Annotated in this window: 107 protein-coding genes, 1 pseudogene and 1 CRISPR repeat array (1 of these 109 cut by a window edge); of the genes and pseudogenes, 65 read left to right on the forward strand and 43 right to left on the reverse strand. The window is 71.0% G+C overall.

All coding sequences use genetic code 11. The features are described from left to right. The 6 genes from RC1_RS13905 to RC1_RS13930 all read left to right on the forward strand — a co-directional run. A protein-coding gene (locus RC1_RS13905) for a hypothetical protein (RefSeq protein WP_012568056.1) crosses the window boundary here: on the forward strand, positions 1-494 show its 3' portion. It extends 64 nt beyond the left edge of the window; only the last 494 of its 558 coding nucleotides appear in the window; the start codon falls outside the window, past its left edge; the stop codon is at positions 492-494. A gap of 369 nt (positions 495-863) precedes the next feature. Further along, entirely contained in the window at positions 864-1,622 is a 759-nt protein-coding gene (gene rimP, locus RC1_RS13910; protein ID WP_012568057.1) for a ribosome maturation factor RimP, read from the forward strand. A gap of 21 nt (positions 1,623-1,643) precedes the next feature. Further along, complete coding sequence (gene nusA, locus RC1_RS13915) at positions 1,644-3,179, forward strand: transcription termination factor NusA (protein ID WP_012568058.1); 1,536 nt, start codon at positions 1,644-1,646, stop codon at positions 3,177-3,179. Positions 3,180-3,222: 43 nt separating this feature from the next. Continuing rightward, positions 3,223-4,146 (forward strand): RNA-binding protein, encoded by a 924-nt coding sequence (locus tag RC1_RS13920; RefSeq protein ID WP_012568059.1) that lies wholly within the window; start codon positions 3,223-3,225, stop codon positions 4,144-4,146. Then, positions 4,143-6,932, forward strand: a complete 2,790-nt coding sequence (gene infB / locus RC1_RS13925; RefSeq protein WP_012568060.1) for a translation initiation factor IF-2 — start codon at positions 4,143-4,145, stop codon at positions 6,930-6,932. Before RC1_RS13920 ends, infB begins: the two co-directional genes overlap by 4 nt. 212 nt (positions 6,933-7,144) lie before the next feature. Then, positions 7,145-7,792 (forward strand): helix-turn-helix transcriptional regulator, encoded by a 648-nt coding sequence (locus tag RC1_RS13930; protein WP_012568061.1) that lies wholly within the window; start codon positions 7,145-7,147, stop codon positions 7,790-7,792. Positions 7,793-7,814: 22 nt separating this feature from the next. Here the strand turns inward: RC1_RS13930 and RC1_RS13935 are convergent, their stop codons facing one another. Continuing rightward, positions 7,815-8,198, reverse strand: coding sequence for a VOC family protein (locus tag RC1_RS13935; RefSeq protein ID WP_012568062.1), 384 nt, complete (start codon positions 8,196-8,198; stop codon positions 7,815-7,817). A gap of 221 nt (positions 8,199-8,419) precedes the next feature. On the opposite strand from RC1_RS13935, the gene rbfA reads away from it, so the two are divergent. The 11 genes from rbfA (at position 8,420) to RC1_RS13990 (ending at position 17,875) form a co-directional block, all read left to right on the forward strand. Beyond that, positions 8,420-8,956: a 30S ribosome-binding factor RbfA gene (gene rbfA / locus RC1_RS13940; protein ID WP_012568063.1), complete on the forward strand. Its 537-nt coding sequence runs from the start codon at positions 8,420-8,422 to the stop codon at positions 8,954-8,956. Then, entirely contained in the window at positions 8,946-9,893 is a 948-nt protein-coding gene (gene truB, locus RC1_RS13945; RefSeq protein ID WP_012568064.1) for a tRNA pseudouridine(55) synthase TruB, read from the forward strand. Before rbfA ends, truB begins: the two co-directional genes overlap by 11 nt. Before the next feature lie 247 nt (positions 9,894-10,140). Then, positions 10,141-10,410 (forward strand): 30S ribosomal protein S15, encoded by a 270-nt coding sequence (gene rpsO, locus RC1_RS13950; protein WP_012568065.1) that lies wholly within the window; start codon positions 10,141-10,143, stop codon positions 10,408-10,410. Positions 10,411-10,491: 81 nt separating this feature from the next. Continuing rightward, positions 10,492-10,695 carry a hypothetical protein gene (locus RC1_RS13955; RefSeq protein ID WP_041785386.1) on the forward strand — a complete coding sequence of 68 codons (204 nt, stop codon included), beginning with the start codon at positions 10,492-10,494 and terminating at the stop codon, positions 10,693-10,695. A gap of 148 nt (positions 10,696-10,843) precedes the next feature. Beyond that, entirely contained in the window at positions 10,844-11,317 is a 474-nt protein-coding gene (locus RC1_RS13960) for a hypothetical protein (protein ID WP_012568066.1), read from the forward strand. Positions 11,318-11,436: 119 nt separating this feature from the next. Further along, positions 11,437-13,560 carry a polyribonucleotide nucleotidyltransferase gene (pnp, locus tag RC1_RS13965; protein WP_012568067.1) on the forward strand — a complete coding sequence of 708 codons (2,124 nt, stop codon included), beginning with the start codon at positions 11,437-11,439 and terminating at the stop codon, positions 13,558-13,560. A 115-nt stretch (positions 13,561-13,675) separates the two neighbouring features. Next, positions 13,676-15,043 (forward strand): IS1182-like element ISRce2 family transposase, encoded by a 1,368-nt coding sequence (locus RC1_RS13970; RefSeq protein ID WP_041785389.1) that lies wholly within the window; start codon positions 13,676-13,678, stop codon positions 15,041-15,043. Positions 15,044-15,243: 200 nt separating this feature from the next. Then, on the forward strand, positions 15,244-15,567 hold the full coding sequence (locus tag RC1_RS13975; RefSeq protein ID WP_012568069.1) for a type II toxin-antitoxin system Phd/YefM family antitoxin: 324 nt from the start codon (positions 15,244-15,246) through the stop codon (positions 15,565-15,567). Positions 15,568-15,586: 19 nt separating this feature from the next. After that, complete coding sequence (locus tag RC1_RS13980; RefSeq protein ID WP_012568070.1) at positions 15,587-15,856, forward strand: Txe/YoeB family addiction module toxin; 270 nt, start codon at positions 15,587-15,589, stop codon at positions 15,854-15,856. Between the two features lie 440 nt (positions 15,857-16,296). Beyond that, positions 16,297-16,956, forward strand: a complete 660-nt coding sequence (locus RC1_RS13985) for an outer membrane protein (RefSeq protein ID WP_041785392.1) — start codon at positions 16,297-16,299, stop codon at positions 16,954-16,956. Positions 16,957-17,224: 268 nt separating this feature from the next. Continuing rightward, complete coding sequence (locus RC1_RS13990; RefSeq protein ID WP_184446351.1) at positions 17,225-17,875, forward strand: outer membrane protein; 651 nt, start codon at positions 17,225-17,227, stop codon at positions 17,873-17,875. Positions 17,876-17,942: 67 nt separating this feature from the next. Here RC1_RS13990 and RC1_RS13995 read toward each other — a convergent pair whose 3' ends face one another. The 7 genes from RC1_RS13995 to RC1_RS14025 form a co-directional block, all read right to left on the reverse strand. Then, positions 17,943-18,521, reverse strand: coding sequence for a YcbK family protein (locus RC1_RS13995; RefSeq protein WP_012568073.1), 579 nt, complete (start codon positions 18,519-18,521; stop codon positions 17,943-17,945). A 111-nt stretch (positions 18,522-18,632) separates the two neighbouring features. Continuing rightward, positions 18,633-19,505: an MBL fold metallo-hydrolase gene (locus tag RC1_RS14000; RefSeq protein ID WP_012568074.1), complete on the reverse strand. Its 873-nt coding sequence runs from the start codon at positions 19,503-19,505 to the stop codon at positions 18,633-18,635. A gap of 68 nt (positions 19,506-19,573) precedes the next feature. Continuing rightward, a complete protein-coding gene (locus tag RC1_RS14005) occupies positions 19,574-20,260 on the reverse strand; it encodes a response regulator transcription factor (protein WP_012568075.1) in 687 nt (228 codons plus the stop codon). 75 nt (positions 20,261-20,335) lie between these two features. Further along, positions 20,336-21,199 (reverse strand): HAD family hydrolase, encoded by an 864-nt coding sequence (locus RC1_RS14010; RefSeq protein WP_012568076.1) that lies wholly within the window; start codon positions 21,197-21,199, stop codon positions 20,336-20,338. Continuing rightward, positions 21,196-22,281 (reverse strand): glycosyltransferase family 4 protein, encoded by a 1,086-nt coding sequence (locus RC1_RS14015; protein ID WP_012568077.1) that lies wholly within the window; start codon positions 22,279-22,281, stop codon positions 21,196-21,198. Before RC1_RS14015 ends, RC1_RS14010 begins: the two co-directional genes overlap by 4 nt. After that, on the reverse strand, positions 22,278-22,679 hold the full coding sequence (locus tag RC1_RS14020; protein ID WP_012568078.1) for a 6-pyruvoyl trahydropterin synthase family protein: 402 nt from the start codon (positions 22,677-22,679) through the stop codon (positions 22,278-22,280). Before RC1_RS14020 ends, RC1_RS14015 begins: the two co-directional genes overlap by 4 nt. Further along, the gene (locus RC1_RS14025) at positions 22,667-23,686 is read right to left on the reverse strand and encodes a zinc-dependent alcohol dehydrogenase (RefSeq protein WP_012568079.1); all 1,020 of its coding nucleotides are present in this window, start codon (positions 23,684-23,686) and stop codon (positions 22,667-22,669) included. The genes RC1_RS14020 and RC1_RS14025 overlap by 13 nt, the downstream gene beginning before the upstream one ends. A gap of 181 nt (positions 23,687-23,867) precedes the next feature. On the opposite strand from RC1_RS14025, the gene RC1_RS14030 reads away from it, so the two are divergent. The 10 genes from RC1_RS14030 (at position 23,868) to irrA (ending at position 35,766) form a co-directional block, all read left to right on the forward strand. Next, positions 23,868-24,683, forward strand: a complete 816-nt coding sequence (locus tag RC1_RS14030) for a CDP-alcohol phosphatidyltransferase family protein (protein ID WP_012568080.1) — start codon at positions 23,868-23,870, stop codon at positions 24,681-24,683. Between the two features lie 22 nt (positions 24,684-24,705). Then, positions 24,706-25,845: a GTP cyclohydrolase II gene (gene ribA, locus RC1_RS14035; protein WP_012568081.1), complete on the forward strand. Its 1,140-nt coding sequence runs from the start codon at positions 24,706-24,708 to the stop codon at positions 25,843-25,845. Between the two features lie 220 nt (positions 25,846-26,065). Then, a CRISPR array of direct repeats spans positions 26,066-29,008; the repeat unit is 36 nt; unit sequence GCTTCAATGAGGCCCCGGCATTTCTGCCGGGGAAAG. 446 nt (positions 29,009-29,454) lie between these two features. Continuing rightward, positions 29,455-30,738: a hypothetical protein gene (locus RC1_RS21810; RefSeq protein WP_012568085.1), complete on the forward strand. Its 1,284-nt coding sequence runs from the start codon at positions 29,455-29,457 to the stop codon at positions 30,736-30,738. A gap of 81 nt (positions 30,739-30,819) precedes the next feature. Then, positions 30,820-31,332, forward strand: a complete 513-nt coding sequence (locus tag RC1_RS14045; protein WP_012568086.1) for a L,D-transpeptidase family protein — start codon at positions 30,820-30,822, stop codon at positions 31,330-31,332. A 19-nt stretch (positions 31,333-31,351) separates the two neighbouring features. After that, on the forward strand, positions 31,352-31,636 hold the full coding sequence (locus tag RC1_RS21815) for a hypothetical protein (protein WP_012568087.1): 285 nt from the start codon (positions 31,352-31,354) through the stop codon (positions 31,634-31,636). A gap of 110 nt (positions 31,637-31,746) precedes the next feature. Continuing rightward, positions 31,747-32,268, forward strand: coding sequence for a hypothetical protein (locus RC1_RS14055; RefSeq protein WP_012568088.1), 522 nt, complete (start codon positions 31,747-31,749; stop codon positions 32,266-32,268). Positions 32,269-32,385: 117 nt separating this feature from the next. After that, entirely contained in the window at positions 32,386-33,150 is a 765-nt protein-coding gene (gene ugpQ, locus RC1_RS14060) for a glycerophosphodiester phosphodiesterase (protein WP_012568089.1), read from the forward strand. A gap of 166 nt (positions 33,151-33,316) precedes the next feature. After that, positions 33,317-34,714 (forward strand): NAD(P)H-dependent flavin oxidoreductase, encoded by a 1,398-nt coding sequence (locus RC1_RS14065; protein WP_012568090.1) that lies wholly within the window; start codon positions 33,317-33,319, stop codon positions 34,712-34,714. Positions 34,715-34,869: 155 nt separating this feature from the next. After that, on the forward strand, positions 34,870-35,058 hold the full coding sequence (locus tag RC1_RS14070) for a hypothetical protein (RefSeq protein ID WP_012568091.1): 189 nt from the start codon (positions 34,870-34,872) through the stop codon (positions 35,056-35,058). Between the two features lie 279 nt (positions 35,059-35,337). Further along, complete coding sequence (irrA, locus tag RC1_RS14075; RefSeq protein WP_012568092.1) at positions 35,338-35,766, forward strand: iron response transcriptional regulator IrrA; 429 nt, start codon at positions 35,338-35,340, stop codon at positions 35,764-35,766. A 131-nt stretch (positions 35,767-35,897) separates the two neighbouring features. Here the strand turns inward: irrA and RC1_RS14080 are convergent, their stop codons facing one another. Then, positions 35,898-36,209, reverse strand: coding sequence for a hypothetical protein (locus RC1_RS14080; protein WP_012568093.1), 312 nt, complete (start codon positions 36,207-36,209; stop codon positions 35,898-35,900). A gap of 480 nt (positions 36,210-36,689) precedes the next feature. Beyond that, positions 36,690-36,818 carry a hypothetical protein gene (locus RC1_RS22535; RefSeq protein ID WP_272912046.1) on the reverse strand — a complete coding sequence of 43 codons (129 nt, stop codon included), beginning with the start codon at positions 36,816-36,818 and terminating at the stop codon, positions 36,690-36,692. 71 nt (positions 36,819-36,889) lie between these two features. On the opposite strand from RC1_RS22535, the gene RC1_RS14085 reads away from it, so the two are divergent. After that, complete coding sequence (locus RC1_RS14085; RefSeq protein WP_012568094.1) at positions 36,890-38,623, forward strand: TonB-dependent receptor; 1,734 nt, start codon at positions 36,890-36,892, stop codon at positions 38,621-38,623. Between the two features lie 45 nt (positions 38,624-38,668). On the opposite strand, the gene RC1_RS14090 is transcribed toward RC1_RS14085, so the two are convergent. Beyond that, complete coding sequence (locus tag RC1_RS14090) at positions 38,669-39,448, reverse strand: SDR family oxidoreductase (RefSeq protein WP_012568095.1); 780 nt, start codon at positions 39,446-39,448, stop codon at positions 38,669-38,671. Beyond that, complete coding sequence (locus RC1_RS14095; RefSeq protein ID WP_012568096.1) at positions 39,445-39,768, reverse strand: nuclear transport factor 2 family protein; 324 nt, start codon at positions 39,766-39,768, stop codon at positions 39,445-39,447. Before RC1_RS14095 ends, RC1_RS14090 begins: the two co-directional genes overlap by 4 nt. 155 nt (positions 39,769-39,923) lie before the next feature. On the opposite strand from RC1_RS14095, the pseudogene RC1_RS14100 reads away from it, so the two are divergent. Further along, positions 39,924-40,637: pseudogene (locus RC1_RS14100) on the forward strand (IS5 family transposase); the annotation flags it as partial. Positions 40,638-40,671: 34 nt separating this feature from the next. On the opposite strand, the gene RC1_RS21820 reads toward RC1_RS14100, so the two are convergent. Together RC1_RS21820 and RC1_RS21825 are read right to left on the reverse strand one after the other, a co-directional pair. Continuing rightward, positions 40,672-40,839, reverse strand: a complete 168-nt coding sequence (locus RC1_RS21820) for a hypothetical protein (RefSeq protein WP_184446345.1) — start codon at positions 40,837-40,839, stop codon at positions 40,672-40,674. 195 nt (positions 40,840-41,034) lie between these two features. Then, positions 41,035-41,205: a hypothetical protein gene (locus tag RC1_RS21825; RefSeq protein WP_184446343.1), complete on the reverse strand. Its 171-nt coding sequence runs from the start codon at positions 41,203-41,205 to the stop codon at positions 41,035-41,037. A gap of 419 nt (positions 41,206-41,624) precedes the next feature. Here RC1_RS21825 and RC1_RS14105 point away from each other — a divergent pair, with 419 nt between their 5' ends. The 3 genes from RC1_RS14105 (at position 41,625) to RC1_RS14115 (ending at position 44,675) form a co-directional block, all read left to right on the forward strand. After that, on the forward strand, positions 41,625-42,533 hold the full coding sequence (locus RC1_RS14105; RefSeq protein WP_012568099.1) for a LysR family transcriptional regulator: 909 nt from the start codon (positions 41,625-41,627) through the stop codon (positions 42,531-42,533). 170 nt (positions 42,534-42,703) lie between these two features. Beyond that, positions 42,704-43,906: a chloramphenicol/florfenicol efflux MFS transporter FloR gene (gene floR / locus RC1_RS14110; RefSeq protein WP_012568100.1), complete on the forward strand. Its 1,203-nt coding sequence runs from the start codon at positions 42,704-42,706 to the stop codon at positions 43,904-43,906. 277 nt (positions 43,907-44,183) lie between these two features. Continuing rightward, positions 44,184-44,675 carry a hypothetical protein gene (locus tag RC1_RS14115; RefSeq protein WP_041785396.1) on the forward strand — a complete coding sequence of 164 codons (492 nt, stop codon included), beginning with the start codon at positions 44,184-44,186 and terminating at the stop codon, positions 44,673-44,675. A 22-nt stretch (positions 44,676-44,697) separates the two neighbouring features. On the opposite strand, the gene sugE is transcribed toward RC1_RS14115, so the two are convergent. Then, on the reverse strand, positions 44,698-45,018 hold the full coding sequence (gene sugE, locus RC1_RS14120) for a quaternary ammonium compound efflux SMR transporter SugE (RefSeq protein WP_012568102.1): 321 nt from the start codon (positions 45,016-45,018) through the stop codon (positions 44,698-44,700). Positions 45,019-45,208: 190 nt separating this feature from the next. Between sugE and RC1_RS14125 the strand changes: the two genes are divergently transcribed. Next, entirely contained in the window at positions 45,209-46,774 is a 1,566-nt protein-coding gene (locus RC1_RS14125; protein ID WP_012568103.1) for a YifB family Mg chelatase-like AAA ATPase, read from the forward strand. A 106-nt stretch (positions 46,775-46,880) separates the two neighbouring features. On the opposite strand, the gene RC1_RS20880 is transcribed toward RC1_RS14125, so the two are convergent. The 4 genes from RC1_RS20880 to hrcA form a co-directional block, all read right to left on the reverse strand. Beyond that, positions 46,881-47,831, reverse strand: a complete 951-nt coding sequence (locus RC1_RS20880) for a reverse transcriptase family protein (protein WP_184446341.1) — start codon at positions 47,829-47,831, stop codon at positions 46,881-46,883. Beyond that, positions 47,794-48,141, reverse strand: coding sequence for a helix-turn-helix domain-containing protein (locus tag RC1_RS22655; protein WP_085979019.1), 348 nt, complete (start codon positions 48,139-48,141; stop codon positions 47,794-47,796). Before RC1_RS22655 ends, RC1_RS20880 begins: the two co-directional genes overlap by 38 nt. A 635-nt stretch (positions 48,142-48,776) precedes the next feature. Continuing rightward, positions 48,777-49,481 (reverse strand): nucleotide exchange factor GrpE, encoded by a 705-nt coding sequence (gene grpE, locus RC1_RS14130; protein ID WP_012568104.1) that lies wholly within the window; start codon positions 49,479-49,481, stop codon positions 48,777-48,779. A 130-nt stretch (positions 49,482-49,611) separates the two neighbouring features. Further along, positions 49,612-50,649 (reverse strand): heat-inducible transcriptional repressor HrcA, encoded by a 1,038-nt coding sequence (hrcA, locus tag RC1_RS14135; RefSeq protein WP_012568105.1) that lies wholly within the window; start codon positions 50,647-50,649, stop codon positions 49,612-49,614. A gap of 330 nt (positions 50,650-50,979) precedes the next feature. Here hrcA and RC1_RS14140 point away from each other — a divergent pair, with 330 nt between their 5' ends. From RC1_RS14140 to hemW, 6 genes are all read left to right on the forward strand, one after another. Next, a complete protein-coding gene (locus RC1_RS14140) occupies positions 50,980-51,339 on the forward strand; it encodes a type II toxin-antitoxin system RelE/ParE family toxin (RefSeq protein ID WP_041786558.1) in 360 nt (119 codons plus the stop codon). 22 nt (positions 51,340-51,361) lie between these two features. Continuing rightward, positions 51,362-51,682: an XRE family transcriptional regulator gene (locus tag RC1_RS14145; RefSeq protein ID WP_148213463.1), complete on the forward strand. Its 321-nt coding sequence runs from the start codon at positions 51,362-51,364 to the stop codon at positions 51,680-51,682. Between the two features lie 57 nt (positions 51,683-51,739). Continuing rightward, the gene (rph, locus tag RC1_RS14150) at positions 51,740-52,459 is read left to right on the forward strand and encodes a ribonuclease PH (protein ID WP_012568108.1); all 720 of its coding nucleotides are present in this window, start codon (positions 51,740-51,742) and stop codon (positions 52,457-52,459) included. Next, entirely contained in the window at positions 52,456-53,067 is a 612-nt protein-coding gene (gene rdgB, locus RC1_RS14155) for an RdgB/HAM1 family non-canonical purine NTP pyrophosphatase (RefSeq protein WP_012568109.1), read from the forward strand. Before rph ends, rdgB begins: the two co-directional genes overlap by 4 nt. A gap of 475 nt (positions 53,068-53,542) precedes the next feature. Continuing rightward, entirely contained in the window at positions 53,543-54,268 is a 726-nt protein-coding gene (locus RC1_RS14160) for an SIMPL domain-containing protein (protein ID WP_012568110.1), read from the forward strand. Between the two features lie 98 nt (positions 54,269-54,366). Then, positions 54,367-55,530, forward strand: a complete 1,164-nt coding sequence (gene hemW, locus RC1_RS14165; RefSeq protein ID WP_012568111.1) for a radical SAM family heme chaperone HemW — start codon at positions 54,367-54,369, stop codon at positions 55,528-55,530. A 60-nt stretch (positions 55,531-55,590) separates the two neighbouring features. Here hemW and RC1_RS22540 read toward each other — a convergent pair whose 3' ends face one another. Beyond that, the gene (locus tag RC1_RS22540) at positions 55,591-58,026 is read right to left on the reverse strand and encodes an AMP-dependent synthetase/ligase (RefSeq protein WP_083759328.1); all 2,436 of its coding nucleotides are present in this window, start codon (positions 58,024-58,026) and stop codon (positions 55,591-55,593) included. Between the two features lie 274 nt (positions 58,027-58,300). Here RC1_RS22540 and RC1_RS21830 point away from each other — a divergent pair, with 274 nt between their 5' ends. Both RC1_RS21830 and RC1_RS21835 read left to right on the forward strand, forming a co-directional pair. Next, entirely contained in the window at positions 58,301-58,720 is a 420-nt protein-coding gene (locus RC1_RS21830; protein WP_184446339.1) for a hypothetical protein, read from the forward strand. 53 nt (positions 58,721-58,773) lie between these two features. Further along, positions 58,774-59,127: a hypothetical protein gene (locus tag RC1_RS21835; protein ID WP_012568115.1), complete on the forward strand. Its 354-nt coding sequence runs from the start codon at positions 58,774-58,776 to the stop codon at positions 59,125-59,127. 15 nt (positions 59,128-59,142) lie between these two features. On the opposite strand, the gene RC1_RS14185 is transcribed toward RC1_RS21835, so the two are convergent. Beyond that, on the reverse strand, positions 59,143-61,545 hold the full coding sequence (locus RC1_RS14185; protein WP_012568116.1) for a patatin-like protein: 2,403 nt from the start codon (positions 61,543-61,545) through the stop codon (positions 59,143-59,145). A gap of 249 nt (positions 61,546-61,794) precedes the next feature. On the opposite strand from RC1_RS14185, the gene RC1_RS14190 reads away from it, so the two are divergent. After that, positions 61,795-62,742, forward strand: coding sequence for a methylated-DNA--[protein]-cysteine S-methyltransferase (locus RC1_RS14190; RefSeq protein ID WP_041786560.1), 948 nt, complete (start codon positions 61,795-61,797; stop codon positions 62,740-62,742). 7 nt (positions 62,743-62,749) lie between these two features. Here RC1_RS14190 and RC1_RS14195 read toward each other — a convergent pair whose 3' ends face one another. The 10 genes from RC1_RS14195 to RC1_RS22545 all read right to left on the reverse strand — a co-directional run bounded on the left by RC1_RS14195 (position 62,750) and on the right by RC1_RS22545 (position 72,766). Beyond that, the gene (locus RC1_RS14195; protein WP_012568118.1) at positions 62,750-63,364 is read right to left on the reverse strand and encodes a demethoxyubiquinone hydroxylase family protein; all 615 of its coding nucleotides are present in this window, start codon (positions 63,362-63,364) and stop codon (positions 62,750-62,752) included. A 159-nt stretch (positions 63,365-63,523) separates the two neighbouring features. Next, on the reverse strand, positions 63,524-64,228 hold the full coding sequence (gene trmB, locus RC1_RS14200; RefSeq protein ID WP_012568119.1) for a tRNA (guanine(46)-N(7))-methyltransferase TrmB: 705 nt from the start codon (positions 64,226-64,228) through the stop codon (positions 63,524-63,526). A gap of 124 nt (positions 64,229-64,352) precedes the next feature. Further along, positions 64,353-65,516: a methionine adenosyltransferase gene (gene metK / locus RC1_RS14205; protein WP_012568120.1), complete on the reverse strand. Its 1,164-nt coding sequence runs from the start codon at positions 65,514-65,516 to the stop codon at positions 64,353-64,355. Between the two features lie 185 nt (positions 65,517-65,701). Continuing rightward, a complete protein-coding gene (locus RC1_RS14210) occupies positions 65,702-66,151 on the reverse strand; it encodes a helix-turn-helix domain-containing protein (RefSeq protein ID WP_012568121.1) in 450 nt (149 codons plus the stop codon). A gap of 112 nt (positions 66,152-66,263) precedes the next feature. Continuing rightward, positions 66,264-67,880, reverse strand: coding sequence for an apolipoprotein N-acyltransferase (lnt, locus tag RC1_RS14215; protein WP_012568122.1), 1,617 nt, complete (start codon positions 67,878-67,880; stop codon positions 66,264-66,266). Then, entirely contained in the window at positions 67,877-68,824 is a 948-nt protein-coding gene (locus RC1_RS14220; RefSeq protein ID WP_012568123.1) for a hemolysin family protein, read from the reverse strand. Before RC1_RS14220 ends, lnt begins: the two co-directional genes overlap by 4 nt. A gap of 2 nt (positions 68,825-68,826) precedes the next feature. After that, positions 68,827-69,507 (reverse strand): rRNA maturation RNase YbeY, encoded by a 681-nt coding sequence (gene ybeY / locus RC1_RS14225; protein ID WP_012568124.1) that lies wholly within the window; start codon positions 69,505-69,507, stop codon positions 68,827-68,829. 53 nt (positions 69,508-69,560) lie between these two features. Then, positions 69,561-70,595: a PhoH family protein gene (locus tag RC1_RS14230; RefSeq protein ID WP_012568125.1), complete on the reverse strand. Its 1,035-nt coding sequence runs from the start codon at positions 70,593-70,595 to the stop codon at positions 69,561-69,563. Further along, a complete protein-coding gene (miaB, locus tag RC1_RS14235; protein ID WP_012568126.1) occupies positions 70,592-71,992 on the reverse strand; it encodes a tRNA (N6-isopentenyl adenosine(37)-C2)-methylthiotransferase MiaB in 1,401 nt (466 codons plus the stop codon). Before miaB ends, RC1_RS14230 begins: the two co-directional genes overlap by 4 nt. Positions 71,993-72,223: 231 nt before the next feature. Then, positions 72,224-72,766 carry an invasion associated locus B family protein gene (locus RC1_RS22545; protein ID WP_012568127.1) on the reverse strand — a complete coding sequence of 181 codons (543 nt, stop codon included), beginning with the start codon at positions 72,764-72,766 and terminating at the stop codon, positions 72,224-72,226. A gap of 320 nt (positions 72,767-73,086) precedes the next feature. Here RC1_RS22545 and RC1_RS14245 point away from each other — a divergent pair, with 320 nt between their 5' ends. The 3 genes from RC1_RS14245 to RC1_RS14255 all read left to right on the forward strand — a co-directional run bounded on the left by RC1_RS14245 (position 73,087) and on the right by RC1_RS14255 (position 75,515). After that, positions 73,087-73,668: a sigma-70 family RNA polymerase sigma factor gene (locus RC1_RS14245; RefSeq protein ID WP_012568128.1), complete on the forward strand. Its 582-nt coding sequence runs from the start codon at positions 73,087-73,089 to the stop codon at positions 73,666-73,668. Continuing rightward, positions 73,665-74,426 (forward strand): ChrR family anti-sigma-E factor, encoded by a 762-nt coding sequence (locus RC1_RS14250; RefSeq protein WP_049766727.1) that lies wholly within the window; start codon positions 73,665-73,667, stop codon positions 74,424-74,426. Before RC1_RS14245 ends, RC1_RS14250 begins: the two co-directional genes overlap by 4 nt. 117 nt (positions 74,427-74,543) lie before the next feature. After that, positions 74,544-75,515 carry an alpha/beta fold hydrolase gene (locus tag RC1_RS14255; RefSeq protein ID WP_012568130.1) on the forward strand — a complete coding sequence of 324 codons (972 nt, stop codon included), beginning with the start codon at positions 74,544-74,546 and terminating at the stop codon, positions 75,513-75,515. Positions 75,516-75,539: 24 nt separating this feature from the next. Here the strand turns inward: RC1_RS14255 and RC1_RS14260 are convergent, their stop codons facing one another. Continuing rightward, the gene (locus RC1_RS14260) at positions 75,540-75,767 is read right to left on the reverse strand and encodes a hypothetical protein (RefSeq protein WP_012568131.1); all 228 of its coding nucleotides are present in this window, start codon (positions 75,765-75,767) and stop codon (positions 75,540-75,542) included. Between the two features lie 373 nt (positions 75,768-76,140). Then, on the reverse strand, positions 76,141-76,878 hold the full coding sequence (locus RC1_RS14265) for a Crp/Fnr family transcriptional regulator (protein ID WP_012568132.1): 738 nt from the start codon (positions 76,876-76,878) through the stop codon (positions 76,141-76,143). A gap of 356 nt (positions 76,879-77,234) precedes the next feature. Between RC1_RS14265 and RC1_RS14270 the strand changes: the two genes are divergently transcribed. Continuing rightward, positions 77,235-77,747, forward strand: coding sequence for a hypothetical protein (locus RC1_RS14270; protein ID WP_012568133.1), 513 nt, complete (start codon positions 77,235-77,237; stop codon positions 77,745-77,747). A gap of 84 nt (positions 77,748-77,831) precedes the next feature. Beyond that, on the forward strand, positions 77,832-79,049 hold the full coding sequence (locus RC1_RS14275; RefSeq protein ID WP_041786568.1) for a class I SAM-dependent rRNA methyltransferase: 1,218 nt from the start codon (positions 77,832-77,834) through the stop codon (positions 79,047-79,049). Positions 79,050-79,061: 12 nt separating this feature from the next. On the opposite strand, the gene RC1_RS20245 is transcribed toward RC1_RS14275, so the two are convergent. Together RC1_RS20245 and RC1_RS20250 are read right to left on the reverse strand one after the other, a co-directional pair. Next, entirely contained in the window at positions 79,062-79,580 is a 519-nt protein-coding gene (locus RC1_RS20245) for a GNAT family N-acetyltransferase (protein WP_012568135.1), read from the reverse strand. Continuing rightward, a complete protein-coding gene (locus tag RC1_RS20250) occupies positions 79,564-79,899 on the reverse strand; it encodes a type II toxin-antitoxin system TacA family antitoxin (RefSeq protein ID WP_012568136.1) in 336 nt (111 codons plus the stop codon). Before RC1_RS20250 ends, RC1_RS20245 begins: the two co-directional genes overlap by 17 nt. A gap of 367 nt (positions 79,900-80,266) precedes the next feature. Here RC1_RS20250 and nadA point away from each other — a divergent pair, with 367 nt between their 5' ends. The 4 genes from nadA (at position 80,267) to RC1_RS21140 (ending at position 84,878) form a co-directional block, all read left to right on the forward strand. After that, positions 80,267-81,280: a quinolinate synthase NadA gene (gene nadA, locus RC1_RS14290; protein ID WP_012568137.1), complete on the forward strand. Its 1,014-nt coding sequence runs from the start codon at positions 80,267-80,269 to the stop codon at positions 81,278-81,280. Between the two features lie 26 nt (positions 81,281-81,306). Further along, on the forward strand, positions 81,307-83,013 hold the full coding sequence (locus RC1_RS14295) for an L-aspartate oxidase (RefSeq protein WP_012568138.1): 1,707 nt from the start codon (positions 81,307-81,309) through the stop codon (positions 83,011-83,013). 69 nt (positions 83,014-83,082) lie between these two features. Continuing rightward, a complete protein-coding gene (gene nadC, locus RC1_RS14300; RefSeq protein WP_012568139.1) occupies positions 83,083-83,937 on the forward strand; it encodes a carboxylating nicotinate-nucleotide diphosphorylase in 855 nt (284 codons plus the stop codon). A 290-nt stretch (positions 83,938-84,227) separates the two neighbouring features. Next, on the forward strand, positions 84,228-84,878 hold the full coding sequence (locus RC1_RS21140; RefSeq protein WP_012568140.1) for a nucleotidyl transferase family protein: 651 nt from the start codon (positions 84,228-84,230) through the stop codon (positions 84,876-84,878). 18 nt (positions 84,879-84,896) lie between these two features. Here the strand turns inward: RC1_RS21140 and RC1_RS14310 are convergent, their stop codons facing one another. Further along, the gene (locus tag RC1_RS14310) at positions 84,897-85,301 is read right to left on the reverse strand and encodes a four-helix bundle copper-binding protein (RefSeq protein WP_012568141.1); all 405 of its coding nucleotides are present in this window, start codon (positions 85,299-85,301) and stop codon (positions 84,897-84,899) included. 138 nt (positions 85,302-85,439) lie between these two features. On the opposite strand from RC1_RS14310, the gene RC1_RS14315 reads away from it, so the two are divergent. The 3 genes from RC1_RS14315 to arsB are packed head-to-tail and all read left to right on the forward strand — an operon-like array spanning position 85,440 to position 87,471. After that, positions 85,440-85,811, forward strand: coding sequence for an ArsR/SmtB family transcription factor (locus tag RC1_RS14315; RefSeq protein ID WP_012568142.1), 372 nt, complete (start codon positions 85,440-85,442; stop codon positions 85,809-85,811). 44 nt (positions 85,812-85,855) lie between these two features. Then, positions 85,856-86,413, forward strand: a complete 558-nt coding sequence (locus RC1_RS14320) for an arsenate reductase ArsC (protein ID WP_012568143.1) — start codon at positions 85,856-85,858, stop codon at positions 86,411-86,413. Continuing rightward, a complete protein-coding gene (gene arsB, locus RC1_RS14325; protein ID WP_012568144.1) occupies positions 86,410-87,471 on the forward strand; it encodes an ACR3 family arsenite efflux transporter in 1,062 nt (353 codons plus the stop codon). The genes RC1_RS14320 and arsB overlap by 4 nt, the downstream gene beginning before the upstream one ends. Positions 87,472-87,499: 28 nt before the next feature. Here the strand turns inward: arsB and RC1_RS14330 are convergent, their stop codons facing one another. Beyond that, entirely contained in the window at positions 87,500-87,817 is a 318-nt protein-coding gene (locus tag RC1_RS14330) for a 4a-hydroxytetrahydrobiopterin dehydratase (protein WP_012568145.1), read from the reverse strand. Between the two features lie 124 nt (positions 87,818-87,941). On the opposite strand from RC1_RS14330, the gene RC1_RS14335 reads away from it, so the two are divergent. Continuing rightward, positions 87,942-88,355 carry a metallopeptidase family protein gene (locus tag RC1_RS14335; RefSeq protein ID WP_012568146.1) on the forward strand — a complete coding sequence of 138 codons (414 nt, stop codon included), beginning with the start codon at positions 87,942-87,944 and terminating at the stop codon, positions 88,353-88,355. A 19-nt stretch (positions 88,356-88,374) separates the two neighbouring features. On the opposite strand, the gene RC1_RS14340 is transcribed toward RC1_RS14335, so the two are convergent. Beyond that, complete coding sequence (locus RC1_RS14340) at positions 88,375-89,172, reverse strand: ABC transporter ATP-binding protein (protein ID WP_012568147.1); 798 nt, start codon at positions 89,170-89,172, stop codon at positions 88,375-88,377. A gap of 170 nt (positions 89,173-89,342) precedes the next feature. On the opposite strand from RC1_RS14340, the gene RC1_RS14345 reads away from it, so the two are divergent. Continuing rightward, entirely contained in the window at positions 89,343-90,332 is a 990-nt protein-coding gene (locus tag RC1_RS14345; protein ID WP_012568148.1) for a hypothetical protein, read from the forward strand. Positions 90,333-90,375: 43 nt separating this feature from the next. Here RC1_RS14345 and RC1_RS14350 read toward each other — a convergent pair whose 3' ends face one another. Beyond that, a complete protein-coding gene (locus RC1_RS14350) occupies positions 90,376-90,915 on the reverse strand; it encodes an FxsA family protein (protein ID WP_012568149.1) in 540 nt (179 codons plus the stop codon). A gap of 386 nt (positions 90,916-91,301) precedes the next feature. Between RC1_RS14350 and RC1_RS14355 the strand changes: the two genes are divergently transcribed. Together RC1_RS14355 and mltA are read left to right on the forward strand one after the other, a co-directional pair. Then, positions 91,302-91,994 (forward strand): Tim44/TimA family putative adaptor protein, encoded by a 693-nt coding sequence (locus tag RC1_RS14355; RefSeq protein ID WP_012568150.1) that lies wholly within the window; start codon positions 91,302-91,304, stop codon positions 91,992-91,994. A gap of 172 nt (positions 91,995-92,166) precedes the next feature. Continuing rightward, positions 92,167-93,375, forward strand: coding sequence for a murein transglycosylase A (gene mltA, locus RC1_RS14360; protein ID WP_012568151.1), 1,209 nt, complete (start codon positions 92,167-92,169; stop codon positions 93,373-93,375). 49 nt (positions 93,376-93,424) lie between these two features. Here the strand turns inward: mltA and RC1_RS14365 are convergent, their stop codons facing one another. Together RC1_RS14365 and RC1_RS14370 are read right to left on the reverse strand one after the other, a co-directional pair. Further along, positions 93,425-95,536, reverse strand: coding sequence for a TonB-dependent siderophore receptor (locus RC1_RS14365; protein ID WP_012568152.1), 2,112 nt, complete (start codon positions 95,534-95,536; stop codon positions 93,425-93,427). A 150-nt stretch (positions 95,537-95,686) separates the two neighbouring features. Then, positions 95,687-96,760, reverse strand: coding sequence for a hypothetical protein (locus RC1_RS14370; protein ID WP_012568153.1), 1,074 nt, complete (start codon positions 96,758-96,760; stop codon positions 95,687-95,689). A 289-nt stretch (positions 96,761-97,049) separates the two neighbouring features. Between RC1_RS14370 and RC1_RS20255 the strand changes: the two genes are divergently transcribed. Continuing rightward, positions 97,050-99,506, forward strand: a complete 2,457-nt coding sequence (locus tag RC1_RS20255; protein ID WP_012568154.1) for an ATP-binding protein — start codon at positions 97,050-97,052, stop codon at positions 99,504-99,506. Positions 99,507-99,747: 241 nt separating this feature from the next. After that, positions 99,748-100,986, forward strand: a complete 1,239-nt coding sequence (locus tag RC1_RS14380; RefSeq protein WP_012568155.1) for a pyridoxal phosphate-dependent aminotransferase — start codon at positions 99,748-99,750, stop codon at positions 100,984-100,986. 54 nt (positions 100,987-101,040) lie between these two features. On the opposite strand, the gene RC1_RS14385 is transcribed toward RC1_RS14380, so the two are convergent. After that, positions 101,041-101,736 carry a TorF family putative porin gene (locus tag RC1_RS14385; protein ID WP_012568156.1) on the reverse strand — a complete coding sequence of 232 codons (696 nt, stop codon included), beginning with the start codon at positions 101,734-101,736 and terminating at the stop codon, positions 101,041-101,043. Positions 101,737-102,143: 407 nt separating this feature from the next. Further along, on the reverse strand, positions 102,144-103,274 hold the full coding sequence (locus RC1_RS14390) for a type III PLP-dependent enzyme (protein ID WP_012568157.1): 1,131 nt from the start codon (positions 103,272-103,274) through the stop codon (positions 102,144-102,146). Between the two features lie 1,096 nt (positions 103,275-104,370). On the opposite strand from RC1_RS14390, the gene ccmA reads away from it, so the two are divergent. From ccmA to RC1_RS14415, 5 genes are all read left to right on the forward strand, one after another. After that, positions 104,371-105,054, forward strand: a complete 684-nt coding sequence (gene ccmA, locus RC1_RS14395) for a heme ABC exporter ATP-binding protein CcmA (RefSeq protein WP_041786580.1) — start codon at positions 104,371-104,373, stop codon at positions 105,052-105,054. Next, complete coding sequence (gene ccmB / locus RC1_RS14400) at positions 105,051-105,716, forward strand: heme exporter protein CcmB (protein ID WP_012568160.1); 666 nt, start codon at positions 105,051-105,053, stop codon at positions 105,714-105,716. The genes ccmA and ccmB overlap by 4 nt, the downstream gene beginning before the upstream one ends. Before the next feature lie 287 nt (positions 105,717-106,003). Then, positions 106,004-107,428, forward strand: coding sequence for a M23 family metallopeptidase (locus RC1_RS22220; protein ID WP_012568161.1), 1,425 nt, complete (start codon positions 106,004-106,006; stop codon positions 107,426-107,428). Continuing rightward, a complete protein-coding gene (locus RC1_RS22550) occupies positions 107,412-108,161 on the forward strand; it encodes a bactofilin family protein (protein WP_012568162.1) in 750 nt (249 codons plus the stop codon). Before RC1_RS22220 ends, RC1_RS22550 begins: the two co-directional genes overlap by 17 nt. A 167-nt stretch (positions 108,162-108,328) precedes the next feature. Further along, positions 108,329-109,057: a heme ABC transporter permease gene (locus RC1_RS14415; RefSeq protein ID WP_012568163.1), complete on the forward strand. Its 729-nt coding sequence runs from the start codon at positions 108,329-108,331 to the stop codon at positions 109,055-109,057. Positions 109,058-109,122 lie beyond the last annotated feature (65 nt).

Consider the following 109,122-nt stretch of genomic DNA (forward strand, 5'->3'; position numbering starts at 1 on the left):
CCGTGCTGCCGGCCGCCGGGCCGGCCGCGGCGCAGATGGTGCCGGAGGAGTACGGCTGCGGGAAGATCTACGAATCCACGGATTGCGGCGTGGACGACTACCAGCGCGCCTATGACGCCGTGCAGGACGACAAGCGCCGCGCCGCTGCCCGTGCCGCCCAGGCTGCGCTGTCCCAGGCGGCACTCGCCCAGGCCGCGCCCGCCGCCGATACGGCGTCGGGGCAGGCGGCATCGGCTCCCGCCCCCGCTGCTCCCGCCCCCGCTGCCCCGGCCCCATCGGGTCCGGTCCCATCGGGCACGACCATGCCCGACGGCGGCGTGATGATGGCGGCCCCCGCCGCTCCCGCCGCCGGCGCTGCCCAGGGCAGCCTGCCGACGGACCCGGCCAGCCTGCGTGCGGCCGCCCTGGCCGCCTGGAAGGCGCTGGCCAACCAGTCCGTCGCCGGGGTGCAGTGCTGCCACCCGGCCCCGGGCGGCGGCATGAACTGCCACTGACGCCGGGGCTCCGGCCCGGCCATCTCGGCCCGGTCGTTTCGGCCCGGCCGTCTCGGGTTGGCAGCCTTCGGGTCGGTTGCCGCGTGCAAGATGCCGGAGCACGCCCCGCCCGGCCTGACGCCAGCCGTGACGGCGCCCGGCACAGGGCAGAGGGCGCCCCGATGCAGGTCTTGCACGAGGAATCCCCTTTCCGTTCCCGCCGGAAATGACTATAACGGCCTCAGCAATCCCATAACGAACCGGCCACCCAGCCTCGGGCGGCGGGCCGGATCTCTTTGCGGGTGGGCCATTGGCCCACCTTTTCGTTTCTTGGGGCCCCCTTTTCCTCGCCCGGCGCGGAAGGGCAGGGCCGGGTCGGATCGGACACGGATGGAAGCGGTCGAGCGGATCGGTCGGATCATCGAGCCTTCGGTTGAGGCCATGGGGTACGAGCTGGTGCGGGTTCAGCTCTCCGGCGGGCAGCGGCCGACTCTTCAGATCATGGCGGAGCGCAGCGATGGTGCCGCCATGACCGTGGAGGACTGTGCCGACATCAGCCGCGCCGTCTCCGCGCTGCTGGACGTGGAAGACCCGCTGCCCGGCGCCTACACGCTGGAGGTCAGCTCCCCCGGCATCGACCGCCCCCTGACCCGGCTGAAGGATTTCGAACGGTTCGCCGGCTTCGAGGCGCGGCTGGAGACGAAGGCGCCGGTGGACGGGCGCAAGCGTTTCCGCGGCTTCCTGGCCGGGATCGAGGACGATGCCGTGCGGCTGGCCCTGCCGGTCGAGAAGAAGGCGCGCAAGGGGGCCAAGGCCGCCCCGACCCGTGACGCTGCCGACGCCGGTGAGGCCGGCGATGCCGAGGCGACGCTGGTGGTGATCCCCTTCGGTCTCGTGCTGAAGGCGAAACTGGAACTGACCGACGAGCTGCTGACGGCGGCCGCGGCGGAGCAGGGCGCCGCCCCCGGAACGGAGGGTGGGGCGATGGAGGTGGAGGAGGACGCCCGTCCGGCGCGCCGCCCCCACCAGCCCAAGCCGAAGAAGGCGAAGAAAAAGGGCCCCGGCCGCTTCTCCAAGGCGGGCGCGGGCGAGGATGTCGATGGCGCCGACGGGGGCCCCGCGGCCGGTCCCGGCGCACAGGACGAGTGAGGAAAGGCAGGGTTCGCTTCGATGGAACTGCTTCAAGTAGCCGACGCGGTTGCCCGCGAGAAGAACATCGACAAAGAGCATGTGCTCGAAGCGATGGAGGAGGCGATCAAGAAGGCCGGTCGCTCCAAGTACGGGCACGAGCACGACATCCGCGCCCGCATCGACCGCAAGACCGGCGAGATCCAGCTCACCCGCTACCTTGAGGTCGTGGAGACCGTCGAGAACGAGGCCTTGCAGATCGATCTCGCCAAGGCGAAGCGGAAGAACCCCGCCGCCAAGGTCGGTGACTTCATCGTCGATCCGCTGCCGCCCATCGACTTCGGCCGCATCGCCGCGCAGACCGCCAAGCAGGTGATCGTGCAGAAGGTCCGCGAGGCCGAGCGCGAGCGCCAGTTCAACGAGTACAAGGACCGCATGGGCGAGATCGTCAACGGTCTGGTCAAGCGCGTCGAGTACGGCAACGTCACCGTCGATCTGGGCCGCGCCGAGGGCGTGCTGCGCCGCGACGAGAGCCTGCCGCGCGAGCACTTCAAGACCGGCGACCGGGTGCGCGCCTACATCTACGACGTCCGGCGCGAACAGCGCGGGCCGCAGATCTTCCTGTCGCGCACGCATCCGATGTTCATGGCCGGCCTGTTCAAGCAGGAAGTGCCGGAGATCTACGACGGCATCATCGAGATCAAGGCCGTGGCCCGCGATCCCGGCAGCCGTGCCAAGATCGCCGTCATCTCCAAGGACAGCTCGATCGACCCCGTGGGCGCCTGCGTCGGCATGCGCGGCAGCCGCGTCCAGGCCGTGGTGGGCGAGCTGCAGGGCGAGAAGATCGACATCATTCCCTGGAACCGCGATCCGGCCACCTTCGTCGTCAACGCGCTGGCCCCCGCCGAGGTGGCCAAGGTCGTGCTGGACGAGGAGAACGGCAAGATCGAGGTCGTGGTCCCCGACGACCAGCTCAGCCTGGCCATCGGCCGGCGCGGCCAGAATGTCCGTCTGGCCTCGATGCTGACCGGCTGGGACATCGACATCATGACCGAGAAGGAGGAGAGCGACCGGCGGCAGGAGGAATTCCGCACCCGCTCGCAGCTCTTCATGGAAGCCCTGGACGTGGACGACGTCATCGCCCATCTGCTGGTGGCCGAGGGCTTCACGTCGGTCGAGGAGATCGCCTTCGTCGACCTGGACGAGCTGACCGCGATCGACGCCTTCGACGAGGACGTCGCCGCCGAGCTGCAGAACCGGGCGCAGGCCTTCCTCGAAGAGCAGAACGCCAGGCTGGAGGAAAAGCGTCGCGCCCTGGGCGTGGACGACGATGTCGCGGCCGTGGAGGCCCTGACCCCTGCCATGCTGGTCAAGCTCGGTGAGAACGGCGTGAAGACGCTGGACGATCTGGCCGACCTCGCCGGCGACGAGCTGTCCGAGATCGTCGGCAAGGACGCCCTGAGCGTGGACGACGCCAACGCCGTCATCATGGCCGCGCGTGCCCACTGGTTCGCCGATGGCGAGGCCGGTGCCGCCGGTCAGGCTGCCGGCGAGACCCCGGCCCAGCCGCAGGGCTGAGCCGGAGAGGACCAGAGACCGGAAACAGGAGGACCCGTCCCCGATGCACCCGACCACCGATCCGACCCGCCGGGGCCATGGCCCCCTGACGGTCGCCGCGGGCCCCGCCCCGGCGCCGCAGGGCGCGTGCGCCGACGTGGCCGGAGCCGGGACGGGCGATGGGGAGATCGCCGACTGGCCCGGGGCGGACGAGCCCGAGGTGCTGGGCGGCAGGAAGGGTCCCCTGCGGCGTTGCGTCGCCAGTTCCGCGGTGGCGTCCCGGGATCAGATGGTGAGGTTCGTCATAGCACCGGACGGCTTTGTGGTGCCGGATGTGGAGGAATCCCTCCCGGGACGCGGGCTGTGGTTGACGGCGGACCCCGCCATGTTCGAAAAGGCGGTCGCCAGGAATGTCTTCGCCAAGGCGGCGCGTCGCGCCGTGCGGGTGGAGAAGGATCTGGCGATCCGCACGGTGGCCCTGCTGCGCCGCCGCTGTCTGGCCCTGATCGGGCTGGCCTGCCGCGGCGGTGGTGCGGTGGCCGGGTTCGAGAAGGTGCAGGCCGCCCTGCGGTCGGGCCGGTTCGGCAGGTCAGCCGTTCCGGGTCTCTGGCTGGAGGCGGCCGACGGGGCCGCGGACGGCCGGGCCAAGCTGGCACCGCTGGCCGCTGCGGCCGGCGTGCCCCTGGTGGCGGTGCTGGACCGGCGCGAGCTGGGGCTGGCGCTGGGGCGCGACGAGGCGGTGCACGCGGTTCTGGCCCGTGGGCCGCTGACCGCGCAGGTGCTGCGGGAATTCGGACGGCTGTCGGCCCTGGCCGGTCTGCCGCCGGTGAGTGTGGCGCCCGCAAGGGCCGCGCCGGCAGGATCGCCGGACGGCCGGACGGGTGCCGCGGGTGAAGCGGGATTGCGTGACACGAGTTTGCCTGATGCGGACACGAGTACACCGGACCGCATCGAGGGATCAACGACGAGACGGTCGGATACCGAATGACTGACACGAACGACCAGAACCGCGACAAGAAAACTCTGAGCCTGTCCGGGAAAGGCGGCACGCTGGGGCTGAAGAAGCCGGCCGCCGCTGCCGGTGCCGGTGCCGGCGCCGGCGCTGCCGCCAGCGCGGCAGACACCGTGCGCCAGAGCTTCTCCCACGGTCGGCAGAAGACCGTCGCGGTCGAGGTCAAGCAGCGCAAGCGCACCTTCGAGAAGGCGGCCGTCCCCGGCATCGCCGACGGCGGCGCTGCCGCCCGTCGCGCGGCCGAGGGTGTCACCGGCCGCCAGCAGGGGGGCCGGTCCGGCGCGCCGCGCGGTCTCAGCGAGGCCGAGCGCGAGCAGCGCCTGCGCGTCCTGCGCGAAGCCAAGGCGGAGGAGCAGCGCCGCGCCCTGACCGAGGCGGAGGAGCGCGCGCTCGCCGAGCAGGTGGCGGCCGAGGCCGCTGCCGCCGCCGCCGCCGCTGCGGTGGCCGAGGCTGCCGCCGTCGTGGCCGCGGAAGCCGCCGCCGCCGCGGAGCCGCTGGACGACGAGACGCTGCGCCGCCGCGAGATGGAGGAGCTGCGCCGCATCCAGGACCAGGAGAAGGCCCTGGCCGCGGAAGCCGAGCGCAAGCGCCTGGAGGAAGAGACCCGGCGCAAGGAGGAGGAGGCGCGCAAGGCGGAAGAGACCCGCAAGCGCACCGACAGCTCCGCCCGCCCCGGCACCACCACCACCACCGCCCGTCCGGGGGCCGAGGCTCCCGCCGTCCGCACCGCGACCGGCCTGCCCGGCCGCAAGGACGAGGACGAGGAGGAGGGACCCCGCCGCCGCGGCAGCAGCAGCCCCGGCCCCGGCAAGGGCGCGCCCAAGGTCCCCGCGCCGGCCGTCAAGGCCAAGGGCGGGGAGAAGCGCCGCACCGGCAAGCTCACCGTCAGCCAGGCGCTCGTCGAGGATGAGGGGGGCCGCGGCCGCAGTCTGGCCGCCGCCCGCCGTGCCCGCGAGCGCGAACGCCAGCGCCAGTTCGGCCGACAGGAAACCCAGAAAGTGACCCGCGACGTCACCATCCCCGAGGTCATCACCGTCCAGGAGCTGGCCAACCGCATGGCCGAGCGCGGGGCGGACGTGATCAAGACGCTCATGAAGATGGGCGTCATGGCGACCATCACCCAGACCATCGACGCCGACACGGCCGAGCTGGTCGTCACCGAGCTGGGTCACCGGCCGCACCGCGTCTCGGAGGCGGACGTCGAGCTGGGCGTGATCGGCGACCAGGACCGGACCGAGGACCTGCGGCCGCGGCCGCCCGTGGTCACCGTCATGGGCCATGTCGACCACGGCAAGACCTCGCTGCTGGACGCGCTGCGCCATACCGACGTGGCCGGCCGCGAGGCCGGTGGCATCACGCAGCACATCGGCGCCTATCAGGTGCAGCTCCCGTCGGGCTCGAAGATCACCTTCATCGACACGCCGGGCCACGCCGCCTTCACGGAGATGCGCGCCCGCGGCGCCACCGTGACCGACGTGGTGGTGCTGGTGGTGGCGGCCGACGACGGTGTCATGCCGCAGACGGTCGAGGCCATCCGGCACGCCAAGGCGGCCAAGGTTCCGATCATCGTCGCCATCAACAAGTGCGACCTGCCGCAGGCCAAGGCCGAGCGTGTCCGCAACGAGCTGTTGCAGCACGATCTCGTGGTCGAGGACATGGGCGGCGAGGTGCTGGACGTCGAGGTTTCGGCCAAGACCGGCAAGGGCCTGGACCGGCTGGAGGAGGCGATCCTGCTCCAGGCCGAGATCCTGGAGCTGAAGGCGAACCCCGAGCGGCCGGCCGAGGGCACCATCGTCGAGGCCAAGCTGGACAAGGGCCGCGGCCCCGTCGGCACCGTGCTGATCCGGCGCGGCACCCTGCGGGTCGGCGACATCGTCGTCGCCGGCAGCGAGTGGGGCCGTGTCCGCGCCCTGGTCAACGACCGCGGCCAGGCCGTGGACGAGGCCGGTCCCGCCACCCCGGTGGAGGTGCTGGGCCTGACCGGCGTGCCGCTGGCGGGCGACGACCTCGCCGTGGTCGGCACCGAGGCCCGGGCCCGCGAGATCACCGAGTACCGCCAGCGCAAGAAGCGGGAGGCCCAGGCCGCCCAGCAGGCGCGCGGCTCGCTGGAGCAGATGTTCAGCAAGATCCAGGCGGGCGAGGCCAAGGAACTGCCGGTCGTCATCAAGGGCGACGTGCAGGGCTCGGTGGAGGCCATCGCGGGTGCCTTGGAGAAGGCCGCCGGCGACAACTCCGAGGTCAAGGTCCGCGTGCTGTTCAGCGGCGTCGGCGCCATCACGGAAAGCGACGTGACGCTGGCCAACGCCTCCGACGGCCTGATCATCGGCTTCAACGTCCGCGCCAACCCGCAGGCCCGCGAGATGGCCAAGCGCGACGGCGTGGAGATCCGCTACTACTCGATCATCTACAACATCATCGACGACGTGAAGCAGATGCTCACGGGGATGCTGGCGCCGACGCTGCGGGAGAAGTTCCTCGGCAACGCCCAGATCCAGGAGGTGTTCAACATCACGAAGGTCGGCAAGGTCGCCGGCTGCCGCGTGGTGGAGGGCACCGTCAAGCGCGGCGCCAAGGTCCGCCTGCTGCGCGACAACGTCGTGATCCACGAAGGCACCCTGAAGACGCTGAAGCGCTTCAAGGACGAGGTGAAGGAGGTCCGCGAGGGCTTCGAGTGCGGCATGGCGTTCGAGAACTACGACGACATCCGCGCCGGGGACCTGATCGAGGCCTTCGAGATGGAGGAAGTCGCCCGCGCGCTCTGAGGCGGCTTCCCCCCCCCAGTCGGCCCCTCGTCGGCCCCTTCGGTTCCCGCCCCGCTGCCTTTCCCGGCGGGGCCGGGGGCGGCACCCGGGCCGGCAGACACCCGGACCGGCGGACACCCGGATTGGCGGAGACCCCGGCCGGCGCTATGCTCGACAGCAGGCGCCGGCCGTTTCTTTGCGGGAGCCTCCCCCGTGCCGAGATCATGTCCGCCATGCTGACCGGATGTCCCGTCATCGCCGTCTGGGACGCGGCGCCCGCCGTGCCGGCCGTGGCGCGGGTGTCGCCGGACGGCTGCCGCGACCTGATCCTGCGCCACGATCCCGGCAACCGGCCCTTCTGGTTCGTCTCGGCGCTGGAGGACCGCACCTGCGCGGTGGCGCTGGCGCCGGGCAGCCGCCTCCACGGGTTCCGGATGCGGCCCGGCCTGGGCCTGGATGCGGGCCGCCTGCTGCGCGCGCTGGACGGGCGGGAGCCGGAGCCCGACCGGGTGCTGGCCCTGGTGGCCAACCATGCGGCCCCGTGCGCGCGGGTGGAGGAGGCGCTGGCCGCGCTGGCGGCGGGGCCGGGCAGCATCGCCGCGGCGGCGGCCGGGCTGGGCGTCACGCCGCGCACCCTGCAACGGCTGCTGCTGCCCGCCACCGGCCGGACGCCCGGCTGGTGGCTGATGCTGGCGCGGCTGCGGCGGGCCGCGCGGGACCTGGCTGCCGGCACCCCGCCGGCCGACGCCGCGGCCGAACACGGCTATGCCGATCAGGCGCACCTGACGCGGGCTGTCCGCCGCTGGCTGGGCACGACCCCGCGCGGCCTGCGTGGCGATGCCGATCTGGCCGGCCAGCTCGCCCAGCCGGGCTACGGCTGAACCGGCCCGGCCCTGCCGCGGATCACCCCGCCACGGCGGTGCAGAGTTCGACCAGGAAGCCGTCGCGGTCGCTGACATAGGCCGTCGTCTGGCCCCAGGGCATCCGCTCGGGCGGCTGCACCGCCGTGGCCCCGGCGGCCAGGGCGCGGGCATAGGCGCCGGCCACGTCGTCCGTCTCGAAGGCGATCTCGAAGGCCGGGGCGTCGGGCCGCGGGCGCGCGGGGTTCTTGCCCAGCGAGGCCATCAGCGCGCGCGAGGAGAAGGACAGCGTCGTGGCGCCGGTGTCCAGCTCGCCATAATCGCCGCTCTCGTGCAGCATCCGGGTTTCGACCCCGAAGGCCTCGCGGTAGAACGCCAGCGTCGCCGCCACGTCATCGACATACAGGATGGTGTAACGCAGCTTCATCGCCGCCTCCTCTGGTGTGTCCGGGCGCCGAGGATAGGCGGTGCTCCCCGCGCGGTCTTGAAGATATGCGACAACAGGCACGGCGGCCGGCGTGCCGGGCATCGCCGATGCGTGGTGACGGCGCTTTCCCTTTGGCGTTGAATGGGGGTACGAAAGCGCCCCACTGGCGGCCCGCGGTCCCATCCCGCGGCCGGTCTAGGCGACCAGAAGGAACCATACCCATGTCCCGAGGCAGAGGCTCCACCAAGCCGGGCAACACCGGCCCCAGCCAGCGCCAGCTCCGCGTCGGCGAGGAAATCCGCCATGCCCTGGCCGACATCCTGCGCCGCGGCGACTTCCGCGATCCCGGATTGCAGGACGTCAACGTCACCGTGACCGAGGTCCGGGTCAGCCCGGACCTGAAGAACGCGACGGCCTTCGTCATGCCGCTGGGCGGCGGCCATCCCGAGGTGATCGCCGCGTTGAACCACGCCGCCCCCTTCTTCCGGGCGCAGATCGCCCATGCCGTGCGGTTGCAGCACGCGCCGCGCATCGGCTTCCAGGAGGATACCTCCTTCGCCTATGCGGACCGCATCGACCGGCTGCTGCACGATCCGGCCGTGGCCCGCGACATCACCCGCGACCTGGACGCCGAAGGCGTGCCGCTGGACCGCGGCGGTGCCGAGGACGGGGAGGACGGGGAGGACGACGACGATCTGGACGCCCCTGACGCCCCCGATCTGGATGGCGGCGAGCGGGAGGGCCGTCGTGGCGCGTAAGCGGAAGGGTCAGCCCGTCCATGGCTGGCTGGTGCTGGACAAGCCCGGCGGCATGACCAGCACCCAGGCCATGTCCAAGGTGCGCTGGCTGTTGCAGGCGGAAAAGGCGGGCCATGGCGGCACGCTGGACCCGATCGCCACCGGCGTCCTGCCCATCGCCCTGGGCGAAGCGACGAAGACCGTGCAGTACGCCATGGACGGGGAGAAGACCTACCGCTTCGTCCTGCGCTTCGGGGCCGCCACCGATACCGACGACCGTGCCGGCAGCGTCATCGCCACGTCCGACCTGCGCCCCACGGACGAGGAGATCGAGGCGGCGCTGCCCCGCTTCACCGGCCTGATCACCCAGGTGCCGCCGCAGTATTCCGCCATCAAGGTGGACGGCGAGCGCGCCTACGACCTGGCCCGCGAGGGCGAGACGGTGGAGCTGCGCCCGCGCGAGGTGCGGGTGGACGGCTTCCACCTGACCGAACGGCCCGACGCCGACACCGCCGTGTTCGAGGTGGAGTGCGGCAAGGGCACCTACATGCGCAGCCTTGCCCGCGACCTTGCCCGCGCGCTCGGCACCGTGGGCCATGTGCTGGAACTGCGCCGGTTGCGCGTCGGCCGCTTCACGCTGGCGGAGGCGGTGACGCTGGAGAGCCTGGAGCGGCTGGTCCAGGACGGTGGTGCCGCGGCGGCGATCCAGCCGGTGGAGATGGCGCTGGACACGCTGCCGGCCATCGCGCTGACCGATGCCGAGGCGCAGCGCCTGCGCCAGGGCCAGCCGGTGCTGCTGCTGCGCCGGCAGGATACCGAGCGGCTGCGCCGGATCGGGGAGAGCCTGGACCCGGAGGAGGGCGGGGCGGCGGCGCTGGCCACCGCCTTCGGCCGGCCGGTCGCCCTGGTCCGGGTGGAAGGCGCCACCATCCACCCGGTGCGCGTGCTGAACCTGTGACGTGACGGTGGGGGCGGGGCCTGTCCTGCCCCGCCTCCGGCCCTTCCGCTCAGCCGTCCTTTCCGCGAATCCGCTTGACTCGTCCCGGCGGGCAGGGCACTTGTCCGCCGGTCATCGCCGTACCGCCGCGACCGTGCTGGACGACATCCCGGCACGGCCGCGCGTTGCGGCTTTATCGCATTCCGTCCCCCGTGGGGGCCCGTGGCCGAAGCCCGGGGCGGATCAATCCTTCTGACTGGAGACGACGATGTCGATCACTCCCGAGCGCAAGCAGGCGCTCATCGAGGAATACAAGACCAAGGACGGCGACACCGGGTCGCCCGAGGTGCAGGTTGCGATCCTGACGGAGCGCATCGTGAACCTGACCGAGCACCTGAAGACCCACGCGAAGGATTTCCATTCGCGCCGTGGCCTGCTGGTCATGGTCGGCCAGCGCCGTGGTCTGCTGGACTATCTCAAGCGCAAGAACCAGGGCCGGTACGACACCCTGATCCAGCGCCTGGGCCTGCGTCGCTGACGCATAGGAGTCGCGAAAATCCGTGCGGAGCGAATCGGACTGTGATTCACTTCGCACGGATTTCCGAATCGGGAGCAACGAATGTCCGCCAGTGACGATGCGGGTTGGGAGCAGCAGATATTCGACCAGGTTGCCGTGGGGCTGATCCGAAATTCCTCTGCCCCGTTCGATGAGGCCGTTTTCGCGCGGCAGATGGAACAGAATCTGGCTGACGACACAGAGTCCGGTCTCGGATTTTTCGACCAGCTTCAGAAGATGGCTTCCGGATCCAGGAAAGCCGATTGACCAAAGCCCGGGATTTTCCTGGGCTGTTGTCGTTATTGGGATCAGGAAAAAGTGCGTGGATATCCTTACGGACTCTGTGAGGCGGGCTGAGCGCAAGGGAAACCTGGAAAAGGCAGCCTTGGGCGTCTGTTCGGTCCTGAATCAACGCATGCTGAAGTCCGACCCGACCCTGACGCCGATCCGCCTGGATGCTGGCCGTCAGGACAGGATGTTCGAACTCTATGTTCAGCGGGTCGCTGCGCTGAAGGGAGTCGCCCATATGGCAGATTCCCTGATCAACCCGCTCAAGATCGCAAGCCTGACCGCTCTTTGCATTCTGGAAGCGGCTCCGCTGGTATCACCGCGGCAGGATTCGGTCATCGCTGCCTATCGGAATTCCTATTACGCGTTCCAGGTGGCGCTGAATTTTCTGGAAATCCGGCGGATCAGGCTCGACCAGTCCATCCAGACTCATGCCCTGAATTTTCTTTCGCACGTGCAGCATGTTGCCGAGCGGAGCGGGACTGGAACAGGCGTGCGCTACGACGATTTTGCCTACAGATTTACAATCATCCATTCGTTCCTGGCGACCCTTTGCAAGGGCTACAATGGGCAGTTGACTGTTTCGATTTCCTCTGACTGAAGCTATCAAGACACTCGTTTGTCCATTTGAAGCTGGACACATTTGGCGGGACCACCGATCGGGTCTCGACCCGCCGTCCAATCCGGGGCGGCAGGGTTTCGGATGGAAGGAAGACGACGATGTTCAAGGTTTTCCGCAAGGAAATGATGTGGGGCGGGCGGAAGCTCGTTCTGGAGACGGGCAAGGTCGCCCGTCAGGCCGACGGGGCCGTGTGGGCCAGCTACGGCGACACGGTGGTTCTGGCCACCGCGGTGGCCGCCAAGGCCCCGAAGCCGGGCGTGGACTTCTTCCCGCTGACGGTCAACTACCAGGAGAAGGCCTTCGCCGCGGGCAAGATCCCCGGCGGCTTCTTCAAGCGCGAAGGGCGCCCGACGGAGAAGGAGGTCCTGACCTCCCGCCTGATCGACCGGCCGATCCGTCCGCTGTTCGCGGACGGCTACCGCAACGAGACCCAGGTCATCGTCACCGTCCTGTCCCACGACCTTGAGAACGATCCCGACATCGTCGCCATGGTCGCCACCTCCGCCGCGCTGACCATCTCGGGCATCCCGTTCCTGGGACCGATCGGCGCCGCCCGCGTCGGCTACAAGGACGGCCAGTTCGTCCTGAACCCGACGCTGGAGCAGGTCGAGGCCAGCGATCTCGACCTCGTCGTCGCCGGCACCACCGAAGGCGTGCTGATGGTGGAGTCCGAGGCGAAGGAACTGCCCGAGGACGTGATGCTGGGGGCCGTGATGTTCGGCCACCGCGAGTTCCAGCCGGTCATCGACCTGATCATCGACCTCGCCGAGATGGCGGCCAAGGACCCGATGGCGATCCCGGCGCCGGCCTACGACAAGGACGCGGTGAAGACCCGCATGGCCGCCCTGATCGGCCAGGACGTCCGTCAGGCCTACACGCTGACCGTGAAGCAGGAGCGCTACGCCGCCATCGGCGCCGCCAAGCTGAAGGCGCTGGAGACGATGGTCGCCGAGGGCACCGCGCCCGAGGCCGTGGCCAGCGTCTTCAAGGAGCTGGAGAGCGACATCCTGCGCGGCAGCGTGATCGAGACCGGCAAGCGCATCGACGGCCGCACCACGGTGGACATCCGTCCCATCGTCTCGCAGGTCGGCGTGCTGCCCCGCGCCCACGGCTCGGCCCTGTTCACCCGCGGCGAGACGCAGGCCCTGGTGGTCGCCACGCTGGGCACGAACCAGGACGAGCAGATCGTCGACGCGCTGGAAGGCGAGTACCGTGAGAGCTTCATGCTCCACTACAACTTCCCGCCCTACAGCGTGGGCGAGGCCGGCCGCATGGGCAGCCCGGGCCGGCGCGAGATCGGCCACGGCAAGCTGGCTTGGCGCGCCGTCCGGCCGCTGCTGCCGACCAAAGAGACCTTCCCCTACACGATCCGCGTCGTGTCGGAGATCACCGAGTCGAACGGCTCCTCCTCCATGGCCACGGTCTGCGGCAGCTCGCTGTCGATGATGGACGCCGGCGTGCCGCTGCCGCGGCCGGTGGCGGGCATCGCCATGGGCCTGATCAAGGAAGGCGAGAAGTTCGCCGTGCTGTCCGACATCCTCGGTGACGAGGACCATCTGGGCGACATGGACTTCAAGGTCGCCGGCACCGAGAAGGGCGTCACCGCGCTCCAGATGGACATCAAGATCACCTCGATCACCGAGGAGATCATGAAGATCGCCCTGGCCCAGGCCAAGGACGGTCGCGTCCACATCCTGAGCGAGATGAACAAGGCGCTGAACACGGCGCGCGAGGCGGTCAACCAGAACGCGCCGCGCATCACCGTGATCAACATCCCGAAGGACAAGATCCGCGACGTGATCGGCTCCGGCGGCAAGGTGATCCGCGAGATCGTCGAGCAGACCGGCGCCAAGATCGACATCGAGGACGACGGCACCGTCAAGGTCGCCGCCGTGGACGGCAAGGCGTCCGAGGCCGCGATCAAGTGGATCAAGGGCATCGTCGCCGAACCCGAGGTGGGCGAGATCTACGAGGGCAAGGTCGTCAAGATCATGGACTTCGGCGCCTTCGTGAACTTCCTCGGCAGCCGGGACGGCCTCGTCCACATCTCCGAGCTGAAGAACGAGCGCGTCGCCAAGGTCACCGACGTCGTGAAGCAGGGCGACGCCGTGAAGGTGAAGGTCCTGGGCTTCGACGACCGCGGCAAGGTGAAGCTGTCCATGAAGGTCGTGGACCAGACGACCGGCGAGGACCTGTCCAAGAAGGAAGAGGCCGAGGGCTGATCCCCTCTCCCCTCTTTCCGACCGACGTGAAGAAGCCGCCGGGGGCGATCCCCGGCGGCTTTCAGACTGCTGACAAAGGCCTGGCGTGAGCCGGGCCTTTGTGATTCGATTGGTCATGCTGAGGAAACCGACGGCGCAGCAGACTGAAATCGAGATGGTGACGCTCGACGGTCTGGTTCCGCCCGATCACCTGCTTCGCAAGATCGACGCGGTGATCGACTTCTCCTTCATCCATGATCGCGTGTCCGGGCTTTACTGTCCGGACAACGGCCGTCCGGCCCTTGATCCGGTTGTCATGTTCAAGGCGCTGTTCATCGGCTACCTGTTCGGCATCCGCTCCGAACGCCAGCTGGTGCGCGAGATCCAGGTGAACGTGGCGTATCGCTGGTTTCTGGGTCTGCGCCTGACCGATCCGGTGTTCGACGCCTCGACGCTGAGCCAGAACCGGCGCCGGCGTTACCGGGACACCTCCGTGGCGCAGGACATCTTCGACCATGTGGTGGAGCAGGCGATCGGCCACGGGCTGGTGGACGGCACCGTGCTCTACACCGACAGCACCCACCTCAAGGCCAACGCCAACAAGAACCGCTACGACAAGGCGGTGGTCGCCAAGTCGCGGGCGGATTACTGGGACGATCTGGACCGGGCGGTGGAGGCGGACCGCGCCACCCACGGCAAGAAGCCCCTCAAGCCCAAGGACCGGCAGCCGCCCGAGAAGGAGACCAAGATCAGCCGCACCGATCCGGAGAGCGGCTACATGGTGCGCGATGGCAAGCCCACCGGCTTCTTCTACCTTGATCACCGCACCGTGGATGGGCGCCATGGCATCATCACCGACAGCTTCGCCACCCCCGCCAACGTGCACGACAGCATCGTCTATCTCGGCCGGCTCGACCGCCAGCGCGCCCGCTTCGCGCTCGACGTCAAGGCCGTCGGGCTGGACGCCGGCTATGCCACGGCCGGGATCGCAAAGGGGCTGGAGGACCGCGCCATCCTCGGCGTCACCGGCTACAACCGACCGACACCCCCGGCCCCGGGGATGATGCCCAAGAGCGCCTTCACCTACGAGCCCGGGACCGACACCTGGTCATGCCCCGGCGGACAGGCCCTCGCCTACGCCACCACCGACCGCAACGGCTACCGCCACTACAGGAGCGATCCGGCCCTCTGCTTCGCCTGCCCGCTGCTCGCGTCGTGCACCCGCAACCCCAAGGCCGTCCGCACCATCACCCGCCACCTCTGGGCCGACATCCGCGAGCGCACCGACGCCCACCGCAAGACCCCCTGGGGCAAGGCCATCTACAAGCGACGAAAAGAGACGGTCGAACGCTCCTTTGCCGACGCCAAACAGCTCTTCGGGCACCGCTACGCACGCTTCCGCGGCCTCCTCGGCGTCACCTGGCAGTGCCTGCTCGCCGCCGCCCAGAACATCAAGAAAATCGCCCTCGCAATCGCCCCGAAGGCAGCCCTCCGGCCAGCCTGAGACAGAAACCTCCCTGTCTGCCCGATCCACCCAACCAGTTTCGACAGCCGCAATCCCCAAAAATGAAAACCCCGCCGAAAACGACGGGGTTTGTCATCGGTCTGGAAGCCGCCGGGGGCGATCCCCGGCGGCTTTTTCGTGACCTCTCCTTGTTGGCGCAGGCGGGGTGATGTACACATGAACGTACAGAGGAGGCGGCCATGCCCGATGCCCAGCGGCTCCACGACGACGACGACGATGGCGGCCGCGCTGACCCCCGCAGCGTCGGCGCGCGCCATGTCAGCGCCACGGAGTTCCGGCAGAATCTGGCCCGCCATCTCGATCAGGTCCGCGACAGCCGTGCGCCTCTTGTGGTGACCCGCCAGGGGGAAGAGGGCGTCGTCGTTCTGGCGGAGGGCGAATGGGCGGCCCTCCAGGAAACCCTCCACGTCCTGGGCACACCGGCCAACGCGCGGCGGCTCCTGGACGCCATCGCCGAGTTCGAGGCGGGTAAGGGTGTCGAGCGCGACCTGATCGAGCCCTGAACAGGCGGCCCCCCGGACCATGCGCATCAGTTTCAGCAGCGGGGCCTGGGAGGATTATCTGCACTGGCAGGAGCAGGACCGGGCCATCCTGGCACGGGTGAACACGCTGATCCGGGAGTGTACGCGCGCACCCTTCGTCGGCCTGGGCAAGCCCGAACCGCTGCGCGGTTCCCTGGCGGGCTGGTGGTCACGGCGTATCACCGGGGAACACCGGCTCGTCTATCGCGTGGCCGGACAGCCGCCCGATCAGGCGCTGGAGATCGCGGCCTGCCGGCGGCATTACCGATAGGGGCGCCATCGACAGGGGCGGCGGATGCCACGGCACCGCGCCCGCCCGGTGACGGCATCCGGTCCTGTCCCGCTCTCCCGCCGGCCCCCCCGCCGCCCGCGCCCCGCGCCCCGCGTCGCGCCGCCGCAGCCGGACCCGCGTGCCGGAACCGCTTCGGAATCAGGCGCTTGCGATAAGCGGCCGGCATGCCCGTTCAAGGGCGTGAGCCCTGCGCGCCACGCCGGGACCGGCATGCCGCGGCTGCAACCCTTCTGTGATAATCCGCACAGTGAAGCCCGGGACAGGCGCCTATAGCTGAAGTCGTTCCTGGCCGACGACGCCAACGACAAGTGTGGCGCCGGCAGGATCAGATAAAAGCCGATCAAAAAACGGCATCGGGATGCGCGACAACGCGCCACGGCTCTTTGCGTCCCGAATACAGCTTTATGAGGAGAGAAGTCATGTCCCGTATTACTGCTGCTCTGTTCGGCGCTACCGCCCTGGTCGCCCTTTCGTCGGCGCCGGCCCTCGCCCAGAGCCCGTTTGACGGCGGCTATGTCGGTGCGGCGCTCGGCTATGCCTGGATGAAGCCCAACGGCACGACCACCTTCTCCAACGCCACCACACAGAAGGTGGACCGGACCAACGACGGCGTCACCGGCGCGGTCTTCCTCGGCTACGGCAAGACCATCGACACCCTCTATCTCGGCATCGAGGGTGAGATCGGGATCAGCGACCAGGAGAAGAACTCGACTCTCGCCGGCAACACCTACAACTTCGACGCCGGCACCAGCCTGGGCATCGCCCTGCGCGCCGGTCTGCTCGCCACCCCCGATACGCTGGTCTACGGCCGTATCGGCTGGCAGCGTACGGACCTCGACGTCTCCGGCCGTCTCGGCTCCGTCGCCGGGACGCCGACCATGGACGAGAACGAGCACCTGAACGGCTGGCGCATCGGCGGCGGTGTCGAGCACGCCCTGACCGAAAACGTGCTGGCGCGGCTTGAGTACAACTACACCGATTACGAGAGCTACAAGGTCTCCTACGGCCAGGGTGGCGCGCGCACGAACGCCGAGCCGCACGAAAGCGCGGTCCGCGCCGGCATCGCCTACCGCTTCTGACCCCATCGCCTCCCGGTTCCACCCCCCCCTCCCCCCCAGGAACCGGTGGCGGCAAAGGGCCCGGTGCATCGCACCGGGCCCTTTCTGTTGTGCGCGGCCCGGCGGGCGGCCGAGGCGGTCCCGTGCCCCGCCCCGGCTGTCCGGTTCCGGCGCGAATGGCCCTGGACGGCTTCCTGTGATCGGATTACAGGGAGCCGGCCCCGGCCCTCCGCGCAAGCCGTGCAAGGAAGGGCCCGGGAAGAGGGGCGCAACAGGAGAGATGACCACCATGACCCGACTGCTCACCGTCGGCGCCGTCGCTGCCGCGGCCCTGCTGGCCGCCCCGGCCGCCATGGCCGAAAGCGCCTTCGACGGTCCCTATATCGGTGCCTTCTTCGCCTATGCCGACCTGGACGTGGACGCCCGGGCCACCGTCGGCTCCGTCACCACCACCGGCGACGGCAGCGGCGACGGCTGGACCTTCGGCGCCTATGCCGGCTACGGCATGAGCCTGGGTCCCGTCTATGCCGGGCTGGAGGCCGAATACGGCCTGAACGGGTCCTCCATCGGCGTGCGGGCTGGCAACATCCGCACCAGCTTCGACGCGCAGGACAGCTACGGCGTCTCCGCCCGCCTCGGCACGGTGGTGATGGACCGCATCCTGGTCTATGGCCGCTTCGGCCGGCAGTGGACCCAGTTCGACGTGAAGAACACGCTGGGCACCGTCGCCATCGGGTCCGACGACCGGCTGGACGGCTGGCGCTATGGCGGCGGCGTGGAATACGCCCTGGCCGGCCCGGGCAAGGGCGACAACATGCTGGTCCGCCTGGAATACAGCTATTTCGACTATGACGATCTGGCGACCACGGCCCAGCTCGCCAGCACGGCGGCGCAGGTGGACGAGAGCCAGATCCGCGTCGGTTTCGCCTACCGCTTCTGATCCCGCGGGACGGACGGGCCGGTGGCGCCTGCCGCCGGCCCCGTTTGCGCCTTTCCCCGGGTCCGGCTCAGCGGGTCTTCCAGGTCCGCACCGGGCCGGTGTCGATATGGATGTGCCCGGTGCCGGGATAGAAGGCGGCGCCGCCGCGCTGCATGGTCTTGGCGATCTCCGCCAGCGCCGGGCCGGGCAGGGCGGGGACGCGGAAGTCCAGCGCCTTGCCCTGCATGTGGAAGCTCTCCCGCGCCGCCTGGGAATTCGCCTTGACCAGCTTCGCGTTGGTCTGCGGCGAGCGGTAGCCGGACAGCACCTGCACCTCCGTCGTCGGCGGCAGGCCGGTGCGGTAGAACAGGTCGAACAGGAAATCCATCAGCGCCGGGTCGATCGGCGCCTTCTCCCCGGTGTTGCGGTCGCGCAGCAGCAGGTTCACGCTCTCCATGGCGCGGGGATCGTAGCCGCCGTTGTGGAAATAGATCACGTCGGCCCGCTCGCCGCTCTGGCGATGCACCAGCACCACCCGGCGCAGCCCGGGCAGGGGCGGCAGCTCCGGCGGGGGCGGCTCGGGCGGGCGGGCGGCACAGCCGGACAGCAGGGCGAGTGCGGGGGCGGCAAGACAGGCGGACAGGATCAGGCGGCGGGCGGGGACCACGGGACCGGCTCCGGTGGAAGGGATGGACCGCCTTCCCTCTACCACGGACCGGCTTGCCGTCTCCCTAACGATATGGACCCTGACGGCCCGGGGGGGCCGCATGCGGGCGGCTCAGAGCGTCAGCACCATGCCCTCCGCCGCCAGCAGGGTGCCGGGGCGCATCGTCTCCGCCGCCGCGCCGATGGCGTCCAGCGCCAGGTCGTTGTGCGCCGGGTCGTGGTGGAACAGCACGGTGCGCGCCACCCCTGCTTCCGCGGCGACGCGGCAGGCCTCCTGCCAGGTGGAATGGCCCCAGCCGACGTGCCGTTCGTACTCCTCGTCGGTGTAGGTCGAGTCGTAGATCATCAGGTCGGCGCCGCGCACCAGCTCCACCACCCGCGGGTCGCGCACGCCCCTCTGGTGCTCGGTGTCGGTGACGATGCAGACCGCCCGGCCGCCATAGTCGACGCGGTAGCCGGTGGCGTTGTTGGGGTGGTTCAGCGGCGCCGTGCGGAGGCGGATGCCGGGCCGCGGCTCCAGCGTGTCGCCGGCGGCGAACTTGCGGTAGCGGCAGCTCGTCTCGATCAGGTTGACCGGCACCGGGAACAGCGGCGCCGACATGAGCTGGTCCAGCACCTGTTGCAGGGTCCGCTCCGGCCCCAGATGCCCCTCCCACAGGATCAGGCGGTTGTGCGGATCGTAGGCCGGGGTGAAGAAGGGCAGCCCGCCGACATGGTCGTAATGGGTGTGGGTGAGGAACAGGTCGGCGTCCAGCGGCGTGCCGTCCGCCAGCTCGCCCGCCTGCAACGCCTCTCCCAGCAGTCGGATGCCGGTGCCGGCATCGAAGATCAGCAGCCGCCCGCCGCAGCGCACCTCGATGCAGCTCGTGTTGCCGCCGTAGCGGGCGCTGGCCGGCCCCGGCGTGGCGATGCTGCCGCGCACGCCCCAGAAGCGCACCAGAAGCCCGTCCTGCGCCCCGCCCGCCGTCTCTGCCGCCTGTGTCATCCCGCTTCCTTCCCGCCCGGCTCCGGTTTCCCGCCCGGCTCCCGCCGTCCCGCCGGCCCAGGCCAGCCTCAGGGCACCAGCCGGTAGCCGCCGGGCTCCGTCACCAGGATCTCCGCCCGTGCCGGGTCGCGCTCGATCTTCCGCCGCAGCCGGTAGACATGGGTCTCCAGCGTGTGGGTGGTCACCCCCTCATTGTAGCCCCAGACCTCGCCCAGCAGGGTGTCGCGGTCGATGGTGCGACCGTCCGCCCGGTGCAGATAGGCCAGGATCTGGCATTCCTTCTCGGTCAGGCGGATGCGGCGCTGCCGCCCGTCTTCCAGCAGCATCTTGGCGGTGGGCAGGAAGCGGTAGGGGCCGATCGGCAGCCCTGCCGCGTCCGTCTCCGCCGCCCGCCGCAGCAGGGCGCGCAGCCGGGCCAGCAGCACCCCCAGCCGGAACGGCTTGGCGATGCTCTCCGTGGCGCCGCAGTCGGCAGGGTCGTCGCCCGTGTCCGCGGGAGCCGTCATCAGGATCACCGGGCAGTCCAGCCCTTCCGCCCGCAGGGCGCGGCAGAGCGCGCGTCCGTCCAGGTCGGGCAGGCCGCTGTCCAGCAGCACGGCGTCGAACCGCTCCGCCCGCGCCGCCGCCAGGGCGGCCGCCGCGCTGTCCGCCTCCCGGACCTCCGTCTCCGGGTCGAGCCGGAGCTGTTCGGTCAGCGTCTGCCGCAGGGCCGCGTCGTCGTCGGCAAGCAGGATGAGCGTTCCCGTCTTCTGCACGTTTTCCGTCTTCTGCGTCTGTCCTCGCCGGGTGCATCCGTCCGTCGCCGTGGCACCGCGGCGGCGGGTGGAAGACTAACACGTCCGGGCCGGCGATGGCATGACAGGGGTCCGGTCGGCCACGGCCAGCAGGTCGCGGTGGCCGACCTGCAGGACCGCGGGCGTGCTGCCCCGCCATGCCGCCCAGGCGGCGATGCGGTCCGCCGCGCCGGGGTCCGTCTCCGTCGCCGCCGCGGCATAGCCCGCCACCAGTGCCCGCAGCGCCGCGGCGGTGCCGTCGTCCCCGTCCGCCGCCGGGTCCAGGCGCCAGTCGGACGCTGCCAGCGTCACCGCATAGCCCGCCCGCTCCAGCGCCGCCGCCACGACATGCGGCGCCCGCGCCCCCAGCGCCGGGCCGAAGCCCTTGTCGCGCCCGGTGTGGACGGCGACCCGCTCCAGCACGAAGGCGTCGTCCGCGTCGGGCGGGTCGAACGCCACCCGCCCGTCCACGCTGAGCATGGCCAGCACCGGCGGCCGCCCGGCGGCGGCCAGGGCCGCGGCGAAGCGCCCGGCCCACGCCTCCGACACCAGGTCCAGGACGGCGCTGGCGACCACCCCGTCGCGGCCGGGCAGGTCCAGCGCCTCGAACCCCGCCGCCAGATCCGTCCGCAGCGTCTCCGCCTCCAGATGCAGCCAGCTCTGCCGGGCGGCCCAGCCCGCCACTGCCCGCGGGGCGGCGGCCAGCAGGGCATCGTCGCCGTCGGCCAGGGTCCAGCGCTGCGCCGGCCGGCCCAGCCGCGGCGCCAGCCAGCGCAGGGCGCTGCCGGTGCCGGCGCCGATGTCCAGCAGGCGCGGCCGCTCCGGCAGGGCGGCGGCGAAGCGGTGGGCGAGGCCGGGATCGCGGGCGGCGGCGTCCAGCGGTTCGCGCAGGCGCAGCCAGTCGGCGCTGAAGCCGCTCATGCGATCCGCTCGATGCGGCGGTCCTGGGGCAGCGCATAGGCCAGCTCCGCCGCCAGCGCCGCGGCCGTGGCGGGCCAGTCCGGCAGGGCGGCGCCGGCCGCCCGCGCCGCGGCCGCGGCCCGGGCGCGGGCCTGCGCATCGGCCAGCAGGGGGCGCAGCGCCGCCGCCAGCGCCGCCGCGTCGCCCGGCGGCACCAGTCCCCCCGCCGCTTCCGGCACCAGGTCCGGCAGGGCGCCGGCGCGGCTGGCCACCACGGGCAGGCCGCGGGCCAGCGCCTCCGCCGCTGCCATGCCGTAGCCCTCATGGAAACTGGGCAGCACGAACAGGTCGGCGCCGTGCCACAGCGCCTCCAGGCGGTCGGCGGTCACCTCCCCCGTCAGGGTCACGCGGTCCCCCAGCCCCAGCCGCGCCACCGTGGCCCGCAGCCGCGCTGCCTCGGCCGGGTCGCGGTCGTCGCTGCCCGCCAGCACCGCCCGCCAGGGCAGGGTGGCCAGGGACGCCAGCGCCTCCAGCAGCACGCCATGGCCCTTGCGCGGGGTCAGGGTCGCCACCGTCAGCAGGGTCGGCACCCCGTCCGCCGATCCTTGCGCCGGCGGGGCGGGGTCGGTGCCGGGCGGGACGATGCCGATGCGCCCGGCCGGCACGTCCAGCGCCACCACGTCGGCCGCGGTGGCGCGGCTGGGCACCACCACCCGCCGCATCTTCGACAGCGCCACCCGTTCAAGCTGGCGCAGCAGCGCCGCCTGCACCGGCGTCAGGCCCGTCTCCAGGTGCAGCGGATGGTGGACCAGCGCCACCAGACGCAGCCGGTGCCGCTCCACCCAGAGCGCGTTCGCCGCCATCGGCAGGGCCAGCCCGTCGGTCAGCACCAGCGCCGCGTCGGGGACCTGGGCCAGGGCGCGGTCGGCGCCGGTGCGGGCCGTGTCGTCGGGCACCGGGTAGCTGCCGGGCAGCTCATGCACCACGACCGTCTCCCCGCGGGCGCGCAGCCCGGCCACGGCCCGGCGCAGATAGCCGTAGCCCCCCGTCGCCTGCCCGATCGGGCCGGGCACCATGACATGCAGCGGCCGGCCCAGGCTCATGGCAGCGGTCCCTCGAAGGCGGCGCGGGCGACGTGCGACTCGTGCAGTTCCACCCGCAGCCCGACCAGGGCGCGCCCGTCGTCGCCCAGGGCGCCGTCGGCGATGCGCGCCCGCAGCCGCCGGAAGATCTCCCCGGCCAGGAACTCGGTCGTCGTGTTGCGGCCGCGGAAGTCCGGCAGCCCGTCCAGATTGCGGTAGGTCAGGGGCGCCAGCACCTCCTTCAGCAGGGCCGAGGCGAGTCCGATGTCCACCACCAGACCGTCGGCCGACAGGGACGGGCGGCGGAACTCCGCATCCACCAGGAAGGTGGCGCCGTGAAGCTCCTGCGCCGGGCCGAACACGGCGCCGACGAAGCTGTGGGCGATCATCATGTGGTCGCGCACGGTCAGGCTGTACATTCCGTCCCCTCCTGCCCCCGGTAGCGGATCAGATGGCACAGCCCCCGCCCGGAGGCGAGCCGGGGCATCGCCACGGGAAGCTCTGCGAAACCGGTCTCCCCGTCCAGCAGCGCGTCCGGCCGCGGGTCCTCCAGCAGCCGCAGCGCCAGATCCAGCCGGTCGGCCGGGCTCCAGCGCGGGCGCTGGACGGGGGCCACGCGGCCGACCTGGCTGGAGACGAGGCGCAGCCGCTTCGGGTGGAAGCCCGCCCCCAGCGGGGCCGGCACGGGCCGGTCGCCGTACCACGACGCCTCGACCACCGTCGCCTCCGTTCCGGCCAGTTCCAGCGCCGTCGCCAGCCCTTCGGGCGTGCCGCTGGCGTGCAGCACCAGATCGCGCCCGCCGGCAGCCCCGTCGGGCTCGCGGAAGGGCACGCCCAGCCGCGCCGCCACGGAGGCGCGGGCGGGTTCGACATCCACCAGCTCCACCTCCGCCCCCGGCAGCCGGGCGGCCAGCCATGCCGCAAGGCAGCCGACGACGCCCCCGCCCACCACCGTGATCCGCTGGCCGGGCAGCGCAGCGCCGTCCCACAGCGCGTTCAGTGCCGTCTCGACATTGGCGGCCAGCACGGCGCGGTCGGTCGGCACGGCGTCGGGCACGGGGCGGCAGGCATCGGCCGGGACGACGGCGCGGTCCTGGTGCGGGTGCAGGACGAAGACCCGGCGTCCCTCCAGCCCCGGCGGTCCCCGCTCCACCCGCGCCACCAGGCTGTAGCCGTACTTGACGGGGCCGGGGAAGTCGCCCGCCTGGAAGGGGCAGCGCATCTCCGCCGCGAGGGCGGGGGGGACGCGGCCGTGGAAGACCAGACTTTCCGTGCCGCGGCTGACGGCCCCCGCCAGTGCCCGCAGCAGCACCTGCCCCGGGGCCGGGACGGGCAGCGGTTCCGTCCGCACCTCCCCCCGGCCGGGGGCGGCGATCCAGAAGGCGCGGGCGGTGCCAGCGGTAATCTCCGGGGGCGGGGCGGTCATCGGGCGGGTCTCGGTTCCGGGCAGGGCATCATCAGGCAGGGCAGGGGGCGGGGCAGGGGGCGGGGCACGGGGCAGGGCACGGGGCAGGGCACGGGATGGCCCGGCGGTCGCCGGCCCGATCGGACGGGGAGCCCCGTCCGGAGAGGCTTGTTCCGGCCGCACCCCAGCCAACCTATGTCGCATGTCCCGCCCGGCCACCCCGTCCGCTTCCACCACGACGCCTCCCGCCACCGCTTCTCCCGCTGCCTCTCCCGCCGCCCGCCCTGCTCTGCACCAGCAGGTGGCGGCGCATCTGGCGGCGGCGGCCGTGGCGACCCTGCCGGCCGCCCTGGCGGCGGGCCGCGCCCTGGACCTGCCGGATGCCGTCCTGGCCCGGGGCATGGCCGCCACGGCCGCGGTCTTCGCCCTGGTCGCCGCCAGCGCGCTGCACGGGCTGGGCGGGCATCCGGCCGCCGCCGGCTGGGGCAACGCCAACCGGGTGACGCTGTTCCGCGGCTGCCTGATCGCGCTGGCCGGCGGTGCGCTGCCGGCGGCCGGGCTGCTGGGGCCGGGGGTGCTCTGGCTGCTGACCGGGCTGGCGCTGGCGGCGCTGGCACTCGACGGGGTGGACGGCTGGATCGCCCGGCGGCAGGCCGTGGCCAGCGCCTACGGCGCCCGCTTCGACATGGACCTGGACACGCTGCTCACGCTGGTGCTGGCGGCGCTGCTCTGGCGGCTGGGGGAGGCCGGGGTCTGGGTGCTCCTGACGGGGCTGCTGCGGCCCCTGTTCGTGGCGGCGGGGGTCTTCCGGGGCTGGCTGAATGCGCCCTTGCCCTACAGCCTGCGCCGCCGCGTTGTCTGCGTCGTGCAGATCGCCGTGCTGGCGGCGGCGCTGACTCCCCTGCTGGACCCGCCGCTGAGCCGCCTTGCGGTCGGTGCAGCCCTTGGGGTTTTGCTTTTCTCCTTCGCGGCCGATACGGTCTGGCTTTTCCGCCATGCCGGCCGGACCCGGACCTGAACGCAGCGGACACTGCCCCACCATGGCCCTCGACCTCTCCCACGCCGAGCTTACCCTGGACCGTGCCGTGCAGCGCGCCGTTGACCGGGCGCTGTCGGACCTGCGGCGGGGGGAGGCGGTGGTGCTGGCCGGGCCGGACGGGCGCTGCCTGCTGGTCCAGGCGGCGGAGACGGCGACCGCCGCCGGGCTCGCCGCCCTGGCCGCGCTGGCCGGGACGGCCCCGGCGCTGGCGCTGGCCGGCCGCCGCGCCCGCGCCCTGGGGATCGAGCTGCCGGAGGAACAGGCGGTGCTGCTGACCGTGCCCGGCGGGCTGACGGCGGAGCTGGCGCGCGATCTGGCCGACCCGACGCGCGGCACCCCGGCCGAGCGGCTGCGCCGCGCCATCGCCACGGCGCACGCGCCCGAGGACACGGTCGAGGGGCTGGCCGTGCTGCTGGCGAAGCTGGCGCGGCTGCTGCCGGCCGCCGTGGTGGCACCGCTGCCCGGCGTGCGCGATGCCGGCGCCTTCGCCCGGCGGCACGACCTGCTGGCCGTGCGCGGGGCGGACGTGCCGGAATACCGGCGGCAGTCGGCCCGCACCCTCTGCCGCGTGGCGGACGCCGCGGTGCCGCTGGAGGCGGCGGAGCAGACAAGGCTGGTCGCCTTCCGCCCGTCCGACGGCGGGCCGGAGCATCTGGCCATCGTGATCGGCGACCCGCCGCCCGACCGGCCGGTGCTGGCCCGGCTGCATTCGGAATGCTTCACCGGCGACCTGCTGGGCTCGCTGCGCTGCGACTGCGGCCCGCAGCTCCGCGGCGCGGTGGAGGAGATCGCGCGGGCCGGCGCGGGCGTGCTGCTGTACCTCGCCCAGGAGGGGCGCGGCATCGGGCTGGTGAACAAGCTGCGCGCCTACCGCCTGCAGGATGGCGGGCTGGACACGCTGGACGCCAACACGGCCCTGGGCTTCGACGCGGACGAGCGGGTCTATCTGCCGGCCGCGGCCATGCTGAAGGCGCTGGGCTTCGACCGGGTGCGGCTGATGACCAACAACCCCGACAAGCTGGCCCAGCTCGCGGCCTGCGGGATCGAGGTGGTGGAGCGCGTCCCGCACATCTTCCCCTCCAACGGCCACAACGAAGCCTATCTCCGCGCCAAGGCGGACCGCGCCGGCCACCTGTTCTGAGCGGATCGGGCGGGCGCTGCGGAGGGCAGGCGTTGCGGACGGGCGCTGCCGCCCGGAGGACTGAAGAACGGGGCCGCCGGCCTGCCCCGCTCTTCCCGGTCGCCACCTACGAGGCCGGCCGGCGGCTCGGTGACGGCCGGTCATCTCCCATACGGGCCTTCCCCGAAGGGACGTCTCCCAGAGGGACATCATGGAAGCGGACGCCGGCGCCTGCTCCAAGACTTCAATGAGGCCCCGGCATTTCTGCCGGGGAAAGGTGCTCCCGAACCTGAAGCTGGGCGTCTGCCGCTACGTGCTTCAATGAGGCCCCGGCATTTCTGCCGGGGAAAGACCGTATCTAATGTTCGAGCAAAAGTGGATCGCATCAAGCTTCAATGAGGCCCCGGCATTTCTGCCGGGGAAAGGCTGGCCAACGTCTGGCTCGGCACGACGGTGGAGAACCAGGCTTCAATGAGGCCCCGGCATTTCTGCCGGGGAAAGCGCCATCCAGATGCTGGCCCTGATCGAGACGGGCGGTGCGCTTCAATGAGGCCCCGGCATTTCTGCCGGGGAAAGATTGCGCTGTCCCTGCCCGGTGCGCGCTACCGCGACAGGCTTCAATGAGGCCCCGGCATTTCTGCCGGGGAAAGGCGACTGGCTGCTCGCCGAGTACGGCCAGGAGAAGGCCGAGCTTCAATGAGGCCCCGGCATTTCTGCCGGGGAAAGGACGTCCGCTTCTTCAGCTTCGTCCCGGCGACCCGCCCGCTTCAATGAGGCCCCGGCATTTCTGCCGGGGAAAGTTGAAGTCGACTACAGTCTTCTCTTTAATCTCTTCCGTGAGCTTCAATGAGGCCCCGGCATTTCTGCCGGGGAAAGGAAGATACATTCGGGCACGATCTGACGCCGGCAAGAGCTTCAATGAGGCCCCGGCATTTCTGCCGGGGAAAGATCCCGCTGGGGCCGCGGCCTTGTCAGTCGATCCCCCTCCCTGCTTCAATGAGGCCCCGGCATTTCTGCCGGGGAAAGATGCCTCATCGGCTGCCGAGAGTGCTGCTATAGCTAGCTTCAATGAGGCCCCGGCATTTCTGCCGGGGAAAGCACCCTACAGTCTGTAGGGCAGCATCAGACTTGCATCGCTTCAATGAGGCCCCGGCATTTCTGCCGGGGAAAGTCGGTCCACTTCCGCCGGGAAGCGGGTCGCGATCTGGCGGCTTCAATGAGGCCCCGGCATTTCTGCCGGGGAAAGGCTGTACAAGCGGAATACCGAACTGCAGGACATGGTTCTGGCTTCAATGAGGCCCCGGCATTTCTGCCGGGGAAAGGCCGGAGCCGTAGCCCCAGCCCCAGCCGTGGCCGTAACCGGCTTCAATGAGGCCCCGGCATTTCTGCCGGGGAAAGTACTGTGATCGTGCTGCGGCAGCGTGGAGACGCGCACCCGGCTTCAATGAGGCCCCGGCATTTCTGCCGGGGAAAGGGGCAGATGGCTCGAACTCCCCCCACTGCTTGAAGAAGCTTCAATGAGGCCCCGGCATTTCTGCCGGGGAAAGCGCGTTTTATGCCGCGGCGAAGGATGCCGCGATGAGCCTGGCTTCAATGAGGCCCCGGCATTTCTGCCGGGGAAAGCGAAACCTCACCCGTGCGGATGATCCGCGTCAACTCGCTTCAATGAGGCCCCGGCATTTCTGCCGGGGAAAGTCTGGCCGTGCTGGACGAGGCCCACCACCTGCCCGCGGCGCTTCAATGAGGCCCCGGCATTTCTGCCGGGGAAAGTGTTCTTGCTGCGGCTGTTGCACCACGGGGACGCGGGCTTCAATGAGGCCCCGGCATTTCTGCCGGGGAAAGCCCAGACCCTCGAGGACCTCCAGCGGATCGAGATCAAGCTGCTTCAATGAGGCCCCGGCATTTCTGCCGGGGAAAGCGACATCTCCCGCGAGGTCGTGACGGTCGTGTCCGGCCAGCTTCAATGAGGCCCCGGCATTTCTGCCGGGGAAAGGACATGACTGACTTGCACAAGCCCATGTCCCCCGAGGAGGCTTCAATGAGGCCCCGGCATTTCTGCCGGGGAAAGGGGAAGAGGCCGAGCGGATGGCAGACGACATTGCAAAGGCGCTGCTTCAATGAGGCCCCGGCATTTCTGCCGGGGAAAGTTGGAACGGCACTGGCGCGTTTTACACCGCACTTCGGCGACTGCTTCAATGAGGCCCCGGCATTTCTGCCGGGGAAAGCACGCGGGCGGGTTGACCGGACCCGCTCGACAGCCCGCTTCAATGAGGCCCCGGCATTTCTGCCGGGGAAAGCCCACATCCCCGGCCTGAGCCGGTCTCCATACATGCGCTTCAATGAGGCCCCGGCATTTCTGCCGGGGAAAGCTCCGTCATCTTGGCAAGCTGGTCGCCCGTGATCTGGCCGGCTTCAATGAGGCCCCGGCATTTCTGCCGGGGAAAGCGCGGTCTCAGCGGCACCGCCGTGCAGGCGCGCCGCGAAGCTTCAATGAGGCCCCGGCATTTCTGCCGGGGAAAGCCATCCGCTGCCCCGGCGCCGTGCTCAGCGCCGTCTGCTTCAATGAGGCCCCGGCATTTCTGCCGGGGAAAGCGGGCAGGAGGGCAACAAGACCGCCCCCGTCCTGGAAGCTTCAATGAGGCCCCGGCATTTCTGCCGGGGAAAGCCGGACATGGCCACGCTCAACGTCGAGGCCATGCTCGATCAGCTTCAATGAGGCCCCGGCATTTCTGCCGGGGAAAGCCCTGACGCTGGTCAGTTGACGCGGGCCACGAAGACGCTTCAATGAGGCCCCGGCATTTCTGCCGGGGAAAGCACCGCCGGCCGTGCCGTGACGCTGGCGAAGATGCTGCTTCAATGAGGCCCCGACATTTCTGCCGGGGAAAGCTGCGCATACGCGGTGGCGCGGTCAGTTTGGGCGACTGCTTCAATGAGGCCCCGGCATTTCTGCCGGGGAAAGCTCCGGAACGGTGTCGCTCTACTTCTCCAGCTTCACCGAAGCTTCAATGAGGCCCCGGCATTTCTGCCGGGGAAAGACAGGAACCGTGACGGTCAACGTCTCCGCGCTCGGTGCGCTTCAATGAGGCCCCGGCATTTCTGCCGGGGAAAGCTCGCGCGGGCGCAAGGGGGCTTGGGAATGTCAATACCTGCTTCAATGAGGCCCCGGCATTTCTGCCGGGGAAAGCCTCCCCTTCGGAGGCCCTTGGAAAGTAACACGGAACCGGCGCCGCTGCGAGCGGGTCCGGTGGCGGGAGGGGCGGGGCTGTGCCGGACGGCCTGTTCGATCTTCACCCTGTCCAAGAACCGGAGCGATTCCAGAGGCTTGCCGGTCTGCGAGCGGGTCCCGGGATTTCCCGGGCACCGGACCGCTCGCCGGCGGGCCGGCGGCGCGGCCCCAGGCCCGTATCCTCCGTCGCCGCCGCATCACGGTCAAGCGGCGGTCGCGGAGCCGCGCAGACCCCGCGCGAACGGGGGAGACGAAGCTGCCGGGCAGATTCCGCCGGGTGGCGGGGCGGGCGCCGCCGCGGGGCGGGGGCTGCCGGGCCGGTTTCCCGCGATTCCAGGCACTTCCCCGGCCCGCCGGCCCTGGCACGTCGCTTGCTGTTCCGTTCCGCAGGGAGGAGCGGGACCATGCAGACAGGCCGGTACGACCAGATCGCACGCAGCCCCCGGCACCACCATGCCGGCGGCCGGGCCGCGCCGGAGGCCGGGGGTGTCCCGGTGTCCTCCGGCGATGTCCCCTCCAGGGGCATTTCGGCCAGGGACGTTTCGGCCGGGGGCGGGGCCGCGGCGGCGGAGTCCGCGGCGCGTGCCACCCGCGGGGCGACGGCCGCGGCCGAGGATGAGCACGGCCTGTCCTTCTGGGACGTGCTGGACGTGATCAATCCCTTGCAGCACATCCCCGTCGTCAACCGCCTCTACCGCGCCGTCACCGGCGACGAGATCCGCGAGCCGGCCCGGCTGGCCGGCAGCGCCCTGCTGTTCGGCCCGGTCGGGCTGGCCGTGGCCGCGGCCGACATGGTGCTGGAGAAGGAGACGGGCAGCGACGCCTTCACCCATGTCGCCTCCCTGTTCAAGGGCAAGGACAAGGCGCCCGACGGGGAGGGGGAGGTGATGCTGGCCGCCGCCACCCCCGCCGCCGCCGCGTCCTCTGCCGCCGCGCCCTCTGCCACCGCCCCTTCGGCCGCTGCCCGGCCCGGTGCCGACGGGGCGCCGGGCGGCCGGTTGCGCCGTGCCGCCATTCCCGAACCGCTCGCCGTCCCGGGCCAGTCCGCGGTTCCGGGTCAGTCTGCGCCGGACCAGTCCTTGCCGGGTCAGGCGCGCGGGCTGGCGGCGATGCCCGCCGGCTCCGCCGCCGCCATGGCGCTCTCCGGGCTGCCGTCCGCCGCCGCCGTCGGCAGCCTGCCGGCGCCGGGCGACGGTTCCCAGCTCGCGGAACTGGCCGCCGGCGCCAGGGAGGCGGCGGGCCGCGACGCCCCGCGCGGCATGGACCTGTCCCGCTACCGCCGTCTGGCCGAGGCCGGCGGGCCGGTCGCCCCGAAATCCATCGTGCCGCCGACCCCGGTGCAGAGCGCCCAGGGCGCCGCCTTCGTCGCCGCCACGGCACATCCCCCGCCGGCCGCGGCCCGTTCCGCCGCCGCTTCCTCCTCCCCGGCGTCCGCCGCGGCCCCGGCCGCCGCTCCCGCTGCCGTTCCCTCTGCCCTGTCCGCTGCCGCGCCCTCGGCCGCGCCCTCTGCCGTTCCCTCGGCCGCTCCCTCGACCGAGGCCCCGGCGGGTGGTGCCTGGCCGCCGGCCGGGCCGGCCGCGCTGCCCCGCGAGTTCGTCGCGGACATGATGATGCTGGCGATGGACAAGTACGAGGCCCAGGCCCGCAGCCGCCAGGCCCCCGGCCGCAGCGTCGATACGCGGCACTGATCCCCCCCGATCCGCCCGCCCGCCTTCCGGCCTGACCGCCCGCCCCTCGACAGGCGGGGCCGGACGTCCTATGTCGCGGGCATGGACCTGATCGTCGATCCCCTGCCCGACGGCACCCACCGGCTGCGCTGGCCCGGCGGGTCCGCCCGCTGCGCCATCGGCCGCGGCGGCATCCGCCCCGACAAGCGCGAGGGCGACGGCGCCACCCCCGTGGGCGCCTTTCCGCTGCGCCGCCTGCTCTACCGGCCCGACCGGCTGGCCCCGCCCGCCACGGAGCTGCCCGGCGCCGCGATCGCCCCGGACGACGGCTGGTGCGACGACCCCGCCCATCCCGACTACAACCGGCCGGTGCGGCTGCCCTTCGCCGCCGGGCACGAGGTGCTGTGGCGGGAGGACGGGGTGTACGACCTGATCGTCGTGCCGGGCCACAATGACGACCCGCCGGTGCCCGGCCTGGGCAGCGCCGTGTTCCTGCATGTGGCGAAGCCGGACTACGAACCGACGGCCGGCTGCGTCGCCCTGGCGCGGGGCGACCTGCTGGCCCTGCTGGCCCTCTGCCGGCCGGGCGACCGGCTGGTCGTGCCGGGCGGATGAAACGACGACGGGGGAGGCGATGCGGCGGTTTCTGACCCTCTGTCTCGGTCTGGCGGGACTGGCGCTGGCGCTGGCCGGCGGCATCCTGGCCGTGCGCGACCGGGCCGCGGCGCTGGGCGATGTCTGGTACGGGCTGGACCCCGGCAGCCTGAACCTGCTGCAGGCGGTGACGCAGCGCTATCTCAGCCCCGACCTCTGGGACGGGGCGGCGGTGCCGCTGCTGCTGGCGCCGGCCTGGATCGTGCTGCTGCTGCCGGGGCTGGCGCTGCTGGCCCTGGGGCTGCTCGCCGCCCGTCGCCCCTGACGGGTTTCCTGCCTTCCGGGTTTCCTGCCTTCCGGGTTCCCCGCCTGACGGGAGCCTGGACAGCGGCGCGCCGACCGTGGCAAGTCCCGCCTCCTGACCGGAGGCGCGCCATGACCGGAGACGACAGCATGAGCGGACGCTACCCGCCCGACGCCCTGAAGGCCGACGGGCTGCGCGCGGGGGCGGGGCTGGCCCTGACCCTGGGGCCGTTCCTGATCGCCCAGCCGCATCCCCTGATCGCGGCCCCGCTGCTGGCCGGGGCGGCGCTGTTCGGCGTCTTCGCCCTGCGCACGGCGCAGCGCCGCTTCCAGCGCATCGCCGTGGACGCGACCGGCATCCGCCAGCACGGGCCGCTGGGCCGGGCCATCCGCTGGGACCAGGTGGAGACGGTGGCGCTGCGCTACTATTCCACCCGGCGCGACCGGCAGGGCGGCTGGATGCAGTTGACCGTGCGCGGCGCCGGCCGGCGCATCGCCGTGGAATCCCCACTGGACGGGTTCGACCGGGTGGCCGCCGCCGTCGCCGCCGCGGTGCGCGGGCGGGGGCTGCCCGTGTCGGAGGCGACGCGGGACAATTTCGTCTCCCTGGGCCACGCGGTGGACCCGCCGCGGCCCTCCCCGTTCCGGCGTTAGCCCTGCGGTCACCGCGGGCGCGCGCCCCGCTGGCGGGCGGCTGCCCCGCTTCCCATATCCGCGGTGTCGGCGGCTGCCGCGCCGGTCTCCCTCCCTCCCGACGGTCCGGACCTTCCCATGCTCCAGCTTCCCCGCCTGATCGGTCACCGTGGTGCGGCCCGGCACGCGCCGGAGAACACGCTCGCCTCGCTCAGGATGGCGGCGGTGCAGGGCTGCCTGATGGTCGAGTTCGACGTGAAGCTGACGGCGGACGGCGTGCCGGTCCTGATGCATGACGAGCGGCTAGAGCGCACCACCGACGGCACGGGCCGGGTGCAGGACCTGGACTTCGAGTCGATTCGCCGGCTGGATGCGGGGCGCTGGTTCTCCCCCGCCCATGCCGGCGAGCGGGTGCCGACCCTGGCGGAGGCCCTGCAGCTCTGCATCGCGCTGGACCTGCTGGTGAACATCGAGATCAAGCCCTGTCCCGGCCGTGGTGCGGAGACGGCGGGGATCGCGTGCAGTCTGGCGCGCACCCTCTGGCCGGCCGACCGGCAGGCGCCGCTCGTCTCCAGCTTCGACGCCGAGGCGCTGGAGATGGTGCGGCATGTCGTGCCCGACTGGCCGCTGGGCTTCCTGATCGACCGCCGCCCGCCCGACTGGCGCGAGCAGGCGGAGCGGCTTAATGCCGCGACCCTCAACGTCAACGCCCGGCGGGAGGATGCCGCCAGCATCGCCGAATACCGTACCCTGGGCCGCCCGATCCTGGCGTATACGGTGAACAGTGTTCCGGCAGCGGCCGAAGTCTTCTCGTGGGGCGTGAGTTCGGTGTTCACCGACACGCCCCAGGGTCTGGCCCCGGCGCTGAGACAGTTCGCCCGGCAGACGGCGCAAAAAGGTTAGAGGGCCTTCCGCGACGTTTTTTTTTCATATATGCCGTGCAGCGGCTGCCGCCGGGACGTTCCGGTCGCGCGGCCGGACGGGACAGAACGGGCCGCAGGCGCCGGCCGCAGGACGGGCAGAGGGTGCCCGGCCGCGGCGGGGCGCGGCGTTGGGTGGAGGATTCTTGGTGAAGGCGCTCAAGCCTCTGGTCATCTCCGGCAAGGAGGTGCTGCCGCTGGTGGAAGGCGGCAAGGGGATTGCCGTTTCGAACGGGGAGAGTTCCGGCGCCTGGGCGGCGGCCGGAGGGGTCGGCACCTTCTCGGGGGTGAACGCCGATTCCTTCGACGAGCAGGGCAACCTGCTGGTCCAGACCTATCACGGCCGGACGCGCCGGGAGCGGCACGAGGAGCTGATCCGCTACGGCATCCTGGGCGGCATCGCCCAGGCCCGGATCGCCCACGAGGCCTCGAACGGCCAGGGCCGCATCCACATGAACGTGCTGTGGGAGATGGGCGGCGCCGAAAGCATCCTGCACGGGGTGCTGGAAGGGGCGAAGGGCCTGATCCACGGCGTCACCTGCGGCGCCGGCATGCCCTACCGCGTGGCCGAGATCGCCGTGCGCCATGGCGTGCAGTACTACCCGATCGTCAGCTCGGCCCGTGCCTTCCGGGCGCTGTGGCTGCGCGCCTATTCCAAGTGGCCCGAGCATCTGGGCGGCGTCGTCTACGAGGACCCCTGGCTGGCCGGCGGCCATAACGGCCTGTCCAACTCCGAGGACCCGGAGAAGCCGGAGGACCCCTATCCCCGGCTGGTCGCCCTGCGCAGCATGATGAGCGGCTTCGGCCTGGACCATGTGCCGATCATCATGGCCGGCGGCGTCTGGTGGCTGTCGGAGTGGGAGCACTATCTGGACAATCCGGAGATCGGGCCGATCGCCTTCCAGTTCGGCACCCGCCCGCTGCTGACCCAGGAAAGCCCGATCAGCGGGGCCTGGAAGCGCCGGCTGCTGACGCTGAAGCCGGGCGATGTCTACCTGAACCGCTTCAGCCCCACGGGCTTCTATTCCTCGGCCGTGCGCAACCCGTTCCTGGAGGAGCTGCGCCAGCGCTCCGAACGGCAGGTCGTCTATGCCGACGCGCCGGTGGGCGACCACACGGCGGAGTTCCTGGTCGGCCCGCGCGGCCGCCCGGTCTATCTGACCCCGCACGACCGCGAGCGGGCGGAGGGCTGGGTCGCCGCCGGCTTCGATACGGCGCTGCGCACCCCCGACACCACCCTGGTCTTCGTCACCCCGGAGAAGAGCCGGGAGATCCTGAAGGACCAGGTGGACTGCATGGGCTGCCTGTCCGCCTGCATGTTCAGCAACTGGGCGCAGAACGAGGAGGGCACGACCGGCCGCAAGGCCGACCCGCGCAGCTTCTGCATCCAGAAGACGCTCCAGAACATCAGCCATTCCGAGGACTGCGAGAACGAGCTGATGTTCGCCGGGCACAACGCCTACCGCTTCGGCCAGGACCCGTATTACGCGGACGGGTTCGTGCCGACGGTGAAGCAGCTCGTCGAGCGCATCCAGACCGGCTACTGACCCGGCGCCGGCCCCGGCGGGCCGGCACTCCCCCGCGGCGGGGGTGACTGTCATGGGAACGGCGCAAGCCCCGGCGCAACGTCCGGGGCCTGCCGGGCGTTGTGGCAGGGGGTGCGGCAGCCCGCGGCACCCCCGCCCGAGAGCCCGGAGGTGCCATGCCGTCCGTCGCCGTGATCCTCGCCGCCGCCTTTCTGGGAACCTACCTCGCCCTGGCCGTCATGGTCCGGCTGGCGTCGCTGTTCGCGGACCGCACGGGCTGGCGCCGCCCGGCCGTCTCCCCCCTGGGCGACGGCGGCATGGTCGTGGCGGTCGCCATGCTGGTGGGGGTGGTGACCCTGGGCTGAGGCCGGGCCGCCCCGCAGTCCGCGCCGGCACTGCGGTCCGTGCTGGCGCTGCGGTCCGTGCTGGCCGGTTCCCGGAAAGAACGGAGCGATCCTTGCGGCGGGCCGCCGGAAAAGCTCCCCCGGCCGTCGCGGATGATTGCCAGCGTGGTTCTTTTGGTCTATGGACTTGCGTGCGGGCCTTGAATTGTTCCAAATAACACGATCCAGGTCGCCTGGATGCCCGAGCATCATGCCGCACCCTGGAAGGAAAGGCCTTCCGCCGCCCTCAACCACGCCCATATGCCCGCCATGACCACCATGCCCCGAACCTACAAGCCCGTGCTGGACCGCCTGTCCCAGGCCGGACTCCGCCCCACCCGCCAGCGTCTGGCGCTTGCCAAGCTCCTGTTCGACGGGGGCGACCGCCACATCACGGCCGAGCAGCTCCACAACGAGGCGCAGATCGCCAACATGCGGGTGTCGCTGGCGACGGTGTACAACACGCTGCACCAGTTCACCGGCGTGGGCCTGCTGCGCGAGGTGGTGGTGGAATCGGGGCGGTCCTACTTCGACACCAACGTGTCGGACCACCACCATTTCTTCTACGAAGGCAGCGGCCGGCTGATGGACATCGCCGGCAACGGGGTGGTCATCAGCGGCCTGCCGGAGGCGCCGGAGGGCACCCGGATCGCCCGGGTCGAACTGGTCATCCGCCTGACCGACGCCTGAACCGCCGGAACCCTCCCTCCGGTTGAGCCCCGCGCCGCCCTGTTCCGGGCGGCGCGCGTGCCGTCTCGCGGCTTCTTCACGCCTTACGCCGCCCGGCCGCAGCCGGGGTCTGGGCGGGGTGCTGCCGCTCCTCAGTCGTCCATCAGGATGCCGCCGACCTCCTCATCCTCCGCGAACCAGAGCCGGACCAGCTTGCCGGCGCACTGGTTGGGGGTGAGATCGAAGGTCAGCAGCTTCGATCCGCTCTTCTCCACCAGCCCGACCACCAGCGGCGCGCCGGGGGCCGCGCGCACGCTCTCGGGCACCTCGCCCTCGAAGCGCAGCCGCACCTCCTGGCGCATCATCTCGCAGCGGTTCAGCGTGCCGTAGCGCAGCGCCAGCCCCAGCAGGAAGAGCCCGGCCAGGAGCAGCAGCAGCAGCGCCGGATGGCGTTCGACCTTCATCGGCGGTCCCCTTTCGCGGGGCGCACTTTGCCCAGCCGCGCCCGCCGAGGCAAGGCCGGCCGCCCTGCGGTCGCCGGAACCGGCGGTGCGGCGGGGCAGATCGACGCCGGGCGGCGTTACCCCACTTCAGAGGGGGGGCCGGCCGCGCCCGGTCGCCAGCCCTTCCGGCATTCCCCGCCGCCCGCAGCCCCACCCGCCGCAGACGACAGGACCCGCCCGGCCGATGACCCCGCCGCACGCTCTCCGCCCTTCTGGCCCCCGCCCTTCTGGCCCCCCCCATCCTGGCCCCCCCCATCCTGGCCCCCCCCATCCTGGCCCCCGCCATCCTTGCTCCCGCCGCCGCCCCGTCCGTGCCGCCCTGCCGGCAGCCCTGCTGGCGGGCCTCCTCGCCGCTGCTCCGGCCGCCCTGGCGCAGACGGCGCCGGTGGAGGAGATCGTCATCGTCGGCCGGCGCGGCGGCGTGCCGGCCTATGAACGTCCCTACGGCCCCACCGTGCTGGATGCCGCCACCCTGGCGACGGCGCCGCAGCGGCGGCTGGACGAGGCGCTGCGGGCGGTGCCCGGCTTCGGGCTGTTCCGCCGCGCCGGCAGCCGGCTGGCCAATCCCACGACGCAGGGCGTCTCCCTGCGCGGGATCGGCCCGAACGGGGCGGGCCGGACCCTGGTGCTGGTGGACCGGGGTGCCGGTCAACGATCCCTTCGGCGGCTGGGTCTACTGGTCGCGCCTGCCCACCGGGGCGGTGGAGCGGGTGGTCATCACCCGCGGCGGCGGGGCCGGCGCCTGGGGCAACGCCGCCCTGGCCGGCACCGTGCGGATCGAGACCACGCCCCCGGCCGGGTCAGAGGCGGAGCTGTCCGGCGGGTCCGACGACACCTGGCAGGCGCTGGCCGCCACCGCCGGCCGGGCCGGGCCGGTGACGCTGGGGCTGACCGCCAACGCCTTCACCACCGGCGGCGCGCCCGTCGTGCGCCGCGACCGGCGCGGCCCGGTGGACGTGAACGCCGACGCCGACGCGCTCTGGGCCGACGGGGTGGCGCAGGCCCGCTTCGGCAGCGTCGCCGCCACGGCGAAACTCTCCGTCTTCCGCGAGACCCGCGGCAACGGCACCCCCTATACCGGGAACCGGACCGAGGCGGTGGAGGGCAGCCTGCGGCTGGTGGGGGAGGGCGCGCTCCCCTGGGAGGCCGTGCTCTATGCCCGCGACTGGGAATTCTCCAGCACCTTCTCCGGCGTGGACGACGACCGCGCCGGGGAAACGCCGGCGCTCGACCAGTACAAGGTGCCGGCTTCGGCGCTGGGCGGCATCGTCCAGATCGGGCTGGAGCCGGTACCCGGCCACAGCACCGACCTCGGCCTGGACCTGCGCTGGACCGAGGGCGAGACGCGCGAGCGTTATTTCTTCCAGAACGGCGGCTTCACCCGCGAACGCCGGGCCGGCGGAGACCAGATCATCGCCGGACTGTTCGCGGAGCATGTCTGGACCGCCCGGCCGGATCTGCTGCTGTCGGCGGGGGTGCGGCTGGACGGCTGGTGGAACCGCGGCGGCTTCCGCACGGAGGTGGTGCGGGCGACCGGCGCACCGCTTCTGGACAGCCGTGTGCCCGACCGCGACGGGCGGGTGCTGAACGGCCGAGCCGGGGTGGACTGGCAGGCGACCGATGCCCTGGCCCTGCGCGGTGCCGTCTATACCGGCTTCCGGCTGCCGACGCTGAACGAGTTCCACCGTCCGTTCCGGGTGGGCAACGACATCACGGAGGCCAACCCCGGTCTGGACCCGGAACGTCTGGCGGGCGGGGAGGTGGGGCTGCGCCTGACACCGCGGCCGGGGCTGACGCTGTCGGCCACGCTGTTCCACGTGGAACTGGAGGACGCGGTGGACAATGTCGTGCTGACCCGGACCCCCGGCGCTTACGCCCCCCTGGGGATCGTGGTGCCGGCCGGCGGCAGTCTGGCGCAGAGACGCAACCTGGACCGGATCGAGGTGGACGGGATCGAGGCGGAGCTGCGGCTGGAACCGCGGGACGACCTGTCGCTCTCCCTCTCCTACCTGTTCAGCGCGGCGGAGATCGCCTCGGCCCCCGGCTTCCCCGCGCTGGAGGGCAACCGGGTCGGCCAGGCGCCGCGCCACCAGGGCACGGTGGAGGCGACCTGGCGGCCGCTGGAGCCGGCGCTGCTGCGGCTGCAGGTCCGCGCCGCCTCCGACGCGTTCGAGAACAGCGAGAACGACCGGCGCCTGTCGCCCTATGTCGTGGCCGACCTCTATGCCGGCTGGGACCTGTCCCGCACCCTGCACCTGTTCGGCACGGTGGAGAACCTGACCGACCGCTTGGTGGAGACGGGCGTGCGCAGCGACGGGCTGACCAACATCGGCCCCGGCCGGCAGTGGCAGGTCGGGCTGAAGGCCCGCTGGTAGGGCGGGAGCGTCTGAGGCGCCCCGCCGACGGGCATCGCGCCCGGCTCATACGGTGGGAACGGTGCCGCCGTCGATGATGTGTTCGGTGCCGGTGATGGTGCCGGCGCGATCGGAGGCGAGGAAGGCGATCAGGCTGGCAACCTCCTCCGGCGTCGAGGGCCGGCCGATCGGGATGCCGCCGAGCGACTCCATGATGATCCGCCGGCCGCCCTCCTGATCGGTGCCGGCGTCTTGCGCGACCCGCTCGGCCAAGCGCACCGCCGCCTCGGTCTCGATCCAGCCGGGCGCGACCCGCACCACGCGCACCCCCTTGGGCGAGACTTCCTTCGAGAGGCTCTTGCTGTAGGTGGAGAGCGCGGCCTTCGCGGCGGCATAGGCCGTCGTCGCCGCCGGCAAGGGCAATCTTCCCTGTATGGAGGTGACATGGATGACGACGCCGCGACCCTGCGCCACCATCCCGGGCACCAGTTCGCGGTCAAGCCGGACGGCGGGCATCAGGTTGAGAGCGATCTCCCTGGCCCAGTCCGTATCGCCCAACGCCGCGAACCCGCCCGCCGGGGCGGATGAGCCGCCGAGCATGTGGACGATCACATCAACCCCGCCCAGGCGGTCGCGCACCGCGGCGGCGAGCGCGGCGCAGCCTTCCGGGGTCGTCAGGTCCGCGGCGACGAACATCGTCTCGCAGGCCGTGTCCGGGCGGGATCGGGCGGCGGTCAGCACACGGGCACCGAGGTCGCGGAACAGCGCGACGGTGGCCGCGCCCGCGCCGCGCGTGCCCGAGGTGACGAGGGCGCGCTTGCCTTCCAGGCTGATGAAACCGCTCATGCCGTGATCTCCAGGCCGGTGATCCGGTCGCCCTCAAGCCGGAACGCGAAGGTCAGGCTGGCCGGGCTGCCCGGGAACCGTCCGGTTACCCGGGCACGGATCTCGGTGACATCGCCCCTTTCCGTCATGCCGAGCAGTTCGGTCGTGTACTGGTACGTGGCCTTCGCCGCGCTCCACCACGCGCCGATGGCGTCACGGCCGACATGGGACCGCGCTTCGTCCGTGACGACGGCGTCGGGCGCGAAGGCATTCACCAGGGTCGCGCGGTCGTTCCTCGCGTCGGCATCGAAATAGGCCAGGATCGGTGGGGGAAGGGTCATTGCGCCAGTCCTTCTGATCGGGGTCGCTCGGTCCTTTCCACTATGGGCGTGGACACCCGTTCCGATAATCGGGATAAAGCGGGATGTGGAATTTCGAATGACGGGACAATGTACCGGCCTGACCTGGACGATCTGGATGCCGTCATCGCCATCGCCCGCAGAAGGCCGAAACCGGCCGTCCAAGGTCTGTTGACCTTCGGGACGTCTTGACCGCCTTGCGCTACCTAGCCTGGACGGGCTGTGTCTGGCGGCTTTTACCGAAGGACTTTCCACCGTGGCAGACGGTGTATCGGTGGTTCCGGCATCTCCTGCGGCGTTTGCTGTTCCAGACGATCCACGACGTGGCGTTGATGATCGACCGTGAGCGGGCCGGCCGCGACGCCAGTTCCAGCGCCGGGATCGTGGACAGCCAATCGGTGAAGTCTCCCGCCGCGAGGGAGCGTGGCGACGATGCGGGCAAGAAGATCAACGGACGCAAGCGGCACATCGCGGTGGACACCGATGGCTGCCTGCTGATGGTCAACCTGACCACCGCCGACATTTCCGACTCCGCCGGGGCCCGGACGATCCTGGAGGTGATGCGCAAGCGTTGGCCGTGGATGAAGCACCTCTTTGCCGACAATGCCTATGATCGTAAGACGCTGATGGACAAGGCTGCCTCCCTCGACTTCACCGTCGAGGTGGTTCAGCGGACCGATACCGAGCCGGGGTTCAAGGTCGTGCCCCGGCGCTGGGTGGTCGAACGGGCCTTCGGATGGATGACCTGCTGGAGACGCTTGGTTCGAGACGACGAAGCCCGGATCGACATCTCCGGCGGCATGATACAACTCGCCATGGCAAGCCTGCTGCTTCGAAGAGTCTGCCACTGAAGCGGTTGTCAAACAGGCCTTATATAATAACGTGTCAACTTTCCTTTTTTTCTAAAAACCATACACCAAAAATAAGTATCGTGGCCAAGCCATAAATAGGTGTATGCCCCAAACCCAAAAATGATAAAATTGGGCCAAGAAACAAACCGGCGCTTGCACCCCTCATGATGTTTGAGATTTTTGCGATTTTTTCTTTGTCCATTTTGAATTCCTGTCTATTTGCCGCTAACAGTCATAGAGGCTGGTGGCGATGTCGTGCATGATCAGCTCATGCCTGCTACACATTGGGTATAGGCGAGAATGGCATCTGACGGGCCATCTTCGAACACATCCGCTATACGGCCGTATACAAGTAATCCTGACCCGAGAACTCCAGATGTTACGGGATTGCTAAATGTCAAAAAACTGCAATACGGAACCCAGCGGCCAGATTGTTGAAATTGTCCGCATTCCTGCCATTGATCCTATACTGTTCAATATGATGCCCGCAAGAATCTTTATCTCGATCGCCAATAGCAGCGCCACCGATTTGCATAATCTCGCCCATGGTAAGTTTACGCATTTCCATGAAAATTCTCCATCTTTCCCGAACAAAGAAAAAGTACAACGACAATAAAGAGCTAACAAATCCGGCTTTCTCATAGAAAACATAGAAAAGTGTGGTGCGGCCCCGCATTGTAAATCATTCAGATTGTCTGCGCGACATTCCAGGTTGCCGAACAGATCTGTGGTATTGTGTTCGATTCATGTGCAATTCAGCCCAGCTTTGCTCGCAAATAGTATGATGATGACTGTGATTCCGTTTGAGGAATAGAACATGATTTAGCATATATTGCTACTCTTAATGTAATATACGTTACTTATAGTGATCTGAGGGCGTTCTCAAACAGGCTTGATCGGGGTCGCTCGGTCCTTTCCACTATGGGCGTGGACACCCGTTCCGATAATCGGGATAAAGCGGGATGTGGAATTTCGAATGACGGGACAATGTACCGGCCTGACCTGAACGATCTCGATGCCGTCATCGCCATCGCCCGCCGGGGGTCGTTCCGCGCCGCGGCGCTCGATCTGGGGATGTCCACGACCGCGCTCAGCAACGCGATCGGAAAACTGGAGGCGAGCCTTGGCGTCCGCCTGTTCAACCGCACGACGCGGAGCGTCTCGCTCAGCGATGCCGGGCGGCTGTTCGTCGCGCAGATCGGTCCGGCCGTGCAGGACATTCACGGCGCCCTGGAGGCCGTGCGGTCGCAGCAGACGGTTCCGTCAGGCACGCTTCGCATCAACGCCTTTGCCACGGCGGCACGGGAGATCCTCTCGCCGCTGGTGCTGGAGTTCCTGCGCCGCCATCCGCAGGTGCATGTCGATCTCGTCACCGAAGGGCGGCTGGTGGATATCGTCGCCGAGGGATTCGACCTGGGTGTGCGGGTGGCCGACCTGGTGCCCAGCGACATGATCGCGATCTCCCTGGGGCGTCCCCAGCGCCATGCCGTCGTCGGGTCGCCGGCCTATTTCCAGCGGCATGACACGCCACGGGTTCCGCCCGACCTCCTCCATCACCCGTGCATCCGGGTCCGGCTGCCGAACGGCGCCCTCTATCGCTGGCAGTTCGAGAAGGACGGACAGACGGCCCAGATCGACGTGGCGGGACCGATCACCCTGGACGAGGCCGGTCTTGCCCGCATCGCCGTCCTGGACGGGATCGGACTCGGCTTCTTCATGGAGCAGGACGTGCGTACCGACATCGACGCGGGCCGGCTCGTGCGCGTGCTCGACGACTGGACGCCGCCGCGTGCCGGGCTCTGCCTCTACTATCCCGGACGGCGCAACCCCTCGGCCGCCCTCCGGGCGTTCATCGGTCTGGCCCGGGACATTGCGGCGGGCGGGACGATCGGATAGGGTCATGCTCCAGTGTGAAGTGCGAGGTCGAAGGCATGGGAGCCGGCAAGTCAGCAGACAGGTAAGCCGCAACAACGGGCATTGTTGTTGCGGCGTTCTGTAAGACCGATCCTGACCGATTGCTGACGCACGGACGCCGCCGGTATTCCTGACCGAGCGGAACCCTTCCCATGACCAGCACACGCCCCGCGTGGGCCTTTACGCTGCCGGCAGCCCTGCTGCTGATGGCTCCCTTCGACATCCTCGCTTCCCTGGCGATGGACATCTATCTCCCCGTCGTTCCGGCGATGCCTGCCGCCCTGGACACGACGCCCTCCGTGATCCAGCTCAGCTTGAGCCTCTACATGGCGATGCTCGGCGTGGGGCAGGTGATCTTCGGCCCGATCTCGGATCGCCTCGGGCGGCGGCCGGTCCTGCTTGCGGGGGGCGCGCTCTTCGTCGCCGCGTCCCTCGGGGCGGCAGGCTCGCCGACGGCCGCGGTCTTTGTCGCCTTCCGCCTGCTTCAGGCGGTCGGGGCGTCGGCGGCGCTGGTGGCGACGTTCGCGGCGGTGCGCGACGTCTATGCCGGCCGGCCCGAGGGCGTCGTCATCTACGGGCTTTTCAGTTCGATCCTGGCCTTCGTCCCCGCCCTCGGCCCCATCGCCGGAGCCTTGATCGGCGGGGTCTTCGGATGGCGGGCGATCTTCGTCACGCTGGCCGCCCTGGCGCTGCCCGCGCTTCTGAATGCCGGCGTCAGATGGCCCGAAACCCGGCCGCCCGCAACCCGCCTGCCGGATGATGCGACGCGGCGCCGGTCCGTTCTGCCGGTTTTCGCCAGCCCGGCCTTCTGGGTCTACACGGCCGGCTTCAGCGCCGGCATGGGCACCTTCTTCGTCTTCTTCTCGACGGCCCCCCGCGTGCTGATAGACAGGGCGGGCTGGTCGGAGATCGGGTTCAGCCTGGCCTTCGCCACGGTCGCGGTCGTCATGATCGGGACCACCCGGTTCGCCCGGTCCTTCGTCGCCCGGTGGGGCATCCCGGGTTGCGTGGCGCGCGGGATGGCGCTGCTCGTCTGCGGGTCTGCCCTGCTGGCGATCGGCGAAGTCTCCGGCCCGCCGTCCTTTCTCGGCTACATCCTGCCGATGTGGGTCATGGCGGTCGGCATCGTCTTCACGGTGTCCGTGACCGCCAACGGCGCGCTTGCACCGTTCGACGACATCGCGGGATCGGCCGTCGCGCTCTACTTCTGCGTCCAGAGCCTGATCGTCAGCCTTGCCGGGACCGCGGCGGCGACGCTGCTGAACGGCGACACGGCCTGGCCCGTGATCGGCTACGCCACGACGATGGCGCTGCTGGTGTCCGCGGGGCTGGCGTGGCTTCGATCCCGGCCGTGAGGCGGACGCGCCGGGCGGTCCTGTGACGCGCGGCGCGGCCCCCGCCGGGCCGGAACTACCCCCTTCGGCCTAAGTCCGACGACTCCTGATGGCAGGATAAACGATTTGGTAACCAGGATCATGAAGAGTCGCCGCAGGTTCCGATGCGGCGGAAATCATGATGATCGGTCATGCTTCGAATTATCCGGCGAATTCGGCCGATTCCGGATCGGTCGGTGATCTCGGGGCGGAGGCATCTACGGCAGCGCCGCAACGCCTGACGTCTGATCTTGTCCAGATGATCTTCAAGGATTACTTCGGGATCATTGGCGAGAAATACCGGACATACTGTGCCTTCACGACCGCGATCAACTGCCGGGTCCTGGCGCATTTCGGGATCGCGGCGCGGCCGCTTCCCTGTCAGGCGCTGCTGCGGACCGAACGGGGCAACTTCGCCCTGGGCTATGTCGAGGAGGTTCCCGCGGGGCAGTGGAACGGCCATGTCGTCACCCTGGCCGGGGACTGGCTGATCGACTGCACCCTGGCGGGGTTCCGCCGGCTGGGTGACTTTCCCGTGCCGGACGTCGCCATCGTCACCGGAGCGGAGCCGGAGGCGGACGTCCTGGCGGGGTTCGAGCCGGCGCCCGGCCACCACCTGCTCTGGCGGGCACCGCCGTCGGGCACGCCCGGCCGGCTGCCGCAGGAACCGGAGGCGATGGTGCAGGCCGCCGCCCGCGCCCTGATCGCGGCCGTGGCGCGGGATCTGGCGGAGCGCCCGGGGCGGGCGTAGCCGGGAGGGGGCGCGGGCGGGCTCAGCCGCCGCTGAACACCTTCAGCCCGACGATGCCGGCGACGATCAGGGCGATGCAGGCCAGCCGCGCCGCCGTCGCCGGCTCCCCGAACAGGACGATGCCCAGCAGCGCCGTGCCGACGGCGCCGATGCCGGTCCAGACCGCATAGGCCGTGCCGACCGGCAGGCTGCGCATGGCGACGGAGAGCAGGAAGAAGCTGGCCAGGGCCACCACCAGCGTGACCGCCGTGGGCAGCGGCCGGGTGAAGCCTTCGGAATATTTCAGCCCGATCGCCCAGCCGATCTCCAGAATCCCGGCCACGAACAGCACCAGCCACGCCATTCCTTCCTCCTCTGCCTGTGCCGTCCCTGGATACCCTGCCCGCGCCGGCCGGGCCAGCCGGCCTTTCCTCCGGGCGGGTGCCACCTTAGCGAGCGCCCACCGGGCGGCCATGACCGCTGGCGCGTGCGGACCGCCTCCCCTACACTCCTCAAGAGGGTGCCCGTTGGGGACCCGGCGGGGGGAGGATCGCTTGGTCGCGCGGGTGAGTACGGTCGCCTTCCAGGGCATCGACGTGCTGGACATCGACGTGCAGGTGCAGATGTCCGGCGGCGAGCTGGCCTTCATCGTCGTCGGCCTGCCCGACAAGGCGGTGGCCGAGAGCCGCGAGCGGGTGCGCGCGGCCCTGCACGCGCTGGGCCTGTCGCTGCCGCCGCGGCGCATCGCCGTCAACCTGGCCCCGGCGGACGTGCTGAAGGAGGGATCGCACTTCGACCTGCCGATCGCGCTGGCCCTGCTGGTGATCCTGGGCGTGCTGCCGGGGGAGGAGGTGGCGCGCTTCTACGCCCTGGGCGAGCTGGGGCTGGACGGGGCGCTGGCCCCGGTGGCCGGGGTGCTGCCCAGTGCCATCAACGCCTCGGCCCACGGGCGCGGCCTGATCTGTCCCGCGGCCTGCGGCGGAGAGGCGGCCTGGGCCGGCGATCTGGAGGTGCTGGCCGCGCCCAGCCTGCTGGCCATCATCAACCATTTCAAGGGGACCCAGGTGCTGTCGCGGCCCGAGCCGCGGCTGGAGCCGGCCGACGCCGGGGCCGGCCACAGGGACCTGAAGGACGTGAAGGGGCAGGAGACGGCGAAGCGCGCGCTGGAGGTGGCGGCCAGCGGCGGCCACAACCTGCTGATGATCGGCCCGCCGGGGTCGGGCAAGTCGATGCTGGCCGCGCGCCTGCCGGGCATCCTGCCGCCGCTGGATCCGGCGGAGGCGCTGGAGGCGTCGATGATCCACTCGGTCGCCGGGCAGCTCGAGGGCGGCCGGCTGCTGCGCCGTCGCCCCTTCCGCGACCCGCACCATTCCGCCAGCCTGCCCGCCCTGGTCGGCGGCGGGCTGCGCGCCCGGCCGGGGGAGATCAGTCTGGCGCACCAGGGCGTGCTGTTCCTGGACGAGCTGCCGGAGTTCGCGCGCCAGACGCTGGAGGCGCTGCGCCAGCCGATGGAGAGCGGCCGCGCCGTGATCGCGCGGGCCAACGCCCACATCGCCTATCCCGCCCGCTTCCAGCTCGTGGCGGCGATGAACCCCTGCCGCTGCGGCCATCTGGACGATGCCGCCCTGGCCTGCTCGCGCGCGCCGAAATGCGCCGCCGACTACCAGTCGCGCATCTCCGGCCCCCTGTTCGACCGCATCGACCTGCATGTGGAGGTGCCGGCCGTCAGCGCCGCCGACCTGTCGCTGCCGCCCCCGCGGGAGGACAGCACCCAGGTCGCCGCCCGCGTGGCCCGCGTGCGCGAGGTGCAGCGCCGGCGCTATGCCGCGCTGGCCGGGGCCGGGGCCGGGCCGGGGCCAGGGGCGGGAACCGGAGCCGGCGGGACGGCCCTGCGCACCAATGCCGAGGCCGACGGCGCCCTGCTGGAACAGGTCGCCGCCCCCGACGCCCAGGGCCGGGCGCTGCTGACCGAGGCGGCGGAGCGGCTGCGCCTGTCCGCCCGCGGCTACCACCGCGTGCTGCGCGTCGCCCGCACCCTGGCCGACATGGACGACAGCCCCACCGTCCGCCGCCCCCACATCGCCGAAGCCCTCAGCTACCGCCGCCTCGCACCGCGGTAGGGGGGCTGGCTAAGCGTGGCAATGCTCTTCGGGTTGGACGATTTGGGCAGCATAAGCGGTTCGATTCAGTCAAGTGTCATGGAAATCATAGAACTATCTATGCTGATTAAGGTGATGATGGGTGGAATGCTTTAGAAAGAAGGCGTCGCTTCAGATTGGCGCGCGCTTGACTCGCTCTTTTTGCTTTATCTTTAAAACTTGGATCAATTTGGCTCGCCTCGAATAGTCTTCCAACCTGCTTCTCTAGTTGGGTTAGGCGATCAGAATCAGTCTTTGCCGTAAAAATATGCGTGTATCCGTCGCGGATAGCTCTGTGGCGCCTTAGTGGGAGTCTTACGCCAAGCGAGGTAACGGCGACCCCTGTAATCAACTTTACTTCGCCGGGCGAATAGTAGCGCGCCTTTTGCTTGTGATTTACGTAACCGTGCCGACGAATTATCTTTTGAACCTCGTAGAGTAACTTTTTTGATACATGTTCCCCCGAAAAACATACATCATCTATATAGCACGTCATTGTAGCGCTACGGTTTTTGGCGAGGAGATAAAGCTCCTCAAACATATCAATGTTTGCATAATAAGAAAGAATCGGGCTTGCGCTACTTCCTGTAGCGAGGTGACCGTCAACAGTGAGTAGTTTCGCGATTATTGCCGAAACATCTGGGCTGCATTTCATTTTGAATCTGAAAAAATTGTAAACTTTAAGTCGTGATACGGAAGGAAAAAACTTAGAAATATCAACTTTAATTAGTGCATGCCGCCCAATATGGCGTTGAGCATTGCTCAGATATGATCTCTTCTTGGTTGCCGAATAAAGATAATCCGGGGGGTCTATTCGGCAAAGAAGGCGCGCTATTTTCCTATGAAGCTCTTGAATTTCAGGTATTGGACTTTCGACTTTTCTTTTCTTGTTTCCTTGCGTTATGTAGAAGAATTTAAAATTTTTCCCTTCATAGTTTGCCATTTTCTCAATATCGAGATTGGTGCAAAGGATATTCTCAAGCTTTCTTTTTGAATGAAGCTTATAAAGTGGGGACTGATCTATTGGATAATTTTTCATGATTCTCGTCATCATCATTGCTATCAGCGGCGGCATCAATCCAACTTAGTATATTAACAATCTTGTTCGCGATTTTAGATTTTATTTTTCTGTGAGATCCGCTCATATGCTCATCAAATATGAAAAAACTTGAAATTGGTATAGAATAAGTTTCGGAATATTTTCTTAGAACTTCCAAAGAAACCTTCTTTTTTCCAGATTCAATTTCTGACAAAAATGACTTTGATATACCTAACTTTGCCGCAAGTTCAGATTGGCTTGTGCCGTGAAACTTTCTTACGAGCCGCACTACATCGTTAAGCATTGCCATTCCTTCAGGCTAAGGGAAAAGTTTAGGAGTCGCTGAGCAGATCGTAGATGGCCTTAGCGCACTTAAGCGCAACCATCAGTACCCACCGATTCCTCAGAAGCACCACGAGGGGCCTTCTGATCGGGCGGCGGTCCTTGCTCAACTTCTCCCGCTGGTCGTTTGGCGGATTAGCCTCGATAGACATAATCGTCTCCTCTGATACACCCATCCGGGCGGAATGGCCCGGATGGGCGTCGCAAGTATCAGAGGGGGACTCCAAACGGGAGCATTACTCCTAAAAATCCCCGCCGCATCCCGCGTCGTGGGAGCGGCTTTGGCTGCCCCGGGAGAGCACAGCGAGCGGAACCCTCTCGGTAACAAGTGGTAGAGGTTTTGCCTCCTCGGGTCGGAGCCCGACCCCGTAAGTGCGACAATGTCCCCAGCCAAACGATAATGCTATGCTACTAAATTGGAAAAAGCCGTCAACGGAAAAATTCGCTCCTGGCGAACTCTGTTCGCTTACCCTTGGTCCCGTTCTCAAAGGCAGACATTGGCAGCGCCATCGTTCCAGCGCAGAAAGGGGGCGTGACGCCCGCCCCATCCCAACGGAGTTATGGCGGGCTCCCCCGCCGGGGGAGCCCGCCCGGGGCGGGGGGTCAGGCGCTGGTGTTGAGGTTGTGGGTCTCGCCGCCCTTGGCGACGCCGACCATGGCCTCGCGCAGCAGCCGGCCCTGGAGCGTGTAGCCGGCCTGGAGCACGGCGACCACGGTGCCCGGGGCCTTGCCGGTGCCTTCCATCTCCATCATCACCTGATGGAAGTTGGGGTCGAAGGGCCTGTCCAGCGGTTCCATCTTCTGGATGCCGGCGCGGTCGAAGGCGGCGGCGAGCTGGCGCTCCGTCGCCTCCACGCCGGTCAGCAGGCTGTTCACCGCCTCGTTGCCCTGGCGCTGGTCCGGCGCCACGGATTCGACGGCGCGGCGCAGATTGTCGGCCACGGCCAGCAGGTCCTTGGCGAACTTGGCGATGGCGTACTTCGCCGTGTCCTCGCGCTCGCGCTCGGCGCGGCGGCGGACATTCTCCGTCTCCGCCAGCGCGCGCAGGAGCTGGTCCTTCAGCACCTGGATCTCCGCCTCCAGCGACGCGGTGCGGTCGTCCGCGGGGGCCTCGCCGGCGGCGGCCCTGCCGCCCGCGCCCGGAGCGGTCTGGCCCGGAGTGGTCTGGCCGGCAGCGGTCTGGCCCGCGGGGGCCTGCTGGCCGCCCTGGCCGCCCGGGGCGGTCGTGGTGGCGGTGTTGCTCTCGGGGGCCTCGGCGGCCGCGTCGGTCTGCGGCCGCTGCTCGCCGTTGGGCATGGTTTCGCTCATGACGTCTTGCCTCGGATGCAGTCTGCGGGGCTGGAACGGGGCGGCGGGACCGCCGCCCCGGTCGGCGGACGTTTAGGCGGGATCGCGGCGCCTGTCGAGATGGGATGCGCGCCCGGGGCGGGGCGCTCCCTCACCCGATCAGGCGGCCCACCACCTTCGCCGTATAGTCCACCATGGGGATGATGCGGGCATAGTTGATCCGGGTCGGGCCGATCACGCCGATGGCGCCGACGATCTGGTCCTTCGCGTTGGTGTAGGGGGAGACGATCAGGGAGCAGCCGGCGTGACGGAACAGCTCGTTCTCCGCGCCGATGTAGATCTGCACCCCCTCCGCCTTGCCGGTGGCGTCCAGCAGGCGGACCATGGCCTCGCGCGTCTCCAGCGCCTCGAACAGGGTGCGGATGCGCTCCAGGTCGGACAGGGCGGAGACGTCCTCCAGCAGGCGGGCCTGGCCGCGCACGATCAGATAGCCCTGCTGGCCCTGGCTGCCGCCCCAGGTCGCCAGCCCCGCCGCCACCACCTTGGCCGTGAGCTGGTCGAGCTGGGCGCGGCGCTCCTCGATCTCGGCCAGGATGTCGGTCCGCGCCTCCGTCAGGGTGCGGCCGGTCAGCCGCGCCGTCAGATAGTTGGATGCCATGGTGAGGGCGGAGACGGGCATGCCCACCGGCACCTCCACCACCCGGTTCTCCACCAGCCCGTCCTCCGTCACCATCACCACCAGGGCGCGGCCGGGCGACAGGTTCACGAACTCGATGTGTTTCAGCGGCCGGTCCGTCTTCGGCGCCAGCACCAGCCCGGCGCAGGAGGACAGGCCGGACAGCATGGTGATCGCCTCCTCCAGCACGTCCGGCAGCGAGCGGCCCCGGTTGGCGCACTGCGCCTCGATGGCCTCCCGCTCCGTCTCCGACAGGTCGCCGATCTCCAGGATGCCGTTCACGAACATGCGCAGCCCGGCATCGGTGGGCACCCGCCCGGCCGAGGTGTGCGGCGCCATCAGCAGCCCCAGCTCCTCCAGGTCCGCCATGACGTTGCGGATGGTGGCGGGGGAGAGCTGCATGCCCAGCCGGCGCGAGACGGTGCGGGAGCCCACGGGTTCCCCCGTCTCCACATACGCCTCGACGATATGGCGGAAGATATCGCGGGTCCGTTGGTTCAGCTCGACGATCATGCCGGTGCGGACGCTTCGCCCTTCGCTCCACCGGGCGGCCCCGGCCGCCCCTGCTTCCCTGAGTCTAGTGTCTGATCCGGGTCTAATCAATGCGGGCGGGGCGGGCGGATCGCGCCGGGCATGCGGACCAGACGGGCAGCAGGGGGAACACGGATTTCCACGGATGATGTCTTCCGGTGCTTTCCCTTGATCCGTGCCATCCGTGGGCCGGCGCAGCCGGCACCCGTGTTCATCCGTGTCCCGGGGACCCCGAGGCCCTGCGGCCAGAGCCCGGGCGGACGATGACGGGCGTCCGCTTGCGCCGACATGGATTCCGATCCATATTTCGTCATGCCCTGGACCGTTCTGTTCCATCCTGAGTTCTGGCCGGAGTTTCTGGACCTCCGGGCTCCGGTGCAGGACGAACTGGCGGCCAGGATGAAGCGGCTTCAGGCGACCGGCCCCCTGACGGGCAGGCCGGACGTGGACACCCTGAAGGGGTCTTCGTTCGCGAACATGAAGGAACTCCGCTTCAGTGTGGATGGCGGGGTCTGGCGGGTTGCCTTCGCGTTCGACCCGGACAAGCAGGCGGTCCTGCTTGTCGCGGGCGACAAGGCGGGTGTGGCCCAGGACAGATTCTATCGCACGCTGATCCGGAAGGCGGACGAGCGTTACGCCCGCCACCTGCAAGCCGGACGGACCAAGGGCTGACGGCCGGGAAAGGACGATGGCGATGAGCGGAACCAGGACGCTGGACGATTGGCTCGCTTCCCTGCCGCCCGACCGGCGGGAGCGGATCGAGGCCAGGGCGGACGCGCTGGAGGCGGAGGAACTGACCCTCCAGGGTCTGCGCAAGGCGCTCGACCTGACGCAGGCGAAGATCGCGGAAAGCCTGGACGTGCGGCAGGACACGGTGTCGCGCATCGAGCGCCAGACGGACATGCTGCTGTCCACCCTGTCCGGCTATGTCGAAGCCATGGGGGGCCGGCTGGAACTGACGGTCCGTTTCCCCGGCCGGCCGCCGGTCCGGATCACGGGGCTTTCGGACTTGTAAGCGGGGCGGGCGTGGCCTATCCACGGTCGGCCCGTTCCCCATCCCGAGACCACAGCCATGTCCCGCCCCTCCGGCCGTTCCCTCGACCAGATGCGCCCCGTGAGCCTGGAGACGAACGTCTCCAAGCATGCCGAAGGCTCGTGCCTCGTGCGGTTCGGGGACACGCACGTCCTCTGCACCGCCAGCGTCGAGGACCGCGTGCCGCCCTTCCTGCGCGGCCAGGGCCAGGGCTGGGTGACGGCCGAATACGGCATGCTGCCCCGCGCCACGGCCGAGCGCACCGACCGCGAGGCGGCCAAGGGCCGGCAGACCGGCCGCACCCAGGAGATCCAGCGCCTGATCGGCCGCTCGCTGCGCGCCGTCACCGACGTGAAGGCGATGGGCGAGATCACCGTGAAGATCGACTGCGACGTGCTCCAGGCCGACGGCGGCACCCGCACGGCGGCCATCACCGGCAGCTATGTCGCGCTGGCGCTGGCCTTCCGGCATCTCACCTCGATCGGCTTCCTGAAGGCGCAGCCGCTGACCGACAGCGTCGCCGCCGTCTCCTGCGGGCTGTACCAGGGCGCGCCGGTGCTGGACCTCGACTATGCCGAGGACAGCAGCGCCCAGGCCGACGCCAACTTCGTGCTGACCGGCAAGGGCGGCATCGTGGAGATCCAGGGCACGGCCGAGAAGACGCCCTTCCAGGAGGCCGAGTTCCTGGCGCTGCTCGCGCTGGCGCGCAAGGGCATCGGCGAGCTGACGGCGCTCCAGGCGGCGGCACTGGCCCGATGACCGCGCCGCGCCGCTTCGCCGGGGACACGCTGGTCATCGCCAGCCACAACCGGGGCAAGGTGCGGGAGATCGCCGACCTGCTCGCCGCCCATGTCCGGCACTTCCCCTCCGCCGCCGAGCTGGACCTGCCCGAGCCGGAGGAGACGGAGGCGACCTTCATCGGCAACGCGGCGCTGAAGGCGCGGGCGGCGGCGCTCGCCTCCGGTCTGCCGGCGCTGGCCGACGACAGCGGGCTCTGGGTCGATGCACTGGACGGCGCGCCAGGCATCTATTCCGCCCGCTGGGCCGGGCCGGAGAAGGACTTCGGCGCCGCCATGGAGCGGGTGCGGCGGGAGCTGGAGGCGGCGGCCGACCGCCGCGGCGACCGCGCCCGCTTCGTCTGCGCCCTGGCGCTGGCCTGGCCGGACGGCCATGTCGAGGCGGTGGAGGGCACCGCCCACGGCACGCTGACCTTCCCGCCGCGCGGCGGCAAGGGCTTCGGCTACGATCCGGTCTTCATCCCGGACGGCCACGCCTGCACCTATGCGGAGCTGGACCCGGCGCACAAGCACGCCATCAGCCACCGCGCCGACGCCTTCCGCCAGCTCCTGGCCCGCTGCTTCGCCTGACGGCGGGGCACCCGGCCGGCGGGGGCGTCATTCGGCGGCGACGGGAACCGGCATCCTTGGGGACCGCCGGACCTGAAGAACACGGATGAACACGGATGCCGGCTGACGCCGGCTTCACGGATGACACGGTGCCTGGGAAGCCGGACCGATGTCCGCCCTGCAAGGCCGGCAGGGATTCCAGCGGCTGCGCCGCCCTGCCCGTGATGGATGGGGCTGTCGCGGCGGGTTACTCATGAGGCAATGAGGGGGGGCCCGGCTCCGGCCGCACATCCGTGGCCATCCGTGGGCCGGCGTCAGCCGGCATCCGCGTCATCCGTGTCCGGACGGCAGTTCCGTCTTCCGGCTGATCACCCCCTCCGACCTCGGAACCGGCGCGGGAGGGGCGGGAGCGTGACACCGGCATGCCATGAGGGCGACACGATCCCCCCGCACGATCGGGACCCTCCTTTCCTTTTCCCCTCCCTCAGAGGCGATCATGCGCACACCCGTTCTTCTTGCCGCCGCCCTTCTCCTGTCGCTCGGCATCGCTGCCGGCGGCTATCTCGCCGGGACGCAGGTCGCCAGCATGCGGCTGGCCGACCGGGTGGTCAGCGTCAAGGGGCTGGCCGAGCGGGAGGTGCGGGCCGATCTGGCGATCTGGCCGCTGCGCTTCGTCGCCACCGGCAACGATCTGGCCGAGGTGCAGGCCAAGACCGCCCGCGACGAGGCCGCCGTCATGGCCTTCCTGGACCGCCACGCCATCCCGGCCGACGCCGTGGTCAGCCGCGGGCTGGACGTGGTGGATCTGCTGGCGCAGCAGTACCGCCAGGGTCCGGTGGACAGCCGCTTCATCGTCACCCGCACGCTGACCGTCCGCACCGCCGACGTGGACACCGTGCTCAAGGCCAGCCAGGACCTGGCGGGCCTGCTGGACCAGGGCGTCGTGCTGGGCGGGGATTCGGGCGGCAACGGCCCCACCTTCGCCTTCACGAAGCTGAACGACATCAAGGCCGCCATGATCGCGGAGGCGACGAAGAACGCCCGTGCCGCGGCCGAGCAGTTCGCCGCCGACAGCGGTGCGCGGCTGGGCGGCATCCGCCGCGCCAACCAGGGCGTCTTCCAGATCCTGGCCAGCAACGACGTGCCCGGCACCTTCGAGGGGCGCGAGGTTGACAAGACCGTGCGGGTCGTCTCCACCGTGGACTGGACCCTGGTGGACTGATCCCCTGGCCGGCGGTGCGGGCGATGCCCATCTGGCCCGGGCGGGACGTCCCCCCGCCCGGGCTGCCCCGCCCTGCCGTTCCTGCCTGCCGTGAGAGCATGTCCGTTCCGTCCGATCCCGGTTTCGCGCTCTACGTCCACTGGCCGTTCTGCGCCTCGAAATGCCCGTACTGCGACTTCAACTCCCATGTGCGGGAGGGGATCGACCAGGAGCGCTGGCGCGCGGCCCTGCTGCGCGAGCTGGACCATTTCGCGGCGCTGGCGCCGGGCCGGCGGCTGACCAGCGTCTTCTTCGGCGGCGGCACGCCGTCGCTGATGGCGCCGGCGACGGTGGAGGCTCTCCTGCGCCGGGCGGACGGGCACTGGGGCCTGCCGGCGGGGACCGAGGTGACGCTGGAGGCCAACCCGACCAGCGTGGAGGCCGGCCGCTTCCGCGACTTCCGCGCGGCCGGGGTGAACCGGGTGTCGCTGGGCATCCAGGCGCTGGACGACGCCGACCTGCGCCGGCTGGGCCGGCGGCATTCCGCAGCCGAGGCGCTGGGGGCGATCCGGCTGGCGCGGGCCGCCTTCGACCGTTTCAGCTTCGATCTGATCTATGCCCGCCCCGGCCAGACCGTCGCCGCCTGGAAGCAGGAGCTGGCCCGCGCCCTGGACGAGGCGGTGGGGCACCTGTCACTGTACCAGCTCACCATCGAGGAGGGGACGCAGTTCCACACGCTGCACGAACGCGGCGAGCTGGTGCTGCCCGACGAGGACACCCAGGGCGAGCTGTACGAGGAGACGCAGGCGCTGCTGGAGGCGGCCGGCCTGCCCGCCTACGAGGTGTCGAACCATGCCCGCCCCGGCGAGGAGAGCCGGCACAACCTGACCTACTGGCGCTACGGCGACTATGTCGGGGTCGGTCCCGGCGCGCACGGGCGCCTGACCCTGACGCAGGGCAAGGTCGGCACCCGCACCCACCGCGCCCCCGACATCTGGCTGGAGCGGGTGGAGCGGGACGGCACGGCGGCGAAGCCCTTCGAGCCGATCGGGCCGCAGGAGCGGCTGGTCGAACTGCTGATGATGGGGCTGCGCCTGCGCGAAGGCGTGCCGCTGGACCGGATCGCGGCGGAGTCCGGCCGGCCCGCGGCCCAGGCCCTGGACCCGGACAGGCTGGACGGGCTGCGGCGCCACGGGCTGCTGGAGACCGCGGACGGCCGCCTGCGCGCCACGGCGGAGGGGCGCACCCGGCTGAACGGCGTGCTGCGCGCGCTGCTGGCCTGACCCGGACGGCTTTCCCGACAGGACGCGGGGTCCGGGGATGTCCCGGCCCCCGCCCCTCCGTCAGTCGTAGAGCTGCTCGATCGTCTCCCGACACTGCTGCACGACCAGCGTCCGCTTGACCTTCATGGTCGGCGTCATCAGCCCGTTCTCGATCGTGAACGGGGTCGGCAGCAGGCGGAACTTGCGCACCCGCTCGATCGAGGAGAGCTGGCTGTTCGCCCGGTCCACCGCGGCGGAGATCAGCCGGCGGAAGCCGGCGTCGGCGCACAGGGTGGAAAGGTCCGGCGGCAGCCCGCGCCGCCGCGCCCACTCGGCCGCGATCTCCGCATCGGGCACCAGCAGCGCCACGATGTAGGGCCGCTTGTCGCCGCAGACGACGGCCTGGGCGATCTCCGGCTCCAGCATCAGGCACCCCTCCACCCGGGCGGGCGAGATGTTGTCGCCGCCGGAGGTGACCAGGATGTCCTTCTTGCGGTCGGTGATGACGATGCGGCCGCGGCTGTCCAGGTGGCCCACGTCGCCCGTGTGCAGCCAGCCGTCGGCCAGCGCCCGCTCCGTCGAGGACGGATCCTGCCAGTAGCCCAGCATGACGTTGGGCCCGCGCGCCAGGATCTCCCCGTCCTCGGCGATGGTCACCTCGCAGCCCTTCACCGGCGGGCCGACCGTGTGGTGCGCCGTCATGCCGAAGCGGTTGACGCTGATCAGCGGCGCCGCCTCCGTCTGGCCGTAGCCTTGCAGCAGCGGGAAGCCCAGGGCGTGGAAGAACAGCCCCACGTCCGGGTTCAGCGCGGCCCCGCCGGAAACCAGCGCCTTGATCCGGCCGCCCAGCTTCTCCCGCACCTTGGCGCGGACCATGGTCTCCATCAGGTCGTCCACCGGCTGCTTCCAGACCGGCAGCGTGCCGCCGTTGCGGTAGCGTTCCTTGCCCAGCGCCAGCGCCAGATTGAACAGCCGTTCCTTGACGCCGCCCTGGCGCTCCACCTCGCGGGTGATGCGCTGCTGCACGACCTCCATCAGGCGGGGCACGACCAGCACGATGCTGGGCTTCACCTCGTTCAGGTTGGTGCCGATCTTCTCCACGCCTTCGACATAGGCGATCTCGGCCCCCAGGCTGATGGGGAAGAACTGGCCGCAGGAATGCTCGTAGGCATGCGACAGCGGCAGGCAGGAAAGAAAGACCTCCTCCTCCAGCCCGATCTCGGCCAGCACATGGTAGGCGCCGATGCAGTTCGCCAGCACCGCCCGGTGGCTCAGCATGACGCCCTTGGGCGCGCCGCCGGTGCCGGAGGTGTAGATGATGCAGGCCAGATCGTCCGGCCCGCCGTCCATGGCCAGCGCCACGGGATCGACCGGCGCCGGCCCGGCGGACGCTTCCGGCCCGGCGGCATCGGCCTCGCTCCCGGCGGCGGCCTCCGCCCGGGCCACGGCCATCCGTCCCGCCTCCGACAGGGGGGCGGCCAGCGGCATCGTCAGCGGATCGGCGTCGGTGTCCGCGGGGCCGTCCGTCTCCGCGCGGGCGCCGGGGTCCTCGGGCCAGTGCTCCCCCGTCGGGGGCTCCGCATCGGCATCGGCCGCGTCCTCCGGCGCCGTCCGGACCACGGTTACCGTGGCGGCCTGCGCCGCTGCGACCGGGGCGGCCTGCGCCGCCGTGACCGGGGCGGCCTGCGCCGCTGCGACCGTGGCGGCCTGCGCCGCCGGGGCCGTGGCGGCCTGCGCCGCCGCATCGGCCTGGGGCACGGCCTCGGGGTCCGTCCCGGCCGATGCGGCCTGTGCCGGTTCGTCGGGATCGGCCCGCATCCTCTCTTCCGGGTCGGCCTGCGCCAACTCGTCGGGATCGGCCTGCGCCATCTCTTCCGGGTCGGCCTGCGCCTCGGCGGCCGCCACGGCCTCGCGGGCGGCGGCGGGCGGGACGGTGGGGCGGGGATCGGCCATCGCCGCCTCCCCCTCCTCGTCGGGGCGGGCCAGCGGCCGGGCCAGCGGGCGCGGCCGGGCGGCGTCGGCGGCGGCCAGCATCTCCTCCCAGGGGACGAGATCCACCTGCGGCTCGTGCTGCACCTCGCTCCAGCCCAGCGCGACCAGGGTGCGGAAGCCGGGCACCTCCGCCGCGGCGGCATAGACACGGCGCATCAACTGCTGCCCGGAGACGATGGCGACCGTGCTGCCGCTGTTCTTCAGGACATGCACGTAGTCGGCCACGGAGATCGTCGTGTAGGCGGGCACCGTGACCGCGCCCAGCGACATGATCGCCAGATCGGCGATCAGCCATTCGGGCCGGTTCTCCGCCACCAGACAGACGCGGTCGCCCCGTCGCACGCCCAGGGCCGCCAGACCCCGCGCGGCGCGCACGACCTGGTCCGCCACCGATCTCCAGGACAACTGTTCCCATTGACCGTCACGCTTGACCCGCAGCATCGGTCTGTCGCCCATGCGCGCGGCCTGGTCGAAGAACATGGCGGGCAGCGTGGGCCATTGCTCAAAACGCGGTACGACCGGCATGCGGTTCACTCCTGGCGGATTCTCTCCATCCTTCGGCGTCACTCTTCTGCCGGAACAGCCGGGCGCCTTTCGAGGTGCCGTAAAATGCCGTTCTCAACTCCGCCGGGCAAGTGTCGGATCGGTCGTTTGGAGTAGGCGGGCTTCCGTGTCACCGCTAGAATTGCCGCACCCCGCCCAGCGGGCGGGCCCCAATACAGGTGCATTGCAGCAAAGGTCGTTCATGAACACTGTTCCTGTACATGCCCGGTCGCCTATACATGCCATGGCGCGGTGCATGATGCGGCGCCCTGTCCGGATACTGTCCGGCCTTGCCGGGGCCGCGCTGCTGCTGGCGCCGGCCGTGGCCGCGGCGGACGGAAGCTGCGCCGCCCTGTCCTGCGCCATCGGCAAGCGCGCCTGGGCGCATATCGACGCCCGCCACTGCCGCACCTGCGACAGCCTGACCCCGAAGAACAGCGAGTTCACGGGCGCCTACTGCGGCGGGGCGGAGGACGCGCTGGAACTCTGCCGGGCGGTGCTGGCGGCCGCGGACTGCACCGCCGCCACCCAGCGCAACGGCCGCATTGCCGCCACCGCCACCCTGGACCGGGTGGCCGGCAAGCTGCGCCGCGGCTGCACCGACACGCGCCGGGCCACGGTGATCCTGGAAAAGGACGGGCGCACCGTCGTCACCCAGTTCCCGGGCGATCCCTGAGCGGACACCGGACCATCGACGGGCGGAAGAGGGCGCGGAAAAGGAGACGGAGCATGGGTGCGCGCGGTGTGTGCCAGACGGATGCGGACGGGACCCCGGTGCCGGAGGCGGGGGAGATCTGGCTCCCCACCCCGGTCTGGTCGGACCTCTACGACCGGGTGACGGATGATCCCCGCCTGCCGCTGCTGCGCCGCATCTGGCAGGACCAGTGGGGGCCGGAGGGCGATGTCCGGATCGACCCGGACGACCTGCCCGCCCTGCGCGCGGAGGCGGCGGCCCTGCTGGCCGCTCTCGCGTCCGCGCCGGCCGGCGGAGCGGGGGAGGGCACGGATTTCCTGCGGGCGCTGGACGGCTTCGCCGCGGATGCGGCGGCGGCCGGGCGCGGTCTGCTGTTCGTGGCCGACTGAGGCCCGGAGGCGGCCTCAGGCTCCCGCCGCCGCCGCGGCCGCCACCCAGCTTTCCGCCAGGGCCAGGACCCGGCGGCCCAGGCGGCAGCGCTCGCCCTCCAGCACGGCGCGGAAGGCGCGGTGCTTGGCGGCGGCGACCGTGCCCGCGTCCAGCACGCCCGGCCCGGCGGCGTCGGCCAGCAGGTCGATGGCCCGCTCCGCCGCGTGCAGCCGGCCCAGCAGGTAGTCGTGCTCGCGGTCATGGCGGCTGAAGAAGGCGCCGAAGCTGTTCAGCCGCGCCCCCTGGAGCCGCAGCGGCGCCCCGGCGGCCCGCAGCAGGCGGGCGTCGGGCGGGCCGATGCGGTCCACCTTGATCTCGTGGAACTCCTCCAGCTCCCGCCAGCCGCTGGTGGCGAAGGCCAGCACGTCCCAGAAGGCGAAGCCGACATAGGCGGTGAACAGTTCCGCCCGCGCCGCCGCGCCCAGATAGTTCAGGCCCATCAGGCAGAACAGCTCGTCCGTCCGGCGCGACTGCCCCTCCAGGTCCAGCGCCACGGCGACCGCCCGCAGCACCCGGTCCAGCAGGTCCGGGTCCGGCGGGCCGTTGGCGGCGACCACGGCGCGGGCGGCCAGCGCCCGCTCCTCCGGCCCCAGGGGCAGGCCCTCGGCCAGGACGTGCAGCCCCTCCAGCGTGCCGTACAGGGCGGACTTCAGCTCGTCCAGGTCCTGCGGGCGGGTCTCGGCGAAGCCGCCGTCCCCCGCCAGCCCGTACAGCCGGTTGACCTCGCGCACGACGAAGCGCAGCCGGCGCCGCCGGAACTCCACGTCGAAGTCGCGCAGGAACCCGACCCAGGGCGGCTCCGCCCCGGCGGCATCGCTTCCGCCTCCCGTTGCATCTGCGGTGATGCCGCGGGACGCGGCCCAGGCGTCCAGCGCCCGGCGCAGCCGCGGCACCGCCTCCCCGTCCGGGTCCAGCCCGGCCAGCCGGGCCAGCAGGGCGGCCAGCCCGTCCAGCACGCGGCCGATCTTCAGGCGCAGATAGGCCTCGTAGGCGAAGCCGGCATCGGCCGCGGCCAGACTGCCGGCCGCATCGCGCCAGCCGCGCATCTGCGCATAGGTCGGGGCCTCCGGCGGGGTGCCGCCCAGCACCCGCGCCACCAGCGCCTCCACCCGCGGCCGCGCGCCCTCCAGCACGCCGCGCAGCCGCGCCACCCGCGCGTTGCGCTCGGCGATGGCGGCCAGCTCGTCGCGCACCGGCTCGTTGCGGGGAATGTCGGACAGCGCTCCCTTGAGGGTGCGGAAGAAGCCCGGCGGCGCGCGCCGGCCGTTGTCGCCCGGCGGGGCCGGGTTGGGATCGACATAGACGATGCGGCGGTCCACCTCGCGGAAGGCCGGCCGGCCGGCGATGGCCGCCAGCGCCGCCGCGAAGGGCTTGTTGTTCAGCACGCTGCCGTCGATCAGGCTGGCCTGGGCGGGATCGCCGCCGGCCTCCGGGGCGGGGAAGCACACCTCCAGGAAGCGGGCACGGGCCGGCCAGTCCAGCCCCGCCGCCGCCAGCACGCGGTCGAGCTGGGCAAGCTGCGCCGGCGGGAAGGCGCCGGGGAACGACGCCGTGGCGCGGGCGGCGAAGGCCAGACCCGGCACGCTGTCCAGGTCGAAGTCCGTGATCCCCTCGCCCTCGGCCGGGCGGCGGTACTCGAAACGGAACAGCCGGCGGTGCTCGCGCTCCTCGATCAGCGGCGGATCGTGCGCCGCGATGATCTGGCGGAAGCCGTGGAAGTCCGTCACCGTCACGATCAGCGACAGCGGCATCCCCGGCGGCAGCAGCGAGGCCGCGGGCGTGGCCGGCACCCCCATGGCGCAGGCGGCCTCCAGCAGCATCTCCAGCAGCCGGTCGCCGCTGAAGGGCGGCTGGAACCAGCGCGAGCGGACGAACAGCGACAGCTTGCCCCGCGCCTCCGCGTCCGGCGCGAGGCTGCGGGAGCGGCCCAGGGCCAGCCAGAGCAGGGGCCGCAGGAACCACTTGCTCCAGGCCCGCGCCCGCCGGTCGGGGGCCAGCAGGCGGGTGACGTCGGCATTCTCCAGCCAGAGGTCGGTCAGCGGGTCCAGCGGCAGGTCGTGCGCCAGCCCGCGGGCCAGGAAGACGCCGTTGATGCCGCCGGCGCTGGACCCGGCCACGGCATCCACCACCACCCGCAGGTCCAGCCGCCGGCCGATCCGCTCCAGCAGGTCCAGATAGACCGCCCCGCTGCCGGCCGGCGGGCCGATGCTGGCGGTGCTGCCGTCGCCGGGGGCGTCGCCGGTGCCGTCGCCGGGGGCGTGGCGGCGCTGCGAGGCCTTGACCAGGGTCAGCAGTTCCTTGGTCACCCCGTGCATGTAGACGGCCAGACTGACCCCGCCGTAGCAGACCAGCGCGATGCGGAGTTCCTTCTCCTTCACGCGACACCCCCCGACAGGCCCGGCCCAGACACTTCCCGCCAGCCAGTGTCGGGTGCCCCCGCAACGCCGTCAACGGCGGCGCCGGACGGAAGCGGAGCGCAGGTTCCGGGTGGGCCGGGGCCGCCGCCGGGATCATCCTGCCGTTCCAGGCCCCACCCCAGGCCCCCATCCCAGGCCCCCATCCCAGGGAGGACCCCGCCCGTGCCCTGCGCTATGATCGACCGCCCGCAGCCCGTTTCCCGGTCCCGCATGATCCCTGCCGCCGACCTCCCCTTCGCCGGGTCCCCGCTCGCCGCGCCGGTCCCGGAGGACGATCCGGCCGCCGACCGGCTGGTCGCCGCCGCCATCGAGCGGCTGGCGCGGGACTGGCAGGCGCCGCCCGACCTGGACGCGCTGGCCGCGGAAGCGGGGATGAGCCCGGGGCACTTCCAGCGGGTCTTCAAGCGCCGGGCCGGCATCAGCCCCAAGCGCTTCGCCCAGTTCGTGACGCTGGGCCATGCCCGCCGGCTGCTGCGCGAAGGGGCGGCGGGCGGGCTGCTGGGGGCGTCCCTGGATCTCGGTCTGTCCGGCCCGTCGCGGCTGCACGACCTGTTCGTCGTGGCCGAGGCCGCCACTCCCGGCGAGTACAAGGCGGGCGGGGCCGGCGTGGCGATCCGCTACGGCTTCCACGACGGCCCGCTGGGCCGGGTGCTGCTGGCGGCCACGGGCCGTGGCCTCTGCTTCCTGGGCTTCGTCCCGGAGGGGGAGGAGGCGCGCGGCCTGGCCGAACTGCGGCAGGACTGGCCGGGGGCTTCGCTCACGGAGGACCCGGCCGCCACCGCCCCGGCCGCGGCGGCCATCTTCGGTCCCGTCCACGATGGCGGCCTTGATGGCGGCCGCCCCGATGGCGGCGGCCGCGCCGGCGGACCGCTGACGCTGCATCTGCGCGGCACGAACTTCCAGATCAAGGTCTGGCAGGCGCTGCTGGAAATCCCCTTCGGCCGGGTCGCCACCTATGCCGACGTGGCCCGCAGCATCGGCCACCCGACCTCCGCCCGCGCCGTCGGCAATGCGGTGGGGGCGAACCGGGTGTCCTTCCTGATCCCCTGCCACCGGGTGATCCGCGGCACCGGCGTGCTGGACAACTATCGCTGGGGTCCCGTGACGAAGCGCGCCCTGCTGGCCTGGGAGGGGGCGACGACGGCGACGGGCCGGTAGGGGCCTACTACAGCCGGCGCGCCACGGCGACCCCGGCACGGGACCCGGCGACGGCCAGTGCCGCCAGCAGCCGGGCGACCACGCCGGGGCGGCAGGCCAGCCGGCCGGCATCCCGGCTGTGGCGGGCCTCGTCCTCCCGGCAGGCCTGCATCAGCGCGATCAGCGCCTCCGGCGCGCCCAGCCGGCGGGACAGGGCGATCTGTCCGGCATAATGCCCGTCCACCCAGCTCTCCACCGCCCCGACGACGGCGTAGAACGCCTCCGGCCCCACCCGCGCCGGCAGCCACCCCATCAGCCGTCCGGCGGCGCGCCAGACGGGCAGGATGCGGCTGCGCCGTCCCGGGGGCAGCAGGTCGGACCAGAGGCGGAGATGCACGGCCTCCACCGTCCGGTGGCTGCGGGCGAAGGTCAGCAGGTCGGGGTCGCGGCTGGCGCCGGCGACGCCGTCATAGAGGGCGACGGCCACCGTCTCGCCGACATGGCTCGCCCGCAGCTCCCGCCGCAGCGCGGGCGGCAGGGCGTCCACGTCGATGTCGGGGGCCGTCAGCCCGACGGCATCGGACGGAAAGCCGCTGTAGGGCGACCCGTCCCCACCGTGCGCCGCCGCCTCGTCCTGCCCCATCGCGTCTCCCCCTTGCCATCCGGGATGCGTCGCCCCGATTGCCGGATGCCCGGGAAACGCAAGGAACGGCGAGACGGGTCCGGGCTCCCCCGTCGCGCGGGGCGCGCGCTCGGGCAGGCTACCGCGGACGGGTGGCAGGACAGGTATCGGGCGGACGGCTCAGCGCGGGCGGCGGCGGAAGCGCAGGAAGACGGGCTTGCGCCCGGCCTCCACCGCCTTCTGCTCGTAGCGGGTCTGCGGCCAGTCGTCGGGCCGGACGCGCCAGTCCTCCGGCCGGCGGGCCAGCCACTCGAAGTCCGGATGCCGCCAGGTGTGCTCCAGCATCCAGCGGCAGAGCTGCCAGTCGTCCGTCGCCAGCCGCAGTTCCGCCCCGTCCTTCAGGACCCGGGCCAGCCGCGGCAGGTTGTCGGGGCCGATGAAACGGCGGAAGGCGTGGCGCAGCTTCGGCCAGGGATCGGGGAACAGGACGAAGACACGGCCGACGCTGGCGTCGGGCAGCGCGTCCAGCACCGGCCGGGCATCGTCCGGCACGATGCGGACATTCTCCAGCCCGCGCGCCTCGACATGCTGCAACAGGCTGGCGACGCCGTTGACGAAGGGCTCGCAGCCGATCAGCCCGACACCGGGGTTCGCCGCGGCCTGCGCCGCCAGATGCTCGCCGCCGCCGAAGCCCACTTCCAGCCAGAGATCGGACACGGGGTGCTGGAACAGCCGCGCCGGCTCGATACGGCCGCCGTCGGCGGGAATCTCCAGCCGCAGCGCGGGCAGCAGCGTCTCCAGCAGGTCGCTGCGGTGCCGGCGCAGCGGCCGGCCGCGCCGGCGCCCGTAGAGGATCATGCGGGGCTGGGAGATCTCGTCGGTCATGCGCAGGTTCTAGCCGGGCGCCGGGGCAGGGCGCAAGCGCAGGGGGGCAGCGCAGCAAGGGGGGAAACACGAACGGCCCGCCGGGGGACCGGCGGGCCGTCGCAGACAGTCCCGGAAGACGGGATCAGAAGGCGCGGCGCAGCGCGTCCACCAGATCCGTCTTCTCCCAGGAGAAGCCGCCGTCCGCGTCCGGCTCGCGGCCGAAATGGCCGTAGGCGGCGGTGCGGGCGTAGATCGGGCGGTTCAGCTTCAGGTGCTCGCGGATGCCGCGCGGCGACAGGTTCATGAGCTGGCGCAGCACGTCGGACAGCTTGTCCTCGTCCACCTGGCCGGTGCCGGCCGTGTCGATGTAGACCGACAGCGGGTAGGAGACGCCGATGGCGTAGCTGAGCTGGATGGTGCACTTCCGGGCGAGACCGGCGGCCACCACGTTCTTCGCCAGATAGCGGGCGGCGTAGGCGGCCGAGCGGTCCACCTTCGTCGGGTCCTTGCCCGAGAAGGCGCCGCCGCCGTGCGGGGCGGCACCACCGTAGGTGTCCACGATGATCTTGCGGCCGGTCAGGCCGGCGTCACCGTCCGGGCCGCCGATGACGAAGCGGCCGGTGGGGTTCACGTAGAACGTGTCCTCCGGGCACATCCAGCCGTCGGGCAGCACGTCCAGCACATGCCGGCGGACCGCCTCCCGGATCTCCTCCTGCGGCACGCTTTCGGAATGCTGGGTGGAGACCACGACGGAGGTGGCGCGGACCGGGCGACCGTCCACGTACTGCAGGCTGACCTGGCTCTTGGCGTCCGGGCCGAGCCAGGAAAGTGCGCCGGAATGCCGCGCCTCGGACAGGCTCTTCAGGATGGAGTGGCTGTAGAACAGCGGGGCGGGCATCAGCGCCGGCGTTTCGTCGCAGGCATAGCCGAACATGATGCCCTGGTCGCCGGCACCCTCGTCCTTGTCGGTCCCGGCATCGACACCCATGGCGATGTCGGCCGACTGCTGGTGCAGGTGGCAGGTGAACTCGAACTTCTCCCAGTGGAAGCCGTCCTGTTCGTACCCGATGTCCTTCACCGCATGGCGCGCGACCGTCTCAACCTGGTCCAGCGCCGCCTTCGGGCCGCGCACCTCGCCCGCGATCACGACGCGGTTCGTGGTGGCGAGCGTCTCGCAGGCGACGCGGGCGTAGGGGTCGTGCGTCAGGAATAGATCGACAACGGCGTCGGAGATCCGGTCGCAGACCTTGTCCGGATGCCCTTCCGCCACGGACTCGCTGGTAAAGACGTAGTTAGACTTGGCCACGGGTGTCTCGACCTTTGCTGTTGTGGCGGGCGCCGCCGATGGGAACCGCCGCCCGGAGAAAGGACCGGGCGGGCTGTTCTCGCAATCTTGGGAAAGGCGGTCAAGGGCCAAGCGGTGCGCGCCTTCGGCGCGGGAGTGTTGCTCCTTGCCGGCCAGCCCGTCCACTGTCCGCGCCCGAGCGCGGGTCAGGCGGTCTCGGCCGATGCGTGAGCCACGGCCTTGGTCAGCTCGAAGATGCGCTTGCGCACCGCCGGCTCGGTGATCCGGTAATAGGCGCGGACCAGCTCCAGCGTCTCGCGCTTGGCCATCGGATCGGGCTCGCCGTCCGCCTGGGCCTGCTCCGCCGTGCGCGGCGCGTCGTCCGACGGCATGTCGTCGAAGAAGAAGGAGACGGGAACGTCCAGCACGCGCGACAGGTCGTAGAGACGGGAAGCGCCGATGCGGTTGGCGCCGCGCTCATACTTCTGGACCTGCTGGAAGGTCAGGCCGATGGCTTCACCCAGCTTTTCCTGGCTCATGCCGAGAAGGGTACGCCGCAGGCGCACGCGCGATCCGACATGGACGTCCACAGGATTGGGTTTGCCTAGTTTGGGTCGGCCGCCGCCACCACGACGGCCCCGAGTTGCGGTCTGCATCGCCTCAACCTCCAGTGAATGGTCAACCGGAAGCTAGCCCACACGATCGTATGCGTCAAGGGAGCGGGGCCGCAGAAGGCGGCATGCCAGCATGGGCAATCCTGCTGGACTTCTACGTCTTCCGGGCGAAAAAACCAATCAGGATCAGCATGCCCAGGAGGGTTAAGGCGAAAAACAGATCGCCGTACTGTACGTAAGGTGTACCCCCCTCATGCGCTGCGGGCAGGGCTGCATCCAGCACACCCGTGCTGCCCAGCGCCAGCCGGCCGACCGTGCGGCCATAGGGGTCCACCACGCCGGAAATGCCGGTGTTGGCCGCGCGCACCAGCGGCATGCCCTCCTCCACCGCCCGGGTCAGGGCGATGGCCCAGTGCTGGTGCGGCCCGGCCGTCTCGCCGTACCAGGCGTCGTTGGTCAGGTTCAGCAGCCAGGCCGGCCGCGGCCCCGCAACCGCGGGGGCGGGTGTCACGGCGGCGGGGAAGATCACCTCGTAACAGATCAGCGGGCTGAACGGCGGCAGGCCGGGCAGCGCCAGGGTCCGCGGCCCCGGGCCGGGGCTGGTGTCCATGCCGACCGCGGCCACCGCCTGCATCCCCGCCGGCAGCAGGAAGCGGAAGGGCAGGTACTCGCCGAACGGGACCAGATGGAACTTGTCGAAGCTGGCGACGATGGCGCCGCCGGCATCGACGGCGACCATGCTGTTCGTCACCGTATAGGCGCCGTCGCGCAGACCCAGGCGCGGGATGCCGGTCAGCAGAAGCCCGCCCGGCGGTACCGCCCGGGCGATCACCTGGGTCACCCAGCCGTCGCGCTCGGGGAAGAAGGGCACCGCCGTCTCCGGCCAGACGACATGGGTCACGCGCTCCCGGCCGGGGGCGGCGGACAGCTCCAGGTGGCGGCGCAGATTGTCCTCCCGCGCCTCCCGGTCCCATTTCAGGGTCTGCGGGATGGCGGGCTGCACCAGCCGCAGCACCACGCCCTCGACGCTGCGCCCCTCCGTCCCGGCCATGCGCCAGCCGCCCCAGGCCGCCAGCACCGCCAGCAGCACCAGCGCCGCCGCCGGCGGGCGCCAGCGGCCGTCGGCCAGGGTCGTGGCCAGGGCGGCGGCCGCCACCGTGAGCAGGCTCAGCCCGTAGATGCCGACGACGGAGACGGACTGCAGCACCGGCAGGACCGCGGTCCAGGCATAGCCTGTCAGGTTCCAGGGGAAGCCCGTGGCGACATGGCCGCGCAGCCACTCCAGCACCGCCCAGGCCACGGCGAAGGCCAGCGCCTCGGCCACCCCGGTCAGGCGCAGGCGAAGCCGGACCCAGCCGTGCAGCAGGGCCGCCAGGGCGGGGAAGAAGGCCAGCAGCGCCGGCAGGCCGCAGACGGCGACGGGCACGGCCCACCACCAGCGGCCGATGTCGGTCCAGAGCGCGACGCTGATCCAGTAGAGGCCGAAGACGAAATGACCGAAGCCGAACCACCAGCCCGTCCAGAAGGCGCGGCCGCGCAGCAGCCTGCCGTCCCGCTCCGCCCCGCGCAGCAGCAGGACCAGGACCGGGAAGGCCAGCCAGAGCAGCGGTACGAGGTGCGCCGGCGGCAGCGCCGGTACGGCCACGGCCCCGGCGGTGAAGGCGACGGCGTAGCGGCGCCAGCCGGCGAGCGCCGGCAGCGCGCGCACAAAACGGACCACCCGGTCGCCCAGCGGGGCGCCGGCGGCCGGGACGGTCAGCGGATCGGTCACGGGAGGGCGGCTCCCGCGCCGGCACCGGCAGCGGCCACCGGCCCGGGGGCGACGGCCTGGAGGTTGCGGACCCGCAGCCGCTTGATCCGCCGCGGGTCGGCGTCCACGATCTCGAACTCCAGGCCGGACGGATGCTTCAGCAGCTCGCCCCGGGCCGGCACCCGGCCGGCGAGGGAGAAGACGAGACCGCCCAGCGTATCCACGTCCTGCAGCTCGTCCTCCTGGAAGACACGGCCGACCTGGGATTCGAAATCCTCGATGGGCACGCGGGCATCGGCGATGACGCTGCCGTCGGGCCGTGCGACCACGCGCGGTTCGATGTCCTCGTCGTGCTCGTCCTCGATCTCGCCGACGATCTCCTCGACCAGATCCTCGATGGTGACCAGCCCGTCGATGCCGCCGAACTCGTCCACCACCAGCGCCATGTGCTGGCGCGTCTGGCGCATGTGCAGCAACAGGTCCAGCACCGGCATGCTGGGGGCCACGATCGGCACCTCGCGGGTGATGGCGGCCATGTCGAAGGGTTTCTGGTTGGCGACGCAGGCCAGCACGTCCTTGATGTGGACCATGCCGATGACGTCGTCCAGCGTCTCGCGGTAGACCGGCATCCGGCTGTGCGCCTCCAGCGAGAAGCGCCGGATCAGGTCGGGCAGGCCGATGTCGGCCGAGACGGCGACGATGTCCGCCCGCGGCACCATCGCATCCACGACGGTGCGGTCGCGCAGCTTGAGGATGTTCGCCAGCAGCGTCCGCTCGCTGGCGCCGATCGAGCCTTCGGCGGCATCGCCGTTCTCTTCGATCAGCTCCTCGATCGTCTCGCGCAGCGTGTTGTCGCCGCGCCCGCCGAGAATGGCGCGCAGCCATCCCCGGAAATGGTGGGAGAGGGAGGTGGTATCGTCGGCCCCGTCATCGCGGGGCGATCGACTGTCGCTGAGGTCGGCCATCGTCATTTCGGCGGTGGTGGGGCCGGGTCGGCGGGGTCCCGGCCGGGGTCGTCGGGCGCACGATGGCCCTCCTGCCCGGCGTAGGGATCGGAAATGCCGAGTCCGGCGAGGATCTCCGTTTCGAGGCGCTCCATGCGCTCCGCATCGGGATCGGTGATATGGTCGTAGCCCAGCAGGTGCAGGACTCCATGGACGACCAGATGGGTCAGGTGGTCCGCCAGGGGCTTGTTCTGTTCGCCCGCCTCACGCACCACGGTTTCGTAGGCAAGGATCACATCTCCCAACAATACGGGAGGTGCGTCCCCCTGCGCCAGTGAATCTTCCGCGTCGTCGTCTCCGGGAATATCCCCTTCCGGCCCGTCCTGCTCGACCTCCAGGCCCTCGGGCGGGGTGTCCGCGTCATCGCCGTCGGCGTAGAGCGCGAAGGACAGCACGTTGGTCGGCCTGTCCTTGCCGCGGTAGTCGCGGTTCAGCGTCCGCACGGTGGCGTCGTCGGCCAGCACGACGGACAGTTCGGCCGGGCCGTCGGGCACGCCCTCGCCGCGCGCCAGCGCCGCTTCGGCCGCGGTCAGGACCAGGGTTTCGGCATCGGGCAGGTCCGTCTCCCAGCCGCCGCTCTCCACGGCGACGAAGATCTCCACGGCATGCGGGGCGGCCGTGCCGGTGGTCGGGGTATCGGTCATGGACGGGGAACTCGTGGCAGGGAACTCATGGCAGGGCGGTCACGGCAGGGCGCTCATGGCTGGGTTCCCGGGCCGCCCGCCTTGCGCGCCGCGTCCTCGCGGGAGGCGGCGTCATAGGCGCGGACGATGCGGGCGACCAGATGGTGGCGCACCACGTCGGCCTCCGTGAAGGTGACGAAGGCGACGCCGGGCATGTCGTGCAGGATCGCCAGGGCGTCCTTCAGGCCGGACTTCTGGCCCGGCGGCAGGTCGATCTGGGTGATGTCGCCGGTGATGGCCATGCGGCTGCCCTCGCCCATGCGGGTGAGGAACATCTTCATCTGCATGGCCGTGGTGTTCTGCGCCTCGTCCAGGATGATGAAGGAGTTCGCCAGGGTGCGGCCGCGCATGAAGGCCAGCGGCGCCACCTCGATCTCCCCCGTCGTCAGGCGCTTCTGCACCTGTTCCGCCGGCAGCATGTCGTAGAGCGCGTCGTAGAGCGGGCGCAGATAGGGATCGACCTTGTCCTTCAGATCGCCGGGCAGGAAGCCCAGCCGCTCCCCCGCCTCCACCGCCGGGCGGGACAGCACGATGCGGTCCACCTGCCCGGTGATCAGCAGCGAGACGGCCTGCGCCACGGCCAGATAGGTCTTGCCCGTGCCGGCCGGCCCCAGGCCGAACACCAGTTCGTTCTCCGCCAGCGCCTCCAGATAGCGCGCCTGGGTCGGGGAGCGCGGGGCGATGACGCGACGCCTGGTGCGCAGCCCGGCATTGGGGTTGGAGAGGGTGGAGAGCACTTGGTCGCGCAGGGCCGCGTCGGCCGTGCCGGCCATGCGGATGGCGGCGTCCACCTCGGCCACGCCGACCGCCATGCCGGCCTTCAGCCGTTCCCACAGCGCCTCGAACACCGAGCGGGCGGCCTGCGCCTCGTCCTCGGGGCCGGCGATGGTCAGCAGGTTCCCGCGGGAGATCAGGCTGACGCCCAGCCGCTTCTCGATCCGGCTCAGATGTTGCTCATGCTCGCCGAACAGCAGCGGCAACAGGCGGTTGTCGTCGAAGGTCAGGTCGATGCGGCGGTCGCCCGTGGGCGCGGGGGAACCCGGCGTCAAACCCCTGCCTCCGCACTGGCCGTCTCGGGCGCGACGGGATGCGCGTGGACATGCTCGCCGACCACGACCGTGCCGGACAGGCTGTTGGCGTGGGCATCGGCGATGCGCACCTCAACGATCCGGCCGAGCAGACGTTCCGGCGCCTCGGCATGCACGGCCTGCATCCAGGGCCCGCGGCCCAGGAGCTGGCCCGGCTTCTTGCCGCGACGGTCGAACAGCACCGGCTGCACGCGGCCGACGCAGGCCGTGTTGAAGGCCGTCTGCTGTGCCGTCAGGAGCTGCTGCAGCGCCTCCAGCCGTTCGGCCTTCACGCTTTCCGGCACCTGCCGCCCGTCCATCGCCGCGGCCGGGGTGCCGGGCCGGGCGCTGTACTTGAAGCTGTAGGCCTGGGCATAGCCGATCTCCGTCACCAGCCGCAGCGTGTCGGCGAATTCCTGGTCGGTCTCCCCGGGGAAGCCGACGATGAAGTCGCTGCTGAGCGCCAGATCCGGCCGCGCCGCCCGCATGCGCTCGACCACGCGGCGGTAGTCGTCCGCCGTGTGCTTGCGGTTCATGGCCTGCAGGATGCGGTCGTTGCCCGACTGCACCGGCAGATGCACGAAGGGCATGAGCTGCGGCACCTCGGCATGGGCGGCGATCAGCTCCGCGTCCATGTCGTTCGGGTGCGAGGTGGTGTAGCGGATGCGGGCCAGCCCGTCGATCTCCGCCAGGTTCCGGACCAGCCGGCCCAGGCCCCAGGTCGTGCCGTCCGGCCCGTCGCCATGGTAGGCGTTGACGTTCTGGCCCAGCAGCGTGATCTCGGCCACGCCGTCGGCCACCAGCCGCGCGGCTTCCGCCAGCACCCGGGCGGCGGGGCGGGAGAACTCGGCGCCGCGCGTATAGGGCACGACGCAGTAGGTGCAGAACTTGTCGCAGCCCTCCTGCACCGAGAGGAAGGCGGACGGCCCGGCGGGGGAGGCCCCCTCTTCGGGCAGGCTGTCGAACTTGCTCTCCACCGGAAAGTCGGTGTTGACGACGCCGCCGGTGCCGCGCACGGCGCGGGCCACCATCTCGGGAAGCTGGTGATAGGTCTGCGGACCGAACACCATGTCCACATGCGGCGCCCGCATCATGATCTCCGCCCCTTCGGCCTGCGCGACGCAGCCGCCGACGGCGACGATCATGCGCCCGCCGGTGGCCGCGCGGGCGGCCTGGAGCGGGCGCAGCCGGCCCAGGTCGGAATAGACCTTCTCCGCCGCCTTCTCGCGGATGTGGCAGGTGTTCAGGATGACCATGTCCGCGCCGTCCGGCGCGTCGGTGGGCTCATACCCCAGCGGCGCCAGGACATCGGCCATGCGGCCGCTGTCGTAGACGTTCATCTGGCAGCCGTAGGTCTTGATGTAGAGCTTCTTCTTCAAGCCTGTCCCCAGCCGTCCCCGCAGGGTAGCACGGAAGGCGCGGCCCGCATCCGCGCGGGCCACGCCGAGCCGCAAAGATAAGCACGCCGGCGCCGCAGTCAACGACGCTCAGCGGCGGACCCGTCATGGCAGGGTCCGCTGGACAGGACGGGGCTGACGGGGGGACGGTCTGACAGGGGGACGGGCTGCAGGGGGGGGCGGGCTGGCGGGCGGGCGGGGAAGGGCGCGGGATCAGCCGCCGGAGATGCCGCAGGCCTTGTTGATCGCCTGATAGGCGGCGGAGGTGCCGGACAGGCTGTAGGTGTCCACCGTGCGCGTCCCGCGGGACGAGGTGCCGCGCACCACCATGGTGGTGCCCTGGCGGATGGCCTGGGCCAGGGCGCGGTCGGTCTGGTCGTCGCGCGCCCAGGCCGTGTCGCCGTCGGTGAACAGCTTGAAGCTCTGGCCACCGACCTGGACGGTCACCTCGCTGCCTTCGGCGAAGGCATAGCCGGCGACGAAGCTGACCACGTCCACCGCCTTCTCCTGCGGGCGATGGGTGACCAGGGCGAAGGCGTCGTCGCGGCGGCTGTAGTCGCCTTCCTGCTTCTTGGGCTTGCTCGCCATCCAGCAGACGGTGCCTCCCCCCTCGTCGATGGTGAAGGCGTTCCAGTCGCGGTACGTGCCAAGAAGGCGCGGTTCGGCGGCCTGGGCCGTGCCGGCTGGCAGCAGCAGCCCGGCCAGGAAAAGGGTGGCCAGCGCGGTGGCGGCGGTCAGACGTTCGGCAAGTCGCATGGGCAAGCCTGGCGGAAACCGGAATCCATCCTAGTTCTGTAGCGGAAAAGCGTGGCGGATCGAAGGCGCAAATTATCCCGGCACCGCTGTGATCCATTTTGCGGATACGCCCGTATCAGGTGGCGATGGAACAGGTGGCCCTTTATAGTCCGGTCTTCGGACGGTTCGATCCGGGAATATTCCCCGGGTTCCGGACCGATTCCCGGGCGGGAAAGGCCATGGACACGATACCGATGGACGAAGTCGTGCCGACCGACGATGTCGGCCCGATGGACGAAATCGGCCCGATGGACGGGATCGGCCCGACGGGCGGCGACCGTATGGCGGGGCGGCGGGCGCCGGTGGACGGCGCCGTCGCCGAACGGCTCTGCGCCCTGCTGCTCCGTGTCGGCCGCGAGCGCGACCGCGGCGCCTTCGCTTCCCTGTTCCAGTACTTCGCCCCGCGGCTGAAGTCCTTCCTGCTGCGGCAGGGGATGGAGGCCGGCGCGGCCGAGGAGATCGTGCAGGAGGTGATGGTCAGCGTCTGGCGGCGGGCGGACAGCTTCGATCCGGCGCTGGCGACGGCCTCGACCTGGGTCTTCGCCATTGCCCGTAACCGGCGCATCGACCTGCTGCGCCGCGAACGGCGGCCGGAGATCGACCCGGACGACCCGGCGCTCGTGCCGGAGACGGAAGTGGAGCCGGTCGACCGCGCGCACGAGGCGGAAGAACGGAACGAACGGCTGCACCGGGCGATCCGGCAGTTGCCGGCAGAACAGGCGGATCTGTTGATGATGGCCTATTTCGAGGACAAGCCGCACAGCCAGATCGCGGCCGAAAGGAACCTGCCCCTGGGAACCGTCAAGTCCCGGCTGCGGCTGGCCCTGGCCCGCCTGCGGACCGCCATGGGGGACGAACGATGACGGATCAGTTCCAGATGCAGCGGGACGGCATGGACCGGCGCGGCAGCGGCTCCCCCCTCGTGCAGTACCACCCGGCGGACGAGCTTCTGGTCGCCTATGCCGCGGGGTCCCTGCCCGAGGCGATGAGCCTGATCGTCGCCACGCACCTGGCGCTCTGCCCGCACTGCCGCGCCGAGGTGCGCCGGCTGGAGGCCGTGGGCGGCGCGCTGCTGGAGGAGATGCCGGCGGCCCCCGTCTCCGACGCCCTGCTGGACGCCGTGATGGCCCGGCTGGACGCGCCGGGCGGCGACACGCTGCTGGCGCCGCCGCCCGCCGCCCTGCGGGCCACGGCCACCCGGTCCGCCGCAGCCGGCGCCATCCGGCGGACGGCCACCGCGCCGGTGCTGCCGGAACCGCTGCGCAGCTATGTCGGCCGCGATCTGGGCGGCCTCTCCTGGACCCGCATCGTCCGCGGGGTGGAGGAGGTGGCGGTGCCCTGCAGCGGCGACGCCAAGGTCAAGCTGATGCGTATCCGTCCCGGCGTCGCCGTGCCGCGGCACACGCACCGGGGCAGCGAGCTGACCCTGGTGCTCCAGGGCGGCTACCGCGACGGCGGGCTGCACTATCTGCGCGGCGACTTCGCGGCGACGGATGCGGAGGTGGATCACGGTCCCGTGGCCGACAGCGACGGGGAGTGCATCTGCATCGCCGTCACCGATGCCCCGCTGCGCCTGACCGGCCCGTTCGGGCGGCTGCTGAACCCCTTCATCCGGTCCTGATCCCCGGCCAGTCCTGACCCGGCTGCCCGCCCGGCGGGCGGGTCCGGCCTTTGCCCTTGGCCGCCCGGTCCGGGCGCGCTACCCCCGGTCCCGGACCGGCACCGGGAGGGGCATGCCATGACCGACACGCATCACCACGCTCAGGTCAACCACGGCCAGGTCAACCACGCTCAGGTCAACCACGGCCAGGTCAACCACGGCCAGGTCAACCACGCTCAGGTCAACCACGGCCGGGCCGACCATGACGGGTCCCCCGGCGTCAGGGTCCACCGCGTCCAGGGGGGCGGCGGCATCGGGCTGTCGGTGCTGGAGGCGGGCGATCCCGCCGGCCCGCCGATCCTGTTCCTGCACGGATTCTGCCAGAGTGCGCTGGCCTGGCGTCCCCTGTTCCAGGGGCCGCTGGCGGCGCGCTTCCGCCTGCTGGCCATGGACCTGCGCGGCCATGGCGGGTCAGACCGGCCCGACGCGGCCGGCGCTCCCGGACCCTATGCCGACGGCGACCTCTGGGCCGACGACGTGGCCGGGGCGCTGGCCGGGCTGGGGATGGAGAAGGCGGTGCTGGTGGGCTGGTCCTACGGCGGGGCGGTGCTGGCCGACCATCTGCGCCGGCATGGCGCGGCGCGGGTGGCCGGCATCGTGCTGGCCGGGGCCTGCCCGCGGCTGGGAGCGGCGGCGCGGCCCTTCATGGGGCCGCTGGGCCGGCAGCATTTCCCGGCGCTCATGGGCGGCGACTTCGCGGCCCAGGTGGCGGCCTGCCGGGCGCTGGCGCACGGCATGACGGTCGCCCCCGTGGCGCCGGAGGATCTGGAGACCGGCATCGCCGCGACCATGAGCGTGCCGCCGGCCGTGCGCCGGGGGATGATGCGGCGGGAGGCGGATTTCGATCCGGTGCTGGCGGCCTATGACGGGCCGGCCCTGATCGTCCATGGGGCGGAAGACCGGGTGGTGCTGCCCGATCTGGCGCGGCATCTGGCCGGGCTGCTGCCGCAGGCCCGGCTGCATCTCTATGACGGGGTCGGGCATGCCCCCTTCCAGGAGCGGCCGGACCGCTTCGCCGCCGATCTGGCGGCCTTCATGGATGCGCTGTGAGGGGCTGTTCCGCGTGACGCGGGCTCAGGCCGCGGCGCGGCCGCTTGCCGGCGGGGTCGGGGGTGGCAGCAGCAGGCAGTTGCCCGCCGGCACCGCCGACGCCTGACCGCCGGCATCCTCGATGATGGCCCAGCGCCCCTCCAGCGCGGTGCAGCGCCCGATCATGCCCATGCCGTCCACGAAGACGTCGCGGCCGACAAGGTCGTGCGGGTCCTGGGGGGGCGAAAGCGGCGGGGCGGTCCTGCCCGGCATGGTCGTCCTCTCCTTGCGCCGTTGCATCCGGAAAGACCAACAGGCGATCCGGCCCCAGGCTCCCTGGTCCCGTCCGGTTCCGCAGACTGTGCCATCTCTTGTCATACCGGCGCCCGTCCCATGGGGCGCGGACTCTTCCCGGCCGGGCCGTGTCCGGGCCGGCGGACAGGGACGGCATGCCGCGGCCGTTCTCTCCGGTCGGGGGCCGTCCGTCGGGACAACGGGGACAGGATGGCGCGTCACCCGTGAAGAATGGGTAAACGGTTCTGCCGCAGAATGAGTTGGCGGAAGAACGGGCGCCAGGGATATCGGAGGGAAAGGCAGGGCCGCGAAGGGGCGGACCGGCGCGCGGGGCGCGCGCCCGCCGGGGGGATCAGGTCCCCTCGGCCAGGTCGAAGATCTGGTCCAGGTCGTGGATCTGGACCTTGTTGCCTTCGAGCAGGGAGATCACCCGGCTGGTCTTGAGCTGGGTGAAGGTCCGGCTGACGGTTTCCGTCGTCAGGCCGAGATAGTCCGCGATGTCGGCCCGGCTCATGGGCACATGCACCGGGTTCTCCTTGTGGCCGCGGCGCTGCGCCCGCTGCGACAGCATCATCAGGAAGGAGCAGATCTTCTCCTTCGCCGTCTTGCGGCCGAGCAGCAGCATCTGGTCCTGCGCCGCCGCCAGCTCGTTCGAGGCCATGGAGAACAGCCGCCGCTGCATCTTGGGGAATTCCTCCAGCAGCGCGTCCATGCGCCGGCGGGGGAAACGGCAGAGCGTCACCGGGGTGACGGATTCGGCGGAATAGGCATAGGTGTCGTTGACCGACAGGCCCAGGAAGTCCCCCGGCAGCAGGAAGCCGGTGATCTGCCGCCGCCCGTCGGGCAGCAGCTTGTAGAGCTTCATGGTGCCGGCGGTGACGTTGTAGAGCGTCTCGGCCGGATCGCCCTCGGCGAAGATCGTATGGCCTGCCTCGTGCCGCACGGTCTGGAGAATCTCGGCCAGACGGCGCAGCTCCTCGACCTCCAGTGCGGCACAGACCGTCAGCGAACGGACCGGGCAGGCGCCGCACGGGTTTATGTCGGCATGAGCATTCAGGTCCCTGACCCTCCCCATATCAAACGGAGGCATTGCCGACTCCCGACGACCCATGTTGCGGGCGAATAATGCGCCCAACGCTGTAAATTGGCAACCGCCGTAAGGTGCGCGGCCGTTGTGGCAGTTGCGCACATTGGCGGTGGACCCGCCGCAGGCAGGTCGCGGGCAAGCAGAGCCCCCCGATACTCACAAGTTTTCAAGGGTCTTGCGCAGTCGTGGCGGTGTGGCTGCTTCAGAACGCCACGGCATCTCTCGTAATGTCTAATCTGGACTGTCCGGGCAGGGAGTTACCCCGGACGGGCGGGTCTCCGGGAACTGGTCTTGATCCAAGTCAAGGTCTTTTCCGGGGCGGCGGGCCAGTCTGGACCGGCGTGAATACCGGAAGCACCATGCCTGACAGCTATGTTGCCAAGCCGCTGGACGCCCGGCGCATCGACCAGGCCTTCCCCGTCGTTCAGACCGTCCTGCCCCGGCTGGGGCTGGAGCGGTGGCGTGCCTATGCGGCCGAGATGATCGGCGCGACTCCGGCGGAGGTCGGGGCCGCGCCGGGCAAGGTGGTGCGGCTGCCGACGGCGCAGCCGACCGGGATCATCGTGGCCCAGCTCCGGCACGGCTACATCCACGGCCTGTTCGCCTACACGGTGCTGCCCAACCTCTGCCATGGCAAGGTGTTGCAGGTGGACCTGATGGTCGCGGCCGACATGTTCGACCCCGCCGCCATCGCCGAGGCGCTGCTGGCGGAGATGGACCGGCTGGCCCGCCAGCTCCGCTGCGACGCCATCCATCTGTCGCTGCCCAAGCCGCCCGCCGGCTCGCAGTACGACCGCATCCTCCAGCTCGGCCTCGTCAGCGAGGGCGTGCGTCTGTGCAAGTCCCTCACCCCGGCGGAAGCCGCAGGCTGAGTCGCGGCCCCGTCCGTCGCAATGCGCGGCGGCAATGCGCGCCGGACCGTTGCAAGCCGGCGCGGCGGCGTTATCTTCCGCCCCATGACCGACATCGCCCCCGCTTCCGCGTCCGCCAAGGACTACCCCGTTCTCCGTCTCCAGGCCGGCCGCCACAAGCGCGCCCAGCACGGCCATCCCTGGGTCTATTCCAACGAGGTCCAGATGGACACGGCGGCCAAGGCGCTGCCGGCCGGGTCCATCGTGCGGGTGCTGGATGCCGGCGGCGGCTTCCTCGGCCTCGCCACCTTCAACCCGCACACGCTGATCGCCTGCCGCTTCCTGTCGCGCGATCCGGCCGTGCGCGTCGATGCCGGCTTCTTCGCCGCCCGCATCCGCCGCGCGCTGGAGATCCGCGAGCGCCTGTTCGACCGGCCCTTCTACCGGCTGGTGCATGCCGAGAGCGACGGGCTGCCGGCGCTGATCGTGGACCGCTACGGCGACACGGTGGTGGTGCAGGCCAACACGGTCGCCATGGACGCCCGCCTGCCGGAGATCCTGGAGGCGCTGGACACGGTGCTGGCGCCGCGCGCCATCGTGCTGCGCAACGACAGCGCCGCCCGCTCCTACGAGGGGCTGCCGGAGGAGGTGCGGGTCGCCAAGGGCGAGGTCTCCGGCCTGATCCCGGTGGAGGAGAACGGCGCCACCTTCTTCGCCGACCTCTCGGGCGGGCAGAAGACCGGCTGGTTCTTCGACCAGCGCGACAACCGCTCCTTCATCGCCAACCTCTGCCGCGGCAGGCGCACCATCGACTTCTACACCTACACCGGCGGTTTCGGCGTGCTGGCCGCGGCCCGCGGCGCCGCCCACGTCACCCTGGTGGACCGCTCGCAGGCCGCCCTGGACATCGCCCTGAAGGCGGCCGCGGCCAACGGCTGCGCCGACCGGGTGGAGGCGCGCAAGGCCGACGCCTTCCACGAGCTGGAGAAGCTGGTGGCCGAGGGCCAGCGCTGGGAGGTGGTGATCTGCGATCCGCCGGCCTTCGTGAAGTCGCGCAAGGATCTGGCCGTCGGCAGCCGTGCCTACCGCAAGATGACCAAGGCCGCGGCCCGGCTGACCGCCCCCGGCGGGATGCTGCTGGTGGCGAGCTGCTCGCACAACATGGAGCCGCCGCTGTTCCACCAGGAGGTCGCCCGCGGCGTGGCCGAGGCGGGACGCGACTCCCGCATCCTGCGCTTCGCCGGCGCCGGCCCGGACCATCCGGTGCACCCGCTGCTGCCGGAGACGCAGTACCTCAAGGCCATGGTGCTGGCCCTGGACTGAGGCGGCGCGCCGTCAGGGCACATCGGCGATGCGCAGCCAGAGGCGGCCGGGCGGGGCCACCTCCGGCGGTCCCACGGGGCTGAAGCCGTAGCCCCGGTAGAACGCCTCCGCCCGCCCGTCGGTGGCGTCCAGCACGACAGCCTGCACCCCGACCTCCGAACTGACGCGCTTCGCCCGGCGCAGGGCGTCGGCGAACAGCAGGGTGCCGATGCCCCGCCCGCGGTAGCGCCGGTCCACGCCGAAGCCGGCGATCCGGATGGCCCCCGCGGCGGCGTCGGGGCGCAGCTTCGCCGCCGCCCCCGTCCGCCAGCCGTCGATGCGGTGGCCGTGCAGGGTGTAGAAGCCGCGCACCCGCGCGTCGCCGCTCTCCACCGCCACGAAGGCGCGGCCCAGATGCACGGCCTGCAGGGCCAGCGCGTCCGCAAGGTATGCGTTCACAAGCGGCATCCCGGCGTCGAAGCCGGCCGTCACATGCTCCGGTCCCAGCGGTTCGATGCGGAGGCGCGGCAGCGTCTCAGCAGATCGGTTCATCCACCACCCGCTCATAGACGTCCATCAGATCGCGCAGGGCGCTGCTGGGCGACGGCGGGGTGTCCAGGGCGGCGGCAAGGGCTTCGAACTGCTGGATCGGCAGACGGGTGGAAAAGCGCGTCTCCAGCTCCGCCAGCGCCCGGTCGAAGGCGGCCTTGGTGACGAAGTCCGAGGTGTCCTGCCCGGCCAGCAGCGCCGCCGCTTCGATCGTCCGCTTCACCGAGGGGCGGACGCGCTGTTCCATCCGGTCGCTCCGCCGTTCGTCGGCCGCGGCCGCCAGGGTATCGGGAAGCCGCCCCAGATCCGTCACTGCTGACATCGCCGTTCCCTCTGTCCGGTAAATGTACGGACAACGATGGGGCAAGCCGTTTCACTTGTCAAACCATACCGACAGGACCTTCCGACGGACCCCGCCCGCAGCCCGGACGGGATCGCCCGTCCGCGCCGCGGACGGACGCGGCGGATGGGAAAGCTCCCCGATCGGGGCGCCGTCGCCACGGCTGCCCCGATCGGAACGCGACACTCGGAAAAAATATGACGGCGCTGTGACGCAGCGTGCAGGTCCGGCTTGACTCCCCCTTTTACTCTGCGCGAGCATAACCAGATAAATGCTCAAATCGAGCATAAGTCCCGTCCGCCGCCGCGTCCCGCCGGCCGGACGCGGGCCGGAACCGGAGGACGTCCCCATGGCCATCGCCGAGATGGACCTTGCCTACACCCCCGCCGTCGCCGAAGCGACCCGGCCGCTCTACGACCGCGTGCGCCATGTCATTCCGGAGGTGGAATGGCCGTTCCATGCGCCGCTGGTGCAGGCGATCAACCGGCTGAAGCGGGAGCGCGGCGCCGTCATCCTGGCGCACAACTACCAGACGCCGGAGATCTATCATTGCGTGGCCGACATCGTCGGCGACAGCCTGGCCCTGGCGCGCGAGGCGACGCGCACCGATGCCGGCGTGATCGTCCTGGCCGGCGTCCATTTCATGGCCGAAACGGCCAAGATCCTGAACCCTGAGAAGACCGTGCTGATCCCGGACGCGGGCGCCGGCTGCTCCCTGGCCGAGAGCATCACGGCGGCCGACGTGCGCCTGCTGCGCGAGCGCTATCCCGGCGTGCCGGTCGCCACCTACGTCAACACCTCCGCCGCGGTGAAGGCGGAGAGCGATGTCTGCATCACCTCGGGCAACGCGGTGGACGTGATCGAGGCGCTGCCCGGCGACAGCGTGCTCTGCATCCCCGACGAATATCTCGCCCTGTGGGTGGCGACCCAGACCCGCAAGAAGGTGATCGCCTGGAAGGGCCACTGCGAGGTGCATGAGCGCTTCACGGGGGAGCAGCTTGCCGCCTACCGCCGGCAGTTCCATGGCGACCTGATCATCATCGCCCACCCCGAATGCCCGCCCGACGTGCTGGCGGAGGCGGACTTCGTCGGCTCCACCGCCAAGATGCAGGGCTTCGTGGAGACGCAGCGGCCGAAGCGGGTGCTGATGGTCACCGAATGCTCCATGGCGGACAATCTGGAGGCGGCGAACCCGGCGGTGGAGTTCGTGAAGCCCTGCAACCTGTGCCCGCACATGAAGCGCATCACCCTGTCCAACATCCTGCAGTCGCTGACGACGCTGGAGCCGCGGGTGGAGGTCGATGCCGCCGTGGCCGCGCGCGCCCGCCGCGCCGTGGACCGGATGCTGGAGCTGAGCCGCTGACCCGCGCCGCGGGAGGAGGGAGCATCATGGACGGCGTCGCCGTGTCCTGCACCGACGTGCTGGTGGTCGGCTCCGGCCTTGCCGGCATGGTCGCGGCGCTGCGGCTGGCGCCGCGCCGGGTGACGCTGCTGACCAAGACGGAAGGGCTGCCCGGCGGGTCCAGCCTGTGGGCGCAGGGCGGCATCGCCGCGGCGCTGGGGGCCGACGACACGCCCGAGGCCCATGCCGCCGACACGGTGGAGGCCGGCGCCGGCCTGACCGATCCCGCCCTGGCGGACCTGCTGGCCCGCGAGGGCGCGCAACGGCTGGCCGCCTGGATCGACGCCGGGCTGCCGGTGGACCGCGACGCCGGGGGCCGTCCCGCCGTCGGGCGGGAGGCCGCGCATTCCGCCCCCCGCATCCTGCACGCCGGCGGCGATGCCACCGGCCGCACCGTGGTCGGCTGGCTGGCGGAGCGGGTGCGGCAGGCGCCGCACATCACGGTCCGCACCGGGGCCGTGGCCTGGGAGCTGGTGCGGGCGCGCGGCCGGGTCTGCGGCCTGCTGGCCTTCCATGCCGGTCCGGGTGACGGGGCAGGGGACGGAGAGGCCGGCGACGGGGCAGTGGACCAGGGGGCCGGCTGGGTTTTCCACCGCTGCGGCACCGTGCTGCTGGCGACGGGCGGCATCGGCCAGCTCTACCGCCATTCCACGAACCCGGCCGAGGCGACGGGCGACGGGCTGGCGCTGGCCGCCCTGGCCGGGGCGGGCCTGCGCGACCTGGAGTTCGTGCAGTTCCACCCCACCGCGCTCGCCACCGACACGCCGGGCCGCACGCCCCTGCTGACGGAGGCGTTGCGCGGGGCCGGTGCGCTGCTGCTGGACGGGGCCGGTCGCCGCTTCATGCCGGCGGAGCATCCGCTGGCCGAACTGGCGCCGCGCGACGTGGTGGCCCGCGCCATCGGCCGCCGCGTCGCCCGCGGCGAGCCGGTCTTGCTGGACCTGCGCGCGATCTGGGCGGCGGGGGGGGCGGCGCGCTTTCCCACCGTGGCCGGGATCTGTGCCGAGGCCGGGATCGACCCGGTGCGGCAGCCCGTGCCGGTGGCCCCGGCGGCGCACTACCACATGGGCGGCATCGCCACCGACCGCGACGGCCGCAGCGACGTGCCCGGCCTCTGGGCCTGCGGCGAGGTGGCGGGCACCGGCGTCCACGGGGCGAACCGGCTGGCCTCCAACTCGCTGCTGGAGGCGCTGGTCTTCGCCGAGCGCGCCGCGGCCGCCATCCTGGCAGAGCCCGTGCCCGCCCTGCCGCCGCTGCCGGTCCCGGCGGTCCCGGCGCTGCCGGCGGATGCCGCGGCGGCCGAGGTGCTGTCGGCCCGGGCGCGCGCCGTCATGTCCGCCGGCTGCGGGCTGGTGCGCGACGGCGCGGGACTGGAGGCGGCGGCGGCCGCCCTGGCCGGGCTGCAGCGGGAGGCGGACGCGCTGCCGCGCGCCGGCACGGCCGGGCCGGACGGCGCCGCCGGGGCGCGGGTGCGGGCGGCGGCGGAACTGCGCTCCCGCCTGATCGTCTCCCGCCTGATCGTGCAGGCGGCGCTGGCCCGCTGCGAAAGCCGCGGCGCCCATTTCCGCACCGACTGGCCGGAGCCGCGCGCGGTCTGGCGCCGGCACCGGACCGTGACCCTCGACCACCCCGCGGATGCGGGAACCGTTGCCGCGGCGGAACCGCCGGAACTGGCGCTCGCCGGCTCCGACTGAGACCCGCCGCAGTTCATTCCATTTCCGGAACAATCCGGCGGCACCGCCGCCTTCCACCTGGAACCCCCGATGTACCATTCCCCGCCCTATCCGCTCCTCTACGAGGATCTGGTCCGCCGCGCCCTGCTGGAGGATCTGGGGCCCGCCGGCGACATCACGGCCGAGGCCTGCGTCTCCACGCGGGCGCGGGCGCGCGCCGTGCTGCGGTCGCGCAAGGCCGGCGTCGTGGCGGGGCTGGAGCCGTCCCTGCTGGCCTTCCGCCTGCTGGACCCGACGCTCGCCGTCCGCATCGAGGCGCCGGACGGCACGGCGGTGGAGCCGGGCGGCGTGCTGGCCGTGGTGGAAGGGGCGGCGCGGCCGATCCTCTCGGCCGAGCGGACGGCGCTGAACCTGCTGGGCCGGCTCTGCGGCATCGCCACCCAGACGGCGGCGCTGGTCCGGGCGATCGAGGGCACCGGGGCGGCCATCGTCTGCACCCGCAAGACCACCCCCGGCCTGCGCGCGCTGGAGAAGTACGCGGTGCGGGTGGGCGGCGGCCAGAACCACCGCTTCGGCCTGGACGACGCGGTGCTGATCAAGGACAACCACCTGGTCGCCGCGGGCGGCCTGCGCGCCGCCGTGCAGCGCGCCCGCGCCCGCGCCGGGCACATGGTCAAGATCGAAGTCGAGGTGGACACGCTGGAGCAGCTCGCCGAGCTGCTGACCCTGCCGGTGGACGCCGTGCTGCTGGACAACATGGCGCCGGACACGCTGCGCGAGGCGGTGGCGATGGTCGGCGGCCGCATGATCACCGAGGCGTCGGGCGGCATCACGCCGGAGAGCGTGCGCGCCGTGGCGGAGACGGGCGTCACCCTGATCTCGCTCGGCTGGCTGACCCACAGCGTGCGGAACTTCGACATCGGGCTCGACTTCGAGCCGGTCTGAACCGCCGGCCGCGGGGCCGCGGCCACGGTGCCGCACCCGGTTGCGCCGGTCGCCGGACCGTGATACCCCTGTCGGCCTCACGGAGTTGCGCGTCGATGACGAAGAGCTTTCCATCCTTTTCGTTTTATTGGTGGACCACCGACATGGCGGCCCACCGTTCGCGCTTCTGACGATCGAACCAAGGGCCGCCGGCGCAAGTCGGTGGTCCTGGTCGCTTCTCCCCGCTCTCCGCGGCCCTTCCAGACCCCCGACACGCACTCCGGCGACCCTGCAACCGCAAGGGCTGCACCATGACGCTCGCCGTTTCCCCGCTGGTCTGCGGGATCTCGCCTCCGGTCACCGCCGCCGCGGTGGAGGTGGCCGTGCCCGGGACGCTGGACCTCTCCCACCTGCCGCGCCTGATCCATCCGGCCGTCGCCCGCTCCCGCCGCGGCCGTACCCTGGTCGCACTGCTGCCGGACGCCCCGTCCCTGCCGGAGCACGCCCTGCACCGCTTCACCGCCGCGCTGCTGGCCTTCGGGCTGGCGGAGGATGCCCGCCTGCGGGTGGGGCCGGCCGACGCTCCGGCCCTGCGCCTGCCCGACGGGGCCGACGGGGATGACGATGCGGGCCTGCTGGCCGCCCTGCCGCTGTTTCCCGAGGCCGGGGCCGTGCGCGCCTTCGTCGCCTCGCTGGACGACGACGGGCGCCCCGCCGGCCTGCCGAAGGACCCCGACCACAGCGTGATCTACCGGCTCTACGCCCGGCTGGCGGAGCCGCCGCGGACGGAGACGCTGCGCCTGCGCTTCCTCTCCGGCATCTCCTGGGAGGATGCGCGTGAGGCGCTGGCGGGCCTGATCCTGCGCCTGACGGGCGGGGCGGCGTCCCCCTTCGGCCGCTACGCGGCCGAGCCGGAGGCGCTGGCCGACCTGCTGGCCGTCGGCGCCCCCCGCGCCGCCTGACACCCGTCCCCGGACGGATCAGGCCGGCAGGCTCTCCAGCGCCTCCCGGCAGGCCGCCTCGCAGCGGCGGCAGGAGTCTGCGCAGAGGCGGCAGTGGGCGTGCGCTCCGGCATGGCGGGCGCATTCCTCGCCGCAGCGGCGGCAGGCCAGGGCACAGGCGTCCAGCAGCGCGCGGATCACCGGCACGTTGCCGCCGGTCCGGCGCGTGGCGACGGCGCCCGCGGCGGCGCACACGTCCGCACAGTCCAGGTTCAGCCGGATGCACTGGCGCAGCTCGGCCACCATGCCTTCCGCCAGACAGGCGTCGGCGCAGGCGGTGCAGACCTGGGCGCAGGCCAGCGTCTCCTCGATGCAGGCGGCCAGGGCGGGGTTCAGGTCGCCGCGGACGTCGGGGTGGTCGGCGATCATCTCGCGCAGGGACATGGCCGGTCTCCGGTTCCGGGATCGGGTTGCGATCCGGGGAGAACCGGCGGCGGCCGGATTGGTTTCCGGCCCGCCGGCGGTCAGCCGGTGCGGCCGGTCGGCCTTTACACGCTTCGATAATTCGATTATCGTCGAAATATGGAAACGAGAAAGGCCGTCGAGGCGCTGGCCGCCCTGGCCCAGGATACCCGTCTGACCGTCTTCCGCCTGCTGGTGCGCCGGGGGCCGGAGGGGCTGAGCGCGGGGGACATCGCGGCGGCGGCGGGCGTCGCGGCCTCCACCCTGTCGCACCATCTGGCGGCGCTGGAGCGGGCGGGGCTGCTGCGCTCCTGGCGGGTGCAGCGGCAGGTCTTCTACGCCACGGACCTGGAGGGCACGCGGCGGCTCATGGCCTTCCTGCTGGAGGACTGCTGCCAGGGCCGGCCGGATCTGTGCGGCATCCCGGACAGCGTTCCGCCGGGCTCCGGTCCCGCCTGCCCGGACCCGTCCTGCCACCCGCCCGAGCGCTGATCCCGCCGCCGGGCCCGCCCGCACCCGCCCACCAGGAGAGGACCATGGCCGACACCCCCGGAAGCCGCGTCTATTCCGTGCTGTTCCTCTGCACCCACAACAGCGCCCGCAGCATCATGGCCGAAGCCATCCTGAACCGGATCGGCGGTGGCCGCTTCCGCGCCTACAGCGCCGGCAGCCATCCGTCGGGGCAGCTGAACCCGGCCGTGAGCGCGCTGCTGACCAGCCTGAAGTACGACCTGTCGGACGCCCGCTCCAAGGACTGGAGCGGGTTCGCCGGTCCGGACGCGCCGGCGCTGGACTTCGTCATCACCGTCTGCGACCAGGCCGCCGGGGAGGTCTGCCCGATCTGGCCGGGGCAGCCGATGACGGCGCACTGGGGCTTCCCCGACCCCTCCGCCGTCACCGGCCCGGAGGCGGAGAAGCATGCCGTGGCGGCGGACGTCTACCGCATGATCCACCGCCGGCTGGAGATCTTCGTCAACCTGCCGATCCGCGCCCTGGACCGGCTGAGCCTGAAGCGCCGGCTGGACGAGATCGGCGCGGCCCCGCTCGACGCTGCCACGCTCGACGCTGCCACGGCGGCCGGGGGCGGGGCATGACCGCCGCCGTCGCCGACGACCGCGGGGCCGCCCCGCTCGGCCTGTTCGAGCGCTGGCTGTCGCTCTGGGTCGCGCTGTGCATCGCCGGCGGCATCGCCCTGGGCAGCGTCGCGCCCGGCCTGTTCGGGCTGTTGAGCGGGCTGGAGGTGGCGAACGTCAATCTGGTCGTCGCCCTGCTGATCTGGGTGATGATCTACCCGATGATGGTGTCGGTGGATTTCGCCGCCCTGCGCCGGGTGGGCGACAGGCCGAAGGGGCTGGCGGTGACGCTGGTGGTGAACTGGCTGGTGAAGCCCTTCACCATGGCCGCCCTGGGCGTGCTGTTCTTCGAAGGGCTGTTCCGCGACCTCGTGGACCCGGCCGACGCCAAGCAGTACATCGCCGGCCTGATCCTGCTGGGGGCCGCCCCCTGCACCGCCATGGTCTTCGTCTGGAGCCAGCTCACGCGCGGCGATGCCACCTACACGCTGGTCCAGGTCGGGGTGAACGACCTGATCATGGTGCTGGCCTTCGCGCCGCTGGTCGCCCTGCTGCTGGGGGTGACGGAGGTGGCGGTGCCGTGGGACACGCTGCTGCTGGCGGTGCTGCTCTATGTCGTGATCCCGCTGGCAGCCGGCTACGCCACCCGGCGGCGGCTGGAACGCCGCGGCGGCGCGGCCGCCGTGACCGCCTTCACCGCCCGCTGCAAGCCGTGGACGGTGGTCGGGCTGCTGGCCACGGTGGTGCTGCTGTTCGGCTTTCAGGGCGGGCGCATCCTGGCGCAGCCGCTGCTGATCGCGCTGATCGCGGCGCCGCTGCTGGTGCAGAGCTACGGCATCTTCCTGATCGCCTACGCCTGGGCCTGGATCTGGCGCATCCCCTTCGCCATCGCCGCCCCGGCGGCGCTGATCGGCACCTCCAACTTCTTCGAGCTGGCGGTGGCGGTCGCCATCAGCCTGTTCGGGCTGGACAGCGGGGCGGCGCTGGCGACCGTCGTCGGCGTCCTGGTGGAGGTGCCGGTGATGCTGTCGCTGGTGGCGCTGGCGAACCGCACCCGCCGGTACTTCCCGGCGGACTGAGCGGCAGCGGGGGCGGTCCGGCCGCCGGTCAGCCGGCGATTCCGTCCATGAAACCGGCCATGCGGACATCCAGGGCCGTGACGCCGCCGGCGTCGTGGGTCGTCAGCGTGACCTCGACCCGGTTGTAGACGTTGGACCATTCCGGGTGGTGGTTCATCGTCTCCGCCAGCAGGGCCACCCGCGTCATGAAGCCGAAGGCGGCGTTGAAGTCGGGGAAGACGAAGCTGCGCCGGATGGCGTCGCGCCCCTCCACCTCCCGCCACGCCGCCAGCCCCGCCAGCGCCTCGGCCCGAGCCGCGCCCGTCAGTGCCGCGCCCGTGAGCGTCCCCGTCTGTGTCGTCGCCATGCTCTCCTCCCTGTGCCGTTTCTCTGCGGGACCCCGCGGCCCCGCCGCCATTGACGTGGCCCGGACGCTTGCCCACGTCAAGCGCGCGCGGCAAGCTCCGGACCCGCACCACGAGAGGAACCCCATGGCGTCCCTGCGCCGTTTCACGACCGCCCCCACGCTGGAGGAGATCGAGGCGATCGCCGCCCGCGCCTTCGACACCATCCCGGAGGAACTGCGCCAGCATGTGCGCAACGTGCTGATCCGGGTGGAGGATTTCCCCGACGAGGAGACCGAGCAGGAGATGGGCCTGGAAAGCCCGTTCGACCTGCTGGGGCTCTACCGCGGCGTCGGCCTGCCGTTCCAGAGCGTGTCCGACCTGCCGCGCGGGCCGGAGATGATCTACCTCTACCGCCGGCCGCTGCTGGACTACTGGTGCGAGACGGGGGAGGACCTGACGCATCTGGTGCGCCATGTCCTGATCCATGAGATCGGCCACCATTTCGGCTTCTCCGACGCCGACATGGAGGCGATCGAGGCCGGGGCCGCCGGGGAGTAGCGGCGCCGGGGGGCGGCGGTCAGTACGCCGTCTCGCGGGAGAGGAACTGGCGGCAGCGCTCGCTGCGCGGGTTGCCGAACACCTCGTCGGGGGTGCCTTCCTCCTCGATCCGGCCCTGGTGCAGGAACACCACCTTGCTGGAGACGTCGCGGGCGAAGGCCATCTCGTGCGTCACGATCAGCATGGTGTTGCCCTCGTCCGCCAGCGTGCGGATGACGCGCAGCACCTCGCCCACCAGCTCGGGGTCCAGGGCCGAGGTCGGTTCGTCGAACAGCATCACCTTCGGCTCCATCGCCAGCATGCGGGCGATGGCGGCGCGCTGCTGCTGGCCGCCGGAAAGCTGGGCCGGATAGGCGTCCAGCTTGTCCGCCAGCCCGACCTTGGCGAGCAGGGCGCGGGCCCGCTCCACCGCCGCCTCCTTCGGCTGGCCCAGCACATGCACCGGCGCCTCGATGACGTTCTGGAGCACGGTCATGTGGGTCCAGAGATTGAAGTTCTGGAACACCATGCCCAGGCGCTGACGGATGCGGTCCACCTGCTGGCGGTCGGCCGGGCGCACGGCACCCGCGCGGTCGCGGGTCATGCGGATCGTCTCCCCCTGGATGGAGACGCGGCCCTCGTCGGGCACTTCCATCAGGTTGATGCAGCGCAGCAGCGTGCTCTTGCCCGACCCCGACGAGCCGATCAGGGCGATCACGTCGCCCTCCCGCGCCGTCAGCGACACGCCTTTCAGCACCTCCAGATCGCCGAACCTCTTGTGCAGATCCTCGATGCGGATGGCTTCGCGGGCATCGGGCGGAACGGGCGGGTGCGGCATGGGACTGTCCGGTTGCTGTGACCGGGGCGGGAGGCTAGCGCGCCGGCGCCATGTTGGCAAAGCCCTGCTCGGCTTTTTCGGACGTGGTATCATCGGCGGCTCCCGGGGCATGCCGGAAACCGTCGCCCGGCCCGTCCCCCGACCCCCTGTCCGCAACCCGATCCCGAGCCATGAGCCAAGGCATCCAGCCCGGCCCCAACCGCGCCACCCACTTCCTGTTCGACCACAAGGTCTTCACCCTGGAAGGGGCGCGCTTCATCCTGTCCGCCACGACGGAGGAGCCGGTGATGCGCTTCCGCCTGGGCAAGAACGACGCGGAGGTCGCGCTCGACAAGCTCTGCGCGGAGTTCAACATCGACCCCAAGAGCTTCGACGGCCAGCTCCTGGACATGGCCGCGCGCGGGCTGAAATACGTCCGCCAGATCAAGCCCGGCGACAGCATCCCGAACGAGCTGCTGGACGGCACCGCCTCCTGGCGGGTGGACGAGAAGCACTACCAGATCGCCCGCGCCCGGCTGACGGTGCAGCTCGTCACCTGGATGACGGGCGGGGAGACGGTCATCACCAGCCTGGAGCATCTGGAGCAGGTGGTCGGCGACCCGACCACCAAGGCCCGCGTCCATGAGGCCTTCCGCATGATCGCGGACCGGCTCGCGCTGTCGGGCGATGTCGAACAGGAGGTGGAGAAGCGGGTGGACCTGCTGGCGCAGGAACTGGCCTACATCGAGGGGCTGCGCGAGCGCATGCACCTGCTGGCGATGATCCGCCAGGGGCTGGAGACGGCACACCGCATCTACAAGGCCGAGCGCACGATGCGGGAGGAGATCGTCCGCATGCAGACCCTCTGCCTGCCGCCGCTGGCCGATCTGGAGGCGCGCTTCGCCCAGGTCGATGCGCAGACCGGGGAGATCCTGGTCATGCTGCGCAAGTTCGAGCAGAACATCGCCTACATCCGGGAGATGCGCGACGACCTGCACCAGTGCCTGATGCCGTGGGAGGAGCTGCTGGAGGACTGGCAGGCGCTGCAAGGGGCGGAGATGCCGCCGCTCGACAAGGGCCCGGCGCTGGAGGCGCTGCTGAAGAAGACCTACCACTTTCTGGCCCGGCGTTTCAGCCAGGCCAGCCAGTGGAAGCTCGCCAACCGCCGGCCGCCGAAATAGCGGCCGGCCCTCAGCGCCCGCGCCGGCCCTCAGCCTCCCGACCTCAGCGTCCGGGCGGCCGCCAGCGGCTTTCGGTCGGCGGCGTATCGTCGCCGCCCTCGCCCTCCAGCCGGTAGCGCTCCTCGCGCACCTCGACCCAGTCGCCCTCGATCACGTCGGGGCCGCCATGGGCGCGGCCGCCGGGCCGGCCGGCGCCGTCCAGCGGGCCGCCCGGCCGCACCCCGGCCGGGCCTGTGGTGACCACGACCATGTTCATCCGCCCGAACAGCCACGACCGCACCGGCGGCAGGAACAGCAGCAGCCCAGCGATGTCGGAGAGGAAGCCGGGGATCACCAGCAGCAGGCCGGCGAGCGCCAGGCAGAGCCCGTCGAACGCCTCCTGCACCGGGGGCTCGCCGCGGTCCAGGCGGTCCTGGGCGCGGCGTAGCGTGTCGATGCCGTGCCGCTTCAGCAGCCCGATGCCGACCAGGGCCGACAGCACCACCAGAAGCACCGTCGGCAGCACGCCGATGGCGCTGCCGACCCAGGCGAATCCGGCGATCTCGGCCAGGGGAAGAAGCAGGAAGAAAAGAAGGAAGCGCATGGGCGTCCTTGCTCAATTATGGGAAACGGCCTATCTAACCGGAAAGCCGGTCGGGCTGGCAGGCGGTATTCCGCCCCGGTCACCGCACCCGCCCCGACGTTCTTTCCCGCTCAAGGGCTTCTCCGCTCAAGGGCGAGGCCCTTGCGGGCCACGTATCGCGGCAAGAGTATCGCGGCAAGAGAGGATCGGCGCCAGGGCAGCGGTAACAGGACGGCGACACGAAGCGTCCATCAGGAGTTAATGATCGGACGGGCAGGTTGAAAGGGGTACGGGTCCCCGACATGCTCGGCCACCGGCCGATCACAGACCCGTTCACCGGCCCGACCACCGGGCAAGCGGTCCCCGCCGGGGCCGCCCCGCAGAACCGAAGGTGGCAGGATACTCGCATGGGTGAAGGTTTCTATTTCTTCGACATCCTGATCTTCGGCATGGTCGCCGCGTTCCTGGTGTATCGCCTGCGCAGCGTCCTCGGGCGCCGGCATGGCGAGGAGCGGCAGCGTCCCAACCCCTTCACGCCGCCGCCGAAGGCCGGTCAGGCTCCCGCCCCGGCGGAATCCGACAACGTGGTTCCGCTGCCCGACCGTGGCCGCCCGCCCGAGGCCCCGCTCCCGGTGGAAACGGGTCCGATCTCCCTGGAGGAGGGGCTGCGGCAGATCCGCGCGGCCGACCCGACCTTCAACGAGAAGCACTTCCTGCAAGGGGCCAAGGCCGCCTTCGAGATGATCGTGAAGGCCTTCGCCGACGGCGACACCCCGACCCTGCGCCCGCTGCTGGCGGATGACGTCTATGACGGCTTCGCCGAGGCGATCCGCAAGCGTCAGGCCGCCGGGGAGACGCGGGAGACCCGCATCACCGCCTTCGAGTCCGTCGATCTGAAGGAAGCGCGGATGGATGGTCGCCATGCCATGGTCACCATCAGGTTCATCACCCATCAGGTGGACTGCACGGTGAACGCCGCCGGCGACGTCGTGGACGGCGACCCGGATGAGGCGATCGAGGTCGTGGACATCTGGACCTTCAGCCGCAACACCCGCTCGCCGGACCCGAACTGGCTGCTGGTCGAGACGCGGGTGCCCTGACGCGAGACGCGGGTGCCCCGGCGACGGGCACCCGGTTCCCGCGGGGGCAGGGCGTCGCTTCGGGGCGGACGCTCCCCGGCCATGCTCCGGGGTCCTGCCACGCTATTGCCGCTTTCCCCCCGCGCCGGGCTTGGGTAGCAAGGGGCATCCTTCCCGCGACCCCGCCCGAGCCATGCCCCGACAGACACGCCCGACCCGCGCCGGCCTCGTGCTGGCCGCCCTTCTCCTGTCCGCGCTCGCCGGCTGCGGCGCCCCGCGCCCGCCGAAGGAGCCGCCGCCCGCGCGCCTGACGCTCGCCGCCGCCGACTTCCGCGACCTGCCCGGCTGGGCCGGGGACGACCATGCGGCGGCGCTGCCGGTGCTGGCCCGCTCCTGCGCCCGGCTGGCGCCGCAGCCGGACGGGCGCACCCTGGGGCCGCAGGGCATGCTGGGCCGCATCGCCGACTGGAAGCCGGCCTGCGCCGCCCTGGCCGCCGTGCCGCCCGGCGACGGAGGGGCCGCCCGCGCCTATTTCGAGACCTGGTTCCGGCCCTGGCTGGCCGGCAACAACGGCACGGACGAGGGCCTGTTCACGGGCTATTACGAGGCGCTGCTGCGCGGCTCCCGCCGCCAGCACGGGCCGTTCCAGACGCCGCTGCTGCGCCGCCCCGACGATCTGGTGATGGTCGATCTGGGCGAATTCCGCGAGGCGCTGAAGGGCGAGCGCATCGCCGGCCGGGTCGTGGACGGCCGGCTGCGCCCCTATGAGGACCGCGCGAAGATCGAGGCCGGCGCGCTGAAGGGGCGCAACCTGGAACTGCTCTGGGTGGACGATCCGGTGGAGGCCTTCTTCCTCCAGATCCAGGGCTCCGGCCGCGTGGTGCTGGAGGACGGGACGGAGCTGCGCGTCGGTTATGACGGGCAGAACGGCCATCCCTACGTCGCCATCGGGCGCGAGCTGGTGGCCCGCGGCGCGATGGCGAAGGAGGCGGTCACCATGCAGTCGATCCGCGCCTGGCTGGAGGCGAACCCCGCCAGCGCTGCCGAGGTGATGAACCGCAACCCCTCCTATGTCTTCTTCCGCCTGCTGGACGGGGAAGGCCCGGTCGGCGCCCAGGGCGTGCCTCTGACGCCGGGCCGCAGCCTTGCCGTGGACCGCAGCTTTGTCGCCTACGGCACGCCGCTCTGGCTGGATGCGGAGGACCCGCTGGACCCGGCCCGGCGGCTGCAACGGCTGCTGGTGGCGCAGGACACCGGCGGCGCCATCCGCGGCCCCGTGCGCGGCGACGTCTTCTGGGGCCATGGCCCGGAGGCGGAACTGCGCGCCGGCCGGATGAAGAGCCCGGGCCGCTACTGGCTGCTGCTGCCGCGCACGCTGGTGCCCGCCGCCCCGGCGTCGTGAGGCGCCCGCCGGGGCGCGGCGGCCCCGCGGGGGGCCGCCGTCCGGCCGCTCAGAAGCGGTAGCTCAGGGTGCCGAAGACGGTCCGCTCCGCCCCCATGAAGCAGTCGCCGCGGGCGAGGCAGGCCGAATAGTAGTCCTTGCCCAGCAGGTTCGTGGCGTTCAGCGTGAACTGCCAGTTCCGCCAGGTCACCTCGGCCAGCGCGTCCACCAGCGTGTAGGAGGGCGTGCGCAGGCCGTCGGGGAAGGCCGCCCCGTAGGACCGGCTGGCGCCGGCGTAGCGCACGCCGCCGCCCAGCCGGAGTCTGGCCTCGCTGCCGAGATCGAGCGTCTTCGTCCCCCAGAGCGAGGCGTTGTGCTTCGGCACGTTCTCCAACTGGGTGCCTTCCTCCTCGATCTCCGCCTTGGTGTAGCTGTAGCTGGCGATGATCTCGTAGTTCCCCGGCAGCAGCCGGCTCGCCTCCACCTCGAAACCCTTGGAGGTGAGCGAGCCCGCCTGGGTCTGGTCGAACGGGTCGGGCGTCGCGGGGTCGTCCACCGGCCGGTTGCTCTCCTTGATGTGGTAGCCGGTCAGGGTCAGCAGCGTGGCGTCGTCGGGATGGAACTTGACCCCGGCCTCGTACTGGCGGCCGCGCTTGGGATCGAAGGCCCCGCCGTCGCTGGCGGTGCCGGCGATCGGCTCGAAGGATTCCGTGTAGCTGACAAAGGGGGAGACGCCGGTCAGCACCTCCACGATCAGCCCGGCGCGGAGCGAGGTGGCCTCCGCCTCCTCCGTCGGGCTGCCCGCATTGGTCGTGCGGACCCGGTCGCGCCGGCCGCCCAGCACGACCGAGGCCCGGTCCCACAGCCGGATCTGGTCCTGCACATAGAAGCCGAGCTGCTTCTGCGCCACGTCCTCCGTCGGGTCGGTGGCCGGCAGGCCGCCGCCGAAGTCGGACAGGGCGTCGTAGTCCGGATCGTAGATGTCGATGATCTCGTAGCCGAACCCGCCCTTCTTGCGGACATGGTTCCAGCTGTAGTCCACGCCGGCCAGGACGACATGCTCCACCGCCGCGCCGGTGTTGAAGTCCACGCGCAGGTTGTTGTCGGTGGAGAAGATGTCCATCCGCGCCTTGCTGCCGTCGGCATAGAGGCCGATCAGGCGCCGGGCGGGGTCCAGGTAGGGGTTGGTCGGGTTGGCGTAGCTGTCGGGATAGTGGGTCAGGTAGGTCAGGTCGCTGTCCACGTAGCGCGCGCGCAGGTTCATCCGGACGCGGTCGGTGAAGCGGTGCTCCACGATGCCGGTGCCCTGGCGCAGCCGCCCGTCATAGCGGTCCCAGCCCGGCTTGCCGATGAACAGGCTGTCCGGCAGCCGGCCGTTCGGGTTCGGCAGCAGGGTGCCGACCACCGGCAGGAACTGCGAGGTGGAGCCGCCGTCATCCTCCTGGTACAGGCCGAGCAGGGTGATGTCGGTGTCCGGCCCCGGCTGCCAGCGCACGGACGGCGCCAGCAGGGTGCGGTCGTCGGGCACATGGTCGGTCTGGGTGCCCGACTCGCGGACGCGGGCCACCAGCCGCCCGGCCAGTCCGGGGGCGAGGGTTCCGGTCACGTCGGCCAGCGCCTCCTTGCGGTCGAAGGAGCCGTAGCGCAGCGACACCTCGCCCCCCGTCTCGAACCGCGGCGTCTTGGAGACGAGATTGACGAGGCCGCCCAGCGAGGTGGTGCCGAACAGCACCGAGGCCGGGCCGCGCACCACCTCCACCTGGGAGAAGGTATAGGGGTCGGCACGGATGCTGGCGTAGTAGCTGAACAGGTCGCGCATGCCGTCGCGGAACTGCAACGGGTTGGTGCCGCGGATGAAGCTGCTGTCCACCCGGCTGTCCGGCCCGTAGGGATTGGCCTGTACGCCGGCGACGTAGCGCAGCGTGTCCGCGACGGAGAGCGCCCCCTGCGCCTGGTACAGTTCGGCCGGCACGATGCTGATCGGCTGCGGCGTCTCGATCACGGGAATGTCGGTCTTGGTCGCGGCCCCGCTGCGCTGGCGGGCGCCGGTGACGATGATCTCGTCGATCGGGCGGTCGGCCGCGGCGTCCTCTCCGGTCGCGGTCCCCGCCTCCTGCGCCGACGCGGGTGCCGTCGCCGCCAGCACCGCCAGCGCGGCGTCCAGCCACCAGGTCTTCTGCATGTCTCCCCCTCCGGGATCTTCGGATCGTCGGTTCCTGGATCGTCGCGGGGGATCGGGCCGCCCGCGGTCCGGGAGGGGCTATAGTAATAATTATTCTCATGCGCAACGACCAAAACGGGCCGCCACGGATGTCACCCGCGCCGGGCCGGTTCAGGCCGCGCCGGCGCTGCGCTCGATGGCGTTGATGTGGTCCAGGCCCGGCAGGATCTCCGAGCGCACGAACTCCACCCGCTTCTGCGGGCCGCCGCCGCCATGGGGGAAGCGGTCCCGCCAGAGCGCCATCTTCACCGCCAGCCCGCAGAGCACGCCGCCGATCGTGACATGGTGGCTCTCGATCTGGTGCCGCACGGTGCGGAAGCTGTCGGCGCTGATGTCGGTCCAGAAATCCTTGCTGCGGCGGTCGAACGCCTCGAACCGGCCGGTGATGGAGGTGGTGATGCCGGTCAGCTTCGACTGCACCTCCGACAGCATCTTCATCATCTGCCGGTCGCGGGAGATCAGTTCGCTGTCCGCCGCGTCCAGGGCCCATTTCATGAATCGCTGCACGTCGGGCACGAGGCCGTCCAGGCAGCTCCGGAAATAGGCCAGCGACAGGAAGGTATCGCCGTACTCCTCCAGGAAGTCGGGGATGTCCTGCAACCCGACCTTCAGCTTGTCGGACAGCATGCGCAGGTTCCGCAGCGCCTCGTCCCGGTCGGGATTGGCCAGCATCTTCAGGATGTCGGAGACATCGTCGATGCTGCGCTCCTCGCCGCCATAGACCTGCTGCAGCAGCGGCCGGGTGAAGTGCTTCATGTAGCCGGTCAGCTCCGACCGCTTGCTGTCGGACAGGCGCAGGTGGCGCTCGTCGTTGACCGGGATGCCGATGCGGCGCAGCTCCTTGCGCAGGGTGTAGATGTCGAAGCTGTTCAGCCGGACCAGCTTGCCGACCTGCACCAGATCGGTGCGCAGTTCCTTCTTGTGCGTGGGGAACAGCGAGCCGAGATGGTCGGCGCTGACCTGACCGCTGCCGGACTGGCGGTCGTGGAACAGTTCCACCACGGTTTCCAGGCGCGCGTTCTTGATCAGCTTGGCCCGGCGCAGGCCGGGCGTGGCGATCGGCAGCATGCCCAGCGGCAGAATGTGCAGCGCGTCCCGCGACTCGTCGTCGAAGACAAGCCCGTCATGATCCTCTGGCCGGTCCTCGGCGGTACCGGGAGTTGCGGAAGCATCGCTGTCGGTCATCGCTGAAAGGTCGCTGCGGTGGCATCGGGGGACAATCCCAACTTAAGGATAGGACATTCCGCCCCTCCGCGTCCCCCTCTGCATGCGTCTGAACTGTTGAATATTCATCGAACGGCGGTCGGTGCCCCGGTTCTCCAATGTTCCGAATATATCCCTCCGATATTTTTTCATTCTTCCGTTTGCAGAACAGGGTGTCTGTCGCCTAAATTGGCTGGTCATTCGGGGTGGCTTTATTGCTAGGGGCGGTCCGTCCGGACGGGGATGTCCGGGGGCCGGTCAGGAGGAGTGCATGCGCGCAGCCCTGTTCGGGGCGCTGATCATGCTGGCGACGCTCCAGTTCATCGGCACCGCGTCCGATATTCAGGCGGAGCTGCGGGACTGGCGGGCGGCGCGTTCGGTGATCGAACTGAAACGCATCAGCACCGATCTGCTGCTGGGCATCCGCGACTTCGCCCTGGAACGCTCGGTCGGTCTCACAGCCCTGACCTCGCCCGACCCCGTGTCGGCCGAGGTGCAACGGACGCTGGCCGACCACCGCAGCATCGTCAACCTGCACATCGAACAGGCGCTGTCGCAGCTCCGCCAGCGTACCGACGGCGCCGTGCCGGCGCTGGCGGACGAGCTGGCGGCCGCCTTCGGGCGGGTGGAGGCGGTGCGCCGCCGCCTGGACGCGGCGATCACCCTGCCGGCGGCCGAGCGCGAGCCGGGGTTGCGCGAGGTCTGGCTGGAGTCGGTGAACGCCCAGGCCGAGTCCATGCACCGCATCTTGATCGCGCTGAACCAGCCGGCGCTGGCCCGGGGCGGTCAGGCCGTGCCGCTGGAACTCCTGATCGCGGAGGGGCTGCGCCTGCGTGAGGAGGCCGGCCGCGACATCCTGACCCTGATCCGGGCCGAAGCTGTCCCGCCGATCCTGACGCCGGACCGGCGCGCCGCTCTGGACCAGGCCGGCCAGCGCCTGACCCTGCGCTTCGAGCGCACCCGTGAACTGGTGGAACAGACCGGCGATCCGCTGCTGGCGGATGCCTTCGCCCGGGCGCAGAACCTGTTTCTGACCAGCTACTTCGCGGAACGCGCCCGGCTGCTGGCCCAGGTGCCGGTCGAGGCGGGCACGCTGCCGGCGGCGGCCACCGCCGGGCTGAACGCCGTCACCGACCTGTTGAGCGCCGCCATGGACCGCGCCGACAAGGCGGCGCTGGTGCGGCAGGCCGAATCGGTGCGGCTGCTGGGCATGTCGGCGCTGGAGATGCTGGCCGCCGTCGTGGCCACGCTGATCGCCGTCGGCGTCGTGCATTTCCGGGTGCTGGCGCCGATCGTGCGGCTGACCCGCAGCATGCGCCAGCTTGCCGACGGCGACCTGGAGGCGGAGGTGCCGGTGCCCGACCGGCATGACGAGATCGGCGAGATGGCGCGCGCCGTCTCCGTCTTCAAGCGCAACGCCCACCAGCTCGACGAGGACAACCGCGAACGCCAGCGCGCCGAGCGGATGCTGACGGTGGAGCGCGAGATCCTGGAGCTGACCGCCAGCCGCGCCCCGCAGGAGCGCATCCTGCAGAGCGTCTGCGAAGGCGTGGAGCAGCAGGTGGAGGGCAGTGCCTGCTCCGTCATGCTGCTGGAACCGGACGGCATCCATCTGCGAATCGGGGCCGCCCCGCATCTGCCGACCGGCCTTCTGGCCGCCGTGGACGGCGTCGCCATCGGTCCCGGCGTCGGCTCCTGCGGTCCGGCCATCTATGACCGCCGGCCGACCATCACCACCGACATGGAGGCCGATCCCAACTGGCAGGGCTTCCGCCCCGCCCTGGCCGGATCGGGGCTGCGGGCCTGCTGGTCGCTGCCGATCCTGACGGCGGAGGGCAAGCCGCTGGGGGCCTTCGCCGTCTACCACACCAGCGCCCGCGGTCCCGATGTGCGGGAGATGGAGATGGCCCGGCGGGCCAGCCATCTGGCCGCCATCGCCATCGCCAGCCATGAGGCCGAGCGCCTGCTGGAGCAGGCCAAGGCCGCCGCCGAGCTGGGCAGCCGGACCAAGAGCGAGTTCCTGGCCAACATGAGCCATGAGCTGCGCACGCCGCTGAACGCCATCATCGGCTTCGCCGAGGTGCTGGAAAGCGAGCTGAAGCAGCAGGGCAGCCCGATCGCCAAGGCCGGCTATGCCAGCGACATCGCCGCCAGCGGCCGGCATCTGCTGAACCTCATCAACGACATCCTGGACGTCTCCAAGATGGAGGCGGGCAAGGTCGAGCTGCGCGAGCGCATCTGCGATCCGGGCGAGCTGCTGGCCGGCTGCGAGCGCATTGTGCGCGCCCGCGCCATGGAGCGCCGCATCGACCTGAGGCTGGAGGTGCCGCCGGGCCTGCCGCCCGTGCTGGTGGATGACGTGAAGTTCAAGCAGATCGTCCTGAACCTGCTGTCCAACGCCATCAAGTTCACCGCCCCCAGCGGGTCGGTGCGGGTGAAGGTGCAGGCCGATCCGGCCCGCGGGCTCAGCATCGCCGTCAGCGACACCGGCATCGGCATCCGGGCCGAGGATCTGGAGAAGGTCTTCATCCCCTTCAACCAGGTGGACAACATCTATGCCCGGATCAATCCGGGCACCGGGCTGGGGCTGGCCCTGTCGCGCGGGCTGGCGGAACTGCATGGCGGCCAGCTCTTCATCGAGAGCGTGTTCGGGGAGGGCACCACCGCCACCCTGCGGCTGCCGCCGTCGCGGCTGCTGACCGCCGATCTGGCCGACGTGCGGGGTTGACCCGCACGGGTTGCCAGGTGCGGGGGTAGCCCGCACGGTGTTTCAGGTGCGGGGTTGACCCGCACGGGGTTCCGGACGCGGGGTTGACCCGCACGGGACCGGGGGCAGGGAAGGGACCAGGGCGGGCGCGGGCTTCCGCCCGGGCGGCGGCATGCTATCGTGGCGTGTTTGCGTTCCGCCCCCGCCCCTGCCCCTGCCCCGCCCTGCCCCACTGGGGGCCGATACCGCCCGGAAGCCCGCCATGCCGATCCTGCACGACCTGCCCGGTCTCCGTCCCGTCGTGGCCGGGCTGGAGGAGACCCGCATCGTCCAGATGGTCCAGTACGGCCGCGGGCGGGAGGGGCTGATCCCGCTCTGGGTCGGGGAGGGCGACGTGCCCACGCCCGACTTCATCCGCGAGGCCTGCGACCGCGCCATCCGCGACGGGCGCGTCTTCTATACCTGGCAGCGCGGCCTGCCGGAGCTGCGCGAGGGGCTGGCTGCCTATCTTTCAGGCAACCATGGCGTGGCGGTCGGGATGGAGCGGATCACCGTCGCCTCCTCCGGCATGCAGGCGATCATGCTGGCCTTGCAGGCGCTGGTCGGGCCGGGGGACGAGGTGGTGGTGGTCACCCCGGTCTGGCCCAACGTGATGTCGGCGGTGACGCTGCTGGGCGGCGTCGTGGTGCCGGTGCCGCTGGAGCCCGGCCCCGGCGGCTGGCGCCTGAACCCCGGCCGGGTCGCCGCCGCCATCGGGCCGCGGACCCGGGCGCTGTTCGTCAATTCCCCCAGCAACCCGACCGGCTGGATGCTGGACCGGGACGGTCTGCGCGACCTGTGGGCGCTGGCCCGGCGGACGGGGATCTGGCTGATCGCGGACGAGGTGTACGGCCGTCTGGTCTATGACCGCGCGCCGGGCCAGCGGGCCGTCGCGCCGTCCTTCCTGGAGCTGGCGGGGCCGGAGGACCGGCTGATCGTCGTCAACAGCTTCTCCAAGAACTGGGCCATGACCGGCTGGCGCCTGGGCTGGCTGGTGACCCCGCCGGCGCTGGGGCTGGTGCTGGAGAAGCTGGTGCAGATCAACACCTCCGGCACGCCGGAATTCATCCAGATGGCGGGGCTGGCGGCCCTGGAGCAGGGCGAGGACTTCCTGGCGGCGACACTGGAGCGCTGCCGGACCGGGCGGGGGATCGTCACGGCGGCGCTGGCGTCCGTGCCGGGGGTGCGGCTGCTGCCGCCGGCCGGGGCCTTCTATGCCTTCCTGGCCGTGCCGGGGGTGACGGACACGCTGGCCTTCGCCAAGGATCTGCTGGACCGCTGCGGCGTCGGGCTGGCACCCGGCTGCGCCTTCGGTCCGGGCGGGGAGGGGCATCTGCGCCTGTGCTTCGCCAGCTCCGCGGAGCGGCTGCACGCGGCGATGGCGCGTCTGGTGCCGGCCCTGGACGCGCTGGCACCCGCTGCGGACCGGGATAGCGCGGACCGGAAGAACAACGCCGAATGAAAACGGCCGGCGCCTGGGGCGCCGGCCGTCGCACGAACCGGAGATGATTCCGGATCAGAAGGACTTGGAGACCGTGAACACGACGCGCTCGTCGGCCAGGTCGGCGTCCATGTCGGTGTCGTGGTAGCGCAGGGCGAAGTCCAGGCCGAAGTGGCTGGCGGTCACGCCGAACGACCAGTCAACCACGTCGTCGGCCCAGGCGTCGCCCGTCTGGAGGCCGACATTGACGTCCACGCCCAGGTTGTCCGTGACCGCGGCGGCCAGACCGCCGGAGACGTACCAGGCGTCACCCGCATCGCCGAAATACTCCGGCGAGTAGTACACGGAGGCCTTCGGGGTGAAGCGGCCGATGGTGTACTCGACGTTCAGGCCCACTTCCCAGTAATTGTAGTCCAGGTCGCTGTCGGCGCCCGGATAGGTGTAGTACAGAACCTGGGCGGTGTAGCCGAAGTTGCCGATGGTGTTCGTGTAGCCGATGAAGTAATCCAGCTCGGCGCTGGCCTCGTCACCGTCGTTGAAATCGACGTTGGAGCCCCAGATGCCGGCGAAGACGCCGTAGTTGGTCTCCAGGTTCAGGCCGGCCTGGGCGGCGACGCCCTCGTCGGTCTGGCTGATGCCGCGGAACACGTAGTCCGTGGTCAGGGTGGCGGAACCCGTGATGGTGAACGGGGCATCCTGGGCCTGGGCGGCGGCGGCGCCGAACAGCAGGGCCGCGGCGGCGGTGGTAGCGAACAACCGGCTCATACGCATGGAACCGCTCCTTTGAGGCTTATTCGTTTCGAAGAGGCTTTTTTTGTGTTCTGCGCCGCAGCAACAAGGGTGCCAGCGGCGTCCGCGCTGATGAAGCCGCCGAAGCGTCTGATTTGCAAGGGTTTGCCCTGACGCAGGGGGCGTCCGGTGTGACTTTGCGCAGAAGTGTTGCAGAAAAAATACGCAGTTGCAGCCAGATCGGGCAGTGCCAGTTCAGCCTGTCGCGGCGCCGGTCCCGCGGAACGCGGCCCGCCGGGGCCGCTTCATCAGGGGCTTGTCTTGATAATGCGGACCGTTCGCAGTTCGGGGCGGGATCACCGCTTCCGGTTGCGCCCGCGGAATGCCAGCGGTGGACAGTGGCGGGGACAGTGGCGGGGAACGGTGCGGCGACCGTTCCCCCGCCGGGGTCAGATGTAATAGGCCTGGAGCGGCGCGAAACCGTTGAAGTTCACGGCCGAGTAGCTGGTGGTGTAGGCCCCGGTGGCGCGGATCGCCACGCGGTCGCCGATCCGGAGATCCACCGGCAGCCGGTACTCCGCCCGCTCGTACAGCACATCGGCGCTGTCGCAGGTCGGGCCGGCCAGGATCACCGGCTCGGCCGGGCCGCCGTCGCGCTCCGTCTCGATCGGGTACTGGATCGCCTCGTCCATCGTCTCGGCCAGCCCGCCGAACTTGCCGATGTCGAGATAGACCCAGCGGCGCAGATCGTTGGCCGACTTGCGCGAGATCAGCACCACCTCGGACTGGATGATGCCGGCATCGCCCACCATGCCGCGGCCCGGCTCCACGATGGTCTCCGGGATGCGGTTGCCGAAGTGGCGGCGCAGCGCCTCGTCGATGGCGAAACCGTACTCATCGGTACCCGGCACGTCGGTCCGGTAGCGCGTCGGGAAGCCGCCGCCCATGTTGACCATGCGCAGCGCCACGCCCTTCTCCTCCAGGTCGCGGAAGATCGCGGCCGTGGTGGACAGGGCGGCATCCCACTGGGCCAGGTCGCGCTGCTGGCTGCCGACATGGAAGGAGACGCCGTAGGGCACCACGTCCAGGGCGGCGGCGCGCAGCAGCAGGTCGCGCGCCATCTCCGGATCGCAGCCGAACTTGCGCGACAGCGGCCAGTCCGCCCCCTCGCCGGAGGTCAGGATGCGGCAGAAGACGCGGCTGCCGGGGGCGTTGGCCGCGATCTTCTCCAGCTCCGCCTCGCTGTCGAAGGCGAACAGGCGCACGCCCAGCTCGTAGGCGCGGCGGATGTCGGCGGCCTTCTTGATGGTGTTGCCGTAGCTGATCCGGTCGGGCGTGGCGCCGGCGGCGAGGCAGTCCTCGATCTCCGGCACGCTGGCCGTGTCGAAGGACGAGCCCAGGCCGGTCAGCAGGCGCAGGATCTCCGGCGCCGGGTTGGCCTTCACGGCGTAGTAGATCTTCGCGTCCGGCAGGGCGCCGGACAGCCGGTCGTAATTGCGGGCGACGACGTCCAGATCGACCACGAGGCAGGGCGTGGCGGGACGGTTCTCGGCGAAGAATCGGGCAATCTTCTCGGTCATCTCAGGACTCCGAGGCGGCAGGCGGCCGGGATGTGCGGGAAACGGGAAACGCCGGGCCTCGCGGGCCCGGGATCGCTCAGGCAGGCCTTACGGCGGGCCTGGGCGGGTCACATACAGGGTTTGCTGCCGGAATCCGGAGACTGACCTGCGAAGCCCGTCGGTGCGGGCTGGACCTGGAAGGACAGGAACGCGGGAGAAAGCAGACAGGCGGGCGCGGTCGGCCCACCGACAACAACATCAACCATCGTAGCCTCCAATTCGCCGCCTTGTTTAAGGGACGGTCGGGGGTACGCGTTGCGTCGTTGCATAACCCCACCGGGCTGACGGCGCCGCCCGTTGCGGGGGCGGGAGTGGGGGCCATAGGCACGTGCGCTGCGACTGCGCGCTATATAGGGCAAGCCCCGGCGGCGCAAAAGGGATTTTTCGGCTACGGCGGCGCAGACGGACCCTGCACGGAGCGCCGGGCCCGCGGCGCTGCCCGGGGTCCAGAATCCGGGGCCGGCCTCTCCAGGAAAACCGAAGTCGTCGGCAGGGCCGGCAGGGGTCCAGAGGGTGGCGGACAGTCAAATCACCGCAGGGCGAAATCACATTTTCGCCACTTTCCCGGTCAAATTAGGACATAGGACGGTGGCTTCATCCTTCACAGGGGTCGCCACGGTGCGCACGAGACTCCCCGTCTCACGGTCCTTCTCCCGGGGTTTCCTTTTCAGGGGCCCCGATGACGGACACCCCGGCCAGCCTTGCCCCGGCTGGCGGATTTTACGGCCACCGCAGCCAGCCCCCCGCGGTGGCCGTTTCTTTTTTTTACGGCCACCGCAGCCAGCCCCCGCGGTGGCCGTTTCTTTTTTACGGTCCCCGCAGCCAGCCTGCCGCGGGGACCGTTTCTTTTCCGTGCCGGCCCCGGGGGCCTGCTCCCTTCATCCTCACATCCGGTCACGGGGACCAACGCGCGATCCCGGCCGTTCATCCGGCCTGCGGCAAAGCGGCGTGCTTTCCCGCCCGTCCGCCGGAGTCTTGCCCGGTTCACAGCGCCGGCCGGGCGTGGCATGGTGCGCCCCCGCCGCCCGGCGCTCCGCCTCACCGTCACCGGGTCCCTCTGCTCCGGCCCCCCATGCTCTCTGGCTCCATGCTCTTCGAAGGTCGTGACCTGATCTGCCTGCGCGGTGCCCGCGTCGTCTTCTCCGGCCTCTGCTTCGGGCTTGAGGCCGGCGGTGCCCTGGTGCTCGTGGGGCCCAACGGCAGCGGCAAGTCCAGCCTGCTGCGGCTGCTCTCCGGCCTTTCCAGGCCGTTCGCGGGCACCCTGCTGTGGGACGGCCGGCCGGTCGCCGACGATCCGGACGGCCATCGCGGCCGGGTCCGCTATGTCGGCCATCTGGACGCGGTGAAGCCGGCCCTGACGGCGCAGGAGAATCTCGCCGGCTGGGCCGGGCTGCAGGGCGCCGCCGATCCCATGGCGGCGGCCGCCGCCGCGCTGGAGCGCTGGGACCTGGGGCACCTGGCCGAGGTGCCGGGCCGCTATCTCTCCGCCGGGCAGAAGCGTCGGGTCAATCTGGCCCGGCTCGCCCTGGCGCCGGCCGCCCTGTGGCTGCTGGACGAACCCTCGACCGCGCTGGACCGTGCCGCCGTGGCCCGGCTGGCGGCGGAGATCGCCCGCCACCGCCGCGACGGCGGCATGGTGGTGCTGTCCACCCACACCGATCTGGACCTGACCGATCCCGCGGTGCTGGACGTCTCGCACTTCGCCGTGGCGCCCGACGATGCGGAGGAGCCCGCGGCATGAGCATCTTCCTGCGCCTGATCCGCCGCGACCTGCGCCTCGCCCTGCGGCAGGGGGCCGACGCCGCCACCGCGGTGCTGTTCTTCGTGCTCTGCGTCGTGCTGTTTCCCTTCGGCGTCGGGCCGGAGCCGAACATCCTGGCCCGCATCGCGCCGGGCGTGATCCTGGTCGGGGCGCTGCTGGCCTCGCTGCTGTCGCTGGAGCGGCTGTTCCAGGCCGACCATGAGGACGGCTCGCTGGAGCTGCTGGCCCTGTCCCCGCTGCCGCTGGAGGCGGTCGCCCTGGCCAAGGTCGCGGCGCACTGGCTGATCACCGGCGTGCCCCTGATCCTGGCGGCGCCGCTGCTGGCGCTGCTGCTCAATCTGGAGGCGGGGGCCTTCGGCGTGCTGCTGCTGACGCTGGTGCTGGCGACACCGCTGCTCAGCCTGATCGGGGCCGTCGGCGCCGCCCTGACGCTGGGCGCGCGGCGGGGCGGCGTGCTGCTGCCGCTGCTGATCCTGCCGCTCTACATCCCCGTGCTGATCTTCGCCGCGGCGGCGATCGACGCCTCGCTGGCCGGGCTCACCCCGCGCCCGCACCTGCTGCTGCTGGGCGGCCTGCTGGCCGCCGGCGTGACCCTGGCCCCGTTCGCCTCGGCCGCGGCCCTGCGTACCGCTCTGGATTGAGCAACGCATTCGCAGCAGAGCTTCTGGCGCGTTTCTGACGTTCCCGACGGTCACCGTGGCTCTTCGCCGCGGTTGAAAGCTGGTGCCCGAATGTCCCTGCCGTGAATCACGACTTGTCGCGTCGCCCCGGATACCATAGGATTTACCTCGAATTGAGGAGAAATTCGCCTCCAACTGGAGGTTTATTCTCCGCGGGGGAGTAATTCTTCCTCCGTATGAAGAAGTTTATCTAACCCGTTGGATTCACGCGATTCCGGCGGGGTCGGGGAGACTGTCCGGGGGGCGCGGTGCTGAGTTCCATCACCCGAAGCGAACGCATCATCATCGTCGAGGACGACCGGGTCCGGTCCGTCGTCATCGGTCCGCAGCAGCGGCTGCGGCCGGCTCTGCACCTCGCCGCTGCCGGCGCGGTCTGTATCGGTCTGCTGGCCGGCTGGCTGCTGACGGTCGTGGAACTGCGCGACACACGACGCAGCGTCGCCATGCTGGCGGACACCGGGGACACGCTGGCGGCTCAGCTCGCCGACAGCCGCTCCCGGCTCGCGGCTCTGGGCGGCGAACTGGACACGGCGCGCGAGGCGCTGGCCGGCGTTCTGGCCGGCGATGCGGAACTCCGGGGGAAGCTGGAAACCGTGCTGGCGACGCTGGACGGCGCCGCCGGCGACACCACGGTGAAGGGGCTGCGCCAGACCCTGACGGCCGCGCGCGACGGGCTGCAGCCGCTGACCACCGGCGCGGGCGACCATCTGGCCGCCGCCGGCCGCTCGCTGGAGCAGGTCGGCCAGGCCAGCCTGGAAGCGGCCGCCCGCCGCGCCCAGGCCGCGCTGACCGCGCTGGAGATGGCCGCCGCCGACCGGCTGGGCGCCACCGCTGCGGACGATGCTGGTGACGGGGACGGCGGGCTGATGAGCGTGCTGGCGGAGACGCGGGCGGAGGTGCGCCAGCTCCGCATCGCCGTCGCCGTGGCCGATGCCCGGCGTGAGGAAGCCGAACAGAAGACCACGGAGACCGAGCGCCGGATGGCTGCCGTCACCGACGGTCAGGTGGCCCTGATCGGGCAGCTCAGCGAACGGGCGGAGCTGCGCATCGGCGAGATCGAGTCGGTGCTGCGCGAGACCGGAATCGACCTGAACGCCGTGCTGGCGGATCTGGAGAACAGCCGTTTCGGCCGTGGCGGTCCGCTGGTGGACATCCCCGAAGCGGCCGCGCTGGCGATGGCCCCGGCGGCCGGGGAGGCCATGAGCCGGCTGGAAGGGCTGCTCGACCGGCAGGCCCGGCTGCGCGCCCTGTTCACCCTGCTGCCGCTCGGCGCCCCGCTGAACGATTTCTATGTTTCCAGCAACTTCGGCAAGCGGCTCGACCCCTTCACCAACGAATGGGCCATGCACACCGGCCTGGATCTGGTGTCCCAGCTCCGCTCCCCCGTCGCCGTCACGGCCCCGGGCGAGGTGGTCTTCGCCGGCTGGGACAGCGGCGGCTACGGCCGCATGGTGCTGGTCGATCACGGCTTCGGCATCAACACCCGCTACGCCCATCTGGACAAGCTGATGGTGAAAGCGGGACAAAGTATCAATCAGGGCGATACTGTCGGCACGCTGGGTAATACCGGCCGGAGCCAGGGTCCGCATCTGCATTACGAGGTGCTCGTGGACGGGCGCCCGGTCAACCCGCTGCGTTTCATGGAGAGAGGGCGGCATGTTTGCGAAGGGTAAGGAAACCGTCGAGCCGGTCGCGCGGCCACCGCAGCGGCGCAGCGGTCCGCCGCCGACGGGTCCCGGGATGCCCTCCATCATCGGGCCGGACATGGTGGTCACCGGCAATCTCGCCACCCCGGGCGAGGTGCATGTGGAAGGCCGGATCGACGGCGACGTCTCCTGCGCCCGCCTTGTGGTCGGGGCTACCGGCGCGGTGCATGGCGCCGTCAACGCCGAATCGGTCCGTGTCCACGGCCGGGTCGAAGGGTCGATCCGGGCGGAGGAGGTGTTCCTGCTGAGCGGGTCGCACACCATCGGCGACATCATCCAGACCTCCCTGGAGATCTCCCCCGGCGCGCTGTTCGAAGGGACCGTCCGCCGCCGCGGCAGCGAAGAGGTGGCCCCGCCCGCGGCGCTGCCCGCCCCCACGCCGCCGGCTTCCGCCCAGGCCGCTCCGGCACAGCCGGGCCGTCCGGCGGTCATCCACGCCCCGGCCCCCGCCGAACCGCGGCCCGAGCCCCGTCCGGAGCCGCAGACGGTCGCACCGGCTCCGGCCCCGGCTCCGGCTCCGGTCGTCCCCCCGGTTGCCGAGGCGCCGGCCGCTGCCCCGGAGGCGGAGGTTCCGCCGGCCGCCGCCAACGAGCAGGAGGAGCCCGCCGCCCCGGCTTCCGGCGCGTCGCCGGCCGCGGACGGAACGGAGCCGGATTCGCCGCCCACGCCGCCGCGCACCCGGCTCTGGGGCGTCCGCTAGGCTGCTGCCTTCCGGTCCGGTCGGGAGGTCCGTTCCGGGGGGGCGCCCCCGGAACGGTCCCTTCCCGGGACCGGCGGCCCGTGATCTGGGTCAAATCATGCGGCCGTGCCGGTGCGGCGCCGTGATCGGGTGTGAAACGCCGGCGCCCCGTGCTAACTTCCCCGGCCATGCACCGATACGCCAATCCCGCGCGCTTCCTGCGCATTGCCGGCATCGTCCAGCCCTGGGCGATCGGCATCACCGTCCTGGCCTTCGCCGTGGGCCTGTGGTTCGCGCTCGTCGCCTCCCCGCCGGACTACCAGCAGGGGGACACGGTACGGATCATGTACATCCACGTCCCGGCGGCCTGGATGTCCCTGTTCGTCTACAGCTCCATGGCGATCGCGGCCTTCGTGGCGCTGGTCTGGCGCCATCCGCTGGCCGAGGTCTATGCCCGTGCCGCGGCCCCCATCGGGGCGGGCTTCACCTTCCTGTGCCTGGTCAGCGGCTCCCTCTGGGGGGAGCCGATGTGGGGCACCTGGTGGGTCTGGGACGCGCGCCTGACCAGCGTGCTGATCCTGTTCTTCCTCTACCTGGGCTTCATGGCCCTGGTGAACGCCTTCGACGACCCCAACCGGGGGGCCAAGGCGGGCAACGTGCTGCTGCTGGTCGGTGCGGTGAACGTGCCGATCATCAAGTTCTCCGTCGAATGGTGGAACACGCTGCACCAGCCGGCCAGCGTCTTCCGCGCCGACGGGCCGACGATCTCGTCGGAGATGCTGTGGCCCCTCTTCATCATGGCCGGGGCCTTCCACGCCTATTTCGTGGTGGTGCTGATCCTGCGCATGCGCGGCGAGCTGACGGCGCGCAAGATCCAGGCGATCCGCCTGACCCAGGCGGCCGCTGCGGCGGAGTGACGCCGTGGCGCGGGATCGGCGGGCGGCGGCCTGGGATGGTCTTCACAACAGCCCGCCGGCGGGCC

Origin of the sequence: Rhodospirillum centenum SW (genome assembly GCF_000016185.1) — a bacterium.
Lineage (GTDB): Bacteria > Pseudomonadota > Alphaproteobacteria > Azospirillales > Azospirillaceae > Rhodocista > Rhodocista centena.

What these genes read in the sequence shown, in the direction of transcription:
- rimP (WP_012568057.1), top strand. Translation starts at nt 864, where the DNA reads ATGGAAGCGGTCGAGCGGATCGGTCGGATCATCGAGCCTTCGGTTGAG.
- nusA (WP_012568058.1), top strand. Translation starts at nt 1,644, where the DNA reads ATGGAACTGCTTCAAGTAGCCGACGCGGTTGCCCGCGAGAAGAACATC.
- RC1_RS13920 (WP_012568059.1), top strand. Translation starts at nt 3,223, where the DNA reads ATGCACCCGACCACCGATCCGACCCGCCGGGGCCATGGCCCCCTGACG.
- infB (WP_012568060.1), top strand. Translation starts at nt 4,143, where the DNA reads ATGACTGACACGAACGACCAGAACCGCGACAAGAAAACTCTGAGCCTG.
- RC1_RS13930 (WP_012568061.1), top strand. Translation starts at nt 7,145, where the DNA reads ATGCTGACCGGATGTCCCGTCATCGCCGTCTGGGACGCGGCGCCCGCC.
- RC1_RS13935 (WP_012568062.1), bottom strand. Translation starts at nt 8,198, where the DNA reads ATGAAGCTGCGTTACACCATCCTGTATGTCGATGACGTGGCGGCGACG.
- rbfA (WP_012568063.1), top strand. Translation starts at nt 8,420, where the DNA reads ATGTCCCGAGGCAGAGGCTCCACCAAGCCGGGCAACACCGGCCCCAGC.
- rpsO (WP_012568065.1), top strand. Translation starts at nt 10,141, where the DNA reads ATGTCGATCACTCCCGAGCGCAAGCAGGCGCTCATCGAGGAATACAAG.
- RC1_RS13955 (WP_041785386.1), top strand. Translation starts at nt 10,492, where the DNA reads ATGTCCGCCAGTGACGATGCGGGTTGGGAGCAGCAGATATTCGACCAG.
- RC1_RS13960 (WP_012568066.1), top strand. Translation starts at nt 10,844, where the DNA reads ATGCTGAAGTCCGACCCGACCCTGACGCCGATCCGCCTGGATGCTGGC.
- pnp (WP_012568067.1), top strand. Translation starts at nt 11,437, where the DNA reads ATGTTCAAGGTTTTCCGCAAGGAAATGATGTGGGGCGGGCGGAAGCTC.
- RC1_RS13970 (WP_041785389.1), top strand. Translation starts at nt 13,676, where the DNA reads ATGCTGAGGAAACCGACGGCGCAGCAGACTGAAATCGAGATGGTGACG.
- RC1_RS13975 (WP_012568069.1), top strand. Translation starts at nt 15,244, where the DNA reads ATGCCCGATGCCCAGCGGCTCCACGACGACGACGACGATGGCGGCCGC.
- RC1_RS13980 (WP_012568070.1), top strand. Translation starts at nt 15,587, where the DNA reads ATGCGCATCAGTTTCAGCAGCGGGGCCTGGGAGGATTATCTGCACTGG.
- RC1_RS13985 (WP_041785392.1), top strand. Translation starts at nt 16,297, where the DNA reads ATGTCCCGTATTACTGCTGCTCTGTTCGGCGCTACCGCCCTGGTCGCC.
- RC1_RS13990 (WP_184446351.1), top strand. Translation starts at nt 17,225, where the DNA reads ATGACCCGACTGCTCACCGTCGGCGCCGTCGCTGCCGCGGCCCTGCTG.
- RC1_RS14000 (WP_012568074.1), bottom strand. Translation starts at nt 19,505, where the DNA reads ATGACACAGGCGGCAGAGACGGCGGGCGGGGCGCAGGACGGGCTTCTG.
- RC1_RS14010 (WP_012568076.1), bottom strand. Translation starts at nt 21,199, where the DNA reads ATGAGCGGCTTCAGCGCCGACTGGCTGCGCCTGCGCGAACCGCTGGAC.
- RC1_RS14015 (WP_012568077.1), bottom strand. Translation starts at nt 22,281, where the DNA reads ATGAGCCTGGGCCGGCCGCTGCATGTCATGGTGCCCGGCCCGATCGGG.
- RC1_RS14020 (WP_012568078.1), bottom strand. Translation starts at nt 22,679, where the DNA reads ATGTACAGCCTGACCGTGCGCGACCACATGATGATCGCCCACAGCTTC.
- RC1_RS14025 (WP_012568079.1), bottom strand. Translation starts at nt 23,686, where the DNA reads ATGACCGCCCCGCCCCCGGAGATTACCGCTGGCACCGCCCGCGCCTTC.
- RC1_RS14030 (WP_012568080.1), top strand. Translation starts at nt 23,868, where the DNA reads ATGTCCCGCCCGGCCACCCCGTCCGCTTCCACCACGACGCCTCCCGCC.
- ribA (WP_012568081.1), top strand. Translation starts at nt 24,706, where the DNA reads ATGGCCCTCGACCTCTCCCACGCCGAGCTTACCCTGGACCGTGCCGTG.
- RC1_RS21810 (WP_012568085.1), top strand. Translation starts at nt 29,455, where the DNA reads ATGCAGACAGGCCGGTACGACCAGATCGCACGCAGCCCCCGGCACCAC.
- RC1_RS14045 (WP_012568086.1), top strand. Translation starts at nt 30,820, where the DNA reads ATGGACCTGATCGTCGATCCCCTGCCCGACGGCACCCACCGGCTGCGC.
- RC1_RS21815 (WP_012568087.1), top strand. Translation starts at nt 31,352, where the DNA reads ATGCGGCGGTTTCTGACCCTCTGTCTCGGTCTGGCGGGACTGGCGCTG.
- RC1_RS14055 (WP_012568088.1), top strand. Translation starts at nt 31,747, where the DNA reads ATGACCGGAGACGACAGCATGAGCGGACGCTACCCGCCCGACGCCCTG.
- ugpQ (WP_012568089.1), top strand. Translation starts at nt 32,386, where the DNA reads ATGCTCCAGCTTCCCCGCCTGATCGGTCACCGTGGTGCGGCCCGGCAC.
- RC1_RS14070 (WP_012568091.1), top strand. Translation starts at nt 34,870, where the DNA reads ATGCCGTCCGTCGCCGTGATCCTCGCCGCCGCCTTTCTGGGAACCTAC.
- irrA (WP_012568092.1), top strand. Translation starts at nt 35,338, where the DNA reads ATGCCCGCCATGACCACCATGCCCCGAACCTACAAGCCCGTGCTGGAC.
- RC1_RS14080 (WP_012568093.1), bottom strand. Translation starts at nt 36,209, where the DNA reads ATGAAGGTCGAACGCCATCCGGCGCTGCTGCTGCTGCTCCTGGCCGGG.
- RC1_RS14090 (WP_012568095.1), bottom strand. Translation starts at nt 39,448, where the DNA reads ATGAGCGGTTTCATCAGCCTGGAAGGCAAGCGCGCCCTCGTCACCTCG.
- RC1_RS14095 (WP_012568096.1), bottom strand. Translation starts at nt 39,768, where the DNA reads ATGACCCTTCCCCCACCGATCCTGGCCTATTTCGATGCCGACGCGAGG.
- RC1_RS21820 (WP_184446345.1), bottom strand. Translation starts at nt 40,839, where the DNA reads ATGGACAAAGAAAAAATCGCAAAAATCTCAAACATCATGAGGGGTGCA.
- RC1_RS21825 (WP_184446343.1), bottom strand. Translation starts at nt 41,205, where the DNA reads ATGGAAATGCGTAAACTTACCATGGGCGAGATTATGCAAATCGGTGGC.
- RC1_RS14105 (WP_012568099.1), top strand. Translation starts at nt 41,625, where the DNA reads ATGTACCGGCCTGACCTGAACGATCTCGATGCCGTCATCGCCATCGCC.
- floR (WP_012568100.1), top strand. Translation starts at nt 42,704, where the DNA reads ATGACCAGCACACGCCCCGCGTGGGCCTTTACGCTGCCGGCAGCCCTG.
- RC1_RS14115 (WP_041785396.1), top strand. Translation starts at nt 44,184, where the DNA reads ATGATCTTCAAGGATTACTTCGGGATCATTGGCGAGAAATACCGGACA.
- sugE (WP_012568102.1), bottom strand. Translation starts at nt 45,018, where the DNA reads ATGGCGTGGCTGGTGCTGTTCGTGGCCGGGATTCTGGAGATCGGCTGG.
- RC1_RS20880 (WP_184446341.1), bottom strand. Translation starts at nt 47,831, where the DNA reads ATGAAAAATTATCCAATAGATCAGTCCCCACTTTATAAGCTTCATTCA.
- RC1_RS22655 (WP_085979019.1), bottom strand. Translation starts at nt 48,141, where the DNA reads ATGGCAATGCTTAACGATGTAGTGCGGCTCGTAAGAAAGTTTCACGGC.
- grpE (WP_012568104.1), bottom strand. Translation starts at nt 49,481, where the DNA reads ATGAGCGAAACCATGCCCAACGGCGAGCAGCGGCCGCAGACCGACGCG.
- hrcA (WP_012568105.1), bottom strand. Translation starts at nt 50,649, where the DNA reads ATGATCGTCGAGCTGAACCAACGGACCCGCGATATCTTCCGCCATATC.
- RC1_RS14140 (WP_041786558.1), top strand. Translation starts at nt 50,980, where the DNA reads ATGCCCTGGACCGTTCTGTTCCATCCTGAGTTCTGGCCGGAGTTTCTG.
- RC1_RS14145 (WP_148213463.1), top strand. Translation starts at nt 51,362, where the DNA reads ATGAGCGGAACCAGGACGCTGGACGATTGGCTCGCTTCCCTGCCGCCC.
- rph (WP_012568108.1), top strand. Translation starts at nt 51,740, where the DNA reads ATGTCCCGCCCCTCCGGCCGTTCCCTCGACCAGATGCGCCCCGTGAGC.
- rdgB (WP_012568109.1), top strand. Translation starts at nt 52,456, where the DNA reads ATGACCGCGCCGCGCCGCTTCGCCGGGGACACGCTGGTCATCGCCAGC.
- RC1_RS14160 (WP_012568110.1), top strand. Translation starts at nt 53,543, where the DNA reads ATGCGCACACCCGTTCTTCTTGCCGCCGCCCTTCTCCTGTCGCTCGGC.
- hemW (WP_012568111.1), top strand. Translation starts at nt 54,367, where the DNA reads ATGTCCGTTCCGTCCGATCCCGGTTTCGCGCTCTACGTCCACTGGCCG.
- RC1_RS22540 (WP_083759328.1), bottom strand. Translation starts at nt 58,026, where the DNA reads ATGCCGGTCGTACCGCGTTTTGAGCAATGGCCCACGCTGCCCGCCATG.
- RC1_RS21830 (WP_184446339.1), top strand. Translation starts at nt 58,301, where the DNA reads ATGATGCGGCGCCCTGTCCGGATACTGTCCGGCCTTGCCGGGGCCGCG.
- RC1_RS21835 (WP_012568115.1), top strand. Translation starts at nt 58,774, where the DNA reads ATGGGTGCGCGCGGTGTGTGCCAGACGGATGCGGACGGGACCCCGGTG.
- RC1_RS14190 (WP_041786560.1), top strand. Translation starts at nt 61,795, where the DNA reads ATGATCCCTGCCGCCGACCTCCCCTTCGCCGGGTCCCCGCTCGCCGCG.
- RC1_RS14195 (WP_012568118.1), bottom strand. Translation starts at nt 63,364, where the DNA reads ATGGGGCAGGACGAGGCGGCGGCGCACGGTGGGGACGGGTCGCCCTAC.
- trmB (WP_012568119.1), bottom strand. Translation starts at nt 64,228, where the DNA reads ATGACCGACGAGATCTCCCAGCCCCGCATGATCCTCTACGGGCGCCGG.
- RC1_RS14210 (WP_012568121.1), bottom strand. Translation starts at nt 66,151, where the DNA reads ATGCAGACCGCAACTCGGGGCCGTCGTGGTGGCGGCGGCCGACCCAAA.
- RC1_RS14220 (WP_012568123.1), bottom strand. Translation starts at nt 68,824, where the DNA reads ATGGCCGACCTCAGCGACAGTCGATCGCCCCGCGATGACGGGGCCGAC.
- ybeY (WP_012568124.1), bottom strand. Translation starts at nt 69,507, where the DNA reads ATGACCGATACCCCGACCACCGGCACGGCCGCCCCGCATGCCGTGGAG.
- RC1_RS22545 (WP_012568127.1), bottom strand. Translation starts at nt 72,766, where the DNA reads ATGCGACTTGCCGAACGTCTGACCGCCGCCACCGCGCTGGCCACCCTT.
- RC1_RS14245 (WP_012568128.1), top strand. Translation starts at nt 73,087, where the DNA reads ATGGCGGGGCGGCGGGCGCCGGTGGACGGCGCCGTCGCCGAACGGCTC.
- RC1_RS14250 (WP_049766727.1), top strand. Translation starts at nt 73,665, where the DNA reads ATGACGGATCAGTTCCAGATGCAGCGGGACGGCATGGACCGGCGCGGC.
- RC1_RS14255 (WP_012568130.1), top strand. Translation starts at nt 74,544, where the DNA reads ATGACCGACACGCATCACCACGCTCAGGTCAACCACGGCCAGGTCAAC.
- RC1_RS14260 (WP_012568131.1), bottom strand. Translation starts at nt 75,767, where the DNA reads ATGCCGGGCAGGACCGCCCCGCCGCTTTCGCCCCCCCAGGACCCGCAC.
- RC1_RS14265 (WP_012568132.1), bottom strand. Translation starts at nt 76,878, where the DNA reads ATGCCTCCGTTTGATATGGGGAGGGTCAGGGACCTGAATGCTCATGCC.
- RC1_RS14270 (WP_012568133.1), top strand. Translation starts at nt 77,235, where the DNA reads ATGCCTGACAGCTATGTTGCCAAGCCGCTGGACGCCCGGCGCATCGAC.
- RC1_RS14275 (WP_041786568.1), top strand. Translation starts at nt 77,832, where the DNA reads ATGACCGACATCGCCCCCGCTTCCGCGTCCGCCAAGGACTACCCCGTT.
- RC1_RS20245 (WP_012568135.1), bottom strand. Translation starts at nt 79,580, where the DNA reads ATGAACCGATCTGCTGAGACGCTGCCGCGCCTCCGCATCGAACCGCTG.
- RC1_RS20250 (WP_012568136.1), bottom strand. Translation starts at nt 79,899, where the DNA reads ATGTCAGCAGTGACGGATCTGGGGCGGCTTCCCGATACCCTGGCGGCC.
- nadA (WP_012568137.1), top strand. Translation starts at nt 80,267, where the DNA reads ATGGCCATCGCCGAGATGGACCTTGCCTACACCCCCGCCGTCGCCGAA.
- RC1_RS14295 (WP_012568138.1), top strand. Translation starts at nt 81,307, where the DNA reads ATGGACGGCGTCGCCGTGTCCTGCACCGACGTGCTGGTGGTCGGCTCC.
- nadC (WP_012568139.1), top strand. Translation starts at nt 83,083, where the DNA reads ATGTACCATTCCCCGCCCTATCCGCTCCTCTACGAGGATCTGGTCCGC.
- RC1_RS21140 (WP_012568140.1), top strand. Translation starts at nt 84,228, where the DNA reads ATGACGCTCGCCGTTTCCCCGCTGGTCTGCGGGATCTCGCCTCCGGTC.
- RC1_RS14310 (WP_012568141.1), bottom strand. Translation starts at nt 85,301, where the DNA reads ATGTCCCTGCGCGAGATGATCGCCGACCACCCCGACGTCCGCGGCGAC.
- RC1_RS14315 (WP_012568142.1), top strand. Translation starts at nt 85,440, where the DNA reads ATGGAAACGAGAAAGGCCGTCGAGGCGCTGGCCGCCCTGGCCCAGGAT.
- RC1_RS14320 (WP_012568143.1), top strand. Translation starts at nt 85,856, where the DNA reads ATGGCCGACACCCCCGGAAGCCGCGTCTATTCCGTGCTGTTCCTCTGC.
- arsB (WP_012568144.1), top strand. Translation starts at nt 86,410, where the DNA reads ATGACCGCCGCCGTCGCCGACGACCGCGGGGCCGCCCCGCTCGGCCTG.
- RC1_RS14330 (WP_012568145.1), bottom strand. Translation starts at nt 87,817, where the DNA reads ATGGCGACGACACAGACGGGGACGCTCACGGGCGCGGCACTGACGGGC.
- RC1_RS14335 (WP_012568146.1), top strand. Translation starts at nt 87,942, where the DNA reads ATGGCGTCCCTGCGCCGTTTCACGACCGCCCCCACGCTGGAGGAGATC.
- RC1_RS14340 (WP_012568147.1), bottom strand. Translation starts at nt 89,172, where the DNA reads ATGCCGCACCCGCCCGTTCCGCCCGATGCCCGCGAAGCCATCCGCATC.
- RC1_RS14345 (WP_012568148.1), top strand. Translation starts at nt 89,343, where the DNA reads ATGAGCCAAGGCATCCAGCCCGGCCCCAACCGCGCCACCCACTTCCTG.
- RC1_RS14350 (WP_012568149.1), bottom strand. Translation starts at nt 90,915, where the DNA reads ATGCGCTTCCTTCTTTTCTTCCTGCTTCTTCCCCTGGCCGAGATCGCC.
- RC1_RS14355 (WP_012568150.1), top strand. Translation starts at nt 91,302, where the DNA reads ATGGGTGAAGGTTTCTATTTCTTCGACATCCTGATCTTCGGCATGGTC.
- mltA (WP_012568151.1), top strand. Translation starts at nt 92,167, where the DNA reads ATGCCCCGACAGACACGCCCGACCCGCGCCGGCCTCGTGCTGGCCGCC.
- RC1_RS14365 (WP_012568152.1), bottom strand. Translation starts at nt 95,536, where the DNA reads ATGCAGAAGACCTGGTGGCTGGACGCCGCGCTGGCGGTGCTGGCGGCG.
- RC1_RS14370 (WP_012568153.1), bottom strand. Translation starts at nt 96,760, where the DNA reads ATGACCGACAGCGATGCTTCCGCAACTCCCGGTACCGCCGAGGACCGG.
- RC1_RS20255 (WP_012568154.1), top strand. Translation starts at nt 97,050, where the DNA reads ATGCGCGCAGCCCTGTTCGGGGCGCTGATCATGCTGGCGACGCTCCAG.
- RC1_RS14380 (WP_012568155.1), top strand. Translation starts at nt 99,748, where the DNA reads ATGCCGATCCTGCACGACCTGCCCGGTCTCCGTCCCGTCGTGGCCGGG.
- RC1_RS14385 (WP_012568156.1), bottom strand. Translation starts at nt 101,736, where the DNA reads ATGCGTATGAGCCGGTTGTTCGCTACCACCGCCGCCGCGGCCCTGCTG.
- RC1_RS14390 (WP_012568157.1), bottom strand. Translation starts at nt 103,274, where the DNA reads ATGACCGAGAAGATTGCCCGATTCTTCGCCGAGAACCGTCCCGCCACG.
- ccmB (WP_012568160.1), top strand. Translation starts at nt 105,051, where the DNA reads ATGAGCATCTTCCTGCGCCTGATCCGCCGCGACCTGCGCCTCGCCCTG.
- RC1_RS22550 (WP_012568162.1), top strand. Translation starts at nt 107,412, where the DNA reads ATGTTTGCGAAGGGTAAGGAAACCGTCGAGCCGGTCGCGCGGCCACCG.
- RC1_RS14415 (WP_012568163.1), top strand. Translation starts at nt 108,329, where the DNA reads ATGCACCGATACGCCAATCCCGCGCGCTTCCTGCGCATTGCCGGCATC.